108 protein-coding genes (2 of these 108 cut by a window edge) are annotated in these 115,343 nt (G+C 30.4%); 63 read left to right on the forward strand and 45 right to left on the reverse strand.

Annotated elements, in window-relative coordinates:
* The 4 genes from B4A23_RS10135 to B4A23_RS10150 all read left to right on the forward strand — a co-directional run.
* Positions 1–251: the 3' portion of an OsmC family protein gene (locus B4A23_RS10135; RefSeq protein ID WP_038336062.1), read on the forward strand. 166 nt of this gene lie to the left of the window's left edge; the window shows 251 of its 417 coding nt (coding positions 167–417); its start codon lies off the left edge, out of view; it ends in the stop codon at positions 249–251.
* A gap of 166 nt (positions 252–417) precedes the next feature.
* On the forward strand, positions 418–1,515 hold the full coding sequence (locus B4A23_RS10140; protein WP_291119597.1) for a hypothetical protein: 1,098 nt from the start codon (positions 418–420) through the stop codon (positions 1,513–1,515).
* Positions 1,516–1,532: 17 nt separating this feature from the next.
* Positions 1,533–2,300 carry a hypothetical protein gene (locus B4A23_RS10145; protein WP_291119600.1) on the forward strand — a complete coding sequence of 256 codons (768 nt, stop codon included), beginning with the start codon at positions 1,533–1,535 and terminating at the stop codon, positions 2,298–2,300.
* Between the two features lie 6 nt (positions 2,301–2,306).
* Entirely contained in the window at positions 2,307–3,368 is a 1,062-nt protein-coding gene (locus B4A23_RS10150; RefSeq protein WP_291119603.1) for a T9SS type B sorting domain-containing protein, read from the forward strand.
* Between the two features lie 73 nt (positions 3,369–3,441).
* On the opposite strand, the gene B4A23_RS10155 is transcribed toward B4A23_RS10150, so the two are convergent.
* A complete protein-coding gene (locus tag B4A23_RS10155) occupies positions 3,442–3,987 on the reverse strand; it encodes an NADPH-dependent FMN reductase (RefSeq protein WP_291119606.1) in 546 nt (181 codons plus the stop codon).
* 242 nt (positions 3,988–4,229) lie between these two features.
* Positions 4,230–5,084, reverse strand: coding sequence for an AraC family transcriptional regulator (locus B4A23_RS10160; RefSeq protein ID WP_291119608.1), 855 nt, complete (start codon positions 5,082–5,084; stop codon positions 4,230–4,232).
* 119 nt (positions 5,085–5,203) lie between these two features.
* Between B4A23_RS10160 and B4A23_RS10165 the strand changes: the two genes are divergently transcribed.
* The 4 genes from B4A23_RS10165 (at position 5,204) to B4A23_RS10180 (ending at position 11,231) form a co-directional block, all read left to right on the forward strand.
* Positions 5,204–6,535, forward strand: a complete 1,332-nt coding sequence (locus B4A23_RS10165) for a TolC family protein (protein WP_291119611.1) — start codon at positions 5,204–5,206, stop codon at positions 6,533–6,535.
* 2 nt (positions 6,536–6,537) lie between these two features.
* Complete coding sequence (locus tag B4A23_RS10170; protein WP_219034486.1) at positions 6,538–7,584, forward strand: HlyD family secretion protein; 1,047 nt, start codon at positions 6,538–6,540, stop codon at positions 7,582–7,584.
* Positions 7,585–7,588: 4 nt separating this feature from the next.
* A complete protein-coding gene (locus B4A23_RS10175) occupies positions 7,589–9,151 on the forward strand; it encodes a hypothetical protein (RefSeq protein ID WP_291119614.1) in 1,563 nt (520 codons plus the stop codon).
* A gap of 493 nt (positions 9,152–9,644) precedes the next feature.
* Positions 9,645–11,231 (forward strand): hypothetical protein, encoded by a 1,587-nt coding sequence (locus B4A23_RS10180; protein ID WP_291119617.1) that lies wholly within the window; start codon positions 9,645–9,647, stop codon positions 11,229–11,231.
* Here B4A23_RS10180 and B4A23_RS10185 read toward each other — a convergent pair.
* The 9 genes from B4A23_RS10185 to B4A23_RS10225 form a co-directional block, all read right to left on the reverse strand.
* Positions 11,225–11,488 carry a hypothetical protein gene (locus B4A23_RS10185; protein ID WP_291119619.1) on the reverse strand — a complete coding sequence of 88 codons (264 nt, stop codon included), beginning with the start codon at positions 11,486–11,488 and terminating at the stop codon, positions 11,225–11,227. The two genes, B4A23_RS10180 and B4A23_RS10185, sit on opposite strands and share 7 nt — an antisense overlap.
* A 103-nt stretch (positions 11,489–11,591) precedes the next feature.
* The gene (locus B4A23_RS10190) at positions 11,592–12,293 is read right to left on the reverse strand and encodes a formyltransferase family protein (RefSeq protein WP_291119621.1); all 702 of its coding nucleotides are present in this window, start codon (positions 12,291–12,293) and stop codon (positions 11,592–11,594) included.
* 4 nt (positions 12,294–12,297) lie between these two features.
* Positions 12,298–13,152, reverse strand: coding sequence for a BadF/BadG/BcrA/BcrD ATPase family protein (locus tag B4A23_RS10195; RefSeq protein WP_291119624.1), 855 nt, complete (start codon positions 13,150–13,152; stop codon positions 12,298–12,300).
* A 101-nt stretch (positions 13,153–13,253) separates the two neighbouring features.
* On the reverse strand, positions 13,254–13,736 hold the full coding sequence (locus tag B4A23_RS10200; protein WP_286514449.1) for a DUF4625 domain-containing protein: 483 nt from the start codon (positions 13,734–13,736) through the stop codon (positions 13,254–13,256).
* Between the two features lie 52 nt (positions 13,737–13,788).
* Positions 13,789–14,106 (reverse strand): hypothetical protein, encoded by a 318-nt coding sequence (locus tag B4A23_RS10205; RefSeq protein ID WP_286514451.1) that lies wholly within the window; start codon positions 14,104–14,106, stop codon positions 13,789–13,791.
* Positions 14,107–14,113: 7 nt separating this feature from the next.
* Entirely contained in the window at positions 14,114–16,498 is a 2,385-nt protein-coding gene (locus tag B4A23_RS10210; protein WP_291119629.1) for a TonB-dependent receptor, read from the reverse strand.
* Positions 16,499–16,549: 51 nt separating this feature from the next.
* Positions 16,550–16,861 (reverse strand): hypothetical protein, encoded by a 312-nt coding sequence (locus tag B4A23_RS10215; protein WP_180904713.1) that lies wholly within the window; start codon positions 16,859–16,861, stop codon positions 16,550–16,552.
* Positions 16,862–16,882: 21 nt separating this feature from the next.
* Positions 16,883–17,524, reverse strand: coding sequence for a hypothetical protein (locus tag B4A23_RS10220; protein ID WP_291119632.1), 642 nt, complete (start codon positions 17,522–17,524; stop codon positions 16,883–16,885).
* Positions 17,524–18,024, reverse strand: a complete 501-nt coding sequence (locus B4A23_RS10225; protein ID WP_180904711.1) for an RNA polymerase sigma factor — start codon at positions 18,022–18,024, stop codon at positions 17,524–17,526. The genes B4A23_RS10220 and B4A23_RS10225 overlap by 1 nt, the downstream gene beginning before the upstream one ends.
* Positions 18,025–18,349: 325 nt before the next feature.
* Here B4A23_RS10225 and B4A23_RS10230 point away from each other — a divergent pair, with 325 nt between their 5' ends.
* Genes B4A23_RS10230 through B4A23_RS10240 form a run of 3 tightly spaced genes read left to right on the forward strand, consistent with a single transcriptional unit; the run spans position 18,350 to position 21,903 of the window.
* A complete protein-coding gene (locus tag B4A23_RS10230) occupies positions 18,350–19,042 on the forward strand; it encodes a succinate dehydrogenase cytochrome b subunit (protein ID WP_286501216.1) in 693 nt (230 codons plus the stop codon).
* A gap of 17 nt (positions 19,043–19,059) precedes the next feature.
* The gene (locus tag B4A23_RS10235; RefSeq protein ID WP_135836184.1) at positions 19,060–21,072 is read left to right on the forward strand and encodes a fumarate reductase/succinate dehydrogenase flavoprotein subunit; all 2,013 of its coding nucleotides are present in this window, start codon (positions 19,060–19,062) and stop codon (positions 21,070–21,072) included.
* 60 nt (positions 21,073–21,132) lie between these two features.
* Complete coding sequence (locus B4A23_RS10240) at positions 21,133–21,903, forward strand: succinate dehydrogenase/fumarate reductase iron-sulfur subunit (RefSeq protein WP_038337216.1); 771 nt, start codon at positions 21,133–21,135, stop codon at positions 21,901–21,903.
* Between the two features lie 647 nt (positions 21,904–22,550).
* On the opposite strand, the gene htpG is transcribed toward B4A23_RS10240, so the two are convergent.
* On the reverse strand, positions 22,551–24,428 hold the full coding sequence (htpG, locus tag B4A23_RS10245; protein ID WP_291119638.1) for a molecular chaperone HtpG: 1,878 nt from the start codon (positions 24,426–24,428) through the stop codon (positions 22,551–22,553).
* 180 nt (positions 24,429–24,608) lie between these two features.
* Between htpG and B4A23_RS10250 the strand changes: the two genes are divergently transcribed.
* The 3 genes from B4A23_RS10250 (at position 24,609) to B4A23_RS10260 (ending at position 27,984) form a co-directional block, all read left to right on the forward strand.
* A complete protein-coding gene (locus B4A23_RS10250; RefSeq protein ID WP_291119641.1) occupies positions 24,609–25,490 on the forward strand; it encodes a DUF72 domain-containing protein in 882 nt (293 codons plus the stop codon).
* A 193-nt stretch (positions 25,491–25,683) separates the two neighbouring features.
* Positions 25,684–26,940: a hypothetical protein gene (locus tag B4A23_RS10255; RefSeq protein ID WP_291119644.1), complete on the forward strand. Its 1,257-nt coding sequence runs from the start codon at positions 25,684–25,686 to the stop codon at positions 26,938–26,940.
* Between the two features lie 72 nt (positions 26,941–27,012).
* Complete coding sequence (locus tag B4A23_RS10260; protein ID WP_291119646.1) at positions 27,013–27,984, forward strand: N-acetylornithine carbamoyltransferase; 972 nt, start codon at positions 27,013–27,015, stop codon at positions 27,982–27,984.
* A 62-nt stretch (positions 27,985–28,046) separates the two neighbouring features.
* Here the strand turns inward: B4A23_RS10260 and B4A23_RS10265 are convergent, their stop codons facing one another.
* The 4 genes from B4A23_RS10265 to B4A23_RS10280 all read right to left on the reverse strand — a co-directional run bounded on the left by B4A23_RS10265 (position 28,047) and on the right by B4A23_RS10280 (position 33,024).
* Entirely contained in the window at positions 28,047–30,266 is a 2,220-nt protein-coding gene (locus B4A23_RS10265) for a glycoside hydrolase family 2 protein (RefSeq protein ID WP_291119648.1), read from the reverse strand.
* Positions 30,267–30,366: 100 nt separating this feature from the next.
* Positions 30,367–31,446 carry a peptidylprolyl isomerase gene (locus B4A23_RS10270; RefSeq protein ID WP_244957946.1) on the reverse strand — a complete coding sequence of 360 codons (1,080 nt, stop codon included), beginning with the start codon at positions 31,444–31,446 and terminating at the stop codon, positions 30,367–30,369.
* A gap of 25 nt (positions 31,447–31,471) precedes the next feature.
* A complete protein-coding gene (locus tag B4A23_RS10275; protein ID WP_180904611.1) occupies positions 31,472–31,999 on the reverse strand; it encodes an FKBP-type peptidyl-prolyl cis-trans isomerase in 528 nt (175 codons plus the stop codon).
* Positions 31,999–33,024, reverse strand: a complete 1,026-nt coding sequence (locus B4A23_RS10280) for a DHH family phosphoesterase (RefSeq protein WP_291119651.1) — start codon at positions 33,022–33,024, stop codon at positions 31,999–32,001. The genes B4A23_RS10275 and B4A23_RS10280 overlap by 1 nt, the downstream gene beginning before the upstream one ends.
* A gap of 230 nt (positions 33,025–33,254) precedes the next feature.
* Here B4A23_RS10280 and B4A23_RS10285 point away from each other — a divergent pair, with 230 nt between their 5' ends.
* Positions 33,255–33,959: a hypothetical protein gene (locus B4A23_RS10285; protein WP_286485638.1), complete on the forward strand. Its 705-nt coding sequence runs from the start codon at positions 33,255–33,257 to the stop codon at positions 33,957–33,959.
* A gap of 86 nt (positions 33,960–34,045) precedes the next feature.
* Here the strand turns inward: B4A23_RS10285 and B4A23_RS10290 are convergent, their stop codons facing one another.
* Both B4A23_RS10290 and B4A23_RS10295 read right to left on the reverse strand, forming a co-directional pair.
* A complete protein-coding gene (locus tag B4A23_RS10290; RefSeq protein WP_291119653.1) occupies positions 34,046–34,876 on the reverse strand; it encodes an ABC transporter permease in 831 nt (276 codons plus the stop codon).
* A gap of 1 nt (position 34,877) precedes the next feature.
* Entirely contained in the window at positions 34,878–35,774 is an 897-nt protein-coding gene (locus B4A23_RS10295) for an ABC transporter ATP-binding protein (protein WP_291119655.1), read from the reverse strand.
* Between the two features lie 74 nt (positions 35,775–35,848).
* Between B4A23_RS10295 and B4A23_RS10300 the strand changes: the two genes are divergently transcribed.
* From B4A23_RS10300 to B4A23_RS10335, 8 genes are all read left to right on the forward strand, one after another.
* Complete coding sequence (locus tag B4A23_RS10300; RefSeq protein ID WP_291119657.1) at positions 35,849–36,733, forward strand: ChaN family lipoprotein; 885 nt, start codon at positions 35,849–35,851, stop codon at positions 36,731–36,733.
* Between the two features lie 88 nt (positions 36,734–36,821).
* On the forward strand, positions 36,822–38,192 hold the full coding sequence (locus tag B4A23_RS10305) for a Gfo/Idh/MocA family protein (protein ID WP_286485642.1): 1,371 nt from the start codon (positions 36,822–36,824) through the stop codon (positions 38,190–38,192).
* A complete protein-coding gene (locus tag B4A23_RS10310; protein ID WP_291119661.1) occupies positions 38,182–39,102 on the forward strand; it encodes a nucleotidyltransferase family protein in 921 nt (306 codons plus the stop codon). The genes B4A23_RS10305 and B4A23_RS10310 overlap by 11 nt, the downstream gene beginning before the upstream one ends.
* Positions 39,103–39,108: 6 nt before the next feature.
* Complete coding sequence (locus B4A23_RS10315) at positions 39,109–40,140, forward strand: phosphotransferase enzyme family protein (protein ID WP_291119663.1); 1,032 nt, start codon at positions 39,109–39,111, stop codon at positions 40,138–40,140.
* A complete protein-coding gene (locus B4A23_RS10320; protein WP_291119665.1) occupies positions 40,112–40,600 on the forward strand; it encodes a GNAT family N-acetyltransferase in 489 nt (162 codons plus the stop codon). The genes B4A23_RS10315 and B4A23_RS10320 overlap by 29 nt, the downstream gene beginning before the upstream one ends.
* Entirely contained in the window at positions 40,597–41,694 is a 1,098-nt protein-coding gene (locus tag B4A23_RS10325) for a Nif3-like dinuclear metal center hexameric protein (RefSeq protein WP_414647079.1), read from the forward strand. The genes B4A23_RS10320 and B4A23_RS10325 overlap by 4 nt, the downstream gene beginning before the upstream one ends.
* 2 nt (positions 41,695–41,696) lie before the next feature.
* On the forward strand, positions 41,697–42,482 hold the full coding sequence (locus B4A23_RS10330) for a zinc ribbon domain-containing protein (RefSeq protein ID WP_115000894.1): 786 nt from the start codon (positions 41,697–41,699) through the stop codon (positions 42,480–42,482).
* Positions 42,483–42,625: 143 nt separating this feature from the next.
* Positions 42,626–43,273, forward strand: coding sequence for a hypothetical protein (locus B4A23_RS10335; protein ID WP_180904600.1), 648 nt, complete (start codon positions 42,626–42,628; stop codon positions 43,271–43,273).
* Positions 43,274–43,344: 71 nt separating this feature from the next.
* On the opposite strand, the gene B4A23_RS10340 is transcribed toward B4A23_RS10335, so the two are convergent.
* Complete coding sequence (locus B4A23_RS10340) at positions 43,345–44,679, reverse strand: NAD(P)/FAD-dependent oxidoreductase (RefSeq protein ID WP_180904599.1); 1,335 nt, start codon at positions 44,677–44,679, stop codon at positions 43,345–43,347.
* A gap of 297 nt (positions 44,680–44,976) precedes the next feature.
* Here B4A23_RS10340 and B4A23_RS10345 point away from each other — a divergent pair, with 297 nt between their 5' ends.
* From B4A23_RS10345 to arfB, 8 genes are all read left to right on the forward strand, one after another.
* Complete coding sequence (locus B4A23_RS10345) at positions 44,977–46,056, forward strand: NADH:flavin oxidoreductase/NADH oxidase (RefSeq protein WP_291119667.1); 1,080 nt, start codon at positions 44,977–44,979, stop codon at positions 46,054–46,056.
* Between the two features lie 3 nt (positions 46,057–46,059).
* Positions 46,060–46,449, forward strand: a complete 390-nt coding sequence (locus B4A23_RS10350) for a VOC family protein (RefSeq protein WP_180904597.1) — start codon at positions 46,060–46,062, stop codon at positions 46,447–46,449.
* An 8-nt stretch (positions 46,450–46,457) separates the two neighbouring features.
* Complete coding sequence (locus tag B4A23_RS10355; protein ID WP_038331221.1) at positions 46,458–47,612, forward strand: MFS transporter; 1,155 nt, start codon at positions 46,458–46,460, stop codon at positions 47,610–47,612.
* A gap of 80 nt (positions 47,613–47,692) precedes the next feature.
* The gene (locus tag B4A23_RS10360) at positions 47,693–48,487 is read left to right on the forward strand and encodes a LytR/AlgR family response regulator transcription factor (protein WP_180904596.1); all 795 of its coding nucleotides are present in this window, start codon (positions 47,693–47,695) and stop codon (positions 48,485–48,487) included.
* A complete protein-coding gene (locus B4A23_RS10365) occupies positions 48,474–51,506 on the forward strand; it encodes a sensor histidine kinase (RefSeq protein ID WP_291119670.1) in 3,033 nt (1,010 codons plus the stop codon). The genes B4A23_RS10360 and B4A23_RS10365 overlap by 14 nt, the downstream gene beginning before the upstream one ends.
* Positions 51,507–51,766: 260 nt before the next feature.
* Positions 51,767–52,720 carry an aldo/keto reductase gene (locus B4A23_RS10370; protein WP_291119673.1) on the forward strand — a complete coding sequence of 318 codons (954 nt, stop codon included), beginning with the start codon at positions 51,767–51,769 and terminating at the stop codon, positions 52,718–52,720.
* 1 nt (position 52,721) lies between these two features.
* The gene (locus tag B4A23_RS10375; protein ID WP_291119676.1) at positions 52,722–53,903 is read left to right on the forward strand and encodes an MFS transporter; all 1,182 of its coding nucleotides are present in this window, start codon (positions 52,722–52,724) and stop codon (positions 53,901–53,903) included.
* Positions 53,903–54,295 (forward strand): alternative ribosome rescue aminoacyl-tRNA hydrolase ArfB, encoded by a 393-nt coding sequence (gene arfB / locus B4A23_RS10380; protein WP_291119679.1) that lies wholly within the window; start codon positions 53,903–53,905, stop codon positions 54,293–54,295. Before B4A23_RS10375 ends, arfB begins: the two co-directional genes overlap by 1 nt.
* Here the strand turns inward: arfB and B4A23_RS16560 are convergent.
* Entirely contained in the window at positions 54,292–54,561 is a 270-nt protein-coding gene (locus tag B4A23_RS16560) for a DUF1294 domain-containing protein (RefSeq protein WP_414647080.1), read from the reverse strand. The genes arfB and B4A23_RS16560 overlap by 4 nt on opposite strands.
* Before the next feature lie 146 nt (positions 54,562–54,707).
* On the opposite strand from B4A23_RS16560, the gene B4A23_RS10385 reads away from it, so the two are divergent.
* The 8 genes from B4A23_RS10385 (at position 54,708) to B4A23_RS10420 (ending at position 61,211) form a co-directional block, all read left to right on the forward strand.
* A complete protein-coding gene (locus B4A23_RS10385) occupies positions 54,708–55,427 on the forward strand; it encodes a 3-ketoacyl-ACP reductase (RefSeq protein ID WP_291119681.1) in 720 nt (239 codons plus the stop codon).
* Between the two features lie 121 nt (positions 55,428–55,548).
* Positions 55,549–56,181 carry a hypothetical protein gene (locus tag B4A23_RS10390; protein ID WP_180904590.1) on the forward strand — a complete coding sequence of 211 codons (633 nt, stop codon included), beginning with the start codon at positions 55,549–55,551 and terminating at the stop codon, positions 56,179–56,181.
* A 9-nt stretch (positions 56,182–56,190) separates the two neighbouring features.
* Entirely contained in the window at positions 56,191–56,490 is a 300-nt protein-coding gene (locus B4A23_RS10395) for a winged helix-turn-helix domain-containing protein (RefSeq protein WP_180904589.1), read from the forward strand.
* Between the two features lie 63 nt (positions 56,491–56,553).
* Entirely contained in the window at positions 56,554–57,957 is a 1,404-nt protein-coding gene (creD, locus tag B4A23_RS10400) for a cell envelope integrity protein CreD (protein WP_291119683.1), read from the forward strand.
* The gene (locus tag B4A23_RS10405) at positions 57,939–58,568 is read left to right on the forward strand and encodes a hypothetical protein (RefSeq protein ID WP_291119686.1); all 630 of its coding nucleotides are present in this window, start codon (positions 57,939–57,941) and stop codon (positions 58,566–58,568) included. Before creD ends, B4A23_RS10405 begins: the two co-directional genes overlap by 19 nt.
* Before the next feature lie 58 nt (positions 58,569–58,626).
* On the forward strand, positions 58,627–59,130 hold the full coding sequence (locus tag B4A23_RS10410) for a hypothetical protein (protein WP_291119689.1): 504 nt from the start codon (positions 58,627–58,629) through the stop codon (positions 59,128–59,130).
* Positions 59,131–59,308: 178 nt separating this feature from the next.
* Positions 59,309–60,598 carry a branched-chain amino acid transport system II carrier protein gene (gene brnQ, locus B4A23_RS10415; protein ID WP_291119692.1) on the forward strand — a complete coding sequence of 430 codons (1,290 nt, stop codon included), beginning with the start codon at positions 59,309–59,311 and terminating at the stop codon, positions 60,596–60,598.
* 274 nt (positions 60,599–60,872) lie between these two features.
* Positions 60,873–61,211, forward strand: a complete 339-nt coding sequence (locus tag B4A23_RS10420) for a cysteine-rich CWC family protein (protein WP_291119695.1) — start codon at positions 60,873–60,875, stop codon at positions 61,209–61,211.
* A gap of 291 nt (positions 61,212–61,502) precedes the next feature.
* Here the strand turns inward: B4A23_RS10420 and B4A23_RS10425 are convergent, their stop codons facing one another.
* Entirely contained in the window at positions 61,503–62,273 is a 771-nt protein-coding gene (locus B4A23_RS10425) for a hypothetical protein (RefSeq protein ID WP_291119698.1), read from the reverse strand.
* A gap of 183 nt (positions 62,274–62,456) precedes the next feature.
* Here B4A23_RS10425 and B4A23_RS10430 point away from each other — a divergent pair, with 183 nt between their 5' ends.
* On the forward strand, positions 62,457–63,578 hold the full coding sequence (locus B4A23_RS10430) for a redoxin domain-containing protein (protein ID WP_291119701.1): 1,122 nt from the start codon (positions 62,457–62,459) through the stop codon (positions 63,576–63,578).
* A gap of 1 nt (position 63,579) precedes the next feature.
* Here B4A23_RS10430 and ybaK read toward each other — a convergent pair whose 3' ends face one another.
* Positions 63,580–64,071 carry a Cys-tRNA(Pro) deacylase gene (ybaK, locus tag B4A23_RS10435; RefSeq protein WP_291119704.1) on the reverse strand — a complete coding sequence of 164 codons (492 nt, stop codon included), beginning with the start codon at positions 64,069–64,071 and terminating at the stop codon, positions 63,580–63,582.
* 300 nt (positions 64,072–64,371) lie between these two features.
* On the opposite strand from ybaK, the gene tyrS reads away from it, so the two are divergent.
* Complete coding sequence (gene tyrS / locus B4A23_RS10440) at positions 64,372–65,574, forward strand: tyrosine--tRNA ligase (protein ID WP_291119707.1); 1,203 nt, start codon at positions 64,372–64,374, stop codon at positions 65,572–65,574.
* Positions 65,575–65,621: 47 nt separating this feature from the next.
* Here the strand turns inward: tyrS and B4A23_RS10445 are convergent, their stop codons facing one another.
* Complete coding sequence (locus B4A23_RS10445) at positions 65,622–67,343, reverse strand: transcriptional regulator (protein WP_291119710.1); 1,722 nt, start codon at positions 67,341–67,343, stop codon at positions 65,622–65,624.
* 379 nt (positions 67,344–67,722) lie between these two features.
* Between B4A23_RS10445 and B4A23_RS10450 the strand changes: the two genes are divergently transcribed.
* The 12 genes from B4A23_RS10450 (at position 67,723) to rpoN (ending at position 79,895) form a co-directional block, all read left to right on the forward strand.
* Positions 67,723–68,712 carry an LLM class flavin-dependent oxidoreductase gene (locus B4A23_RS10450; RefSeq protein ID WP_286475202.1) on the forward strand — a complete coding sequence of 330 codons (990 nt, stop codon included), beginning with the start codon at positions 67,723–67,725 and terminating at the stop codon, positions 68,710–68,712.
* Positions 68,713–69,210, forward strand: coding sequence for a hypothetical protein (locus B4A23_RS10455; protein ID WP_291119712.1), 498 nt, complete (start codon positions 68,713–68,715; stop codon positions 69,208–69,210).
* Between the two features lie 39 nt (positions 69,211–69,249).
* Positions 69,250–70,221: a polyprenyl synthetase family protein gene (locus B4A23_RS10460; RefSeq protein WP_280051162.1), complete on the forward strand. Its 972-nt coding sequence runs from the start codon at positions 69,250–69,252 to the stop codon at positions 70,219–70,221.
* Between the two features lie 3 nt (positions 70,222–70,224).
* On the forward strand, positions 70,225–71,214 hold the full coding sequence (locus B4A23_RS10465) for a GSCFA domain-containing protein (RefSeq protein ID WP_286512069.1): 990 nt from the start codon (positions 70,225–70,227) through the stop codon (positions 71,212–71,214).
* Positions 71,204–71,971 (forward strand): TatD family hydrolase, encoded by a 768-nt coding sequence (locus tag B4A23_RS10470; protein ID WP_286512068.1) that lies wholly within the window; start codon positions 71,204–71,206, stop codon positions 71,969–71,971. The genes B4A23_RS10465 and B4A23_RS10470 overlap by 11 nt, the downstream gene beginning before the upstream one ends.
* 50 nt (positions 71,972–72,021) lie before the next feature.
* Positions 72,022–72,732 (forward strand): UMP kinase, encoded by a 711-nt coding sequence (gene pyrH, locus B4A23_RS10475; RefSeq protein ID WP_115000992.1) that lies wholly within the window; start codon positions 72,022–72,024, stop codon positions 72,730–72,732.
* Between the two features lie 8 nt (positions 72,733–72,740).
* Positions 72,741–73,295, forward strand: coding sequence for a ribosome recycling factor (gene frr, locus B4A23_RS10480; RefSeq protein ID WP_286485669.1), 555 nt, complete (start codon positions 72,741–72,743; stop codon positions 73,293–73,295).
* Positions 73,296–73,371: 76 nt separating this feature from the next.
* Entirely contained in the window at positions 73,372–75,783 is a 2,412-nt protein-coding gene (locus tag B4A23_RS10485; protein ID WP_291119719.1) for a DUF5686 family protein, read from the forward strand.
* Between the two features lies 1 nt (position 75,784).
* Complete coding sequence (locus B4A23_RS10490; protein WP_291119722.1) at positions 75,785–76,282, forward strand: toxin-antitoxin system YwqK family antitoxin; 498 nt, start codon at positions 75,785–75,787, stop codon at positions 76,280–76,282.
* Between the two features lie 9 nt (positions 76,283–76,291).
* On the forward strand, positions 76,292–76,729 hold the full coding sequence (locus tag B4A23_RS10495) for a hypothetical protein (protein WP_291119724.1): 438 nt from the start codon (positions 76,292–76,294) through the stop codon (positions 76,727–76,729).
* A 163-nt stretch (positions 76,730–76,892) separates the two neighbouring features.
* Positions 76,893–78,341 (forward strand): asparagine--tRNA ligase, encoded by a 1,449-nt coding sequence (gene asnS, locus B4A23_RS10500; protein ID WP_291119727.1) that lies wholly within the window; start codon positions 76,893–76,895, stop codon positions 78,339–78,341.
* An 81-nt stretch (positions 78,342–78,422) separates the two neighbouring features.
* Positions 78,423–79,895 (forward strand): RNA polymerase factor sigma-54, encoded by a 1,473-nt coding sequence (gene rpoN / locus B4A23_RS10505; protein ID WP_115000980.1) that lies wholly within the window; start codon positions 78,423–78,425, stop codon positions 79,893–79,895.
* Between the two features lie 37 nt (positions 79,896–79,932).
* On the opposite strand, the gene B4A23_RS10510 is transcribed toward rpoN, so the two are convergent.
* Positions 79,933–80,487 carry a DUF4303 domain-containing protein gene (locus tag B4A23_RS10510; RefSeq protein WP_084106915.1) on the reverse strand — a complete coding sequence of 185 codons (555 nt, stop codon included), beginning with the start codon at positions 80,485–80,487 and terminating at the stop codon, positions 79,933–79,935.
* A gap of 165 nt (positions 80,488–80,652) precedes the next feature.
* Here B4A23_RS10510 and B4A23_RS10515 point away from each other — a divergent pair, with 165 nt between their 5' ends.
* Complete coding sequence (locus B4A23_RS10515; RefSeq protein WP_291119730.1) at positions 80,653–83,037, forward strand: outer membrane beta-barrel family protein; 2,385 nt, start codon at positions 80,653–80,655, stop codon at positions 83,035–83,037.
* Between the two features lie 58 nt (positions 83,038–83,095).
* Here the strand turns inward: B4A23_RS10515 and B4A23_RS10520 are convergent, their stop codons facing one another.
* The 7 genes from B4A23_RS10520 to B4A23_RS10550 all read right to left on the reverse strand — a co-directional run bounded on the left by B4A23_RS10520 (position 83,096) and on the right by B4A23_RS10550 (position 88,480).
* Positions 83,096–83,608, reverse strand: a complete 513-nt coding sequence (locus B4A23_RS10520; RefSeq protein ID WP_291119732.1) for a hypothetical protein — start codon at positions 83,606–83,608, stop codon at positions 83,096–83,098.
* Between the two features lie 14 nt (positions 83,609–83,622).
* Complete coding sequence (locus B4A23_RS10525) at positions 83,623–84,906, reverse strand: MFS transporter (protein WP_291119734.1); 1,284 nt, start codon at positions 84,904–84,906, stop codon at positions 83,623–83,625.
* 81 nt (positions 84,907–84,987) lie between these two features.
* Positions 84,988–86,025 (reverse strand): sulfite exporter TauE/SafE family protein, encoded by a 1,038-nt coding sequence (locus tag B4A23_RS10530; protein ID WP_291119737.1) that lies wholly within the window; start codon positions 86,023–86,025, stop codon positions 84,988–84,990.
* Positions 86,026–86,104: 79 nt separating this feature from the next.
* On the reverse strand, positions 86,105–86,590 hold the full coding sequence (locus tag B4A23_RS10535) for a GNAT family N-acetyltransferase (RefSeq protein WP_291119740.1): 486 nt from the start codon (positions 86,588–86,590) through the stop codon (positions 86,105–86,107).
* Between the two features lie 9 nt (positions 86,591–86,599).
* Positions 86,600–87,313: an AAA family ATPase gene (locus B4A23_RS10540; protein WP_291119743.1), complete on the reverse strand. Its 714-nt coding sequence runs from the start codon at positions 87,311–87,313 to the stop codon at positions 86,600–86,602.
* A gap of 93 nt (positions 87,314–87,406) precedes the next feature.
* Positions 87,407–87,841, reverse strand: a complete 435-nt coding sequence (locus tag B4A23_RS10545) for a carboxymuconolactone decarboxylase family protein (protein WP_291119746.1) — start codon at positions 87,839–87,841, stop codon at positions 87,407–87,409.
* A gap of 54 nt (positions 87,842–87,895) precedes the next feature.
* The gene (locus tag B4A23_RS10550) at positions 87,896–88,480 is read right to left on the reverse strand and encodes a Crp/Fnr family transcriptional regulator (protein ID WP_291119749.1); all 585 of its coding nucleotides are present in this window, start codon (positions 88,478–88,480) and stop codon (positions 87,896–87,898) included.
* Positions 88,481–88,677: 197 nt separating this feature from the next.
* Between B4A23_RS10550 and B4A23_RS10555 the strand changes: the two genes are divergently transcribed.
* The gene (locus B4A23_RS10555; protein ID WP_180904638.1) at positions 88,678–89,553 is read left to right on the forward strand and encodes a DUF808 family protein; all 876 of its coding nucleotides are present in this window, start codon (positions 88,678–88,680) and stop codon (positions 89,551–89,553) included.
* Between the two features lie 63 nt (positions 89,554–89,616).
* Positions 89,617–90,237: an L-threonylcarbamoyladenylate synthase gene (locus B4A23_RS10560; RefSeq protein WP_219034359.1), complete on the forward strand. Its 621-nt coding sequence runs from the start codon at positions 89,617–89,619 to the stop codon at positions 90,235–90,237.
* A 139-nt stretch (positions 90,238–90,376) separates the two neighbouring features.
* On the opposite strand, the gene B4A23_RS10565 is transcribed toward B4A23_RS10560, so the two are convergent.
* The 7 genes from B4A23_RS10565 to B4A23_RS10595 all read right to left on the reverse strand — a co-directional run bounded on the left by B4A23_RS10565 (position 90,377) and on the right by B4A23_RS10595 (position 97,399).
* Positions 90,377–91,330 carry a hypothetical protein gene (locus B4A23_RS10565; RefSeq protein WP_291119752.1) on the reverse strand — a complete coding sequence of 318 codons (954 nt, stop codon included), beginning with the start codon at positions 91,328–91,330 and terminating at the stop codon, positions 90,377–90,379.
* Positions 91,327–94,446: a hypothetical protein gene (locus tag B4A23_RS10570; RefSeq protein ID WP_291119755.1), complete on the reverse strand. Its 3,120-nt coding sequence runs from the start codon at positions 94,444–94,446 to the stop codon at positions 91,327–91,329. Before B4A23_RS10570 ends, B4A23_RS10565 begins: the two co-directional genes overlap by 4 nt.
* Positions 94,447–94,450: 4 nt before the next feature.
* Complete coding sequence (locus B4A23_RS10575; protein WP_291119758.1) at positions 94,451–94,930, reverse strand: DUF4280 domain-containing protein; 480 nt, start codon at positions 94,928–94,930, stop codon at positions 94,451–94,453.
* 42 nt (positions 94,931–94,972) lie between these two features.
* Entirely contained in the window at positions 94,973–95,938 is a 966-nt protein-coding gene (locus B4A23_RS10580; RefSeq protein WP_291119761.1) for a hypothetical protein, read from the reverse strand.
* A 126-nt stretch (positions 95,939–96,064) separates the two neighbouring features.
* Positions 96,065–96,316, reverse strand: coding sequence for a DUF6952 family protein (locus tag B4A23_RS10585; protein WP_038336694.1), 252 nt, complete (start codon positions 96,314–96,316; stop codon positions 96,065–96,067).
* Complete coding sequence (locus B4A23_RS10590) at positions 96,297–96,614, reverse strand: thioredoxin family protein (protein ID WP_180904627.1); 318 nt, start codon at positions 96,612–96,614, stop codon at positions 96,297–96,299. Before B4A23_RS10590 ends, B4A23_RS10585 begins: the two co-directional genes overlap by 20 nt.
* Positions 96,615–96,772: 158 nt before the next feature.
* Positions 96,773–97,399, reverse strand: a complete 627-nt coding sequence (locus B4A23_RS10595; RefSeq protein WP_038336698.1) for a peroxiredoxin — start codon at positions 97,397–97,399, stop codon at positions 96,773–96,775.
* A 342-nt stretch (positions 97,400–97,741) separates the two neighbouring features.
* Between B4A23_RS10595 and B4A23_RS10600 the strand changes: the two genes are divergently transcribed.
* Positions 97,742–98,461 carry a GLPGLI family protein gene (locus tag B4A23_RS10600; RefSeq protein ID WP_291119764.1) on the forward strand — a complete coding sequence of 240 codons (720 nt, stop codon included), beginning with the start codon at positions 97,742–97,744 and terminating at the stop codon, positions 98,459–98,461.
* Between the two features lie 45 nt (positions 98,462–98,506).
* Here the strand turns inward: B4A23_RS10600 and B4A23_RS10605 are convergent, their stop codons facing one another.
* Genes B4A23_RS10605 through B4A23_RS10615 form a run of 3 tightly spaced genes read right to left on the reverse strand, consistent with a single transcriptional unit; the run spans position 98,507 to position 101,155 of the window.
* Positions 98,507–98,782 (reverse strand): hypothetical protein, encoded by a 276-nt coding sequence (locus B4A23_RS10605; RefSeq protein WP_291119767.1) that lies wholly within the window; start codon positions 98,780–98,782, stop codon positions 98,507–98,509.
* Positions 98,779–99,027 (reverse strand): hypothetical protein, encoded by a 249-nt coding sequence (locus tag B4A23_RS10610; protein WP_291119770.1) that lies wholly within the window; start codon positions 99,025–99,027, stop codon positions 98,779–98,781. Before B4A23_RS10610 ends, B4A23_RS10605 begins: the two co-directional genes overlap by 4 nt.
* Complete coding sequence (locus B4A23_RS10615) at positions 99,008–101,155, reverse strand: endonuclease MutS2 (protein WP_291119772.1); 2,148 nt, start codon at positions 101,153–101,155, stop codon at positions 99,008–99,010. Before B4A23_RS10615 ends, B4A23_RS10610 begins: the two co-directional genes overlap by 20 nt.
* 129 nt (positions 101,156–101,284) lie before the next feature.
* Here B4A23_RS10615 and B4A23_RS10620 point away from each other — a divergent pair, with 129 nt between their 5' ends.
* Positions 101,285–101,866 (forward strand): TIGR00730 family Rossman fold protein, encoded by a 582-nt coding sequence (locus B4A23_RS10620; protein ID WP_291119775.1) that lies wholly within the window; start codon positions 101,285–101,287, stop codon positions 101,864–101,866.
* A gap of 59 nt (positions 101,867–101,925) precedes the next feature.
* The gene (locus B4A23_RS10625; protein ID WP_291119777.1) at positions 101,926–102,603 is read left to right on the forward strand and encodes a uracil-DNA glycosylase; all 678 of its coding nucleotides are present in this window, start codon (positions 101,926–101,928) and stop codon (positions 102,601–102,603) included.
* Position 102,604: 1 nt separating this feature from the next.
* Here the strand turns inward: B4A23_RS10625 and B4A23_RS10630 are convergent, their stop codons facing one another.
* The gene (locus B4A23_RS10630; RefSeq protein WP_291119780.1) at positions 102,605–103,507 is read right to left on the reverse strand and encodes a hypothetical protein; all 903 of its coding nucleotides are present in this window, start codon (positions 103,505–103,507) and stop codon (positions 102,605–102,607) included.
* A gap of 183 nt (positions 103,508–103,690) precedes the next feature.
* On the opposite strand from B4A23_RS10630, the gene B4A23_RS10635 reads away from it, so the two are divergent.
* Positions 103,691–107,152 carry a methylmalonyl-CoA mutase family protein gene (locus B4A23_RS10635; RefSeq protein ID WP_291119783.1) on the forward strand — a complete coding sequence of 1,154 codons (3,462 nt, stop codon included), beginning with the start codon at positions 103,691–103,693 and terminating at the stop codon, positions 107,150–107,152.
* Positions 107,153–107,207: 55 nt separating this feature from the next.
* Here B4A23_RS10635 and B4A23_RS10640 read toward each other — a convergent pair whose 3' ends face one another.
* Positions 107,208–108,185, reverse strand: a complete 978-nt coding sequence (locus B4A23_RS10640; protein WP_291119786.1) for a hypothetical protein — start codon at positions 108,183–108,185, stop codon at positions 107,208–107,210.
* An 85-nt stretch (positions 108,186–108,270) separates the two neighbouring features.
* On the opposite strand from B4A23_RS10640, the gene B4A23_RS10645 reads away from it, so the two are divergent.
* Positions 108,271–109,287 carry a PTS transporter subunit IIC gene (locus B4A23_RS10645; RefSeq protein ID WP_291119788.1) on the forward strand — a complete coding sequence of 339 codons (1,017 nt, stop codon included), beginning with the start codon at positions 108,271–108,273 and terminating at the stop codon, positions 109,285–109,287.
* A 58-nt stretch (positions 109,288–109,345) separates the two neighbouring features.
* On the opposite strand, the gene B4A23_RS10650 is transcribed toward B4A23_RS10645, so the two are convergent.
* Together B4A23_RS10650 and B4A23_RS10655 are read right to left on the reverse strand one after the other, a co-directional pair.
* On the reverse strand, positions 109,346–110,608 hold the full coding sequence (locus B4A23_RS10650) for a DUF3472 domain-containing protein (protein WP_291119791.1): 1,263 nt from the start codon (positions 110,606–110,608) through the stop codon (positions 109,346–109,348).
* A gap of 21 nt (positions 110,609–110,629) precedes the next feature.
* On the reverse strand, positions 110,630–112,963 hold the full coding sequence (locus B4A23_RS10655; protein ID WP_291119794.1) for a tetratricopeptide repeat protein: 2,334 nt from the start codon (positions 112,961–112,963) through the stop codon (positions 110,630–110,632).
* 349 nt (positions 112,964–113,312) lie between these two features.
* Between B4A23_RS10655 and B4A23_RS10660 the strand changes: the two genes are divergently transcribed.
* Positions 113,313–114,815, forward strand: coding sequence for a GH3 family domain-containing protein (locus tag B4A23_RS10660; protein WP_291119798.1), 1,503 nt, complete (start codon positions 113,313–113,315; stop codon positions 114,813–114,815).
* Positions 114,816–114,838: 23 nt separating this feature from the next.
* Positions 114,839–115,343 carry the 5' portion of an acyl-CoA thioesterase gene (locus B4A23_RS10665; RefSeq protein WP_180906805.1) on the forward strand. It continues 44 nt past the right edge of the window, so 505 of the gene's 549 nt are visible here — the first part of the coding sequence; it begins with the start codon at positions 114,839–114,841; its stop codon lies beyond the right edge, outside the window.

The following is a 115,343-nucleotide window of genomic DNA, read 5'->3' on the forward strand; positions in this document are numbered from 1 at the left end:
TTGATTTGAATGAAATATTGAAGAAACAACGCCAAGAAATTGAAGATATTAAAGTTGAGGTTGAAGGTCAGCGTCGAGATGAAATTCCAAATATTTTCACGAATATTCACATCAAATTTTTCTTGAAAGGAAATATTGATTTAGATAAAGCAAATAAAGCTGCTGAATTGGCGGTTAAGAAGTATTGTAGTGTACATGATATGCTTGCAAATGGAGGAATTGATATCACCTATGAAATAAATGTAAATTAATATGAAACCGAGCAACTTAGCTCGGTTTTTTGTTTGTAAATACTTAATAATTACTATTAGTCCTTTGTAAATACTTATATCCGTTTAATAAACATTTTTCTGATTTAATATAGTTAACTTAATTGTAAATAAATGATTTTCAGTGGTTAAATTGTATTTTTTCATATTGTTCTTCATCATTTCATCTATTACTTTATCTGCTCAAACAAATTTTGATAAAGGTGATCTTCTTGTTTTTGCAATAAACTCAAATGTGAATTCTTCCTGCTCTTCAAATTATTATAATTCAATTGAATTTGTAGACGAAATTTTTATCCTTACACTAAAAGAAATTTTACCTAATACTATTATTTATCTCACTGATAATGGTTGGCAACGAAAATATAATAATTATTTCGGTACAACAGAAGGTGTGATTAAACTTACAATGAAAACTGGTTTTTCGATAGATAAAGGTCAAGTTTTTTCAATCAAAATTCCAAATAGTTATACAGAAGTTAACTTGAATTCAATAAATCCTAATTGGCAAATTATAAAAGTCACAAATGGAGGATTTAATGTTGCTTTAGTCGATCAATTATTTATTTTTAATAATGGTAATTGGAATATGGGTACGACAGAAGATCATAAAGGTTTTTTTGAGAATTCTAAACTAATTACAGCTTACAATAATAAATTAGAATGGGATAGTTACTTGGACATTCCAAGTATAGAAACGACTAATTCTGGTTTGCCTGGAGATGAAATTGATGATAATATAACAATCAAAGATTTTCATCTTACAATTGATCAAAATTCTGCTTATAATTATTATTCTAGAAGTAAAACAGAAGCTTCTTCTAATGAATGGAAACTACGTTTGTTAAATCCTGAATATTGGTCGAAAGCTAATAATTGTTCTAATTTTCAATCCATAAATAATTTAGAAAAATTACTCGTTAATGATGAAATTCAAGAGTTTGAGATTTGTAAAAACGAGAATATCATACTAAAAGTAGATGAGAATTCTATTGTTGAATATCAATGGTTTGAAAATAATTTGCCTTCTAATGAAAATGGAATTCTGATTAATGGCGCGATTAATTCTACATATATTCCATTAACTTCAATTGCAAGTGATAAATATTACTATTGCGAATTGAAATATACATTAAAATGGATTTCAGCTGGAATAAATAAAGATAATGTATCTGTTTTGAAATCCATTTTATATAAAGTAAAAGTTTTAGAAGAACCTAAAATAACATCAATCAAAATGAATTAATCAATTAAACTACATATATGAAAAGAAATTTTACTTTTAAAAGTCTTGCATTTCTTACTTTATTTATAGTAAGTTTTAAAACGCAAGCTCAAACTCCGATAAAAACATTTTATGCGGATGGAAATGTAGCTACTAAATCGCTATCTGTTGATACAGAATCACCAAATGGCGCTTCATCAGATGGAACTGAAGAGTCTTGGTACAAATGGACATTAAACAATGGTGCGACTTATTATTCAGCTTCATCAACAAATGCTCCGACTGGATCTATTAACCATGATACAAATAAAGCTGATATCACATGGAATGCAACTTGGCCAATTGCTGGCGGAAACCCAATGGATTTGATAAAAGATTATAATGTTATAGCAGAAGAGTTTAATAGTTGTCAAACTACTTCAACAACAGATTCTAAGACAGAGATTAATGTGAAATTGGTTAAACCTGATATTCTAACAATCGATTCTGATACAGAAATTTGTGGCTCTAGTACAGCTACATTTACGCTTTATGGGACGCCTGGCGGAATTGTATATTACTCAGTTACAGGTTCTGCAACGCCGACAGGTTCTGCAATAATTGATCAAACAGGTAAAGTTGATATTCAAATTGTTTCAAATGGTTCTGGTGATATTGTATTAACAACAACTAAAGTAGAATTTAAAGCAGATCAACCTTCAAATCCTACGAGAACAGAAACGTTTGAAAATTTGATAATGACAGCAGGAAATTTTAAAACAATTCCACTAAAACAAGCTCCTATAATTTCAGAAATTGTATTCTAAAATAAATTGTCAACTCATGGTCAAAAATATTATTCAAATAAAATAGTCTTAATAGGTTTACTGCTTCTTTCGGGAGGCAGTCTATTAGGTCAGCAAAAATTATGTCCTGCCTCTAAACATCAATATAGTGTAGATTTGGATGAAAACTTCGGCAACGGAACTTTAGGTTCAAGCTATGTTTGGAAAGTTTTGGAAAGTAATTTTTCAGGAAGTTATTTACCAATTACAACATCGGGAAATCAAGTAGAAATTGATTGGCAAAATACACCTTTGGGCGTTTATACGTTGAAAGTTACGGAAACCAATAGTTGTGGTTCTTCTACGCAAGAATTACAGGTTACAATTTCCGAAGCAATACAAATAGATTTAGCGCCAATTTATTATTTCTGTCCAGATTTTAATTCAATGACGATTACTGCTCCAAGTGGTTTTTATGAATATAATTGGTTTGATGAACATAACAATTTGGTTTATTCGTCTGCTTCACCAACTTTTGTTGTAAATCAGTCTGGTAAATATCGTTTGGAAGCTAAAATAGGAAGTTGTATTTCGATTGGAGAAACGGAGGTTCAGTTAGTAGAATTTCCTTCGATTTTGGTGAATACCGATTTAGATAATTCAATGATTATCGTTGCTAGTGGAGGAAATACATCTGTTTACTATCAATTAGAAGATGAAAATGGAAAAATAATTTATAGTTGGAAAGATTCTAATACGTTCAGAAATGTAGCTGCGGGTAAATATATTGTTCGAGTTAAATCTAAAAATGGTGAGTGTTTGACAGAAATTCCTGCCGAAGCAATGATGATTACAAATGTGATTACGCCAAATAATGATGGAATAAATGACAAGTGGGATTTGAGTAAATTGTTAAAAAGTTATTTAAATGCAATTATTGAAATTTATGATCGTTTTGGTAAAAAAGTAAAAACGATTACCAATGCAGAGCATTTTATTTGGGATGGAAAAATTGCTGGAAAACCAGTTCCAACTGATAACTATTGGTATGTAATCAAGTTAAATGACAAACAAACTAAATCTGGTTCAATCTTAATTAAAAATAAATAATTCATTAATTATTAATTGATAATAAAAAAGGTCTTTCGAACGAAAGACCTTTTTTCAATACATACATTTTCAATTAAGCCTCAACAGTAGTTAAAGCTTCTTGAAAGATATTAACTTGCGCTAATACTTTATTTTTTAATTCATCATTTACAATTTCACTATTTTGGAAATTATCGTTGAAAGATGGGAAAGTAGTACTTGCTACAATTTCTCCACTTGCAAACATTCCAAAATATTTTGTCGCAACTTCCATTACATTTCCTCCACCATAAGCACCTGGAGATGTACTTAATAACAATACTTTTTTATCTTTCAAATATGGCATTTCGATACGAGAAACCCAATCCAAAATGTTTTTCAATGCAACAGAAAAGTTTCCATTATGTTCTGCCAAAGAAATTACAACACCTTCTGCATCTTTTATTTTATTGTAAAAATCTTGTGCTTTTTGTGGAAAGCCATTTTCTAATTGACGATCAATAGAATAGATAGGCATCTCGAAATCATTGATGTCAACTAAATCGATTTCTGCATTTTCGATTTGATTTAAAGTATAATTTAATAATTCTTTATTGATTGATTTTTTGCTGTTACTACCAGCGAAAGCTAAAATTTTCATATTCTTATTGAGTATTTTTATTTTTGATGAAGCAAAGTTATTGCAAGCAACTATAAGTTTTATTGACCTATGTTAGGAAAAGATAAAAACTTATATTTTTTTTATAAACTCATTTATTTACCGAATAATTACAGTTTAAGTTCTTCTAATAGTAAAGTAACTTAACTCATCAATTGTTTGTTGATAGAAGTAGAGCTGTTACTTCCAGTAAAAGCTTTTATAATCTTAGTTTTTATCTTAAGTTATTGTTTTTTTGTGTGTAATAATTGCGCGTATTCTGTTGGTCGAATCCCCGAAACTTTCTGAAAAATATTACTGAAAGATGATAACGAATTATACCCAACTAACATTGCAATTTCGTACATATTATATTTGTTTTCAGCAATCAATTCCAATGATTTTGTGATACGTAATGCACGTAGAAAACGAACATAATTCATTCCCATATTATCTTTGAATTTTCGGGATAATGTTCGTGTGCTCAACCCAAATTGTTGCGCAACTTCATCTATTGTATAGTTTTTTTCTATATTTTTCATCAGAAATTGGGCAATATCAATCAATTTCTGATCTTTTGGAAATGGATGCTGAATAAAAGCGGGTAGTTTGTTTGATTCCATTTCGGGTAAAATAGATCGTATGGCTTTTACAAAGTCATATTTTGCAGGATCTTTTTCTGAAATTGATCCACTCCAATTTTTAGTATACAAAATCATTTCCCTTAACAATTCATTCGTGTAATAAATATTTGTAATCGAATAAAAATCGTTTTCTTCTTTTTCAGTCTTAAAATAAAAATTATACAAATCGCCTGTTTTACTATTCGTTAAGATAGAATGTGGCGTATTTGCAGGAATCCACATAAAACATCGCGCAGGTAAATACCAATGTTTATCGTTTACAAAAACGTGTACAATTCCGCCTTCTGCATATAATAATTGTGCTTTTTTATGCTCATGTACGCGAGTTCCTATCGTATCTAAATGTGCATGTTGTATATAAAAATGGACTTTAGATTTGTCAACTTCGTTAAAAAAAAACTGATCAAACAACATTGTTTTTATACTTTTATAAAGTGAAATATTTTGCTTTTGCAAATTACTTTATTTTGGCGTAAATGAGCAAATTATTTTCTTTTTTTATCAAGAGGGTAAACATGTTTTCAATGTAACTTTGCATCACTAAAAATCAATAACAGACTTATAAATAATACAAAATGATATTTAAATTCGTTAAATATCAGTTGCTTACATTGTTGTTAATGCTGAGTGGGTTGAGTTATGCTCAAAATGAAATAGACTATAACCAACTGAAATTAAGCAAAGCAATTGAAATTGGACTTCAAAATAATAAAAAATTACAAATTAGCGCTTTAAAAACTAATATTGCTGAATTAAAAGAGAAAGATCTTAAAAACGAAAAATTACCAGATGTAGACTTTCACACTGGTTTTAATGTTTTGAGTAATTTACGCCAATTCGAAGACGGTGTTCTAAAACCTTCTACAAAATATGCTGTTCCTCGTGTGAAATATGATTTTACACTTTCGGCAGAAATTCCAATTTATTTGGGAGGAAAATTAAAAAATGACGAGAAAAAATCTGAAATAGAAACTAATATTTCGAAACTACAAGTTCGAAAAGATGAGCGAGAATTAAGAATGCAAATTATCACAGCTTATTTACAAGCGTTGCATTTACAAGAGCAACAAAAGTTGATTTCGGATAAAATGAGAGAAGATTCAGTTGTGATAAAGCAAACAGAATCCTTGAAAAAAAATGGTTTGGTAACGTATAACGAAGTTTTGAGAACTGAATTGCAGTTGTCAAATCATAAAATGTCTTTTACGGAATTGGCAAATGAAATTTCGATTATCGAACATCAAATCAAAACAATTTTGGCTTTACCAGAAAATCAAGAAATGCATATTGATACCAATGATTTGTTTACAAATGAAGAGCATTTGGGTTTAGTTGATGAAATGATTTTGGAAGCAATGGATCAAAGTGAAAGTTTGAAAATTGCGAAAGATGATTTGAATTTGAAAGAAATTGATAAGAAAATTACCAAAGCCAATACATTACCAAAAATAACTGCTGGTGCTGAATATGGATATAATTATCCAAACTTTATGTTTTTTCCTCCAGAAGAATATTTGTACAGATTTGGTTCTGTTGGTGTAAATGTTTCGATTCCGTTGAGTAATTTTTTCAAGAATAAACAAAAAATGCAAATCGCAGATCGTAACATTTCAATTGCAAAATTAGAAATAGAAGAGAAAGAAGAACAAATTCGACACGATGTTTTTGCAGCGAATAAACGATTAGAAGAATCGATCGATAAAATAAAAATTGCTGAAGAAGCAATTGGTCAGGCTAAAGAAAATTATCGAATTGTTCGAACAAAATATGTCAACAAATTGAGTTTGATTACAGAACTTATCGATGCGGATAACGCTTATTTAGAGGCTCAATCGAATTTGATTTCATTGCAAATCAACAAACAATTAAAATACTATCAATTACAATACATTTTAGGAAACTTATAAAAATGGGAAAACAACAGACAAAAGGAGAAAAACGAATGAATAGAACGCTTTCGGCGATTGCTTGGATTTTTATTATCATAGGAATCACTGCAGTGGCTTGGTTTTATTTCTTTTCGAGTTCACATGTCAATACAAATGATGCGCAAGTGCGACAATATATTACGCCAGTTTCGAGTAAAGTTTCTGGTTTTATCAAAAAAGTAAATTTCGAAGAAAATCAATTTGTGCACAAAGGTGATACGCTTGTTGTGATTGACAATAGAGAGTTTCAGAACCAGATTGATATTGCAGAAGCAAATTTAGAATCGACTTCACAATCTGTTCTAACCTACGAAAAAGCTGTTGACACAAAATCGAGTGATGTTAATATTGTTAATGCAAATATAGAAGCTGCTAAAATAGAGGTTTGGAGAACGGAAAAAGATTATAATCGTTTCAAAAATTTAGTGCAAGAAGATGCTGCAACTGTACAACAATTTGAAGAAGTTGAAGCAAAATATAAACAAGCAAAAGCAAGTTTGAGTGCTTTGGAACAACAACGTAATGCAGTGAATGTTAGTGCATCTGCTGAACAAACAAAAGTTGCACCTGCAAAAACTCAAATTTTACAACGAAAAGCCCAATTGAATGATGCCAAACTTACTCTCTCATATACCTATGTTGTGGCGCCTTACGATGGTTGGGTTGGAACAAAAAATATACAAGAAGGTCAGTTAATAAAAGAAGGGCAAGCCTTGGTGCAAGTGGTTTCGAAAGAGAAATGGATTGTTGCGAATTTTAAAGAAACGCAAATTGGAGAAATCGATTTGGATCAACCAGTTATTATAAAAGCAGATGCCTACAAAAACATTGAGTTTGAAGGAAAAATTGAATCTCTTTCGCCAGCTTCTGGGTCTGAGTTTGCTTTGATAAAACCTGATAATGCAACAGGGAACTTCGTGAAAATTGAACAACGTTTTCCTGTAAAAATAATTCTGAAAGAGTCTAAAAATAACGAAAAATTACGTACCGGAATGAATGTAAATGTTTCCGCAGAAAAAGTAAATTAAATAAATGTCACAACAAAATTCAATATTCAATAAATGGGTTCCGCAAAAATTGGTTGTGCCAATTTTTATCCTTGCGCTATTTCCACACTTGATGATTTTGACGATATTCAACATGAATAGTACGTTTACAGCATCATTTTTGGATTTGGAGGTCGACGATTTGCAGTTCCTTTTTTCGATGGCGTATGCCACTATTGTTTGTGGCTTATTTATTCACGTTCGATTTTTTCACTTTTTCAATATCAGAAGTTATCTGCTAACAATGACCATGCTTAACATTTTGGTGTTGTTTGGAATGACATTGACAACAAATACAGAATTGATTTTGATTCTGCGTTTTATTCAAGGACCTTTATCGCTTTTCGAAGGTTGTATTTTGTTGCCAATCATTATGTCGAATATTAAAAGTGAACATTCAAAATTGATTGCTTATTCGTTTTTGTACGGCGTAATGTTAACGGGAGATAAATTCACAACTTCTATCGTGAAGTTTGCGATTGAGAATTATAACCACAATATGATGGTGTATACGATTATGAGTTTTCATGTTGTTGCATTAATTATTTATGTATTTTTCTTTAATCACAACAGAATGTTTCCTAAAAAACCATTGTATCAATTAAATTTAGGAGGAATTTTCTTGATGATTATTTCCTTAATTTCTGGTGCATTTTTCTTGATTTATGGAAAAAAATATTATTGGTTCGAATCGCCAATTATTATCATAGCATTTGCATCAACACTCGTTTTTAGTGGCTTATTTTTATTGCATCAAAAAACAGCCAAACGACCTTTGTTTCATTTTGAGATTTTCAAATCAGAACGTGTCATTTTAGGAATATTAATGTTTTTTGTTTTCTATACTTTACGTGCAGGAATGAGCAATATTTACCAAGTTATGTCAACAGTTTGGAAATGGCAATGGGAATATGTGTTGCAGATTCAATATTTTAATGTGGCTGGTTCTATCATTGGTGTTGTGTTTTCATTTTTTATGGTTAAGAATAGAGTCGATTTTAGAAAAATATTTTTTCTTGGATTTGTACTTTTAGCCATGAGCATGTTGTGGTTTAGTTATTTGTTTTATCCAGATACAAAAGTCGAGGCAATAGCGCCAACATTGATGTTAGAAGGAATTGCGCAAGGTGTTATTTTTACGCCATTAGTGTTGTATATTACAGGTTCTGTACATCCTTCTATTACTGGTAGTGCGGCACAAGCAGGTACGGCAATTCGTTTTTGGACTACAACAATTGGTTTTTCGTTAATGCAAAATGCAATTTTATATTTGACGACTAAACATCAATTTTTGATGACCAAAAATTTAGATAAAACGAGTCCTATTTTCCAACAACAATGGAATAATTTGTTCAATAAAAATATTGCGAATCATCTTCCAAACGAAGCAGAAAGTATTACTGCTGCAGCTTTAAAAGCAAAATTGTACAACCAAGCTTTGTTGGTTAGTAATATTGAGATTTTCCGAACATTGTTTGTTGTGGGAATTATCGCAGCGATTTTTGTAATTCTTTATCAACCGATAAAAAATAGACTTTTACATCGTTAAAATAATTTTTATATATTACTTTTTATTTAATTGACGTATTTGATTTAATAGAATCAAGTACGTTTTTTTTATTACAAATTTTTAAAAATGAATGTTTTATCTAAATTATCCCGTAAAAAGGAGATATTATAAAGTTTTTTAAATTTAAAAATGGCGTAAATGAACAAATTATATTCTCAAATAATCAACTTGTTTTTCTGAGACAGCACTTACTTTTGCCATCAAAATAAATCAAACGAAAAATAATTAATGTTATAGAAAATATTAATTTTATTTTATTGATTTTAAATTTGTTATAGTTTTATAGAAATGAATCATCGTATTTTAACGATTTATTATTCAGAATCACATTTTAGCCTTTTGACTTTTCTCAGGCAGCTTCCTTTTTTTACTTTTTAGGTAAGATAATCACGAAATCAATAAAATATTTTTAATTAGACAAACTTTCGAATGAATGTTTTGAACTTGATTGTAAAATTGAATAAATAACTCAATGCACAATCAACATCCCATTTTCAAGAAATGGATACCAGAAAAATTGGTGCTTCCAATTCTCATTGCCGCGTTGATTCCGCATGTGATGATTCTCTCACTTTTCAATATGAATAGTACGTTTACAGCTTCATTTCTAGATGTTGATGTAGACGATTTACAATTCATTTTTTCTTTGGCTTACGCAACAATTGTATGTGGGCTTTTTATTAACGAACGGCTTTTTCAGTTCTTTAATATTCGCTCCTATTTATTGTTTATGACGATTATCAATATTGTATTAATGTTACTGATTTCATTGACAACAAATACGCAATTGATTTATTTGCTTCGTGTGATACAAGGAACAACATCTTATCTCGAAGGTTGTATTATTGTTCCGCTAATTATGTCGCGTATAAAAGGCGAATATGGACGGTTATTAGGAAATACGTTTTTGTATGGATTTATGATGACGGCTGATAAATACACAACCTCTATTGTAAAATTTGCCATCGAAAATTATAATTTCAATATGGTGATTTATACTGTTATCTTTTTTCATGTTCTATCATTATTGATTTACGTATTTCTTTTTAGTCATGGTAGATTATATCCCAAAAAACCTTTGTATCAGTTGAATTTAGCTGGTTATTTTTTGATGATGATGTCATTAATAGCAGGAGCTTTTTTATTGATTTATGGTAAAAGATATTATTGGTTCGAATCGCTTTATATCGTTATTGCGTTTGCTGCAATGCTTATTTTTTCGGGCTTATTTATTTTGCAACAATTAACGTCTAAAAAACCGATTTTCCATTTCGAGATTCTTCGCTCCGAAAGAGTTATTGTAGGTATGTTGTTGTTTTTTACATTTTATATTTTCAAATCGAGTATGAGTAACATTTATCAAGTAATGAATGTTGTTTGGAAATGGCATTGGGAGTTTGTTTTGCAAATACAATATTATAATTGTGCCGGAATTTACATCGGAGCATTGTTTGCTTATTTCATCATCACACAATTTCAAACACAATATAAATATGTATTTCTTGGAGGATTTTTTTGTTTAACGTCTGCCATGTTGTGGTTTAGTTACATTTTGGTTCCAGATACGCGTCCGAATGCAGTTATTCCGCCATTATTGATGGAAGGAATGGGACAAGGAATGTTGTTTGCACCAATTTTGCAATATATGGTATGTTCTGTACACGCTAATTTTTCTATGAATACTATGCAAGCAGCAGTCGCAATGCGTTATTGGTCGTCGACAATTAGTTTTTCGATTATGCAAAATGCAATTCTTTTCTTGACGACTAAACATCAATTTTTGATGACGAAAAATCTAGATATTACCAATACAATTTTTCAAGAACAATGGAATAATTTATTCAATAAACACAATACAACTCATTTAGTAAATGAATCGATCAGTTTGACAGCGACTAATCTAAAATCTCAATTGTATAACCAAGCTTTATTGATTGCAGATATTCAAATTTTTAGAACCTTATTTTATTTCGGAATTGTAATGATGGTTTTTATTATGATTTATAATCCAATCAAAAACGTTTTACATCTTAGGAAAAAGAGAAAAGAGAGTCATTGATTCTCTTTTTTTCTAGTATTTATTTCTGCATTTATTTTCGCTAAACCTGTTATAAGAGGAATAAAAGTTACAGAACATGATAATAAAATAACGAATGTTACATTGATATCATATTTGTTTGTCATTTTCAGAATTAATAGAATAACTGCTATAAGTAATAATGGGATTTGAATGCTAAGATTTAGTTTGTTAACTTTTTTTCTTTTTTCATTTAATTCTTCTAATGTTAATTCGCTCAAAGATTTTTCTTTGTTCATTTTAATTGTTTTATTAAAGATAGTAAAATCAAATTAAAAAATAGATTTAAATAAAAAAGCTAACCAATTGGTTAGCTTTTTTTGTTTTTTTATCTAAAAATATTTAATCCCTTTTATATTTTTCTTTATATGTTTCAAATGCTTGCATCAAATTTTCTTCGATAGCTTTTGGCATTCTGCGCGTAGCCTCAAATTCATTTGATGAAAGTGATTTGAATTCTGAAAGTGTTGGAATCAATTCAATCGAATTAACTAACATTTCAATTTCTGTTTCATATTGACGATTAGCCAATGAATGAAATGTATCATTCCCATAAACAGGAACATATTGTTGTTCAATCAAAAAACCAGCGTCAGCTTCTGTATCAACAAAGTGAGTTGTAACACCAATTTCGACTCCTTTTGTGATTGCCCATTTTAATGAATCTAAACCTCTCGTCAAAGGTAAAAAACCTGGATGCGTATTGATAATTTTATGATTTTCAACCAATTCATCTGGTAATAATCCTGCTCCTGCAATAATCACATATTCAGCTTTATAATCGTTTAATTGATTGTTCAACGTTTCAGCAGTTGTTAAATCAAAATTATAACCAAAATTATTACAATAATCATCTAAATTTACTTGAATCGCCTTACTTGGACGATGCTGATAAATTGGTTTGAACGGATTTTCCCTTTGTATAAAAGGCAATGCAAATATTTTTACATTTTGATAACCTTTAGCTTTTAATCCGTGTAAAACATCTTGTGTTTTGCGATGAGGAGTATTGTAAGAAATTACCGCTATTTTTGGCTGATTCATTGATTTACTTAATCAAATACTTTTTGTGATAATCAACAACATTATCAATTGGTTTTCTAATAATATGACCAACTGTTAAGTGATATTCTGCCGCAACTGAACGAATAACATCTTCATAAATATGAGCAATTGAGCCAATGAAATTTAATTCAGAATGACGAGCTTCTTCGTAAGGCATAATTTGATATTCGATAAAAGAAGACATTGCATCATAAATAATTTTCTGAATAAATGGATCATTTTTATGTTCAACAACAAATTTATTGAAAGATGCTAAATATGTGTTTGCAAATTTATTTTGGTACACATTTTTATTTAATTCATCTACAGATAATTTATAATAATCATCAAAAGCTTTGGCTAAATGTGGAGGCATTTTTTTTGTGTAAAAAGCGCGTAATACACGTTTTCCTAAGTCATTTCCAGAACCTTCGTCACCTAAGATATAAGCTAAAGATTTTGTTTCTTCGCGCATTGTTGTTCCATCGAAATAACAAGAATTAGAACCTGTTCCTAAGATACAAACCATTGCAGGTTTTCCCATATAAGTTGCGTAACAAGCAGCTAATAAATCATGGTCTACGACAAATTCTGCATTTGTAAAGAAATTCTCTAAACCTTCTTTAACAACAGCATGCATTGCTTCGCTGGAAGTTCCTGCACCATAAAAAAAGACTTTTGTAAAATCATTTGCAACAGGTGCAAAATCTTCATTTTTTTGTAATTCAGTCGTAATATCTTCTGATGTTACAAAATACGGATTAAATCCGATTGTACTTGTTCTAAAAATTTCATTAAGGTCGCTATCTAAAATTACCCAATCCGTTTTAGTAGAACCGCTATCTGCTATTGCAATCATTTTTTTGTTTTGATATAATTGAGGAGTGCTAAAATAACATTCTTTTAACAATGCGCATAAAAAAAAGCCTGAAATTTCAGGCTTTTTATATAAAAAAATAATTAATGATCGTGGCTATGGTCAACTATATCGATTTCGATGTATGTTTCGGATTGATTTCCTGCTTTATCAATTAGAATTAATCCTAAATGATAAGCTCCATCTACAATACCTTCTTGGGGAATTGCAACTTTATAATTGTATGCATATTCCTTTTTACCTGAAGGAATTGCTTCTTCTTTGGTAAATTCCCATTGAGTATTTGTAGAACTCGACGCTTCTTGCACACTAGCAGAACGATGGTTATGAGTATGTCCATCTCCTGCATAATGAATATCAATTTTTACAGCTCCCAACTCAATATTATCTTTCAAGATAGCTTCAATATTAATTTCGTCACCTAAATGTAAGTGAGCTTCATCTTTTGGTGAAATTAAATTAATTTCTGGTTTTGTTGTATCTAATGAAGAATCATCAGATGAACAAGATGTAATAAATAATGTTGATAATGTTATAAATGAATATTTTAAAATTGAATTTTTCATTGTTTTAATTTTTTTGAATTGAATGTTATTTTTTAAGATTTTGGTTGATTTATTAATAAACAAAATCTTGAGGCGGACCTCGAGTAAAATGATATTCAATTGTAGAAAGTTTAATTTTTTCTACTTGTTCAAAACTTTCTTTTCTGTAAAATTCTTCGTTTAGTTTTCCTTCAATTTTTGGATCATCATGCGTGTCAATAAAGACAGAATAGAATGTAAAATGATTACATTGATGATGAATAATTTCTTTCTTTTGATTCGAAAAATCTTGTGAATGATCGATTAAAGAAAAATGTAATTGATTAAAAATTGGAATCGAAAAAAGAATAATACTAAAGAAAAGTCCAAAAATAGGATGTCTCTTTTTCATGTATCAACTATTTTCCGAACGGAATTCCTAACATAACTTGTATGTTTCGAGCTTGTTCTGGTAATTGTAATGCACGATAAAAACTGGTGTGATTGTAATAGTTTTTATTGAATAAATTAGAAACCTGAATACTTAAATTTGCACTAAAATTATTGAATTTAAGTTTCGTTTTTCCTCCAATTCCAACCAAGAAATAACTTGGAGTAATATCTTCGTTTTGGGCGATTTTATCTTGCTCAAATGTATATTTTCCATTTGCAAAAAAGCTCAAGCCTTCTAAAAATGTAATATTTTGATTGATTTTATAATTAATTTGTCCAAATAAATTATTTGCAGGCGTGAAAGGAAGATAATTTCCGAATTTTTTATTTTCCGTGATTTGTCGATTATATAAATATTCGTACACAAGATTTGCATCAAAATTTTCGTTGATTTTCTTACGAACTTCAAATTCAAAACCAGTCAACAAAGCTTTGCTTTGCGTATATTGATAAATTTGTCCACCATGAGGAAGAATCGAAAATTGTCCCGAAGGTTTCAAGAAAATATAATTGCTGAAATAATATAAATAAGGACTTAGCGAAATATCCCAATCATTTTTGTGAAAAACAGATTTGAAATCTACTGCAATTCCTTTTTCTACATCAAGATTTTCGTCACCTCTTTCATGTCGAAAACTACCATGATGAATTCCGTTAGAACCCAATTCTATAGCAGTTGGTAAACGGAAATTTGTTCCAACATTCAAATTGAAATCCCATAAATCATTTGGTTGAAAAGTTGCACCAATCATTCCGTTTAAATTACTGAAATTACGATCGATTGATTGGCTACGATTTGCATAATAATCTGCAATTCCTTCAGAATTTCCTTTTTCAATCAAATAATTGTACAGAAAATCATCAAAATAACCTTCTGATTTGAACGTTGAATAATCGTAACGTAAACCAGCTGTAACTTTCCATGTATTTCCTTTTTTGAATTCTTCAATCAAAAATCCACTAAAAATATTTCGGTCATATTTTGGTAATAAATAATTGTAACCCGCAATATTATTGGCTTGTAATTGCGCTTGTGCACCGATTATTGTTTTGAAATTTTTGTTATGATTATGTTCAAATTTTAATTGAGAATCATAAGTAGAAAGATTAAAATCTAATTCTAAATCAGGATTTTTTGTTGGAGCGGGTTGATTCGCATAATGAGTGTGAAACGAACTAACTTCTTGGCGACGATTGTTTTGATAACTTGCCAAAAATTTTAAAACATCTTTTGAATTTAAACGAAATTCATTTTCGGAAATCACTTTAAAATGATTAACTTTTTGATAAGGAAATTCGATATTTCTATAATTTCCATCATCTTGAAGCCTATCTACAGAAGGAATTCCGTGCGAACCAGGAAAAAAACCAATTTTCTGATTAACGTTAGAAACAGTTAAAATTGAACGAAATTTTTCACCAATATAACCTGTTTGTATTTCAGCATTCAAATCTTGTCCAGCCGTATTTTTTACACGTTTATTGTAAATTGGCAAATAGCGATTCAGATAATAGATGCGATCGGTAGTCGTTCTGTAGTCTGCATAATCAGAATACGAACCTTTTATTTTATAGAAAAAATGATCGTTTCGAGATTTTAAATTGAATCCAATTCCGTAATTATCATTAATCGATTGATACAAAGCTTTTGCTTCTCCAGAAAGTGAATGTTTTGCTGGTAAATTGTTATTGTTAATCTTGATAACTCCAGCAATAGCTTCATTTCCGTACTCCAAAGCAGCAGGTCCTTTTATCACTTCGACATCTTCAACATTTAGTGCATCAATTTCCAAACCGTGATCGGCTCCCCATTGTTGTCCTTCTTGTTTTACACCATTTTCAGCAACAATTAATCGATTGAAACCAAGTCCACGAATAATTGGTTTTGAGGCTGATGATCCAATTCCTGAAGCATTGACACCTGCAATATTTTCGAGCGATTTTGCTAATGATCCTGCATAATTTTCTTGAATATAAGATTGATCTACACGTTCTACATTAGCAGTTGAAAAATCGTGATGATGACCTAAAACAGTAACTTCATCTAAATTGTACGATTTGTGAAAAGTAAGTGTAAAAACAAATTTTTGTTGCGAATCAAACGTAATATTTTGAGAAAAAGGTTCGTAACCTTGCTCATCAATTTGAACTTGATAATTTCCTTTATTTAAATTCTCAATTCTAAATTTTCCTTCGGAATTTGTGTGATATTCTTCGTTGTTGAAGTATACAGTTGTGAAAGGAATTGGTTTTTGATTTTTATCTATAATTTGACCTTCGAAAATGTTTTGTGCAAACACAGTTCCGCACAATAATGTAGCTGCAATACTACATTTTATGTTGATTGACATAAATACAATAATTTAATAACGTTAAAAAAATAAGGTGGTTTTTTCTTGAAATTAAATTGTGTATGGCGGTGCTCGAAGACTTTTTTGAGTAAGTAATACAGCTTGTTTTACACGAGTTGTATAAAGTGTTTTATCTTTTTGGATAAATGATTGAGACCATTCGAATAACTCGATTTCTGAATCATTTTCTACAAAATGTTGATTGAAATGACAAATTGTACAGCTGTGATCATGTACGTTAGAGAATTTATCTTTCAACTCTTTGTGCTCTTTACTTAGAGCATGATCCAATATATGCGCAGACTGATACACTGTCATAAACAGTGAAATTGTAAGCATAATATATTGGATAAATTTTTTCATTCAGTTTACAAAAATAAGATTTTATTTCATTTCTTTCAACTCTTTCATGTTTTGTTGAAGTTTTTTTAAAAATAAAAAATAAATAATTCCATAATAAACTGTTCCTATAATCACAATAAAAGCAACAGCAGTTATTATTGCAATCCAACCATAAACAGCAGCATTATTCGCAATTGGTTGTATATCATTGGCATGTTTTGCTAAATAAATAGATTGGCCTAATTCGTAATAGAATGGGGCAGAGGAAACAATTAAACTTAAAACGGTGAAAAGAATAAACAAGTTCACCAATCGACGAAATGAAATAATGTTTTTCATCAAATCGACGACAGATTGATTAAGATCTATTTTCTTGAAATAACGATAAGCCATTACCAAAAATCCAAACGTAATCACAATACTAAAAACGGAAGCGATTTCGTAATTATTAATCGTTTTTTCTTCGACTAATGTTTTGACTTCGTTATTAAAAAAATTTTTTCCTGAAATTAAAACATATAAATTGTAGACAAGAAAAAGGATAAATTCGCAAAAAGTGAATATAAATAACCATTTTATTGTCGTTGACGATTTTTTCTTCAACATTTGAAAAATTTGATTTTGATCAAACTTTTCTTCTTCCTTTATGGAACCCCAAATTGATTTTAAGTCATCTAACTCCATTATTGTTCCATTTTAGACATTATCTCTTTCAATTTTATTTTCACTCTGTTCATCTTAACGCGTGCATTTACTTCAGAAATTCCTAAAGTTTCGGCAATGTCTTTGTAAGGTAAGTCTTCTAAAAATAGCAGTACCAATGCACGTTCTACGTCATTTAATAATCTAATTGCAGCATATAAAAGTGTGATGCGTTCCTCTAAAAATTCGTCTTTGTCTTCTGATTTTAAATTTAAAAATTGAGCTTCATTAAAATCAGTTTCACTCGATTTTGTTTTTTTTCTGATTAATGTAATCGCTGTGTTCAAGCTAACACGATACATCCATGTACTAAATTTTGAATCTCCTTTGAAGGAATCGTAAGAGCGCCATAATTGCAATACAATTTCCTGAAATAAATCGTCATGAGAATCCTTGTCGTCTGTATATATACGACAAACCTTATGGATAATTCCCTGATTTTTCTCGACTAATTCGGTAAAGATTTTTGCTTTATTATTCAAACTATTATTCTGTTGCTCTTTATTTGTAGTAAAAAAAAGAATAATGTTACAACTAAAAAATAAAAAACCCTCTTATATTTCTATAAGAGGATTAACCTAACTAACTTAAACCTATGAAAAGTTGTTCTACTTTTCTACTGCAAGTATAGAAATTAATTATTTATTAAGCAATAAAAATTTAGAAAATTTGTTAAAAATGTCTTAATTAACTAAGAATGATTCTAAACTATCGAAATCTGTTAACGAAATGATATAATTCATTGTGATTAGAGCAACGGGATGATTAAATTTGTGGAAATATCTAAAAAATTAAACGAATTGCTTTATGGCAAATGAATCATTACTAAAATCGTCGATTGGTAAGAAGTTCGCGATGGCGCTTTCAGCGTTATTTTTGATCGTGTTCTTGTTACAACATTTCGTGATTAATGCATTATCTGTTATTAATCCGAATGGGTTCAATGAAGTTTCGGCTTTCATGAGTGATAACCCTTTTATCCAATATTTAATGCAGCCTATTTTATTAATTGGTGTTGTATACCACTTTGTAATGGGGTTTGTATTAGAAGCGCAAAACAAGAAAGCGCGTGGACCAGTTGCTTATCAAAAGTATAATGGTGCTGCAAATGCTTCTTGGATGTCAAGAAACATGTTAGTTTCTGGATCTGTAATTTTAGTTTTCTTATTATTACACTTGTATGACTTTTGGGTTCCTACAATTACTGATCACTACATTGCTCCAAATCCTGAGTTTGCTCAAGGAAATTACTTTATGGATCACTTAAACCACATTTTTACATTAGAAGGTGCTTTAAGTTTTGTAAGATTAGTAATTTACATTGTTGCATTTGTATTTTTATCATTACACTTACAACATGGATTTGCATCTGCATTCCAATCTATTGGTGCAAGACACAACAAATACACTCCAGTAATTGTTGCTTTCGGGAAATGGTATTCAATTTTAATTCCAGCAGGTTTCATTATCATCGCTGTTTACCATTTTTTTGTTAAATAATTAAATAATATCAAGAAATGAGTATATTAGATTCAAAATCTCCACAAGGAGATATCGCACAACAATGGAGCGAACACAAAGCACACTTAAACTTAGTGGCTCCAAATAACCGTGATAAAATTGATGTTATTGTTGTAGGTACAGGTTTAGCTGGTGGTTCTGCAGCTGCTACTTTAGCAGAGTTAGGATATAAAGTAAAAGCTTTCTGTTATCAAGATTCACCACGTCGTGCACACTCTATTGCTGCACAAGGGGGGATTAATGCTGCTAAAAATTATAAAGGAGATAACGACTCTATCTACCGTTTATTTTACGATACAATCAAAGGTGGTGATTACCGCGCTCGTGAGTCTAACGTTTATCGTTTAGCAGAGGTTTCTGGTAATATTATCGACCAATGTGTAATGCAAGGGGTTCCTTTTGCACGTGATTACGGTGGGTTATTAGATAACCGTTCTTTTGGTGGGGTACAAGTATCTCGTACTTTCTATGCGAAAGGTCAAACAGGACAACAATTATTATTAGGAGCTTATTCAGCAATGAATCAGCAAATCCACTTAGGGCACATCCAAATGTACAATCGTCACGAAATGTTAGACATTGTACTTGTAGATGGTAAAGCTCGTGGTATTATCGCTCGTAATTTAATTACAGGTGAAATCGAAAGACATTCTGCTCACGCAGTAGTTATTGCTACTGGTGGTTACGGAAACGTATATTTCTTATCTTCTAATGCAATGGGTTCTAACGTAACTTCTGCATGGAAAATCCACAAAAAAGGTGCTTATTTTGCTAACCCTTGTTATGTACAAATTCACCCAACTTGTATTCCAATCCACGGAACAAATCAATCTAAATTGACTTTAATGTCTGAATCTTTACGTAACTCTGGTCGTATCTGGGTTCCTAAAAAGAAAGAAGACGCTGAAGCAATCCGTGCTGGTAAGAAAAAAGCAGTTGATATCAAAGAAGAAGACAGAGATTACTACTTAGAAAGACGTTATCCTGCATTCGGTAACTTAGTTCCTCGTGACGTTGCATCTCGTGCTGCAAAAGAGCGTTGTGATGCTGGTTATGGTATTGAAGCTAACGAAACTGGAGAAGGAGTTTACTTAGATTTTACAGATGAGATCAAGAAAAAAGGTCGTGAGGTTGCTTTCGCAAACGGAGATCAAAATCCATCAGATGCTGAAATCGAGAAATTAGGAAAAAAATGGATCGAGGAGAAATATGGAAACTTGTTCCAAATGTATTGGAAAATTACAGATGAGAATCCATATGAAAATCCAATGCGTATCTATCCTGCAATTCACTATACAATGGGTGGTGTTTGGGTTGATTACAACTTACAATCAACAATTCCAGGATGTTTCGTAGCTGGAGAGGCTAACTTCTCTGATCACGGAGCTAACCGTTTAGGAGCTTCTGCATTAATGCAAGGTTTAGCTGATGGTTATTTCGTATTACCTTATACAATTGCAGATTATTTATCAGCAGATATTCGTACAGGTAAAATTCCTACAAATACTCCAGAATTTGACGAAGCTGAAAAAGCTGTTAAAGATCAAATTCAACATTTCTTAAGCAATAAAGGAACTAAAACTGTAGATAGTTTCCACAAACGTTTAGGAATCATCATGTGGAATAAAGTAGGTATGGCTCGTAACGCTGAAGGTTTAAAAGAAGCGATTGCTGAAATTGCTGCTTTACGTGAAGAATTCTACCGCGATGTAAAAGTTCCTGGTGATGCTAACGAAATGAATACTGAGTTAGAGAAAGCTGGACGTGTAGCTGACTTCTTAGAATTAGGACAGTTAATGGCAATTGATGCACTTAACCGTAATGAGTCTTGTGGTGGTCACTTCCGTGAGGAGTACCAAACAGAAGAAGGTGAAGCAATGCGTGATGATGCAAATTATACTTATGTTGCCGCTTGGGAATATAAAGGTGATGACATCAACACAGAGGTTTTACACAAAGAGGAATTAAATTACAAATATATCGAGCTTAAAACTCGTAGTTATAAATAATAAAATCATTTTGCTTGATAACAAACCTTCAAGCAAAATGTCAAAATATCATATAGAATTATGGCATCATCAAAAACAATCAGCATCACGCTGAAAATTTGGCGTCAAAAAAACGCTAATGCTCAAGGAAAAATGGAAACATATTCCTTAAAAGATGTTTCTACTGATTCTTCTTTCTTAGAAATGCTTGATTTATTAAATGAGCAATTAATAGAGGAAGGAAAAGAGCCAGTTGCATTCGACCACGACTGTCGTGAAGGTATTTGTGGTATGTGTTCTTTATTCATCAATGGTGAAGCACACGGACCAGATAGAGGTGTTACAACTTGTCAATTACATATGCGTATGTTCAAAGATGGTGAAACGATTTACATCGAACCATGGAGATCTGCTGCATTCCCAGTAATCAAAGATTTAATTGTAGACCGTTCATCTTTCGACCGTATCCAACAAGCTGGTGGTTACATTTCTGTAAACACATCAGGACGTACAGTAGATGCAAACAACATTCCAGTAAACAAAATGCATGCAGATGAAGCGTTTGACGCTGCAACATGTATTGGTTGTGGAGCTTGTGTTGCAACTTGTAAAAATGGATCTGCAATGTTATTCGTAGGAGCTAAAGTTTCTCAATTTGCATTGTTACCACAAGGACAAGTAGAAGCTGCTCGTCGTGCTCAAAAAATGGTTGCGCAAATGGATTTAGAAGGTTTTGGTAACTGTACAAATACAGGAGCTTGTGAAATCGAATGTCCGAAAGGAATTTCTTTAGATAACATCGCACGTATGAACCGTGAGTATTTATCTGCAAAAATTGTATCACAAGAATAATAAAATTCTGATATATATTAAAAGAGCGACATATTTGTCGCTCTTTTTTTGTTATAATAATTGCATAAAAAAAGGATTTCAATTTCTTGAAATCCTTCCCAATGTCAAATTCTTTCTTCTGAATAAGTCCATTGTAACTTGTTCTTTTTAAATGATTATAAAAAAAGAATTTTTATAAATAGAACAAATATCTATTGTAAATAATAAATGAAATGTACTCATGTCTGATTGATTATTAATTATATGTAAAAATGCAAAAACTATGAGTAAAATCGATTTAAAAAGAACGTCTGGAGAAAAAAGGATTTCAATTTCTTGAAATCCTTCCCGAAATTTTTGATAATGATTTGAATTAATTTTCACCTTATTATGAAAATTCTCTGTCGGCTTAAAAATTTCGTTATTTTGTGGAAAAACAACTATTAATTTTAATGTTCTGTTTCAAAACAACTAAAGTATTTTGAAGTCCTGAACGAATAATTATTAATTCCTTGATGTAAAATTAATGACAAAAATCATTTTTTGCAAATTATTTCAGACTAACTTTAAAAGTTTAACACATCAATAAGTCTATTGAGAAATAAAAAATCCAGCACATTATGTGCTGGATTTTAAGTTTAAGATTACTAAAATATAGTGTTCTGAGATTATTTAATGTTTTTAAAACTTCTATTGATAAAATTTGTTAACTCTTTACCTTTTAACAAACCTTGTGATAATTTTGCTAAATCTAATGCTTGGTTAATCAACGCATCTTTTTCTTCTTTCGAATCTTTAGCTAAAATCTCTGTTGCTAAATCTGAGTTTGCATTCACAACAACATTATACATTTCAGGGAAATTACCCATTCCGAACATTCCAGCTCCACCAGAAGCTTGCATGTCTTTCATACGACGCATAAATTCTGATTGCGTAATGATGAAAGGCGCATCTGTTCCAGATAAATCTTCCAATTGAATTGTATATGATTTGTTGTTGATTGATTCTGTGATTTCAGTTTTCAATTTTTCTTTATCATCATCAGATAATTTGGAAATTTTAACTTCATCTTTTTCAATCAAATTATTGATATGATCCGCATCAACACGAACAAATGTTACATTTTCTTTTGTAGATTCTAACTTCTGAATCAAGTGAGAAGAAATAGGAGAATCTAATAAAATTACTTCGTAACCTTTTTCTTTCGCAATTTGGATGTATTGATCTTGTCCATCAACATCAGAAGCATAAAGAATAACTAATTTTCCGTCTTTGTTGGTTTGATTGTCTTTGATTGCAACATTCAATTCTTCCCAAGTGAAATATTTACCATCAACTGTTGGATACAATGCAAATTTGTCAGATTTTTCGAAGAATTTATCTTCCGAAATCATTCCATATTCAATGACCACTTTAATATCGTTCCATTTTTGCTCGTAATCTTCACGATTTTGATTCATTAATGAAGACATTTTATCCGCCACTTTTTTCGTAATGTGCGCCGAAATTTTCTTCACTGCTCCATCAGCTTGTAAGTACGAACGAGAAACATTCAACGGAATATCTGGAGAATCAATCACACCACGCAATAACATCAAGAAATCAGGTACAATTCCTTTCACTTCGTCTGTTACAAACACTTGATTTTGGTACAATTGAATACGATCTTTATCAATATTGATATTGTTTCCTAATTTTGGGAAGAACAAAATTCCAGTCAAATTAAATGGATAATCAACATTTAAATGAATGTGGAATAAAGGTTCTTCAAATTGCATTGGATACAATTCTCTGTAGAAATTTTGATAATCTTCGTCAGATAATTCAGATGGCGCTTTTGTCCAAGCCGGATTTGTATTATTGATAATATCATCAACTTCGATTTCCTCAGGTTTTGCATCTTCAGCAGCACCTTCTGGTAAAGGAAGTGTTTCTTTTTTCGTTCCAAATTTGATCGGAATTGGCATGAATTTATTGTATTTATTCAATAATTCACGGATTTTCCATTCGTCTAAAAACTCTTTCGAATCTTCAGCAATATGTAAAATGATTTCAGTTCCACGCTCAGTTTTATCCGAATTTTCTAATGTAAATTCAGGAGAACCATCACATGTCCAATGAACTGCTGGCTCGTCTTTGTATGATTTTGTAATGATTTCTACTTTATCCGCAACCATAAACGCAGAATAAAAACCTAAACCAAAATGTCCGATAATTCCGTCCGCATCTTGGTGTTGATTGATAAATTCTTCGGCTCCAGAAAACGCCACTTGATTGATGTATTTCTCCACTTCATCAGCTGTCATTCCCAAACCTTGGTCAATAATGTGTAAAGTATTATCGTCTTTATTGATTTTTACTTCAATTTTTGGATTTCCGTATTCTACTTTTGCGTCACCAATACTTGTTAAATGCTTTAATTTCAGGGTTGCATCAGAAGCATTTGAAATTAATTCGCGCAAAAAGATTTCGTGATCACTGTATAAAAACTTCTTAATTAATGGAAAGATATTCTCTACCGAAACATTAATATTTCCTTTATTCATCGTTATTGTATTTTTATTATTTAATAATTAGTTTTTCTTGTAAATAGTCTAAATCATGAGATTTATTGACGAATTTTAAATTTCAAAAGATATTCCAAATGAAATTTTTCTGACATTTTGTCGTAAAATAGATCTTGAGAACTGCTGATAATTGCTTAATTTTCGTTCAAATTTAGAAAGATGAAATTCGGAAAAGTAGAAAACCCAGAATTGGTTGATTTTACATTGCCAAAAACGCCAAAAGAAACGATTGATTTGTTGAATAAAGCTGATAAATCAGATAATTTTGAAGTATATGTAGGTTGTGCGAAATGGAATAAGCAAGATTTGAAGAATTTTTATCCGCCTAAAACAAAAGATGAATTGAGTTATTATTCTACTCAATTTAATAGTATCGAGCTAAATGCGACATATTATCGCTCGCCAAGTAAAGAAAATGTAGAAACTTGGGCGAATAAAACGCCAAAAGATTTTAAATTTTTTCCGAAAATTCCGCAAAGTATTAGCCATTATGGTCGATTGCAAAATGTGACAGATAAATTGAATCAATATTTGGATGCAGTTGCGTTGTTTGAAGAAAAATTAGGAATGATTTTCTTGCAAATGCACGAAAATTTTGCGCCAAAAGATTTTGATAAACTTCAAAATTTTATTAATAATTTTCCGAAAGGTTATCCTTTGGCAGTTGAATTACGCCATGAAGATTGGTTTTCGAATGAAGAAAATTTTAATCGATTGGTAACTTTATTAGAAAAGCATAATATTTCAAATATCATTGTTGATGCAGCAGGTAGGAGAGATATGGTGCATATGCGATTGACTTCTAATGAAGCTTTTGTTCGTTTTGTTGGAGCAAATATTCCATCTGATTATGAACGCTTGGATGAATGGATTGAAACAATTAAACTTTGGAAAGCAGAAGGTTTACATAAATTGTATTTCTTTATTCATCAAAATTTAGAGTTAGAATCGCCTATGTTAGCCAAATATTTTATAAAAAAATTAAATGATGATTTGGATTTAGATATCCGTGGTCCGCAAGATGAATTGACGTTGTTTTAAAAATTAACTACGCTATATGAAAAAACTTTTAACACTAATATATTTATTTTTTACTATAAGTATTTTTGCTCAACAATATGAGTTTCCGATTACTAATAATAATTATGGAGTATATAATTTCAATAATCAAAATGGAGTTAAAGAAGACTATTTTTTATTAAATAATCATTCAAAAGGGTTTAATTTTGATGTTTTGGATAAAAATTTAGCTCTACTATTTTCTTATTCCTATACGGATTATGTGCCTTATAATTTTTATACCTTTTATAAGAATATTAAAAGAATAGGAGATAGGGTAATCATAACAAAAACATTTCTGAATCCTAATGTTGGAACAACGTCCTTTGAAGCAACGTATGTTTTTAACCTAAAAACCAATGTTTTTGAAAAAATAATTTATCAAAATGGAAAGGATCTAACTTTAAGTAATTCACAGATAAGGTTTAATGAAATTTTAAAAGGTCAAAATGGAACAGATTTATCAGAAGTTTTTCCTATTGAATCCAATAAGAAATTATACTATATTGTTGAATCTTATGTTATTCCAAAGGTTGCATTATTTGGGAGTAAAATGAAAGAAAATACGATAAAAATTCTTGATGAGGAAGGGAAAACTGTATGGAGTTTATATAAAAATTATAAAGAAAAAGAAAATTTAACGTATCAAAATCTTATTAATATAATAGATGGAAAAGTTTTTATTTTAGAAAATAATTTTGAAAATAGAAGAAATCTTACTGGTTCAGAGCTTAAGATTTATGATGTTGAAACAGGAAAATTATTGAGTTCTATTTCTATGAATGGTGATTCTCAACAGTTTTTAGAAATTAATAAAATAGAAAAGTTTGAGGATAAATTTATTATTATAGGATTGTATAAAAATCCTGCTAAGAATTTCACAGAATTACAAACGAAAAGCTATTCAGGAATTTTTAAATGGATTATAGATTCAGAAGGAAATACAGTTTCTAGAAACTTTTTTAGTTGGACAAGATTTTCTAAAAAATTGGATTTCTTTATTGGTAAAAACGAAGGAAAGGAGAACTACTTAAATCCAATTAGAAATTTTGAAACAAAAAAAGGTTTCTCAATCTTGTTAAAAAATGAATCAAGTGAACTTTATAGTTTTGAAACTAAGAATTATTTTTTAGTAAATTTTGATGTAGAAAACAATTTAGTTTCTTTCAAGAAATATTTTAGAAATGAATTAGAGTTGATTGACTATAAGTATTTTGTTGATGATAGATTATTAACCATAATTGAAATGGATAATTTTAATAGGAAAAATAAACTCCTAAAAATTGCAAATAGCGATTCTGACTTTATTTCAAAAATAATTAAAATTGATTCAGAAGATTCAGAGCCTAATTCTATAGGCGAAGAAAATAAAATATTAATGATTAATAAAATTAAGAATAATATTATTTTAAATTTTCAACCAATAAAATAAAAAAAACTGACTATTCTTCGATTGTTTCAACTAATTTTGCAGAACAAATAAAACAAAAGATTCTTCTCAATTATGAAACAATTTACTTCGGTTTATGATGTAGAAAACATCGACGAATTACTAAAAACAGCCTTAGAAATTAAAGCAAATCCTTTTGCTCAACAAGAAGTTGGTAAAAACAAAACAGTTGGTTTAATTTTCTTTAATCCAAGTTTACGTACACGTTTAAGCTCTATTAAAGCGGCTTATAATCTTGGGGCTAATGCTTGGGTTTTGAATGCGGGTGCAGATTCTTGGACATTGGAAATGGCTGATGGAGCTGTAATGAACGGAGATTCGCAAGAACATATCAAAGAAGCAATTCAGGTAATTAGTGCGTATTGTGATGTTTTAGGGGTTCGTACTTTTCCGAAATTAGTAGATCGTGATGAAGATTACAACGAAATCATGTTCAATAAAGTAAAAGAGTTATCTTCTGTTCCTGTTGTGTCTTTGGAAAGTGCAACCTTACATCCCTTACAATCTTTTGCTGATTTAATTACAATTGCAGAAAAAACGGGTTATACACCTGGTACAAAACCTGAAAAGAAAGTGAAAGTTGTGATGACTTGGGCGCCGCATCCACGTCGTTTGCCACAAGCTGTTCCGAATTCTTTTGCACAATGGTTTTCTAAAGTGGATTGGGTAGATTTTACAGTTGTACAACCGAAAGGATATGAATTAGATCCAAAATTTACTGATGGAGCAACGATTGCTTATGATCAAGATGAAGCATTGAAAGATGCAGATTTTGTCTATGCAAAAAACTGGTCTTCTTATGAAAATTATGGTCAAGCAAATGATGGTGACAAGGATTGGGAAGTGACAATGGATAAAATGAATTTGACAAATAATGGAAAATTTATGCACTGTTTACCAGTTCGTCGTAATGTGGTAGTATCTGATGAAGTTTTAGATTCTGATCGTTCTATCGTAATTGATGAAGCAACGAACAGAATTTTTTCTGCTCAAACTGTTTTCCACGAGATCCTGAAAAATAAGTAGTAAACTACAACATACAAAAAAGGCTTAAAATTAATTTTTAAGCCTTTTTTTATGATTTCTCACTAAAGTCCAACATGAATATCTTTCGTAGTTGCTTCTTTTTGGGAAGTTTTATATTTTGGATCATAGTTCCAAATAATTTTATCTGAAATGATTTTTCCATTAAGATTAGTTTCTGCAATAATTATATTTTCACCTTTTTGCAATTGAACATTTTCGGCAACGAAATGAATTTTATTATAACCATTTTTTACATTTTCAATCTTTTTACCATTTACAGTTAACGTTGGCGTTCCTTGATTAGAGAAGATTGTAACAGTTGTAAATTCATTTCCTCTATTTACCATTCGACGCTGCGTTAAATAAACAACAGGTTCTTTGCTCCAATTTGCTTTGTACCAATAAAAAGGATCTTTTTTAATTTTTCGGTCAAATGAAACCAAACCTTTGTAGTTTCTGGGATTAACATTTAATCTTGTAATAGGTGTTGCAAAATCGAAAGTATTCCAAACATAAGATCCCAAAAATATTGGATGTTTTTCTATTGTTGCCCAATGAACAATATGAAATTTAGTTGCAAATTCTTCTGGGAAAAAAGCAGGATCACTCCACTGATTTCCATAGTTTCCTGCAACTTCTACTTGATCTTCAGGTTTTGCTTCTGCACCATATTCAGAGAAAATGATTTTGTAATCTTTGAACTTTTTCGAAATTTCATTCGCCCAAGTTTCAACATCTTCTTTGTCTGACAAATTTTCGACTTCGCCATTGTACCATCCGAAATAGTGATTAATTCCTTGTATATCCGCATTATTATTAACTGGATGATCGACTATATTATAACCACTAACTTGCACGGTATAACGATCAGGATCTTCTGTTTTAGCTAAGTCATTTAGCTTTGTTGTTAATTCTATCGTGTAATTATTTGGCGAATAAACTTCATTGTGTAGTCCCCAAGTGTATATAGATGGATGATTGTAATTTTGACGAATCAGTTCTTTTAATTGTTGCATCGCATTATTTTCTTCTAAGGTTGTAACCTGATTCACAAACGGAATTTCTGCCCAAACTATTAATCCTAAACTATCACATTTAGAATAAAAATAATCGGATTGTTGATAATGAGCCAAACGAATAGAAGTTGCTCCAATTTCTTTGATTATTGCTAAATCTTCGTCGTGATCTTCATTTGATAAAGCCGAACCTTTTCCCCAGCGATCTTGATGTCTTGTGACACCATATAACGGATATTTTTTGTCGTTTAAGAAGAAACCTTCGTTGGCTTTTAGCTCAAATTTACGGATACCTAAAGGTTGCGTTACTTCATCTAGAACTTGATTATTTTTTTTGATTTGCGTAACCACTTTATATAAATATGGATCTTCTAAACCATTCCATAAATGTGGATTATTAACCTTGATATCTTGAATAATTTCTTGTCTTCCTTGCGGCGATAGAGTGTAAGGAGTAGTGATAGATTTTACAGTTTTATTGTTATGATCAATAATAGAAGTGAAAATTTCGATGTTATTTTGTTGACCAGATTTATTATCAACTTTGACTTTAACATGAATATCTGCTGATTTTTTGCTTACATTTTTCTGAGAAATATAAATTCCAGCCGAAGCAAAATCATTTACAGCAATATTGACAGGATCAGTCACAATTAACGAAACTGGACGATAAATTCCGCCATAAACAGGAAATAAAACATGATTCACAGGAATAATTGCTGGATTTTCCTCGTTATTGGCTTTAACTAAAATTTCATTTTCTTGATCAAATTTTATCATTCCTGTCAATTCCAAAACAAATGCAGAATATCCACCTTGATGACGTCCAACAAAATTATAATTTCCGTTGTTTGTATCGCTTTGATAGCTTACTTTGTTCTTATTTTGTGTAGATTTTAGAGGCGAATTATTGACGTAAACTTCTGTATTTGCACCAACGCCTTCAAATTTGATAAAAATACGTTTTCCTTTCCATTCAGTTTTTGGTGTAAAAGATTTTCTGTAATACGAATCACCAACATAAAAGCGCTCGTTAGTACTATAAAAACCGGCTTTAACTTGATTCGTTTGCATATCAGTCGCATTCCATGTATGTGGAATTTGAACCAATTGCCAATCACCTTTGAAAATAGAATTGTAGTTGATTTCCGCTGTGGTAAATGGCCCTTTCTTAAAGCTCCAATTAGAATTAAAGTTTACAATTTCTCTAGCATTTGCTAGTTGTAAACCGAGAATGAGTAAAATTAAAGATGTTAAATTTTTCATGTGAGTTTTGATAAGAAGTAAAAATAGTTATTTCAAAAATGTGGACAAAAAGAAAGCCACTCAATTTGAGTGGCTTTTCTACTTATTTTGAATAGATAAATTATTTATCTAAAACTTCCATATCAAAATATAAAGTTGCGTTTGGTGGAACAACACCTCCAGCACCTCTTGATCCATAACCTAATTCAGCAGGGATAATTAAGAAAACTTTAGAACCTCTGTTGAACATTGTCAATGCTTCCATCCAACCTTGGATTAATCCTGTTACACCAACTGTAGCGTCTAATGGTTGATTGCGATCGTAAGAAGAATCTAATTTTTCACCATCGTTTAAACGTAAAGTATAATGTACTTGAATTGGATCTCCTTGAACTGGTTTTGCTCCGTTACCTTCTTCTAAAATTACATATTTTAATCCAGAAGGAGTTGATTGAGCTTTTGCTTCTAATTCTTTTTGACGAGCAATTTCAGCATCTTTTTCAGCTTTTGCTTTCGCTTCAGCTTCAGCTTGTTTTTTTGCGTGATTTGCTTTTGCAGCTTCAAATGCTTCAGCTCCGTTGTATTTAGCATATTTATCACCTTTACGAGCGATTTCTACTTTCTCAATTACAACTGGAACAACTGGTTTATCACTTGGCGTTTTTTCTACATTTGCAATAGAATCAACTACATCTAAACCTTCTACAACTTGTCCGAAAATAGTGTGACGTCCGTCTAACCATGGTGTAGGAACTTCTGTGATGAAGAATTGAGAACCGTTTGTAGCTGGTCCTGAATTTGCCATAGATAAAACACCTTTTTTATCGTGTTTTAAAGTTGGTTCAAACTCATCTTCGAAATCGTAACCAGGTCCACCTGTACCAATTCCATCTGGATCACCACCTTGAATCATGAAATCTTTGATCACACGGTGAAAAATGATTCCATCATAAAAAGGAACTCCTTTTGCTTTTGCTTTATTTTCTTTTGTACCTTCTGCTAATCCAACAAAGTTAGCAACCGTCATTGGCGCTTCTTCTTCGTATAATTTGATTGTCATTGCACCATGATTTGTTGTCATTTTTGCATACAATCCGTCTTCTAAACTTTTAAATTCTTCTTTACTCATCGATTTTGGAATTTTAACGCCACAACTAACAAGGGTAGTGATGACAGTTAAGATTAATAATATTTTTCTCATTTTAACTTTACAGTCTTTGTGTTTATTAGTGTTTTTTTATTTTCAAAACTTTTACATCCATAATAATAGGCGAGTCTGGCGCAATTTTTTGCGTATCGCCATAACCTCCATAAGCTAAAAACGAAGGTAACAATAATTTAGCAGTTTCACCTTCAGGAATTAATTGTAAACCAGCTTGTAAACCTCTCACAATATCAGCTTTTCCTAAAATTATTTTCTGAATTTTATTATCGTTAAACGAATATAAAATGTTGTTTTCGATATCAGTTACTTGATATTCAAATTCGATATAATCTCCATTATTAGCTGTTTGAGCTGTTCGTTGACCACTATTCGAAATCCAAAAACCCGAACTCGTTTTAACAAATTTTAGGTCAGATGTTTTCATATAATCATCAAACCATTGCAATTCTTCTTGATGCAATAATTTTCCACGCTCTTGCGAACGTTTCATAAAATCATCATTAGAATATGAAACGGGATATTGTATCACTTTTTGATCACAACTCATTAACGCAAAAACAGCGAAAGTGAATAAAATAACTTTTTTCATTAGATAACGATACTAGCTAATTTTTCTTGATATTCTGGTAAAAGTGATTGGAAATAAGCAATTGTTTCTTCCATATTCATATCCGAACGACCTCCAGCCGCATTCATATGGCCACCGCCGTTGAAATGTTTGCGAGAAAATTCATTCACATCAAAATCACCTTTAGAACGTAACGAAATTTTAATGAAATTATGATGTGTATCTTCAATAAAAATTACAGAAAAGATAAAATTCTCTACACTCAAACCATAATTTACAAAACCTTCTGTATCTCCTTTTTGAAAACCATTTGCTAATAAATCTTCGCGTTTTAAGAACATGAAAGCTGTACGATGTTCTGGTAAAAAAGTTAGATTATTTAGGGTTAATGATAACAATTTTAAACGTCCTTGCGTTTGCGAATCGTTAACATACGAAGTCACTTTGTCAACTTCTACACCTTTGTCAATCAATTCAGCTACAATTCTGTGCGTATCTGCCGATGTATTACGAAAACGGAATCCGCCTGTATCAGTCATTATTCCAGTATAAATACATTCAGCAATACCTTTGTCAATTTTATCCAAATCATTCATCGCATCGATAAAATTATAAACCATTTGACAAGTCGCAGGCATTTCGATATCCGAATACATAAAATCAAATGTATCTGGTTCGCGGTGATGATCGATTAATATTTTTGGTGCTTTTGAACGTTCAACCCAGTTTCCTAAGTCATCAATTCGTTTTACAGTATTAAAATCTAAGATAAAAATCAACTCAGCTTGATGTATAATTGCTTCGGCAACTTTTGGTCGGTAATCTGCAATTACAATATCTTTTGCTGAAGGCATCCATTTTAGGAACTTCGGAAAATCGTTTGGTGAAACAATGTTACACGTGTGTCCCAATTTATTCAAATAATGATACATCGCCAATGTAGAACCTATCGCATCTCCATCAGGATTTTTGTGCGGTAGAATTGCAATTTTCTTTGGTGTTGATTTTAAAAGAGTTTTTAACTCTTCGAAATTTGTCATTTGCATAGTTGCAAAGATAAACAAACAAGTGATATTGTAAATTGCTTTGAAGAAGAAAACTGCAAAATTTAAATGAATTATTTATTTTCAATGTGCGTATTTTGTTGATGAATTGTTGTAATTCCGTTTTATGATTATTAAAAATAAAATCAGAATAATAAAAAAATGTTAAACAAATATTAATTCGATTATATTTGTTGATATAACTTATAATCAACTATATAATAAATCTAATTATGAAAAAGATTACTTTTTTAGCAATCCTATTAGGAGGGATTGCTTTTGGACAAGAGTTTTTACAACCATCAGATGCATTTTCGCATAAAGAAATTGTTTATTTAACATTAGCAGATGGTACAGAATTACAAGGAACTGTAGATGATATTGACCGAAAAAAAGGTTTGATAGAGGAAATTGTAATTAAAGATGGTAATAATAAAAAGATAAAACTGAAGCCCGAACAAGTTAAATCGATGTATTTGATGCCAACAAAGTTGAATAAACTTACAAAAATGTCAGAAGCATTACATGAAGTAAATAATTATGCAGATAAAAGATTGAATAATGCCTTGACTGGTCAAGGATATGTTTATTTTGAGAATGTTCCTGTTATGGTTAAGAAAAAAAGAACGAATATGTTAATGCAACTTCTAAACCCAGATTTCAGTTCTACAATCAAAGTATATCATGATCCTTATGCAGGTGAAACGACTTCCTTAGGTTTTGGAGGTATTAAAGTTGCTGGAGGAATTGATAAATCTTATTATATTTCAAAAGATGGAGAAACAGCGTATAAAATAGAGAAGTCTGATTACAAAGACGCTTTTATTCCAATGTATCAGTCATGTCAAACGTTAGTAGATAAATATAAAAGTGATATTTCTTGGAGAGATTTAGAGAAACATGTATATGAATTTTCTACAACTTGTCAAGAGAAATAAATTTAAGCATTAACGATAAGATGAATTCATAAAACAAGAAAACCTCCAAATTTGGAGGTTTTCTTGTTTTTATGAAACGTTATAATTTATAAATCTCTTTTCTTGATAATTAATAAGGATAAACCAAGAAATAAAATGATGTAGAAAACATTTGCAGCAAAATATTCCCATTGTACATGATCCGCAACAAATAATTTCCCTTCCATAATTGCTTTTTGTATATCTACAGAAGGATAATCAACTATTTTTCCGTTTGAGTTTAGTGGTAAATAATTAGTTAAGATTTTAATTTCTTCAGGATTTTTTGGAGGATTTTTACCAAAACGCACTAAAAATTCAACAACTTTAGCAACAGATTCTATAATATTCAAAACAATTAAAGATAAAATTGCAAAAGCACTTTTCTTTAATAAAAATGATAAAAACATGGCGAAAACAATATAAGCAAATATCTCAACAAAATATCCTCCCAAGAATTCGATTCCATTTATAAAATCAAATTTTTCGCTAAAAATAGAACCTAATGCAAAAACTAAAACGCCAACTAAAAATGTAGAAATCAATGTTATCACAACGTTCATCAAAACTTTAGTGTTAAGAAACTCTGTTTTCGATAAACCATCAATTGTATTTTGTTTGAAAGTTCCGAAAGAATATTCGTTGGTAATATTATTAATGACAATAATAGCTAAAAAGAATTTTCCAAAACCAATTAACCAAGTAATATTGTGCCAAATTACAGGAAACTCTAATGCTCCCAATTTGATTAAATCAACTTCAATTCCATTCATATTTGGTTTGAAATTTGGCAACGTAATTCCCATTAACAGAATCATCAGGAAGTATAAAATAATGAAAATTCGTGTTCCTTTGTTGTAGAATAATTTATTCCATTCTATGCTAAATAATCTTTTCATGTTAGTTCTGTTTTTGGATTAATTGGAAAAATTGTTGCTCTAAAGATTCTTTACGTTTTACCAAATGATTTACAACAATTCCTTGTTCATAAAGCATTTTATTGATTTCTGCAGGATCTTTTTCTTCTGATAAAACAGCAAAAAGTTTGTTATTCTCTTTGGTAACTTTCGAAACGAATGAGAACGTTTTTAGTGTATATTCCAAACTTTCCATATTTTGCGCAGCAACTTCTATGCTTCCAAAACTTGAATTCATTTGATCTACTGAACCCGCATAAAGCATTTTCCCTTGATTAAGAACCACCACATGCGAACATACTTTTTCTACTTCGTCCAATAAATGGCTTGCCAAAATAATTGTTGTGCCTTGTTGTGCAATTTTAATAATCAATTCACGAATCTGAATAATTCCTTGCGGATCTAAACCATTTGTAGGTTCGTCTAAAATCAACACTTCAGGATCATTTAACAACGCAGCCGCAATAGCCAAACGTTGCTTCATTCCCAACGAATATTGTTGAAATTTATCTTTTTTACGAGAAAGTAATCCGACTAATTCAAGCTTTTCGTCAATTTTTGCGTAATTAACTTCTTTAATATCCGCAACAATTTCAAGATTTTTTTCTGCTGATAAATAAGGATAGAATTTTGGACTTTCGATAATTGCTCCAATTTTTTTCAACGAATCGTTATCTGGTTCCTTATCGAACCATTTCCATGAACCCGCTGTAGGATTGATCACATTAAGAATCATTCCTAATGTTGTCGATTTTCCACTTCCGTTTGGACCAAGTAATCCATAAACGTTTCCTTTTTCTACCGAAAAAGTGACATTGTTGACCGCTGTAAAACTGCCAAATTTTTTTGTAAGTTGATTAATTTCAAGAACTTTATTCATAGTAGTTGAATTTGTTTTCTTTATATGTAGAGTTTTTCGTTAATTTGTTACAATTTAGAATTAATTTAAATAACATGAGATCGATACTTTATACCTTATTAATTGTACTTACAATTCAGGCTAAAGCGCAAAACGGAAAAATTTATCAAATCTATAATCAACAAGAAAAGAAAGTTGATTTTGATAAAATGATTAAAGAATTAGCGAAATATGATGTGGTTTTATTTGGTGAACATCATAATAATGCGGTAAATCATTGGTTGCAATTGCAAACGACAAAAGAATTGTATAAGATAAAAGGAAATCAATTGATTCTTGGAGCAGAAATGTTCGAGCGTCATCAACAAAATGATTTAACGAATTATTTGAAAGGCAAAACGACGGATGAAGAGTTTCAAAAGAGTACAAAGCTTTGGAATAATTACAAAACAGATTACAAACCGCTTGTTGATTTTGCGAAAGAGAAGAATTTAGATTTTATAGCGACTAATGTAACGCGCAAATATGCTTCGTATGTTGCTAAGAATGGACTTGAGGCTTTGGATACAGTTCCAATTAATGAGAAAGTCTTTATTGCAAAACTTCCTATTACGATAGATTATGATGCCCCAGGTTATCCTGAAATGATAAAAATGATGGGAGATCATGCTGGTGTGAAGGCAAAACAGTTTGTTGCAGCACAAGCAACAAAGGATGCTACGATGTCAGAATCAATTTTGAATAATTTGAAGAAAAATAATCTATTTATTCATTACAATGGTGATTATCATTCTAAAAATTATGGTGGAATTTATTGGTATTTGAAATTTTTTCGACCTGAGCTAAAAATCGCTGTAATTGAAATTCTAGAAAGTGAAGATTTAAATGAAAAATTATCTGCAATTAAATCAAAAAACGAAAATATTACTACTACAGAATTTATAATAGTATTTCCTAAGGATTCGCCTAAAACCTACTAATTTTACTGATAAACAGGAGGCTAAATTGATTTCTTTTTCATATTTTGCAATCTTAAAAATTTTTAAGTAAACAAAATTAAAAACCACTATGGACAGAAGAAATTTTATCAAATCGACTGCTGCAGCATCTACGGTAGCATTAGTATCACCAGATTCATTATTTGATTTTTCATCAAAAATTGATAAGGTGAAAGTTGGATTAGTTGGCTGTGGAATGAGAGGACAGGTACATTTAGATGAGTTATTAAAAAGAAATGATGTAGAAGTTGTTGGGATCGCTGAACCAGATCAACGAATGATTGATCGTTGCAACAAAATTTTTGCAAAACATAAGAAAAAACCTGTAGAATACTACAAAGGTTTAGACGGTTACAAAAAATTATATAAGAATAAAGGAATGCATGCTGTAGTTATTGCTACGCCATGGGAGTTTCACGAAGAGCAAACAATTGCAGCGATGAATGCTGGCAAAATTGTAGGCTTAGAGGTTTGTGGAGCGATGAATTTACAAGAATGTTGGAATTATGTAGATACATATGAAAAAACTAAAGTTCCAGTATTTATGATGGAAAATGTTTGTTATCGTCGTGATGTTATGGCTGTAATGAATATGGTTCGTAAAGGAATGTTTGGTCAAATTGTTCATGGACAAGGTGGTTACCAACACGATTTAAGAAATGTATTATTCAATGATGGTAAACAACCTTATGGTGGTGGAGTTGAATTTGGAGACAAAGGTTTCTCTGAAGCAGCTTGGCGTACAAATCATTATGTAAAACGTAATGCAGAATTATACCCAACGCATGGTTTAGGACCAATTGGTACAATGATGGATGTTAACCGTGGAAATAGAATTACACACTTAACTTCTATGGCTTCTCAACAAGCAGGTTTAACTGATTATATCGTGAAGAATGGAGGTGCAGATCATCCAAATGCAAAAGTTAAATTCAAACAAGGAGATATCGTTCAAACAATGTTAAAATGTGAGAACGGAGAAACAATCCTATTAACACATGATACATCTTTACAGCGTCCATATAACTTAGGTTTCCGTATTCAAGGAACTGATGGTATTTGGCAAGATATCGGTTCAGGAGGATTTAGTCAAGGTTTCATTTATTTCGAAGATGAAATGAAACATTCTCACAAATGGGCGAGTTCAGAAGATCATTTAAAAACTTACGATCACCCATATTGGAAAAAATACGAAACTCAAGCAGAAGGAGCAGGACACGGAGGAATGGATTTCTTCTTAATGAATGATTTTATCGAGTGTATTAAAGCAAACAAAGAATTCCCATTCGATGTATACGATTTAGCAACTTGGTATGCAGTAACACCATTAAGTGAAAAATCTATCGAAGGAAATGGTGCTTCTCAAGAAATGCCAGATTTTACAAGAGGAAAATATAAAACAAGAAAACCAGTTTTTGGTACAGAAGATTATGGAATCTAAAACCTTATCATTAGTCATTTTAGCAGGTGGAATGGGAAGCCGCTACAAAGGACAAAAACAAATTGATCCAATTGGACCAAGTAAAGAAACGTTGATGGAATATTCAATTTTCGATGCTTTTTCTTGCGGAATAAAACATTTTGTATTTATTATTAATGATCAACTTGATGTTGAAACCAAAAAATATTTTCAAAATTTAATTGAAAAAAATGGAGGTTCAGCTGAATTTGTTCTCCAAACAACGTATACTTCTGTTCCAAGAGGGATTTACGATACAATAGAAAAACGTGAAAAACCTTGGGGGACAGGACATGCATTAATGATAACAAAAAACCATTTAAACAATCCATTTATTGTGATTAATGCAGACGATTTTTATGGTCGTAAAGCATTTGAGAAAGCAAATGAATTGGTTCAAAACGAAAAAATTACAGCAAATACTTATGGTATGGTTGCGTACAAATTGGCCAATACGATTAGCGAAAATGGTTCTGTTTCTCGCGGAGTTTGTACAGTAACTAACGGTCATTTGGAGAATGTTGTAGAGCGTACAAATATATATTCTAACGAAAATGGAGAAATTGTTTTCGAAGAAGATGATAACGTTTTATCATTAGATGGAGATACGGCTGTTTCGATGAATTTCTTCGTTTTACATCCTTCTATTTTTAGAAAATTAGAAGATAAATTTGAGGAATTTCTTCACGAAAATGCTTCTCAATTGAAAGCAGAATTTTTCTTGCCGAAAGTTGTAAATGATATGATCAAAGAAGATCAATTGGAAGTGATTGTAGAAAAATCGGATGACAATTGGTTCGGAATGACTTATCCAGAAGATAGAGAAGTTGTAGTAAATTCTATTCAAAATTTAATCAATGATCAAAAATATCCAAATTCACTTTGGACATAAAATATAATGGAGAAAATATTAAAACATTATTTCGAAAATATAGATCAAGTTAGTATTAATCCAATCAGTTCTGGTTGGATTAATTCTACTTATGAAGTTGAGTACGAAGGAAAAAAATATATTTTACAAAAAATAAACACGCATGTTTTTCCTCAACCAGAAGTAATTTCTAACAATATTGACATCATTTCTCGTCATCTAAAATCAAAGGGGTATCAAAATTCGGTAATCGAAATTGTAAAAGATTTGCAAGGAAATTTATTAGCAAAAGAAGATGGAGAAATTTGGAGAATGACTTCTTTTATTCCAAATTCTATTTGTTTTGAGAAAGTAGAATCTGCGGAACAAGCGTATGAAGCGGCGAAAACAATAAGTGAATTTCATTCGTATTTGTTAGATGTTAATGTTGATGAAATTCATCCTTCAATTGTCGGATTTTTAGATTATCATAAACGTGTAAATGACTTCAAAAATGCATTGAAAAATGCTTCAACAGAGCGTTTAGAAGAAACAAAAGAAGAAGTTGCGTATATTTTGGATAATCTATATCAAGTAGAAAAATACTTAGAAATAGATTTCCCAAAACGTGTCGTTCATGCTGATGCGAAAATCAGTAATTTCTTATTTAATAATGATAATCATTCGCAAGCAATCGCTGTGATAGACTGGGATACAATAATGCCAGGAAATATTTTGTGCGATTTTGGAGATATGATTCGTACATACGCAAACCTGAAAGCAGAAGACGATCCAAATGGAGAAAATGGTTTTTCGGCAGATTATTATTTGGCGGTCAAAAATGGTTTTCAAGAACACCTAAAAAATGTGTTAACGCCTGTCGAGCTTGATAATATGGATTTTGTTGCGTATATTGTGATTTATATTCAGGCGGTTAGATTTTTGGCAGATTATTTAGAAAACGATATTTATTATTCGATTTCTTATCCAAAACAAAATCTAAATCGTACGATTAATCAAATCAATTTATTAAAAGCGTTAACAAAATTTCATGAAGAAAATTCGGTTCGAAAAATATAAACCTACAGATTTTAATAACTTTTTCAAGCTTGTACAAGACGACGAAGTGATGAAATACATTTCTGGTAAAGGTCTGAACGAAGAGCAAGCAAATCATAAATTCACTTCAATTTTAGAAAAAGGAGAAGTTGATGAAAATTTAGGTTTTTTCAAAGTTTATGATGAAAATGATAATCTTTTAGGTGATTGTAAATTGGTGTACAATAAACACATCGAAAATTCACTTGAAATTGGTTATTTATTAAAAAAAGAATTTTGGAGAAAAGGTTTTGGATCAATTATTTGTGAACATTTATTAGCAGAATCAAAAGAAAAATTTCCAGATTTGCAAGTAATGGCCGTCATCGATCCTGATAATGTTGCTTCGAGAAAGTTGTTAGAAAAGTTTAATTTTGAATCGTATTGGAAAGGCATCGAAAATGATTTGCCTACAGAAAAATTGCTTTTAAAAGAGAAATGATACGAGTAAAAGATGTCGCTTTGGCGATGGAAGAAATAGCGCCTTTGGCGTATGCAGAAGATTTTGATAATGTTGGATTGCTAGTTGGTGATTACAATGATGAGGTAGCAGGAATCTTGGTAACGTTGGACACAACACCAGAAGTTGTGGAAGAAGCGATTGAGAAAAATTGTAATTTGATTGTGAGTTTTCACCCAATTATTTTTTCAGGGTTAAAGAAATTGAACGGAAAAAATTATGTTGAAAAAGCAGTGATGACGGCAATCAAAAATGGAATTAATATTTATGCAACGCATACGGCTCTAGATAATTCGAAAGTTGGTGTTAATTTCAAAATTTCTGAACAATTAGCTTTATTGAATACTAAAATTCTTATTCCGAAATCGCAAACCATCAAACAATTGATTACTTATGTTCCAACAGAACATGCTGAGCAATTGAAATCTGCGTTGTATGAAGCTGGTGCAGGAAAAATTGGGAATTACGATTCGTGCGGTTTTGCGATAGAAGGCAAAGGAAATTATCGACCAATTGTTGGTGCGAATCCTTTTATTGGAGAAGTTGGTAAGCTGGAAACAGTAAACGAAACGCGAATAGAAGTTGTGGTTCCGCAACATTTGGAAGGTGATGTGATGAATGCTTTGTTCAAAAATCATCCGTACGAAGAAGTTGCTTATTCTGTTATTTCGTTGAATAATCAAAACAATTATATTGGAATTGGAATGATTGGAGAGTTAGAAAATGAGATGGAAGAACTCGATTTTTTCAATTATTTAAAAACTCAAATGAATACACCCGTTATTCGTCATTCGAAATTATTAAACAAAAAAATAAAGAAGGTTGCTGTACTTGGAGGTTCTGGCGCATTTGGAATAAAAAATGCAATTTCGGTTGGAGCGGACATTTATATCACGGCAGATTTGAAATATCACGATTTTTTTACTGCTGAAAATAAGCTTGTTTTGGCAGATATTGGGCATTTTGAATCGGAACAGTTTACAAAAAACTTAATAACTTCGTATCTTAAAGAAAAATTTACTAATTTTGTGGTCTTTAATTCTGGAATTAATACCAATCCTGTTAATTATTGTTAACTATGTCTGAAACAAAAAATATCAAAGAACTAAGCGTAGAAGAAAAACTTCGCGCGTTATACGACTTGCAATTAATTGATTCACGTTTAGATGAAATCAGAAACACAAGAGGTGAATTACCTTTAGAAGTTGAAGATTTGAGCGACGATGTTGCACAATTAGAAACGAGAATCCAAAAAATAGTTGACGAAACTAAAGGTTTGGATGAAGAAATTAAATTGAAGAAAGAAGCAATCAAAAATGCTGAAGCTTTAATTAAAAAATACACGAAACAACAAGATAACGTACGTAACAATAGAGAATTTGATGCTTTGGCTAAAGAAGTTGAGTATCAAGGTTTGGAAATTGAATTATCTGAAAAACGTATTCGTGAGTTTACAGTTAAGATTTCTCAAAAAAATGCACAAGTTGAAGAATTTAATGCAAAATTAAATTCAATGAAAGAGCATTTATCTCACAAACAAGCTGAGTTGGATACAATTGTAAAAGATACAGAAAAAGAAGAAAGTAATTTATTGAAATTATCTTCTGAATATTCTGCTAAAATCGAACAAAGATTATTAGACGCTTACAGCCGTATCAGAAATTCTGTGAAAAATGGTTTAGCTGTTGTTCCTGTACAACGTGGAGCTTCTGCGGGATCTTTCTTTACAATTCCACCACAAAGACAAATGGATATCGCTCAACGTAAAAAAATTATCGCTGACGAACATTCAGGACGTATCTTAGTTGATTTGGAATTAGCTTTAGAAGAGCAAGAAAAAATGGAAATCATTATCAAAGGATAATTTTCTGTTAAAAAATATTTTATTTAATATCAAAGTGTTACACGATTGTGTGACACTTTTTTTATGCTAAAACTAGTTATTGTTATTTTTTAGCACGCTATTTGTATTACCGCAATTGTAATTAGTTTGAAAATTTAGAAATTATGAAAAAAATTATATTTTTAGCAATGTTAGCTGTCTCATCTATCTCTTTAACATCTTGTGTAAATAATGATGATGGCTATTATGAACCTGAGATTGTAAATGTTGGACAAATCAATTATGATGGTGTATCATTTCCGCTTCGAAATGCAGTTGTTGCAGATATCAAAAAGGCTGATGGTGGATTTTATTATAGTGTAGAATTATCTACAAATCCAGTTCCTAAAAATGGTAAATTAAATGGAGCTTATTTGTATTTAGAAATTTTCCAAAGAGGTGATTTAAATTTTAATGGAACTTACGTAACAGAAAATAATGATAGAGGATTGGATTATATAGAATATTACGAAGATCCTATAATGCAAAATTATGTGCCAGTTCTTAATTCAGGGACGTTTGCTTTGTTAGATACAGATTTTTCTTCTGGTTCAATTAACTTAAAAAATTATTTTGACCCTTATAACAGAAGTTTATTGTCTACAAACTTTGCGTTAAGAGTTTCGAATGGTAAAACATTAACTGGTGATTTTGATGGATTATTTGATTTTATCCAATTATACAGCAAATCTGCAAAAGATGCTGTAAGTGCAAAATCTGCATCAACAGAAAGAGTAAAAACAGGAGTGAGAACACCTTCTGCAAGAAAATAAAATTTCAATTTATAAATACAAAAAACTCCGCTAAATTTTTAGCGGAGTTTTTTATTGATATACTTTTTTGATTAAGCTTCTATTTCTTTATCACGATTTTTTGGAAAACGGCGATAACCTTTCAAGTTAAATCTAAAATCTTTTTTCGTTGGACGAACAATAATACGTAATGATGAATCATTTGTAAAATAATTTTGAGCCCAATTGAAGAAAATTGCCAGTTTGTTGCGAACAGTCAAGATTAACATTAAGTGTAAGAACATCCATGTAAACCATGCCAAACGCCCAGAGAAAGAAAATTTAGGTAAGTCTACAACAGCTTTATGTTTTCCTATCGTAGCCATAGAACCTGGATCTTGATATTCAAATAAAGCTAATTTATCTTCCGATAAACCTTGTCCAATTTTATTGAAATTTTTGGCTAAATTCATAGCTTGATCCCCAGCAACGCGTGCTAATTGAGGATGTCCATGAGGGTATTTAGGTGTTTCCATACAAGAAATATCACCAATAGCATATATGTTATCAGTTCCAATAATTTTACTTGTACGATCTACCTTAAAACGGTTACCTCTTTGTAACTCTTCCTGAGAAACAGCTCCTTCAGGAATGTTTCCTGTAACACCAGCAGACCAAATTAAATTTTTTGTTTTGATTGTGCGTCCGTCAGCTAAGGAAATAGTTTTTCCATCATAATCTGTAACTCGTCCTTCTGTCCAAATATGCACTCCCATATTTGTCAAATATTCGTGAGACTTTTTATGAGCTAAATCAGACATAGGTCCTAATAAATTAGGACTTCCTTCAATCAAATAAATATTCAATTTAGAGAAATCTAAATCTGGATAATCTTTTGGTAGAATGTGTTTTTTCATGTGTGCAATTGCACCAGAAAGTTCTACTCCAGTTGGTCCTCCACCAACAACAACAATGTTCAAAATTTCTTCTAATTCTTCTTCTGACTCAGCAGAATAAGCACTTTCAAAATTTGTTAACAATCTGTTTTTTAGCGTTAAAGCTTCGTTTGTGGATTTCATTGGGAATGATAATTCCTCAATTTGTTTATTACCAAAGAAATTTGTGGTACATCCCATGGCAATAACCAAATAATCGTAAGAAAAATCTCCGATTGTGGTTTCAACAATATTAGCTTCTTTTTTTATTGCTGTTACTTCAGCTAATCGTACGCTAACATTTTTACTTCCTTGAAATACTTTTCGTATTGGAAATGAAATATCACTAGCGTTAATTCCTGCTGTAGCAACCTGATAAAAAAGAGGTTGAAATTGATGATAGTTATAACGGTCAATAAGTGTAACAGAAAAGTGTGGGTTATTATTTAATTTACGGGCTAATTTAAGTCCGGCAAATCCAGCACCTAAAATGACAATCTTTTTCTTTTCCAAAATTCACTTTTTTGTAAAATTACGAACAAACTAAGAAACAATGAAAGATTTATTAAAAATTATTCTGAACCTTAGATATTTACTATGATATCGGATTGATTATTAGATTTTTTTAAATTTATGTTTTTTGTCAGTTTTAAATAAATTGTTAAAATTATTTGTGATTTCACGTATTTTCAAGCTTTTTTAATTTTTATGAAAGATTAGAATTTAAACAATTTTTAAGCTGAATCATTTTAAGAAATCAATCAAATTCACGAATTTTATTCCAAATTAATCAAGTCAAAAAAACAAGTAATGAGCAAATTATTTGAATCAATCAATATAAATGAATCTATTTCATTAAAAAATAGAATTATTATGTCGCCAATGTGCCAATATTCTTCGGAAGATGGTTTTCCAAATGATTGGCATTTTCAACATTATGTTTCGCGTGCAGTTGGCAATGTTTCGGCGATTATACAAGAAGCTACCGCGGTTGTTGCAGAAGGTCGAATTTCGTATGGTGATTTAGGAATTTGGAAAGATGAACATATCGAAGCGTATCAAAAATTAACTTCTGAAATCAAAAAATACAATTGCGTTCCTGGGATTCAGTTAGCGCATGCAGGTCGAAAAGCAAGTACAGAAAAACCTTGGTTGGGAAACAATCAAATAAAATCTGAAGAAAAAAATGGTTGGAAAACAGTTTCGAGTTCTAATTTACCTTTTAATGAATTGGATGAAATTCCACATCAATTAATAATTTCTGAAATTAAAGATATTGTAAAAGAATGGGGAAAAGCAACTGAACGTGCTATAAAAGCTGGTTTTGAAATTTTAGAAATTCATGGTGCGCATGGTTATTTGGTTCATCAATTTCTTTCGCCTTTAATCAATAATCGAACAGATGAATATGGTGGAAGTTTCGAAAATAGAATTCGTTTTGTGTTAGAAATTGTTGCTGAAATGCAAAAATATATTACAACTCAATCGCTTTGGGTTTGTTTGTCAGCTTCGGATTGGGCAGAAAATGGTTGGAATTTAGATGAAACAATTGAATTGTGTAAAATATTAAAACAAAATGGAGTAGAAGTGATTGATGTTTCGTCTGGAGGTGGAGTGAGTCATCAAAAAATTGATGTCAAAAAAAATTATCAAGTTCCATTCGCGAATGAAATTAAAAACCAAGTTGAAATAATTACTGGAGCTGTTGGATTAATTTTTGAACCAAAACAAGCCGAAGAAATTCTTCAAAATAATGAAGCTGATTTAATCTTTTTAGGAAGGGAATTATTACGTGATCCATATTTAGCATTGCGTGCTGCAAAAGAGTTAGAAGAAGATATTAAGTGGTTGCCACAATATGAAAGAGCAAAAAATAATCATTACGCATAAACCATGTTAGCATTAAAAAAAATCCATCATATTGCAATTATTTGTTCAGATTATCAAAAATCAAAACATTTTTACACAGAAATTTTAGGTTTCGAAATTGTGCAAGAAGTTTATAGAAAAGAACGTGATTCTTATAAATTAGATTTAGCTTTGCAAAATTATTACTGCATCGAATTATTTTCTTTTCCTAATCCCCCAAAACGTGTTTCTCGACCAGAAGCTTCTGGATTGAGACATATTGCTTTTGCTGTGGGAAATATAGAAAATGAAGTAGAAAAACTAACGCAGTTGAATGTAACGGTAGAGCCAATTCGTGTGGATGAATATACGCAAAAGAAGTTCACTTTTTTTGAAGATCCCGATGGTTTGCCGATAGAATTATACGAAGAATAGAAGAATAAATGGTAAAAAAGAGTTTACTTGCCTTAGCAATGGGAGGTTTAGCCATCGGAATGACGGAATTTTCGATGATGGGAGTTTTAGAAGATTTTGCAAAAGATTTGAATATTTCAATTCCAACAGCAGGGAATTTTATATCAATGTACGCAATGGGCGTAATGGTTGGAGCTCCAACATTGATTATGGCTACAAGTAAATATTCGCCAAAAAAAGTATTGATCTTTTTTATGTTATTGTTTACCATTTTTAACTCACTTTTTGTTATCGCGCCAAGTTATAATACCTTATTAATTGCTCGTTTTATGTCTGGTTTACCTCACGGAGCATTTTTTGGTGTAGGATCTGTTGTGGCAGCACAATTAGCAACAAAAGGAAAAGAAGCGCAAGCTATTTCGATTATGTTTGCAGGATTAACGTTTGCTAATTTGGTCGGTGTTCCATTAGGGACGAAATTAGGACAAGTTTTTTCGTGGCGATTAACATTTGGGATTATTGCAAGTTTAGGATTAATCACGATGTTAGCGATTTCTCTTTGGGTTCCAAATCTTAAAAATACTAATAAAGGAAGTTTAGTAGAACAATTAAGTTTCTTCAAAAAATGGGAAGCTTGGGTATTAATTGTGATGATTTCTATTGGAACTTCAGGATTATTTGCGTGGATAAGTTACATTTCTCCATTAATGACAAATGTGGCAGATTTACCTAAAACAAAAGTTCCAATCATTATGACTTTGATTGGTCTAGGAATGTTTGTTGGTAATTTTATAGGTGGAAAATTGGCAGATACCATGTCGCCAAATAAAGCTGCAATTATCTCTTTTGCGTCGATGGCGGTTTGTTTAGTGATTGTTTATTTCACTTCTCATATACAAATAATGGCTTATATCATGTCGTTTATTACAGGATTAATTGCGTTTACAATTGGTTCCCCAATCCAAATGATGTTGATTAATAATGGAAAAGGATCTGAAACTTTGGCAGCAGCGGCTGGTCAAGCAAGTTTTAATATCGGAAATGCTTTAGGTGCATTTTTAGGAGGAATTCCGATTGCAATGGGATTAGGATTTAATTCACAATTGTGGGTTGGCTTTATTATGGCTTCGGTCGGATCAATAATTGCAGCAATCTTTTTACAATTAAAATCGAAAAGAGTTTAAAAATATTACTTCAATCATAATCAAAGGATGTTCTACGGAGCATCCTTTTTTAGTTTATATTTGTAACAAATTAAACTCAAATGAATCATTACAAAGCTCTTATTATAGACGATGAACACTTTGCTCAACAAGGGTTAAAGAAAATTATTCAACATGCTTTGCCAGATTTTTTTGTTTCCATTGATACGGCGAATTCTGTAAAAGAAGGCGTTGAAAAAATTAAGGAAAATCAACCAGATATAGTTTTTTTGGATATTCAGATGCCAGAGGAATTTGGGTTTAAATTATTTGATTATTTTGATGATATTACGTTTGATGTCATTTTTACAACAGCTCATTCAGACTATATTTTAGAAGCCGTAAATCAATGGGGATGTTTGGGATATTTGATGAAACCTATTTCAATTTCTGACCTTAAAGTATTATTGAATCGTTTTGTAGAACGTCAAAATCAAACAAAAACCTCGAAAGAGATTATCAATATTGCAGATGATTTTGAAGATGAGGTAGAAACTGATAATCTGAAAGATGTTTTCAAAAATGAACATGGAATTATTTTTATTCCATCTATAACAGAGGTTTTGGTACTGAAAATTGAAGATATTATTTACTGCAAAGCGGATGATAGTTATTGTACAATTTTTACCGAAAAAGAGGCGTACATGGTAACTAAAACGCTGAAAGAGGTAGAAAACTTGATTGATCAAACCAATTTTTTTCGTGTTAATAGATCATATTTAGTCAATATTAATTTTGCTAAAAAATTTGATAAACGAAACAATTTATTGATTCTTAATTGTCATCCAAAAGACGGCGAATCAAATCTGCCTGTGACTTCTTTGGGGTATAAAATTTTATCGAATGTGGTTGCGTAACTTCATTTTTTTACTTCTTTTATTTCTTTGCTCTCATCAACTTTCTGCGCAATATGTTTTGACAAAACAATACACGTACGAAAATGGTTTGCCTGCCAATGAGATTTTGAGTGTCTACAAAGATTCTCGAAAAATTTTATGGGTTGGAACTCGTTTTGGCGTGTTTGTGAAAGACATGGATAATTTCAAAATGATGAAACGCTTCGAGAAAGTACAATACAATAATGTTTGGACAATAATAGAAGATAGACAGCATAATGTTTGGTTTGGAAGTTATGGACAAGGAATATTGAAATTTACAGGTCAACGTTTTGAACAAATTAATACAGCGAAAGGGTTGGTTTCGGATCGCGTTCGAAATTTATTTTATTTAGATGATTTAATATATGTTGCTGCGCAAGGAGGCGTTTCGATTATTGATACAAAATCAAAGAAAATTTACAATCCTTCTTTCGAAAAAAATAACAATATTGTGTTCGAAGCGGTGTCTTTTTTCGAATATCAAAATAAAGTTTATGTTGCAACAATCGATCATGGTGTTTATGAAGTTCATCGTGATAAGTTGAAGTTGGTCAATCCTTTCAATCGAATTAATTATAGTTTTTTGTATAATAATGATTTGTATTTGTCATCGTCTAAAGGTCTTAATGTTATTCCGATAAACGATTTCTTGAATAAAAAATTGAATTTTAAAACGTATGATTTTCCAGTTTTTAGAAATCACAACATTTCAGATAAACGTCATTCTCTTTTATTAGCTGGTTACGAAACGGGTGCGGGAAATGGTATGGTTGCGGAGTTAAAGAATAATAAAATAACAGATCAAACAGAAAATTTTAAAATCACTTCGGATTATCCATATCGAGTTTTTAGTAGTAAAACGGATGATTTAATTTATGTAGGAAGTGCTGATAAAGGACTTTTTGAAGTTCATTTTAATCATTTTTTAGATTTTTCTACGATTGATAATAAAAAAGTCATTGAAATTCTAAAAGTTGAAAATACACAATATTTTTTAACGCCAGAAGGTCTTTATTTTCAGGAGAACAATGTATTTAATAAGCAGATAAAGAGAGATGCTTTTTATCAATATATGCTTCGAAATAAGTCAAAATTCAAAGATTTTTTAAGTCAATCAAACAAAGATTTTTATGAAATTGATTTTGATTTGAAAGAAAAAAACCTTCGTTTTTATAAAATGATTATTCGTCACAATTCGTTCATTATAGCAACTAATTTAGGACTTTTCGAGTTAGATTTTAATGGAGAATTCAAAGATTATTTACCTAATCGAACAAGTCAATTTACGTATTTTAATAATCAATTTATTCAGACAAATCCTTTTGGAGGAATTTTAGTTTTTGATGATTTGAATAACCTAAAATATCATTCATATTCCGCTGCGCAAGCCAATGTTCCGAAAGATGTTGTTTCGATTTGTCAAAATAAAAAAGCTGTATTTTTTGGATCTTCTTTAGATGGATTATTCAAGTATGAAAATGAAAATTTTATTTCGTATTTGCAAAATAATCAGTTTAAAGAATCTAAAATTAAAATGATAAAATGCGTTGGAGATAATCAGTTGTTGGTTGCAACAGAATTTGCGAAAGTTTATATTTTAGAGATAAAGGGAGATGAATTAATCACAAAAAAAGTAATTAATATTCGTGAAATTGGTGGAGAAAATATTAGTTCAATCGACATTTTTGGGAACTCAATTTTAATAGGAACCAATCGTAATTTACTCGTTTTCAATAATGGTAAAACGTATATGATTGGCAATGAACAAGGTTTTGTGAATAAGGATATACATTCTTCTATTTTTGACGGAAAAACGGCTACAATTGGTGTTGAAAATGGTTATTATAAGTTAAATCTTGAGAATTTATTAAAGCAAAAAAATCAGTCGAAAGAGATTATTATTACAAGTTTTAAAATTAATGATGAATCTTTTGGGATAGATAAATTTATGTGGTTTGATTTGATTGATAAAGATTTGAATTTAAAAAATAATGAGAATAATATTACACTAAATTTTGCTGTGGTTGATGCAAATTTCGCTCAAAGTTATAAGTACAGATATCGTGTAAATCCTGATGAAAAGTGGAACGAGTATTTTTATAACCCATCTATTTATTTGCGGAATATACCATATGGTAAATATCGTGTTCAATTAGAAATAACGGATACAAGCAATGGACAAAAACAAATTATTGATTTGGTTTCGTTGAATGTTGACGAACCTTTTTACTTGAACATTTATTTTATTTTGTTGTCAGTCTTAACTTTAGGATTGATTATTTATTGTTATAATACAAATAAAATCAAGACGTTAAATAAATTTAATCAATTAAAAATTAGTCAATTAAATGAGAAAAATACACAAGAAAATCAACGTTTGCAGTTAGAGCGACAATTAACCGAAACGAAGTTAACAGCCTTACAATCGCAAATGAATCCTCATTTTATTTTCAATGTGTTGAATTCTATTCAGTTTTATATTTTGGATAATGATATTGATAATGCGTTAAATTCGTTGGGACGTTTTTCTCATTTGATTCGTCAGATGTTAAATCTTTCAACAAAAGATGAAATTAGTTTGAAAGACGAAATTGATTTTTTGAAATTATATGTTGAAGTTGAGAATTTTAGATGGAAAAATAAAATAGAATTTGATTTTCAAATTGATAGCCAATTGGATATTTATCGTATCAAAATTCCGCCAATGTTGATTCAGCCAATTATCGAAAATTCTTTTGTTCACGCATTTGATCAAAATCATTTACAACCGATTATCAAATTGATTATTAGATTAAAAAGTGATTATTTAGAAATAATTATTGAAGATAATGGAAAGGGAAATACAACACAAATTACGCAAAATAAAACTCACGATTCTAAAGCACTTAAAATAATTAATGAGCGTTTACGATTGCTTAATCATAATATTGAAGAAAATATTTTTATAGATTTTCATGAAAAAGGAACAAAAGTTCGGATGATTTTGAAAGTTGATTAAAATTTCACCTGAATAAATTTACAATTCACCTTGCTAAAACGTGAATTAACGAAATCTAAACTCTATTTTAATGATAGATATTATTCAGTATATATATTTGCAGTATCGATTTCAAACTAAGTATTAAACTTTGATGCTTTGTTTTCTAAACCTATGAAGACACCATAAAGTATCTTAAAAGTTACATTTTTCGACGTGTGAGTCAAAAAATTTTACAACAAGAAGCTACTGCAAAGTAGCTTTTTTTTATCTTTAAACCCATGAAAAATGTACAATTAGGAAATACAGATTTAGAGATAAAACCAATTTTTTTCGGAGGAAATGTTTTTGGTTGGACATTGAATGAAGAAGAATCTTTTCGAATTTTAGATGGATTTTTGGATAGAGGATTTAATGCGATAGACACTGCAAATAACTATTCGTATTGGGTGGATGGTAACGTTGGAACAGAATCTGAACGAATTATAGGAAATTGGATAAAATCGAGAGGAGTGAGAGATCAAATCGTTTTGGCAACAAAAGTTGGTGGACGAAATATGATTCAAGATAAGCCAAATACTACAAAAGCTCATATCTTAAAAGAAGTAGAAGAGTCACTTATCCGTTTACATACCGATTATATTGATTTGTATCAAACACATTATGATGGTATAAATACACCTGTTGAAGAAACTTTATCGGCTTATAATCAATTGATAAAAGAAGGGAAAGTGAGATATATTGGTGCGTCTAATTTTTCTTCAGAACGATTGATTGAATCGTTGGATAAATCAGAACTTTACAATTTACCGCAATACAAAACTTTACAACCTGAATATAATTTGTATGATCGTCAGCATTTTGAAGAATTTTTGCAGCCTGTTGCAGAGAAATATAATTTAGCTGTTATTCCTTATTACAGTTTAGCGAGTGGTTTTTTATCAGGCAAATATAAAACTGAAGAAGATTTACAACAAAGTTTGCGCGGGCAAGGAATCAAAAAATATTTGAACGAAAGAGGGTTTAAAATTTTGGACGCTTTACAAACTATTTCTACACGATATAATATTTCTTATTCGGCAGTTGCATTAGCTTGGTTAATGGATCAGAAAACTGTTGTAGCTCCCATTGCAAGTGCAACTAAGGAACAACATCTTGATGCTTTTGTAGAAGCAGTAAATGTACAATTATCCCATGATGATGTGAAACTTTTGACTGAAGCAAGCGAATATTAGAATGGAAAATTTACAAATGAAACCCAAATTAACTCCAATCATTTTATGGATAATGATTATTGGGAGTGGTTTGGTTGTGGCGAATAATTATTACAATCAGCCCTTATTGTCATTAATTGCAAAAGATTTTAATGTCTCTGAAAGTAAAGTTTCTAATATTGCGATGTTAACACAAATAGGTTATGCCTGTGGATTGTTATTTATTATTCCTTTAGGAGATTTATTGAAACGAAAGCGAATGATTTTAATCGATTTTGTTTTTATTATTGCAGCTCTTTTGGGAATGTATTTTGCACCATCTGTAAGTTGGCTATTTCCATTAAGTTTTCTAATTGGTTTCACCTCAGTTATTCCGCAAGTTTTTGTGCCAATGGCATCTGAATTAGCTGAACCTCAGAAAAAAGCGCAAGCTGTCGGAATGGTTATGAGTGGTTTGCTTGTTGGTATTCTACTTTCTCGTGTTTTTAGTGGATTTATTGGCGAATATTTAGGATGGCGAGAAGTTTATTTGATAGCTGCAATTTTAATGTTTGTATTATGGATTTTCATCTATATATTTTTACCAGAAATACAACCAAATTTCAAAGGAACTTATGGTAATTTGATGAAATCGATTGTAGATTTAGTAAAAACTCAACCTCAATTAAGATTAGCTTCTTTTCGTGGTGCAACTGGTTTCGCAGCATTTAGTGCATTTTGGACAACATTGGTTTTTCACTTAGAAGAAGCACCTTTTTTTGTTGGAAGTGATGTTGCTGGAGCATTTGGTTTAATTGGTGCAGTAGGAGCATTGGCAGCAGCGTTAGTTGGTAGAGTTTCAAAAGTTTTATCGACCTCAAAAATAATCTTTTATTCCATTCTCATTATGCTAATTTCTTGGGGATTTTTCTATGAATTTGGCTATACATATTGGGGATTAATTGTCGGCGTAATTTTGATTGATTTAGGTTTACAAGCGATGCACGTTTCCAATCAAACCATTATTTTTGGATTAGATGCTAGAGCAGGAAATCGAGTGAATACGGTTTATATGACGAGCTATTTTATTGGTGGATCTTTAGGAACATTTATTGCTGCAAATGCATGGGATAAATTTCAGTGGAATGGAGTGGTTGCTGTTGGCGTATTTTTTACTTTAATTTGTTTGATTTCTCATATTTTATTCAATAAAAATAATAAGTGATGAAAGACTTTTCTCCTGAAATAACATATAAAACAGCGAGAAGTAGTGGTGCTGGAGGACAAAATGTAAACAAAGTTGAAACAATGGTTTTAGCAAAATGGAACATTGAATCTTCTCTATTTTTTTCGGAGGAAGAAAAAGCATTAATTACAGAAAAGCTAAAAAATAAGATTAATTCAGAAGGATTTCTACAAATCAATTCACAAGAATCTCGTTCTCAATTGGACAATAAAGAATCTGCAACAAAGAAAATGTTAGAATTGGTCGAAAAAGCATTGATTATTCCAAAGTTTAGAAAAAAGACCAAACCTACGAAAGCTTCTCAACAAAAAAGATTGAATCAAAAGAAACAACAAGCTGAGAAAAAAGACGGTCGTAGGTTTAAATTTTAAGCATATTGAATAAGTTTCCAAATTATTAAAACTTGAATCGCAACGATTATCAAAATTTTAAAAATAAAAGACTTTTTTCTTGTTTTATGACGATAAATCTGCATTGACATAAGAGAACCTATTGTCCCGCCAATCAAAGTCACAAAACAAAGTGCTAACTCGGAAATACGCCTTTTACCAATAATTGAATTTTTTTTATCTATTTTGAATAAAAAAAAAGAGAGGACGTTGATAAGGAGTAGAGTAAAAAATAAATATTTATCCATTCAGTGTGTAATTAAGGAATAAAAATACTTATAATTAAGTAGATAAAAAATATTTTCACTAGAAATCTATGTTGTTTATCTTTGTACTTCAAAATTATAAAAAATCTTCAAAAAATAAATTGTAAAATTCTAATTATAAAATAATTATGCAAGATTTAAAAGGAAAAAATGCATTAGTCACAGGAGGTAGTAGAGGTTTAGGAAAAGCTGTTGCTTTGGCATTGGCTAAAGAAGGTGTTAATGTAGCTGTGACAGGACGAAATACAAAAACATTAGAAGAAACTGTAGAAGAGATTAAAAGTTTTGGTGTAAAAGCGGATTATTCCATTTTTAATGTAGCCGAAAAAGTTGAAGTGAAAATGCAACTTGAGCGTTTAATTGAGAGTTTTGGAGCGTTTGATATTTTGATTAATAATGCTGGTATAGCGGCTTTCGGAAGTTTTTTGGAAATGCCAGAAAATGATTGGGAAGAGATTGTAAGAACAAATTTATTCGGACCATATTATGTTTCTAAAGCTGTAATTCCTTCGATGGTAGAATTAGGAAACGGTGATATTATTAATGTTTCGTCTACGGCTGGATTAAAAGGAAACGCAGTTACTTCTGCTTATTCAGCATCAAAAGCGGGATTGATAGGTTTATCAGAATCGTTGATGTTCGAATTAAGAAAGAAAAACATTCGAGTTACGACCTTAACTCCAAGTACAATTGCATCTGAAATGTCAAAAGATGTATTGAAAATCACAGACGGAGATCCAGAAAAAGTGTTACAACCAGAGGATTTTGCTCAATTAATTGTCGATTTATTAAAACTAGATAAACGTGCAATGTTGGCATCAGCATCTTTGTGGTCTACAAATCCTTAAGAATAATTTGATTCATTATATTTTAAAATCCAATTTCATTTAGAAATTGGATTTTTTTTTTGAAAAAATATTTTGTAGAATCATTTTTTATATTAACTTTGAATTACAAAGTACTTTTGATATGAGCACAAATAATCCTGTAGAAAGTTTAAACGAAATCAAATCGATGATGCAACGCACCTCAAAATTCACAAGCATTAGTGGATGGAGCGGTGTTTGGGTTGGAGTAGTGGGAATGATTTCTGCTTTTATCGCTTATGTTTTGATTTTACAAGATGCGCTTCAAGTAAATTACAGAGGAACATTGACGCCTATTTTAATGAAAAATTTAGAGATTAAATTATTCATTTTAGGAATTGTAACTTTAATAATTGCTTGTATTGGAGGTTTCTTTTTTATGACTAAAAAATCGGCAAAAGACGGCGTTAAATTTATAAATCCAGTTACAAAACGAATATTGCGTAAATTTCTTTTTGTTTTAATCGTTGGAGGATTAGTAAGTTTAATCTTTATCAATAATTTTAGTTTTGCTTATGTAGCTCCAGCAACGCTTTTATTTTACGGTTTGGCGCTTTATACGGTGGAACGTGATACGATTGTTGAGATAAAATATTTGGCAATGTGTGAAATATTTTTAGGATTATTGGCTTTCTATTTTATTTTCAATGGTTTATTGTTTTGGTTTATCGGTTTCGGTCTTTTGCATTTGATTTTTGGAGTTTGGATGGTGCGAAAATATGATTACAAAGCTTAAATTTGCAACATGGATTTTAATCTTAATAAATTAAACAAAGTCTTTGATAATCGTATTCGTGTAGGAATTATGAGTGCTTTGATCATGAATGAAGAAATTTCTTTTAAGGATTTGAAAGACTTTTTGGATTTGACTGATGGTAACTTGGCTTCACACTTAAAAAACCTAGAAGAAAACGATTATATTACTGTGCACAAAGGATTTATAGGTCGTAAAACGAATACAACTTATTCGATAACAGCACTTGGAAAACAAGCTTTTCAGGAGCATTTGAACTATCTTGAAAAATTAATAAAGAATATAAAATAATTTTTTTGCATTTAAACTTTGAAAAACAAAGTACTTTTTAAAATAAAAATAAAATTCAAACTTATGAAACACAATGATTTAGAAAATGAATATCAAACTGAAAATCAATCAGTTTATTCTCAAAACAAAACAATGATAAAAGGTTTTTTGGTATGTCTTTTAGTTTTAGGACTTTTAATTCCGATTCCGTTCATATTAAATTTAATCGAAGAACGACAAGGAAACAAAGAAAAAGTAATTACCGAAATTTCGGACAAATGGAGTGGAAAACAAACGATTTATGGTCCTTTTATCGAAGTTACTTACATGGAAAATGTAAATGATGGGCAAGGAAAAGTTGTGAAACAACAAATGAAAAAGTATGTTTCTGCAAATGATTTAAATATCAATGGAACGATTGATACGCAGTTAAAAAGTCGTAGTATTTATGAAGCTGTTGTTTACAATTCTAAGCTAAATATCAATTCCAAATTTAAGAATTATAGCGAAATGCTTGCAGAAATGGAGGTAAGTGCAGAAAATATAGTTTCTACTAAAATTGTTTTCGGAATCTCTGATTCTAAAGGATATGAGAACAAAGTGATTGTACAATCTAACGGCAAAAATTTTCCGTTGAATATGGATAATTCGACTTCTACAATTGATATTCAACCAGAAGTTAGAGCAGAAAATGGAGAATATTCGGAACAAGCGAGTGCCACTAAAAAAGTGATGCCTGTGCAAATGATGTCTCAAAAAATTGATCCTTCTACATTCGATTTTAATCAAGTTTCGATTAACTTGTTAATGAAAGGTTCGCAAATGTTAAATATCATTCCATCGGCGATTAATACAAAAGTTGATTTGACTACAAATTGGAAAGATTTGAAATATGATGGAAATTTTTTACCTAATTCTGATCCTGAAACAAAGAATGGAAAAACCAATGTAAAATGGTCTATTTATCAACAAAATCCTTTGCAAGGACAGATTTGGCAGGACGCTTCTAACTTTTCTGATTATAGTTTTGGCGTTAATTTTTTACAAATGAACGATCATTATGACAAAACATATCGTTCGACAAAATATGCGATTTTGTTCATCGGATTAACATTTGTAGCGTTTTTCTTTATAGAAAGTCGAAATAATTTTAATATTCATTTGGTACAATATGCCTTAGTTGGCTTTGCAATCTGTGTCAATTTTGTATTATTGTTATCGTTGTCAGAATATTTAGGATTTGATATCGCTTACTTTATTTCATCTGGTGCAACCATTTTGTTGATTACATTTTTCGTCAATTCTTTCCTAAAATCATTTGGATTAACATTCAAAATTACATTAATGTTAATCTTATTATACGCATTTATTTACAGTGTTTTACAACTCAAAGAACACGCATTATTAGTAGGAAGTATAGGGTTATTTATTATTGTTGCAATCTTAATGTACTATTCAAAAAACATCGAATGGAACAAAACAAAATAACATTTGCACACTTATTTTTGGGGATTTTTGTCATCGGTCTTGTACTGATGGCAATTTCCTTTACGGAGTTAATTGGTAAAAATGAAAAACTTATTCTTTCAGTGAGTATTTATTTAACTGCTATTTCAGTTATTTTACTTGGGATTTTTACTTTATTGAAAATTAGTAATTTAGAAGATGTTCTTAGAAAATCAGGGTTGAAAAATACAGAAGAATTATTTGCTTATACAAATTTATTTTGGTGTATGATGTTAATTACGACTAATTTAGATAATTATATAATGTATGATTTTAGAGAATTTGAGTTTTCAGAAATCACAAATATGATTGTATTTGTTGGGATTTTTTTAGTGAATATAATAGTTGGAATTTTATGTTTTCAAATTGATTTTTCTGTACCAATTATTTACTTCAAATCAAAATTAGGTTTCTTAGATTTTGTTTGGATAATAATAATTACAACATTTATTATGGTATTTGGAATAGTTTTATTTCTGTTAATAAAAGAATATTTTCCTCTTACTGCAATAAGTTTCACTTTTTTCAATTTGATTTTAATTAATATTTTATCCGGTAAACTAAAGTACACAACATGGATAGCTTCTTATTAATCATGATAATTTTAATATTTTTTTAATTATTTTATTAGTTCCTATCTTGATTGGTTATGTGATTTTTAGGCTAATTAAACATTATTCTCAAATAAGATATGCAAAATATTTTGCTATAATTTATTCATTATTTTTAATAGGTCTTATTTTATCTGTCGTTTTCGAAGACGAATTATTCTCTAAAAATGATGTAACTGAATTGGTTGAAGATTTAAATTTTAAACTGAATGACGATTTTGAGTTAATCAAAAATGAGTCTTTTTCTGGAATTGGCGATTATTATCACACATTTATTTTAGAAATCTCAGATAATGACAAAAATAGATTGATTAATGAGATAAAATCTTCTCCAAATTTTATGAATGATTCTATTTATTCTACTAGGAAATTAGTTTATCCAGATCGTCACAAAGGAAAAAAAACTGTTTGGAATTATCAGAACAAAACAAGTTATGTAAGAGAATATTTTCAACCCAATGGAGAAGGTTCTGCACCAACGAATCGAATTATTTCTTTAGATAAAATTTCAAATGAGTTGAGATTTGATGATATCGATGATTAAAACATTCATAATTTATTAAGTTTTAAATTTTAATAAATATAAAAATTATTATTCAAAACTGTCAAATTTGTAAATAAGCAGTGTGTTTATCGAATAATTCTACTAAGTTTAGGGCTTCAAAATGCAATTGTAGTAATTTGCAAACCATTTTTTTAGAACAGTTAGAATTATTAAATATATGAAAAGTAAAAAGTTATCCAATATTTTAACGCTTGGATTTGCGTTGTTTGCAATGTTTTTTGGAGCAGGAAATCTTCTATTACCTCCATTAATTGGATTGGAAGTAGGCTCTCATTATTTTGTAGCAATGATTGCATTTGGATTAACTGGAATTTTATTGCCATTTACTGGAATTTTATCTGTTGTTTTTTCGGGTGATAATTTTAATGATTTAGGGCATCGTGTGAACAAACATTTGGCGGCTATTTTAGGTACAATTATTATGATTTGTATTGGTCCGTTAATTGCGATTCCACGTACTGCGGCAACAACATTCGAAGTGGGATTAAAACCATTTTTTCCTACATTAGATCCTATATGGGGATCATTAATTTTTTTCGTTATAACATTAGGTTTAGCGATTCGTCCATCAAAGGTTGTAGATGTTATCGGGAATTATTTAACTCCAGTTTTGTTGATTTTATTGGCATTGTTAATTATAATCGGAATTATAAATCCAACTGCTGACTTTTTGCCTTCAGATTTAACGATGATGCAATCTTTTTCGAAAGGTTTTATAGAAGGTTATCAAACATTAGATGTTTTAGCTTCTGTTATATTTGCAGGAATTATTATTTCAGCTGCACGAGATAAAGGGTATACTGATACAAAAAGTAAATCTCAAATTGTAATCATATCAGGATTATTGTCTACGACTTGTTTGTTATTTGTTTATGGTGGATTGATTTATTTGGGAGCTACTTCTGGAATCACAAATCCAGAAATTTCTCGTGCCGAATTATTAATAGAAATTTCTCGAAATACATTAGGGCAATATGGTTTAATTGCAATTGCTCTATGTATGGCGTTTGCTTGTCTTACCACTTCAATCGCATTAACATCAGCGGTAGGTACATTTTTCGGACGTTTAACAAACGAGAAAGTAAGTTACACTGTTTTAGTTGTTTTATGTACAGTAATTTCGTTTGGTTTATCGATAAAAGGTGTAGACGAAATTATTAATTTTGCATATCCCCCGTTAGCTTTCGTATATCCAATTACAATCACGTTAGTTATTTATATAGTGTTGTTTGGAAAAACAATTAAAAGTAAAACACCTTATATTTTTGCATTAATTGCGTCTACAATCATTGCAATTTTAGGATTATTAAAATTATTAGGAAAGTTAGATGAATCGACAATAAAAAATCTAAACAAAATTCCATTTTTCGAATACGATTTAGGTTGGATTGCTCCATCGATTATCGGTTTTGTAATAGGTTTATTAGTTGATAGATTAAGAAAATAAAAAATCCTCGGAAAATTATTCCGAGGATTTTAACCAATCAAAACTACTATAAAAACACTAATTGAATAATGATAATGTCTATCTTTTATTCTTTTACAAATTTCTTAAAGTTTTGACTTTAAATCAATTATTCTTAAATGATTTCTTTTATGTCTAGATAGAATTAATTTATAACTATTTATTTATGATAGTTATAGAGAATTTCAATAAGATGATTTAAGATAAGTTTATGAATTTTTCGTATTTTGAAAAATCAAATAAATAATCCAAAAAAATGATCGAAAATTGTTCGCGTTGTAACGAAACAATGGAGTGTAAGGTAGATGACATTGCGAATTGTGCTTGTACTACAATTGTTATAAAAGACGAAATAAAAGAGTTTTTGAAGAAGACGAATTACAAATGTTTGTGCAATTCTTGTATAGAAAAACTGAATTATTTTGTAGAACTAGATCAACAATATCCACATCCAACAATGCCTTCGGAGTTTGTTCCTTATATACATTATTATATCGAAAACGGGTATTGGGTTTTTACAGAATTTTTCCATTATCAGAAAGGAAAATGTTGCAAAAATGGTTGCAGACATTGCGCTTATGGTTATAAGAAATAAAAAATGGTTCAACTTGCATTGAACCACTAACCAACCTAAAAATACTATAAAAAAACTCTATTTGATTAAGGATATTCTTCTTCAGAAAATCAACTTCATTATCCTTAACAACTATGAATAAATTATTTATAGTACAAAGGTAGGCGTTTTTCTTAATTTGATAAATAAATTGTTATTTATTTTTTTATGCTAATATAGATAGGATTTATATTAATGTTAAGAAAATATTAAATCTACCTATTTATGAGTATTTCGTAAAAAATCAATACTACATTTCCGAATGTTGTAATTCTAAGAAAAATATTGCATTATTTTTTTTGAAATTGTTTCAGCAGTTGTTTTATCTCCAGTTTCTTCCAAAGTTGTTACATAATCCTCTAAGAAACTTTTGATTTCTTGTTGATTAGAACCTTCAAAATTTGCTAAATAATCTTCAAATTCGATATTACCTAAAACACGATCAAAATAAGTTTTGGCTTCATCATATTTTTTCATACTCACTAGTAAAGGCGCAATGCTATGACTGATATAAAACTCGTTTACAGCAGCTTGTTCAGCATTTTCTTCTTTTTTGAAATGTGCAGAATTCAAATAATTATTATAAGCTTCCACAGCTTTTTCATTTTCACCTAAAACCTCATAACAACGTGCTTTGAAGAATTTAATTTCGTAAAATTCGTCTTCATTCAGTTTATTGAAAAACGTAATACTTTCTTTCGGATTTGAATAAAATTTTCGATATCCAATAATAAAATCCTCTACAAATTCCGTATCCGTCTGTTCTATCGCGAAATTCAATAAATTTTGAGATTGCTCTTCTGTTAATTGTCCAATAAAAGCTTCCCAATAATTCACCAAAGTATTGAAATCATATGCCAAATCTTCCACAAAAATTTGTGCAGCAATTCGTAGAAATTTATCTCCCAATTGATTGATTATTTCATGGTCTTCATCAGAAAAATCAGTTGAATTATACAATAGATTTTCGATAATTTCTGACGCTTTATCTTCTGAATAATCATTATTTAATTGTTTCAAAGCATTGCTAACATTGAATTCCATTTGTGTAATTTTTAAATTAAAATCTACGCAAAGATAACTGATTTACTGCGAAAAAGAATCGATAATTTCAAAAGTTAATAGTCAATTCTAATGAGAATTTAATGAATAGTTTTTTTGAGAAAGTAGAATTTTAGTTATCTTGTGGTAGTTTTTATTTATTAGTTTGTTTAAAATAAACGTTTTATGTTACGAATCTATTCGATACTACTAATTATATGTGGTTTTTGTTTTACAAAAGCTCAAAATTTGAATGTTGGTGCTCAATTTCCAGTTAATAAAATTGAAAATATCAATCAATCTTCAAACTTGAAAATTATTGTATTTACGCCAAGTTTATACAAAACGAATCCGTATGCGAGCATGATGACAACTTCGCTGAATTATTATTTTGTGAAGAATTTGGCATTTACGTCTCAAAATTCCCCGAAAATTGATGTGATTTATATCGTAAATGAAGTTGATAAATGGAGTAAAGAACCGCAGCAAACGTTTGCTTTTAATGAAACGACCAATCAAAATAAATTGGATGGAACGAAGGTAATTTATGATGAAACTGGAAAAGTTTTCAATGAAATTGGTTTGAAACCTTTCAAGCAAAATTCAATATCGAGTGTAATTCCTACGTCAAATTCTAACAATGTTTTAGTAGAAAGTTCGATTCTTTTCCTAGTGGATCAAAACAACAAAATTTTGATGAGAGATAATGATTATCGTGCACAAGGCGAACATCTTAAACCTTTGGAAAGATTGATTAAAAGAACATCCAAAACTGATAATATAGAAGTAAATGTTACACAAAATAAAACCTTGAAGGTTGGTGATAAAGCACCAGACTTTATTTTGAATGGACCAAATTATAAAACTAATTCAACAGAGAAATTTTTGGATGATAAATCAACTTTTAAAGTATTAACGTTTTATCCTGCGGCGTTTAGTGGACAAATTTTACCAGATTTTACTTCGATTGATACAAAAGCAGCAATGACTTGTGCTGCTCAAATTCAATTAATCGATCATAATCCTTTGTTGCAAAATGTAAAAAGTTACGCAGTTTCTAGTTCTACAAATCCGTTGTTAGAATTATGGAAATCAGCTTTGCGAACAAATAATATTACGTATTTGAATGATGAGAATTACGCAATTTCGTTGATGTATAATTCTTATAATCGTTTAGGTTACAACAATAGAGCGACTTATGTGATTGATAAAAATGGAATTATTGTGTATGCGAATCCAGATTTGACGTTTGAAGATGAAGCAAAATTTCCAACTATTTTAGAAAAAATCATTCTGAATAATAAATAAATTATGAATCAAATTGTGTAATATCTTCAAATTTAGCCTCAATTAAATTTTTTAAATCTTCGGCATTTAGAATAATTTGTAAACCTCTTTTTCCTGCACTAATACAAATCTGATCTTGTAAAACAGCCAGTTCTTCTATGTAAGTAGGAAATTGCTTTTTCATTCCGATAGGTGAGCAACCGCCACGAATATAGCCTGTAACATTGAGTAAATCTTTCAACGGAAGCATTTCGCAGTTTTTATTTCCAGAAACTTTAGCAAATTTTTTCATATCAAGATGCGTGTTTGCAGGAATTACGGCAACTAAAAATGGTTCTACATTTCCTTTCAAAACCAAAGTTTTATAAATTCCTTCTGGATTTACGCTCAATGAATTTGCAACATGCAAAGCATCAATATGTTCTTCATCAACTTCATATTCGCGTAATTCGTATGAAATATTGTTTGTGTCTAAAATTCGGACTGCATTTGTTTTAGCAGTTTTATTGCTCATTCTATAATAATTTACACAAAGTTATTACGAAAAACTTTTTTAAAGGATTTTTCTATGAAATTAATGATTAAGATAATTTTTTGAACGAAAATTTCTATTCTCAAAACTATTCTTACCTTTGCATTACAAATGAAGTTTTTGCAACACATATTACGTTTACCATTTTTTAGCACTTATTATCGTACAATATTTGCTCGGGTAGACTATGTGTATACTTCGTATTAATTTTGTACGTCAAAAATTTAATCATAATCTACAAGCCCGAGCAGTTTTGCTCGGGCTTTTTTTATTAAAAAAATCATGGAAAATCTAAAAAGTTTAAAAGAAAATGTAGCTATTTTTTTACCTGAAAATGGATTGGAAGAAAAATTAAAATTAGCTGAAAAAGAAAACCGACCATTGCGAATCAAATTAGGTTTTGATCCAACAGCGCCCGATTTGCATCTTGGTCACGCCGTTGTGTTGAAGAAATTGAAAGAATTTCAAGACTTAGGACATCAAATTGTCATTTTGGTTGGGAGTTTTACAGCTCAAATTGGTGATCCGACAGGAAAAAACAAAAGTCGTCAACCGCTGAATGCAGATCAAGTACAGAAAAATGCAGAAACTTATATCAATCAATTGTCAAAAATTATTGATGTAGAAAAGGCTGAAATTGTGTTTAATTCGGATTGGTTAGATCATTTGCCTTTTTCGGATGTTATTCAGTTGTTGTCAAAAGTTACTATTGCACAATTAATGCATAGAAATGATTTTAATAAACGTTTCACAGAAAATACGCCGATTGCAATGCACGAATTGGTTTATCCAATTTTACAAGCTTATGATTCTGTTCAAATAAATGCAGATATTGAAATGGGAGGAACTGATCAATTATTTAATTGTACAATGGGACGCCAATTGCAAGAAACGAATGGAGAAGCTGCTCAGATTGTGATGTGTATGCCACTTTTGAGAGGAACAGATGGAAAAGAAAAGATGAGTAAATCACTGAATAATATTATTGGTTTGACGGATGAGCCTAATGAAATGTTTGGGAAAACGATGTCTATTCCAGATGATTTATTAGAAGAATACATTGCGTTAGCAACTGATTTTTCTATTGAAGAAAAAACAAATCTGAATGAACGATTAAAAACAGATAATCCAATGTTAATTAAGAAATTAGTTGCAAAAAATATTATTACTCAATATCACTCTGATAAAGAAGCTGAGAAATCAGAAGAATTTTTTAATAATCAATTTCAGAAAAGAAATGATGAAGATAGAGTTTTTGAAGCTATTAAAATTAGTTCTTTAAACTTTGAAAATGATAAAATTACATTGTTAGATGTTTGTCATCAATTAAAGAAAGATTTATCTAGAAATGCAATCAGACGTTTGATAGAAAGCGGTGCAGTACAAATTAATGGAGAGAAAAATATGGATGCTTTTGGTAATTTTGTATTAAAAACCGAAACTAAAATTAAAATAGGAAAACGAGATTTCTTCGAGTTGAAGTAATAGTGAAATGATGACTTACGAAATAGTAAGTCATCTTTTTTTATCTACTATTCTCCATTATCTTGAAAAATTTGATCAAAATTTTTATATTTCTTTTTTAAGCGTTGTTTCGATTTTTTGACTGAATCAGCAGAAATTCCTAAGATTTGAGAAATTTCTAAATTGTTCAAGCCTAATTTTAACAAGTAAATAGTTCTCAAATTAGATTCAGTTAAAGATGGGAAATTTTGAGAAAGATACTTTACAAAATCGTTTTGTTCATGGGCAAAAATATTCTTGAAATTACCCCAACTTTCGTCCGTCATCAAATGCGAATCTAAGAGATTAACTAATTCATTATATTGTTTTTCTTTGTTTGTGGCACTTGAATTAGAAATCGAATTGATTTCATTCTTTAATGTAACTATTTGTTTATTCTTTTCAGACAGATAAGTTTTATATGATTCTAAAGTTTGAGCAGTTTTATTTAATTTATTTTCAGACTTAAGTTTATCATTTTGAATAGATAATATTTTATTGTCGTACGTAGAATTTTGTATTTTTATTTTTCTACGATAAGAAATTATTACAACTAAAATGATGATGATTAATAGAAAAGAAATAAGAAATAATGCATTTTTTAGGATGGTTGTTTTTTCTTGTTTTGCTTTTTCTGCTTCATATTTAAAGTTAAAATTCTCTTGTTGAATTTTCCAATTAATTTCATTAATCACATTTTGACCATCTGTTTTTTGCAATTCTAATTCCAATTCATCCAATTTTCTTCGGCAAAGTAACTCCTCATTGATATTATTGTTTTTTAAAGCAATTTCTAATAAGATTTTATAAATATCATATTCAAAACTGTTCAAATAAATTTTTTGAGAAGCATAATCTTTTGCTTCATTCAAAATTATTTTAGCATCATCAATTCGATCTAATTGCAAGTACAATTTTCCCAATTGAATATTAGCATACATTAAATTTCTAGCGTTTTTTAATTTTTTAGAAATTTCAATATCTTTTTTCAAATTATCAATCGCTAAATCGTACTGTTTATTGAGAATATTGATAGACGCAATATCACCTAAAGCTTTTGCATATCGAATTTCATCCTTATTTTGAATTGCATATTCTTTTGTTAACTCGAAGTAATTATTTGCTTTGTTAATATTATTTTTATTCATAAAAACATGACCTATCGCATTCAGAATTGTTCCATATTCATCGTCTTTTTTGTTGGTATATTTTAAAGCTAACAAAAGATATTTTTCACTTTTATCAAATTCTTTTACATTCATAAAGTAAAATGCATTCTTTTTGTAAATATCACTTTTAGAGAAAATATCTTCATCTTTTGTTAAGTCGAGAAGTTTTGATGCTTCCATAAAATATGGATAAGCATTTTGATATTGACTAAAATTATAATAGTAATACCCGAATTGTGTGTTCACCCAAATTTGTAATTCTGGAGAGTTAACATTTTTAGAAACTTTCAATGCAGATTCAAATAACGAATTACTTTTTTTGTTTAATTTATCGTTGGTTTGCGCATAAAGATTAGCTAAATAAACTTGATAAATTGATTTTAGACTTTTTGATAAAAAAGAAGTTGATGAAATGTCTAATTTCTTGAAATTATTTTGCAATTGAATAGAATCTGTCACATTTTTATTCTGTTCGATGATTTTTTCAATAAGAATTCTTTCATCATTTTTATTAATTGAACTAAATGATGATAAAAATAAAAAAGGAAAGAGTAGGAGCGTAAAAAAAATAGAAACTTTCAATATATTATTTTTTCAAATATAGACCGAAAAAATTGTAAATCTTAACAAAAATTCGAATTATTTCGATGATTTAATATGTTTTCAAATATTTGATATTTAATCGAATACGAAATGTCCCCCCAGTTGTCCCCCCCTAAATTGTGTATTTATTTTTTTAATTATCTATTTTTGAATTAAGTATCTCGAAAGATTACTAATCTATCATCAAACTATTAATTAAAAACTTTACACTCTCGACTACTTAAACCTATTTATAAATCCAATTATCGAATTTATCTCCTCTATAATGTTATGTTATGGAGGAGTTATGTTATGGAGGAATTTTTTTTGAATTTTTTTCTTTGTAATTTAGTTTCATATTTTAATTAGAAAAGAACGGATGAGAAAAATAAACTACTCAGTGTTGGATTTGGCTTATGTAAGAGAAGGAGATACATTAAATCAAACGTTCAAAAACACGTTAGATAACGCAAAATTTGTCGACGAAATAGGGTATAGTCGTTATTGGCTATCCGAACATCATAATATGCAAAATGTTGCGAGTGCGGCAACTTCTTTATTAATAGGTTATGTAGCAAATGGAACTTCAAGAATTAAAGTTGGTTCGGGAGGAATCATGTTACCTAATCATACTGCTTTATCTGTTGCAGAACAGTTTGGAACATTAGATGCGCTTTATCCAAATCGTATCGATTTAGGTTTAGGTCGCGCACCAGGAACAGATCAATTAACGGCTTCAATTTTACGTCGTGGCGATAATTTTATGAATTACGATTTCGAAGCTGAAATCAAAAATCTACAAAACTATTTTAGTTTAGATAATAAAGAAAGTAAGGTGCGTGCAATTCCTGGAGAAGGAGCAAATGTGCCGATTTATATTCTAGGATCAAGTACAGATTCGGCTTTTTTGGCAGCTAAATTAGGCTTGCCTTATGCATTTGCAGGACATTTTGCGCCACAACAATTTTATAATGCGGTAGAGATTTATCGCTCTCAATTTCAACCTTCAGAATTTTTGCAAGAACCATATACGATTGCTTGTGTCAATGTAATTGCGGCGAATACAGACGAAGAAGCACATTATTTATCGATGTCGATGTACCAAGGTTTTTTGAATATTATTACAGATAAACGTCAGCCAATTGTTCCGCCAGAAAAAACACAGTTAGAATTAGCTTCGCCTGAGCAAAAATATATGCTAAAAGGAATGACTGCTTTGTCTTTTATTGGAAGTAAAGGTGCTTTGGCGCAGAGTTTTGATGAATTTATTTTTGAATCTAAAATTGATGAAATCATGGTTTCAACAAATGTTTTTGATCAAAAAGCAAAACGAAAATCGTATCAAATTGTAAGTGAATTGTTTCGTTAAATGAAATCAAAGAAATCAATCTCAAAGTTCAAGTATTATTCAATGTTTGTTGATCAATTCAAAGATCAATTGACGATTGTTTTGATGCTAAATCTTGTTCTATTTTTTATTGCAAACCATTGGAGTTACCTTGTTCCAGAAGAGTTTTTGTTTGTAAGTCACAAAGATATTTTTGGCTTATTTAGAGAACAATTTGTGTTGAACGAATTTTTCGAGGTGTTGGCTTATACTTTTTTGGGCGCTTTATTTATCCATTTCGGAACATATAAAATGAATAAAACTTGGATTTTTAGGCTTAATGTGTTGCTTTTAGTAATTGTTTCTACTTATTTTTGGACAATACCTTCGTTGCAAAGTGCTGAGATTGTTTTACAAAAAGGTCATCCTTATTTTATTGCGGCGATTCTTGGTCAAATTCTTTTGTATTTGATTGTCGGAAACGAATTTTTAGGTTCAATCAAAAATAAAAGAAAACAACCCAAAATCAATCATTCTTAGTTATATTTGCCAAAACTTAATTTTTACAAAAATCAAACTATGTACTCATTTGATAAATTTCACGAATTAATTGCCGAAACAATCGATAAAAATCCATTTTCTAAAAATCCAGAAGAATTATACGAACCAATGGATTATATTTTGAATATTGGTGGTAAAAGAATTCGTCCAATTTTGACTTTATTGGGAACTGATTTGTTTGATGGTGAGGTTGAAAAAGCATTGAAACCTTCGTTAGCGATTGAGTTTTTTCATAATTTTTCGTTGATGCACGATGATATTATGGATAATGCCTCATTAAGAAGAAGTAAAGCAACAGTTCACGAAAAATTTGGATTAAATACAGCGATTCTTTCTGGTGATGCGATGTTGGTAAAAGCCTATCAATATTTAGAAGATTTAGAACCAGAATTATTTAAAAGTTCGACAAAATTATTTTCTAAAACTGCTTTAGAAGTTTGTGAAGGACAGCAATTGGACGTGAATTATGAAACAAAATTGAATGTTTCATACGAAGATTACATCAAAATGATTTCTCTAAAAACAAGTGTTTTACTTGGTTGTGCTTTGAAATTAGGTGCAATGATTGGAAATGCTTCGGAAGAGGATTCGGATAAATTGTACCAATATGGTTTGAATTTAGGAATCGCGTATCAATTGAAAGATGATTATTTGGACGTTTTTGGTAGCCTTGAACATTTAGGTAAAAAACACGCTGGAGATATTTTCGAAAATAAGAAAACGATTCTTTACATTTCTGCTTTAGAAGCGGCAAACGAAGAAGAAAAAGAGGAATTATTATATTGGTATAGTTCAAATACAGATAATATCGATAAAGTATATGCGGTAGAAAAATTATTCAGAAAACTGAATGTTAATCGTAAACTATCGACATTAATTAGAGAGTATACAAATAAAGCGCACAGTTATTTGGATCAAATTGATGTTCCAGAAGAACGTAAATCTTATTTGAGAGAATTAAGCGAAGTTTTAATTGATCGACAAGGATAAAAAATGCAATTTCGAACGACTTTTCAAATTCAATCTTCTGATTTTAAGCTCAATCATCAACATAAAATATTGACGATAGGCTCTTGTTTTTCAGATGAAATAGGAAAGCGTTTGACGGATTTAAAGTTTGATGGATTAATTAATCCATTTGGAGTGATTTTTAATTCATATTCTATTCAAAATTTAATCGAAAGAAGCATTCATAAAAAATATTTTACAACAGCAGATGTACATCAAAATGGAGAAGAATTTTTCTGTTTCGATGTACATTCGTCGTTTAATGCGTTGATAAAAGAAGCTGTTCTAGAGGAATTAAATTCGACTTTAGATGAAGTTTATGATTACATTCTTTCTTGTGATGTTGTGATGATTACATTGGGAACATCGTGGATTTATGAATGGAAAACATCTAATCAAGTTGTCGCGAATTGTCATAAAGTTGAGGCAAAACAATTTGAAAAAAGATTATTAACAACAGAAGAAAATTTAAAATCGTTGGAATTAGTTGTTTCAGATTTGAAGAAAATTAATCCAACTATTTGCATTATTACAACAGTTAGTCCTGTTCGTCACACAAAAGATGGAATGGTCGAAAATAATGTAAGTAAAGCGAGATTGTTAGACGCTTTATATCAATTGAGTCTTCAACATAACCAAGTTGAATATTTTCCATCTTATGAATTGGTTTTGGATGATTTGAGAGATTATCGTTTTTTCAAAGAAGATTTGATTCATCCAACAAAACAAGCCGTTGATTATATTTGGGAAAGGTTTTCGGAAACTTATTTCGAACAATCAACGCAAACAATTATTCAAAAAATAAACAAAGTTATTTCAGCGATTAATCATCGTCCTTTTAATGAAGAATCAGACAATCATCAACAATTTTTAGTAAAAACTATAGCATTGATGAATGAATTAGAAAAAGGAAATCAACTTGATTTTTCAGCTGAAAAAGAACTTTTGAAATCAAAAATAAAACATGTTAATTGATACACATACACATCTATATTCGGAGCAATTTGAGAATGATATAGATGAAGTAATTGCGCGAGCAAAGCAAAATGGAGTAGAGCGATTTTATTTGCCAGCAATTGATAAAAGTTACACGGATAGAATGTTGGCATTAGAAAGTAAACATCAAGATTCGATGTTTGCGATGATGGGTTTGCATCCGTGTTCGGTTCATCCAGATACGATAGAAGAGGAGTTGGCTCATGTGCGCGAATGGATTGATAAACGTCCATTTAAGGCGATTGGCGAAATCGGAATCGATTTGTATTGGGAAAAAGAATTTCTACAAACGCAACAAGATGCTTTCAAAACGCAAATTGAATGGGCAAAAGAAAAGAATTTACCAATTGTAATTCATTGCCGTGATGCTTTCAACGAAGTTTTTGAAGTATTAGAAGAAGTGAAAGATGAAAAATTATTCGGAATTTTTCATTGCTTTTCTGGAACAAAAGAAGATGCACAACGCGCAATTGATTTCAATTTGAAATTAGGAATTGGTGGAGTTGTAACCTTCAAAAATGGAAAAATAGATCAATTTTTAGGTGATTTTGATATTAAACATATTGTTCTCGAAACAGATTCACCTTATTTAGCCCCAGTTCCGTTTCGTGGAAAGCGTAATGAAAGTAGTTATTTGACACATGTTTGTGATAAGTTGGTCGATATTTATCATCAAACACCAGCTGAAATTGCAGCAATTACAACAAAAAATGCGTTTGACATTTTCGAACGTTAGGATAAATCAGAATAGAAAAATTATATTTGCAAAAGAAAACCTTTGACAAGATGAAATACAAAAGAATATTACTTAAATTGAGTGGTGAAGCATTAATGGGAGATTTACAATATGGTATTGATCCAAATATGCTGAAACAATATGCGCAACAAATTAGAGAAGTTGCAGAACTTGGTTGCGAAGTGGCAATTGTAATTGGAGGTGGTAATATTTTTAGAGGTGTACAAGGTGTTGCTTCTGGTATGGATCGTGTACAAGGAGATTATATGGGAATGTTAGCAACTGTGATTAACAGTATGGCATTGCAAGGAGCTTTGGAAGATGCTGGCGTTAATACGCGTTTACAAACGGCTATTCGTATGGAGCAAATCGCAGAACCATTTATCAAAAGAAGAGCTACGCGTCATCTAGAAAAAGGTCGTGTCGTAATTTTTGGTGCAGGAACAGGAAATCCATATTTTACAACAGATACAGCAGCGGTTTTGAGAGCAATTGAAACACAAGCTGATGTTATTTTGAAAGGAACTCGTGTTGATGGAATTTATACTGCAGATCCAGAAAAAGATCCAACAGCAGAGAAATTCGAAACAATTTCTTATCAAGAAGTTTACGATAAAAACTTAAAAGTAATGGATATGACAGCTTTTACTTTGAGTGAAGAAAATAATTTACCTATTATTGTATTTGATATGAATACAGATGGTAACTTGAAAAAATTAATTTTAGGAGATAACGTAGGTACTCTAGTAACAAATAAATAAATCCCGAAATGGAAGAATTAGATATTATTTTAGAAACGGCTAAGGAGCAAATGCAGGGAACTGTAAGTCACTTAGAGGTTGCATTCGACAAATTAAGAGCAGGTAAAGCTACTCCTGCAATGTTAAGTTCAGTTCGTGTTGATTACTACGGAAGTTTATCTCCGTTAACTCAAATTGCAAATGTTAATACACCAGATGCAATGACATTGAGCATTCAACCATACGAGAGAAATTTAATTAACGAAATCGAAAAAGCCATCATCAATGCTAATTTAGGTTTTGCACCTTCTAACAATGGAGATACAATTATTATCAGTATTCCTCCAGTAACAGAAGAACGTCGTAAAGAGTTAGTAAAAATGGCCAAATCGGAAATGGAAACTGCAAAAATTTCTCTTCGTAATGCACGCCAAGATGCGAATAAAGCATTGAAAGCTGTAAAAGAAGCTTCTGAAGACATGGTGAAAGATTACGAAACACGTGTACAAGGATTAACAGACAAGTTTTCTAAGAAATTAGAAGAAGCTTTAACGAAAAAAGAAGCTGAAATCATGAAAGTTTAATCTTTCTTGAAAAAAAAATATTTTAAGGCAGCGTTTCGCTGCTTTTTTTATTTATTTGCATAATCAATTTCAAACGATGAAGAATTATATATTCCTGCTAAATTTCTGTATCTCAATTGCCACATTTGCTCAAATTAAAGTAAGAGTATTCGATGCTCAAGACGAATTTCGTTTAACAGGTGCCAATGTTTACAGCGATACCAAACAATTCCTTGGTCAAACAGACGAATTAGGAGAATTGAATATCAATGATTCTGTTCATTTTATTGATGTAATCAAGAATGGATATTTCTCAGAAAGTATTCAGACTGACGGTAAAAAGTTAGTCGAAATTATGATGAAACCTTCTTTCATTAGTTTGGACGAGGTTAGTTTTACGACAAATGATTCTGTTGGTCGTAATTTGATTATCAAAGCAATTCGCAATCAATCCAAAAATACAATCAGAAATGGCGGAAATATTTTCCTAAAATCATACACAAAATTTTGGAGTACCGTAAATAATGATTCGATTCCGTTTATCATTCAACCTCAAAATCACAAAGATTCTGTCAATAATCAATGGAAAAAATTGTTAGACAATAGTCATTTATTTTTGGGAGAACGTGCAATGGATCACAAAGTTTCGAAGCGTTTTGGACTAAAAAATATCGTTCAATCTTCTCGTATTTCTGGAATGCGTTCGCCTTTGTATGAATATTTAGCGATGCAACCAATTGCGTTCAATTTTGATCAAGATAAAATCAATTTTTTCTTCAAAGGAATTATTAATCCAGTGAGTCGCGAAGGTCTTTCGCATTACCGTTATGGTTTCAAAGAAGATATTTTTATTGATGGACGAAAAACGGCTGTTATTAGTTTTTTTCCATCAATCAAAACAGATAAAAGACAAATTAAAGGAACACTTTGGATTGATGATAGAACGTATGCATTAATTAAAATTGAAGCAGAAAATACAATTTCAAATTATGTTGCCGAATTAGAAGCAGATTGGAAATTGAATAATGGAACTTGGATTCCAAATCAACAAAAATATCGCATGGAAGCTGGTAATTTTAAGATTACTGAGAAATTAGCCGACGATGATTTTATTGATAAAAAAGAAAAAATTTGGATTAATCTCGAAACTACTTTCAAGGATATTCAGAATCCAGCGCATTTCAAACGCAACGAATTTTTAGGTTACGAAGACGAAATTTCTTTTCAAAATATGAATGAAAAGAAATGGGACAATGTGATGGAAGATTACCGTGATTCGTCATTATCGAACAAAGAGCGAAATACTTACACGACAATTGATAGTATTGGTGATAAATATAAGTTAGAACGTCAAATGAAATTGACGCGAATCATCAATTCTGGAGGAAAATTATCATTAGGAAAAGTTGATTTAGACTTGACGAAAATCTTAGCTTTCAACGATTACGAAGGTTTTAGACTTGGTGCAGCTTTTAATACAAATGAAAATTGGAGCGATAAATATTCGTTGAATGCATATTCGGCTTATGGTTTCAAAGATGAAACATTCAAGTTTGGATTTGGTGGAGATTATTATGTAAACAAACCTTATTCGGGTCGAATTTTCGCAAAATACTCGCAAGATGTTTCAGCTTCTGGGAAAACGCCAATTTTATTGCAATCGAATTATACACGTCTAATTTCTGGAGCTTTTAGTAATATTTATAACCATGAATATTTTTCATATAAACGTTATTCATTTGGATATGAACAAGATATTTTCAAAAATGTAACCTTCAATATTTCGGCAAATTACGAAAAACAACAAGCAGAATTTGATTATTCTTTCCTGAATAATATAGGTTGGTACGATTTGTATAACACGCAATTAGCGATTCGTTTTGCGCCAAAAGACAAGTTTATCCGTACGCCTTACGGGAAAGTGACGGTGAATAGCGGGAAATCTGTTTTTTATGCAACGTTGACGAAATATTGGGATATTTTCAATTCTGATTATTCTCCACTTCGTTTCAATGTATCTTATTTTGATGTGTTTGATACGCGAGTTGGTAAAACAAATTTTAATATAAATGCGGGTTGGGTTGAAGGAAAAATGCCGTTAATGAATTTATTCGAAGGACAAGGAAATGCAAAACGAAATGACTTTTTGAATTTTGGATTAGGAGGTTTAACGAATTTCGAAACAATGCGTCCAGGTGAATTTTATTCGGATCGATTTGTATCATTTCAGTTGAAACATATTTTTGCTGGAGTTAAAGTTGGAAACAAAATTATTTTCCCACAATTCGTTTACCGTGGAGTTTTGGGTGATATGAAAGATAGAGCAGATCATCAAAATTTAGAGTTCAAAACCTTAAATCATTATTATCACGAAACAGGTGTTGAGGTAAACAATTTAATTTTCAAAACATTTGGATTGGGAGCTTTCTATCGTTTAGGCGCTTATTCAGAAGAAAAATTCCAAGATAATTTCTACTTAAAATTAACTGTAAATTTGAATTTCTTGTAAAATGAAATTGACTTTTCTTATTCTATGTTTAATGATTATTTCTTCTTGTTCAACAAAAATTAGAACTGAATTATCTGATGGAGAATACAAAATAGAACATTTTATAAATGATTCTATAAAACAAGGAAAATCTATAATTTATTTCAGTAATGGGAAGGTTCAACGTATTACTAATTATAGGAATAATGTGATAAATGGTAAAATGAAGTTTTATCACAATAATGGTAATTTAGCAAGTAAGACTATTTTTAAAGATGGAATTGTAAAGGATAAATTTTATAATTTTCATTTAAATGGAAAACCTTATAATACTTATGTTTTTAAAGACAATAAATTATCAGATATAGAAAATTGTTTTGATGGCAATAGCAATAAATTAGATTGTGGAACTTTACATCAAGGAAATGGAACTATAAAACAATATAATTTGAGCGGAAAATTAATCGCTGTTGATTATATGAAAAACGGAAAATATCAAAAGACAGATTCGATTAATTAAACATTTATTATGGATAAAGAATTTGAACTTAAAAAGTATAGAGATTTAGTAGCTGCGACTTTAGATTATTATATTGTTCATCTTGCCTTTAATAATGAAATGAAAGATGAATATTTTTGTTTAAAAACTCAAGCAGAAGAACATTATTCAAAAGGAAAATTAACTATTTTAAAGAGTTGGTTTAAAGATTTAACGTCTGATTTTATTGAAGATAGATATTTTGGTTTTAATGAATATTTGATAAAGACAACCAATTATGAAATTGATATTTTCGAATCATATTTTAAAAGAATCGAAAAGATAATTGAGAAAGATCAAATTAAAACTGATAGTCAATTTTACGAATTAAAAAATTATGTAGATTATTTAATTCAAAATAATAATTCTGATAAAGTTCTTATTCAAAGAATAAATGAAATTCTTTTGCGTTTTGAATCTAAGAATTAGAATAATTTCACTTCAAAAAATAAACTAAAATCAAAAATCCTTTACATTTTCATTGAAATTGTAAAGGATTTTTAGGTTGGTTGAAAAATATTCGCAAAAATTATGCCTATAATTTTTATAACTTTAAATAATAACTAAATTTGTAAGGATAAATTAAAAAATTATGCAATCGTACGGAATTAAAGCCTTATTAGAAAAAGGCAAGGATTTGTTGCTACAGGAAGTAGTTGTAAATGGATGGGTAAGATCGTTCAGAAGTAATCGTTTCATCGCGTTGAATGACGGTTCTACAATTAATAATATTCAAGTAGTAGTAGATTTCGAAAATTTTGACGAATCAATTATAAAACAAATTTCTACAGCGGCTTCTTTACAAGTAAAAGGTGAAGTGGTAGAAAGTGAAGGAGCAGGTCAAGATATTGAAATTGTTGCGAAAGAAATCAAAATTTTAGGAACTGCACCGTCAGAGGATTTAAAAGGAACAATTTTACAACCAAAACAGCACAGTTTAGAGATTTTGCGTGAACAAGCACATTTACGTTTCAGAACTAATGTTTTTGCTGCAACTATGCGTGTTCGTAATGCGTTAATGTTCGGAATTCACAAGTATTTCAACGAAAATGGATTCGTTTACATCAACACACCAATTATTACAGGATCTGATGCTGAAGGAGCAGGAGAGATGTTTCATATCACAAACTTGGATATGGAAAACTTGCCTAAAAATGAAGAAGGAAAAGTAGATTATACACAAGATTTCTTTGGTAAATCGACTAACTTAACGGTTTCTGGACAGTTAGAAGGAGAAACAGCAGCAATGGGATTAGGGAAAATTTATACATTTGGACCTACTTTCCGTGCAGAAAACTCGAATACTTCTCGTCACTTAGCAGAATTCTGGATGATTGAGCCAGAAGTTGCGTTTTTCCGTTTAGATCAAAATATGGATTTGGCAGAAGATTTTATGAAATCTGTTATCACTTATGCAATGGAAACGTGTAAAGATGATTTGAAATTCTTAGCTGAACGTTTTGACAAAGAACAAAAACAAAAACCAGAAGCAGAGCGTTCTGAATTAGGTTTAATTGAGCGTTTAGAATATGTTTTAAATAACAAATTCATTCGTTTAACTTATACAGAAGCAATAGATATCTTAAAAGATTCTAAACCAAATAAAAAAGGTAAATTCAAATATCCAATCGAAGGTTGGGGAGCAGATTTACAATCAGAACACGAACGTTATTTAGTTGAGAAACACTTCAAAACGCCTGTTATTTTATTTGATTATCCAGCAGAAATCAAAGCATTTTACATGCGTATGAATGATGACGGAAAAACAGTTCGTGCAATGGACGTTTTATTCCCTGGAATCGGAGAAATTATCGGAGGTTCTGAGCGTGAAGAACGTTTAGAAGTTTTAGACGAAAAAATGGAAAAATTCGGAATCGATAAAGAAGAATTATGGTGGTACCGAGACACAAGACGTTTCGGTTCTGTGCCACATTCAGGTTTCGGTTTAGGTTTGGAGCGTTTGGTATTATTCGTTACAGGAATGGGTAACATTCGTGACGTAATTCCTTTCCCTAGAACACCGAATAACGCTGAATTTTAATCAAAATATTTTTACGGATTTATGCTTAAAAATTGTAACTTTAAGCTAAATCCGTTTTTTATATAAGCCAAAACCCAAAATATGTTAAAGCAGGAATTAAATTTAAAATTACAACAAAAACTATCGCCACAACAAATCCAATTAATGAAGTTGGTTCAACTTCCTACGGTTGCTTTTGAACAACGCGTAAAGGAAGAGTTGGAAGAAAACCCTGCTTTGGATGATCAATCTTCTGAATATGATGAAGATTACGGAGGAGAGCAGGAAGAATGGGATAATCAGAGTGATGATTTTGGCGACGAACAAGTGATTGATACAAGTGATATCAATATTGATGATTATTTGAGCGATGATGACATCCCAAATTATAAAACGTATACGAATAATTATAGTGATGATGACGAAGATAAATCTGTTCCTTACGCGCAAGGAGAGAGCTTTATCGAGTTTTTGACATCACAATTATATACGAATCGATTAACTTCGGAACAATTTCAAATTGCTGAATTTATCTTAGGAAATATTGACGATGATGGTTATATGCGTCGTGATATTAAATCGTTGGTTGACGATTTAGCATTCTCGCAAAATATTTACACTTCGCCAGAAGAGGTCGAAAATTTGTTGATTAATTATATTCAACGAATGGATCCAGTTGGTGTAGGTGCGCGTGATTTGCAAGAATGTTTATTGATTCAATTAGAAAATAAAAATCAAACAGAAGCAGTAGAGTTAGCAGAAAAATTAATTTCAGAATCGTTTGATGCATTTACGAAAAAACATTATTCGAAATTGATGGCAAAATATGATGCGGATGATGATGAGTTGCGTGATGCAATTTCGGAGATTGAACGTTTGAATCCAAAACCAGGAAAATCATTTTCGAGTAGTAGTAAAATTGTAGAGCAAATAACGCCAGATTTTACGATTCATATCAATGATGGTGATTTAGAATTGTCGTTAAATGGACGTAATGTACCAGAATTGAAAATTTCGAGTGCGTTTGCAGAAATGTTAGATACATATAAGAAAACCGAAAATAAATCGAATCAACAGAAAGAAGCTGTGATGTTTGTCAAACAAAAGTTAGATTCTGCGAAATGGTTTATTGATGCGGTTCAGCAACGCCGTAACACGCTTTTATACACGATGGAAGCGATTATGAAATTTCAAAAAGAATATTTCTTAACAGGAGATGAAACGAAAATCAAACCGATGATTTTGAAAGATATTTCAGACAGAATTGGAATGGATATTTCGACAGTTTCTCGTGTAGCGAATTCTAAATATGTCACAACGCCTTACGGAACATTTTTGATAAAAGATTTGTTCTCAGAATCGTTAACAAATGATGAAGGTGAAGAAGTTTCGACGCGCGAAATTAAACGAATTTTGCAAGATGTAATTGCAGATGAAGACAAACGTAAACCTTTGACAGACGAAAAATTAACTGAAATTTTAAAAGAAAAAGGTTATCCAATTGCTCGTCGTACAATTGCAAAATATCGTGAACAATTAAATATTCCGGTTGCGAGATTGAGAAAAGAAATCTAAAATTTTTAGAAATATATTCAACAAAAAAAAGAGCTTTTTATAAAGCTCTTTTTTTGTTTTTACCCCAAGTTGTCATCCATTCAAAATAATCTTCTTTGTATGAATTATCATTCAATTGCGTAATAATTTTTTGTTGTTTTTCTTTGTTCAAATCATCATCAATTACAGAAAAGTTTAAGAAAATATCTTTACCAATTAATTTAGAAAAGAAATTTTCATTCTTTAATTCTTCTAAAACTTCGATACATTTTTCGTTAATTTTATTCTGAAATTGATAAAACCAATCTTCGTCATCATCGTGTTCATCAACTATTTCTTTGCACATTTGATTGATTTCTTGAAAAGAGTTTTCAGCTCCTAAATAATCATATTTCCATTCAGAAGGCTCGTATTTGTAGTAACAAAAATCGTCTTCATCCGAAACTTTTTCCAAATGTTCTACAGAATTTGCCGAAGGATGAATAGCTATTTTCGAGTCGTTATTGCACAAGGCAAAAGCATAAAGGTCTTGGGAAGGATTTTCGTTATAAATTTTCAAAAAGGCTTGTTTGGTTGATTGCACTAATTTGTTTTTTAATTCATTAAAATCCATTCATTTATATTTTTTTAATCAGTTAAAATTATTTTTTGAAATGTAGTAAAATTCTTTAAATATTAAATCATTGTTAATTTATTTTTTAAAGACAAATTCAATTATTATTCATTTTCTATGTAACTTTTCTGTAATTCACGCGTCATTATAGTAAACAAACCTAATATGTCTAAATTATATATACCAATTTTATTATTTGCCTCGACCTCGATTTTTGCGCAACAACAATATAAAGGAAGCTTGCAATATACGAATCAAATGCCTGTTAGTTTGGCTGATGTGATTATTCTGAAAGATGATCAAATTATTGATGAAATTTCAACTGATGATAAAGGAAGTTTTACAGTTGACTTAGCAGAAGGAAATTATACGTTTCGAATAGAAGAAACTGGAGTTTTGCTTCATACACAAACAATTTTATGTGGACAAAATCAAGATTTAGGCGTCATTATTATTCCAAAAACTGAAAACATTACATTAAATGAAACAGTTGTAAAAAGTCAGAAAAAATTAATTGAAAAGAAAGTTGATCGACTTGTTTTTAATGCAGATTTAGCAGAAGGAGCAAAAGGAGGAGATGCGTTAGATTTGCTAAAATTGGCGCCTCGTGTGAAGGTTGATAATGATGTTGTTTCGATAATTGGTAAAAGTAATTTGCGTGTGATGGTGGACGATCGTTTGTTGGAAATGTCTGGTGATCAATTGACAAATTATTTAAAAACACTTCGAGCTGATGATATCGAGAAAATTGAAGTAATTACAAATCCACCTGCGAAATATCAAGCGATAGGAAATAGTGGAATTCTGAATATTGTACTAAAATCTGGTAAAAAAGACTCGTGGAATGGGAGTTTGTCGTCGTCATTGCAACATTATAACAAACCATATTGGAACAATAGTGCGTCGTTTAATTACCGAAAAAATAAATGGACATTAGTTTCGAATATTTTTGGAGGTTTTGGCGAATATGACGGAATTGGACAATCTGATATTTATTTCACAAAGACTAATGAAGTTTGGACCGAAAGAGAAAAAAATAGTGGAAAAAATAGAAATATTGGCGGAAAATTAGGATTGGATTATAAAGTTTCGGATAAATTGACAACTGGTTTTACGCTTGATTTATATGCAGGAAATCGAAAAGGAACGGGAGGAACGAAAACAACAATAAATAGTTTGGATAAAAATGAATTGTTGAGTTATATTTTGAATGATCGAAATGGGAGCAAAGGCAACACGAAATACAATACACTGAATTATCATGTGATTTATAAAATGGATACAATCGGGAAAAAATTAACCTTTGATTTTGATTGGGTTAATTTTAATAACAATAATACAAGTGTAGCTTCTAACCGATTTTTTGATTCAAATGATCTTGAAAATACAGCAGAATATCAAGGAAATAAAAGTTTGTCTGATCAAAAAGCAAATAATTATAGTTTGAATATTGATATGGAACACCCCGTTAATACTTGGAAATTAAATTATGGTGGACGTTACAGTTGGACGAAAAATAATAGCGATAATTTATTTTACAACACATCTTCTGGAACACCTGTTTATGATGAAAAATTGAGCAATGGCTTTTATTATGACGAAAATATTTTAGCTTTTTATGCGAGTATCGAAAAAGATATTTCAGAAAAATGGTCTGCAAAAATTGGTTTGAGATACGAAAATACTGATGCAAAAGGTTTTTCTCCGCAAGAAAATCAACATGATACCTATAAATATGATGGGCTATTTCCAACGGCTTATTTGATGTATAAACCAGCTGAAAATCATTCGTTAAGTATAAATGTTGGGCGACGTATTGATCGACCTTTTATGGGACAATTGAATCCGTTCCGTACCATTTATTCTCCTTATTCTTTTGCAGAAGGAAATCCGAAGTTAAAACCTTCTTATTCGTATAATTATGAGTTAGAATATGCATACAAAGATTTGGCAATTACAACATTATATTATAGAAATTCTACGGATGAAATCAATCAAATTGTGGTTGTAAATCCAACAGAAAATACACAAAATTGGATTCCATATAATTATGCTGATTCGGAGAGTTTTGGGATTAGTGAAAATCTAAATTTCAAGCTTGTAAAATGGTGGAAAGTCAATGGAGCGATTGATTTGTATTACAAAAAAACGAAAGGAATTATTCCAGAATATAATTATGTATTGGATGGATTTAATGGAGAATTTCGTTTGACAAATAATTTAGAATTGAATAAATCGAAAACATTATTATTTAATCATACTACAAATTATACAACAAAAACAATTGATGCGATGTCAAGGAGTCGCGCTAATTGGAGTACGGCGTTAGGTTTGAGAGCGTTATTTTTGGATAAAAAATTCGAAGTTTCGTTTAATGTAAATAATGTATTTAAAGATAGAGCTTGGCAAGATCAAAGTTTTAGTAACGATACAAAATTTGTTTATACAGGACAATCCGCTCGTTATTATCGTGTTGGAATTCGATACAATTTCGGAAAATCATTTACGATAGAACAATCAAAAAGTAGTTCGGAAAAAGGAAGGTTATAATTTTTAAAACTAAACCCCAATATTGATTAAAATATTGGGGTTTAGTTTTATTTGAAAATTAATACGTAATTTTCTCTGGTTCAGGGAAAATATCTTGACTTTTTATACTAAAATTCTTATCTGTTTTTAATAGCTTCAAATTATCAATAGATTTTAATATTAATTGTTTCAATTGATTTAATTCTTCTGGAGGCATTTTGTTAGAAACGAAAATAGATTTTTCAGTATCATCCTTTTTTAAATATATTCTATAAATAAATCCATCAACAATAATTTTATTTTGGTAAACTGAATCATAGTTATATAGATTAATATTTGCAATTGCTTTATTAATATTATCTCGATCAGTTTTATTTAAAATTGCATAATAATCCTTGTGATAATATGGATTTTTTAATTCGAAATCTTCATAATATTTTCTAATAAATACAGTGTCACTATTAGTTAATTTGATTGAATTATAAACTTGAAAAAAATTACTATATGTTATATCAAATTCATCAAAAGAATTATTTTTATCAGCACAACTTTGACATAGATAATATAATAATAGTAATGTAATCTTTTTCATAGATATTCATATTATTATTTCTTTTCCATTTTATAGAACAATAAAATCACAAAACTAATCGCAAACGAAACGCCCATTGCAAGTGCAGAAGCTTTCATTCCGCCAGAATATTCAATCAATAATCCATAAATAACTAAACCTAAAAATAAGGCAAATTTTTCGAACACATCATAAAAACTAAAATAGGTTGTTGTGTCTTCTGTTTCTGGTAATAATTTAGCGTATGTAGAACGTGATAAAGCTTGCAAGCCTCCCATTACAAGACCAACCATTGCAGCCATTACGTAAAATTGAGTTTTTACATTCGGATCATTTTTATTAATCAAATAACCAATAATACATGTAATAATCCAGATAAAAATCCCGATTAATAAGGTTTTCTTATTTCCTATTTTTCCTGATAGAAAAGAGAATAACCATGCACCTAAAACAGCTTCAATTTGAATTAATAAAATGGTCATAATCAATTCTGAAGATTCCATTCCTATTTCTGAACTTCCAAACATTGCCGCCATCAAAAAGATAGTTTGCATTGCTAAACTGTAAAAGAAAAATCCAGCCAAAAAAACACGAATATTTTTGTATTGATTCAGATCTTTGAAGGTATGTTTTAAATTTCTAAAACTCGATTTGATAATGTCTTTCGGAATTTCGCGATCATATTTGTGATTTGGTAATTTGCTTAATGCAATTTGTCCAAATCCTAACCACCAAATCCCTGTTAATAAGAAACTTATTCGGGTAAACAATCCTTGTTTTTCTGCTGGTGCAAATTGTATCATTGCCAAACAAATCGTCAATAAAAGAACAGAACCAATGTAGCCAAACATATAACCTTGCGCCGAAACTTTGTCCATTTTTTCGTCCGAAACAATTTCTGGTAAATAGGCGTTGTAAAAAACTAAACTTCCCCAAAAACCTATGCTTGCGGTGATATTGAGTAATAAAGCTAACCAAACTAAATCGCTTGATGTGAAGAAAAACATTCCGATACATGAGAACGATCCTAAATAACAAAAAAAGCGAAGAAATTTGATTTTATTTCCGATTAAATCTGCAATTGAAGATAAAACAGGCGACAAAACAATCACAAAAAAGAAAGCAATTGCCAATGAAAAATTGAATGCGGATTCTGGTAATAACCCTAAAAATTTGATCGGTTGATCGTTCGCATCATAGGTCATTAAAGTATAATAAACCGGAAAAATAGCAGAGGCAATAACTAAAGAATGAACAGAATTTGCCCAATCGTAAGAAATCCAAGCTCGTATTAGTTTGGGATTATCTTTTGTATTCATAAATTATTTATAGTAATGTTGGCTAAACTTAAGAATAATTTATTAAAAATAATGTTTCGTAAAAATTAATTGTTCAATCTTCTATTCTTTCAGTTCAAATTTGGTTAGTTTATTGCCTTTGTAACAATAAAATTCATAACTATCTTCTCCAATTCTGAATACTTTTTCGAGATGAATTTTATCGTAATTAGGTAGAATATCATTGTATTTCTTTAATAAATTTTCAGGTAATTCATTCGGTTGAATTGGACGTTCAATCTCAAATTCACCATCTAACGAATATTCCATCACAAAATCACTGTTTCGCCATTTCAAAGTTGTTTCATTTTCGTCACCTTTACTTGTTGTTGTAAGTTGAACTTTATCTTCTTGAATGATTTTTTGAGAACTTGTATAAAAAAGTGTAATTCCAGAAATAACCATTGCCGCATAGCCAACTTTTCTGAAAATAAAATCGCTAAAATAAGGTAAAATATATTTGACCGTATAAGAAGAAATAATTGAGGCAACTGCAATCGTCAATCCAAGTAATAAAGCGTTTTTTGAGTATAAACCAAGAACAATATAAATGATTAATTTTATGATATGAAGTATAATTTCGTTGGCAGCTCGTGTTGCAATAATTTCTTCTTTTGTTAATCCATATTTTAAATAAAATCTATTGAACAATAAACCAATTGCACCTGTTATTCCAGATACAAATCCAGCTAAAAAACCAACAATAGCTAAAATATATTTTGGCGAAGGTTTCTCTTCATTGTCTTGTTGTTTTTTGTTTAGAAATAATTGTGGAACATTTGAAATTAATAATACAGCTACAATAATTTGCAAATAAATTGGGTTGATAAATTTGATTAAATAAGCACCCATTAAAACTGCTGGAATTGAAAATGGAACGAACCAAAAGAAGATTTTCCAATGTACAGATTTTTTGAAAGCCGCTATTCGAGAGGCAGAACTTGTAAATGTTCCGATTGTTAATGAAAAAGGGACTAGAGAAGTCGGAATAATAAGATTGAGTATTGGAATTAAGATTAAACTTGCGCCACCGCCACAAATTGCACTTATCCAAAATGCTAAAATTGCTCCAATAAATAGGAGAAAAATAGTAAAAATCATGATCAGAAATTTTATTCTGATACAAAAATAGGGCGATGATTTTAGAAATAAACGCTTAAAGATTTATCTTAAGTAAAACTTAAGAATAGGTAAATCTTAATTGAAAAAGATGATTTTTGGGATAAATTGTTTGCGAAATCTGTTGAAAATTGTTTTTCAATAAAGCTTTAGACGATGCGATATTTTCTTTTTTCACCCAAGCTTCAATCAGCATATATTTTCTCGATTTCAATTCTTTCGAAATCAGATTGATAATTCGTGTTGCATAACCTTTGTTCCAAAATTGTTCATCAATGGAATAGCCAATTATTGCTTTGTCGTGAGCAGGTTGAAACATCACAGTACCAATCAAGGTTTCAGAAGATTTTTCGATAACAGCAAAACGAAATTCATATCCAGAATTCTTTTTTTCTTTATTTCTTTCCAGCATTTTGTACGAATCTTCGATCGTTTTCATTGGTGCGGTTTCGCGATATTTCATGGCTTCTGCATTCGAATAAATTTCGAAAAGTCTAGCTACATCAGTGTCTAAAAGCTCTCTGAAATAAATTAATTTGTCTTCCATATTTGGGTTTTAAGAATTTGCTTGACGTTCTAATTTTTCAATCAATAAAGCTTTAGCGTTTGTAAGCGCATAATCTTTTGCTTCGGCAAATGAAACGTTATATTGTCGTTTAAGTGATTGAATATCTTTTGGTAATTCGTTTAAAAGTTTGTCGTAATAAACATCTAACATTTCGGAAGTTGGCATTTTGAAATCAATTTTTAATTGAAACCTTCTCAACAATGCGACATCAATAATATGTGGGTGATTTGTTGCGGCAATTAACAATGAATTCTGTGGTAAATAATCAATTAATTGAATTACCGTATTCACCAAACGACGCATTTCGCCAACATCTTTGTCGTTATTTCCACGCGCTTTTCCAATTTGGTCAAACTCATCCAAAAATAGAATCGCTTTTTCACGAGCAGCTTTATCAAAAAGCATTCTAATATTTTGCGAAGTTTCACCAATTCTTGACGAAACAATATTGCTTAAATTCAGAATCAATATAGGTTTTCCGATTTCATTTGCAATTGCTTTTGCAGTTGTTGTTTTTCCACAACCCGAAAATCCATGCAACAAAATTTTATTATTGACAGGCAAATTATATTTACTCAATTCCTCTATATATCGATGTTCTTTGATCAGTTGTTTTACTTGCGCAAGATTTTGATCATCCAAAAAAACATCATTCAAAGAAATTTCTTCTTTATCGTCAACAATTAAATCGTAAATATTCATATCAATTTTACTTCAAGACTCAAAATTAAACTATTTTAATCCGAAAGCCGATTTTTAGCACAAAAAAAGCTTCAGAATTCTGAAGCTAAAATTTTAAACCATCATATGAGAACTGATCGCAATTCTATTCCAGGCATTAATCGTGGTAATTGCAATAATGATAATCGCAATATAATTTTCAGAAAAAAGTGACAAAGCTTTTTGATACGTTTCTTCTGATAAACCATGTTGACTAATATTTGTAATTTCTTCGGTCATCGCCAATATTACACGTTCTTCTTCTGTAAAAAGTGTCGTTTCTCGCCACGCATTCAACAAAAAAATACGTTGATTTGTTTCGCCTAATTTCATCGTATCTTTGGTGTGCATATTAATACAAAAAGCGCAACCATTGATTTGTGAAGCTCTGATTTTGATAAGCTCTAAATGCAATTTATCTAATTCAGAATTTGCTAAAAAATTCTCTAAACCATACATCGCTTCGTAAGCTTTTGGTTCTAATTTTTGAATGTTTAATCGTGATTTCATTTCTTAATTTTTAACAAAGTTCGTCGATTATTTATTCAATAAAATTAAACTGGTTTAAGAAAACTCTTTCTTTCGGATTTCGCTTAAATATTCGGGTGTGAAACCTAAATAAGAAGCCAATAAATATTGCGGAACACGTTGTAAAAACTCAGGAAAATTTTTCTTGAAATGAAGATAAAACTCCTCTTTCGAAAACTCTTTCAAATATTTGGAACGCATTTGAGAAGCAGCATTTGCTTTTTGATAAATTTGTTTGAAATATGAATTGAAAATAGAATGTTTTTGGCATAAAATTTCTTCATTTGTTTTACTGATTTTTATAATGATAGAATTTTCTACTGCTTGAATATAAAACTCAGAATTTTGCTGATTGATATAAGAAAACAAATCTGTCAACCACCAATTTTCGATAGCAAAATCAATGGTTTGTTCTACACCTTTTTGATTGATGAAAAATAATCGAATACATCCAGAAACAATAAAATAATTATACGTGCTAATTGTTCCTGCTGTTTGAATCATTTCTTTTTTCTTTACCGAAAACTCTTCAAAATATTGGACTGAATCAAGAAATTCTTCTTCAGAAATTGAAGTGAAAATTTGCATATGTTTCTTTAACTGATCGAAAGAATTTTCCATTTTATAAGATTAATGTATTCCTCTTTAAAATTAATGATTAGTTTCCAAAAGAACATAATTTAGTTCAAAATTAACCAGAATTATAATCAAAATTTGGAGTTCAATTTGCTTAAAATGAATCGTTGAAAGAACATGAAAATAATCTGTAAAGATTTGTCATAATTTTTTACTTTTACGAACCAAAAAATAACAATAATATGGCTTCAGGAATATTTGCAATTTTAGATGATATTGCAGCATTAATGGATGATGTAGCGGTTACAAGTAAAGTGGCAGCGAGTAAAACAGCAGGAATTTTAGGAGATGATTTGGCTGTAAATGCTGAGAAAGCGACGGGATTTTTGTCTTCGCGTGAAATACCTGTTTTATGGGCAATTACAAAAGGTTCTTTTATCAATAAATTGATTATTGTTCCAATTGTTTTGACACTAAATCATTATATGCCAGAAGTGATAAAATATGTTTTGATTTTGGGAGGTTTTTATTTAGCTTTTGAAGGTGTAGAGAAGATAATCGAGTTTATTTTTCACCGTCCAAAAAAAGGTTCAGAAGTTATTCATGAAGATAAAGTAGAAGATAAGAAACAAGTTTCGGAAAAATCAAAAGTGAAATCTGCGATTATTACAGACTTTATTCTTTCGATAGAAATTGTGATTATTGCATTGAGTACAGTTTTGGAACAACCAATGTTGACACAAGTTTTTACAGTTTCGTTTATTGCAATTTTAGCAACTATTGGCGTTTACGGGATTGTAACTTTAATTGTACGTATGGATGATGCAGGTTTTAAACTAATAAAAGCATCACATGACAAAGGAGCTGTTTCTAAATTAGGACACTTTTTGGTTGATGCGTTGCCTTATGTGATTAAAATTTTAGGATTTGTAGGGACTGTTGCGCTTTTATTGGTTTCAGGCGGAATATTTGTTCACAACATCGATTATATTCATCATCATTTACCTACAGCAATTCCAATGATGATTAGCGAAGCTTTGATTGCATTAGTTGCAGGATTATTGGTTGTGGTACTTGTCACAATAGTTAAGAAAATAATAGATTTAGCTAAAGGTTAGGAGATAGAATAGATTTAGAAAAGAATTGTTAACTATTTTGTATCTTTGAATAAAGATTTACAAATGGCAGATTATATCAGAATTCACCCAGAAAATCCACAAGAAAAAGCGATTGATCAAGTGGTTAAGATTCTACAAAATGGAGGTTTAATTATTTATCCTTCTGATACTGTGTATGGATTAGGATGTGATATTACGAATATTAAAGCAATGGAGAAACTTGCTCGATTGAAAGGTGTTAAACTTGAAAAATCTCATTTTTCTATTGTTTGTAACGATTTAAGCCATTTGTCACAATATACTTTACCAATTGATAATAGTACATTCAAAATTTTGAAACGCGCTCTACCAGGTCCTTTTACATTTGTTATGAATGCTTCGCGCAATTTACCTGTCGCTTACAAAGGGAAAAAAACGGTTGGAATTCGTGTTCCAGATCATGCTGTTCCGCAAATGATTGTAGAAAAATTAGGAAATCCTATCGCCTCAACTTCTATTTATGATGAAGATGAAATTGTAGAATATACAACAGATCCTGAATTGATTTTTGAGAAATGGGAGAAACTTGTAGATGCTGTGATTGATAGTGGTTATGGAGATAATATTGCCTCAACTGTTGTTGATATGACAGATGGAGTAGAGGTTTTACGTGAAGGTAAAGGTGATATTGAAGATTATTTATAGGAAAACTATAATATACAAAAAAGTCTCAAAAAAAATATTTTGAGACTTTTTTGTATTGAGAAACTGTTTTTGTTCCTTGTCCTTTTGAACAAGAAATAAAAACAAATAAAAATCCGATGAATAAAATTATATTTTTCATTTAACGTATAACTTCTAATGGAGCATCTGGTTCTGGGCGTTGGAGGTACATTCCGTATACCACAGCTTTTTCAGTTTTTGGATCTTCTCTCATAAGAGCCGAAAAATTTAGGTAGTATTTATCCGTTTTTACCAATTGAATAATTCTACCATTACCATAATATTTTAAAATATAATCACTAAATATGAAAGGGCGAGATTCAAGAACATCTTTATTATATTCTTCTATTAATATTTTTGATTTTCCAGGTTGATTAGAAAAATAAATTTGAGCCAATTCTTTTTGGCGATTATAGTATTTAGCTGCTAGTGTATTAATGTCCTTGTTCTCATAAATTGCGATCATTTCTTTGTAAAAATCTTCGACTTCTTTTTGAAGTTTATCTTTATCTTCTTTTGATAAATCTACACTTTCTTTCCAACCCTTTACATCGTTTTCATAAGCAACAACAGGTGCGTCAAATTCTAAACTAATTTCATAGTAAGGTAATTTTTCTTGACGCTGGGGCATTTCATATTTCAAAGCTTCTTTAAACTCTTTTACTTTTTGTTTGCCATATTCGCCATAGTTGATACTCAGTTTCAGTTCTGCTATCGAAAAATCAATTTCTTTTCCCATATTATATTCTTCATCAACAGGAGGAGTCATACGGATAGTCAGTTTTTGCTTTCCACTTTTTAATAAAGCTTCGTTAATTGGCATGGAACCTGTTACAATTCCTGGATCATAATTTTTTTGAACAGGAAAATCATTGATTAATACTTCGAAAGTAAAATTAGCTGCAGAAAGATGTAACGTATATTGTGGGTTGTAATCGTAAATTTTAACAGTTTTGTATATGTTTTCGGTTTTTGCGATATAGTTTTCAGTCATAGTTTTGTATTTTTTTGTTTCGGTTTGAGCACAGCTTACTAATGCGATACTGATGTACACTAAGGTGAATAGCTTTTTCATGAGATAAGATGTATTTTGGGTGATTCGTATTTATAGTTTAAGAATGTAATTTCTCCTTTAATTTCTCCTCCTAGGCTTACTATATTTTTCTTTTTTTTATCTAATTCAGTTTTTTTAACTTCCATGATTCCAGTAGCAGAGAATTCAAATTTTATACCTTCAAACTCTAGTATTTTTTGTAGATAAAGACCTTCATTGTCAATACCATAAACATTAGTTACACCTATTCCAGAACTTGCGCCAACGCTAAATCCTCTTTTCACTATAACTTCATAGTTTAGTACTTTATAGGTTTGTGCAATATTTATTTTTAGGTCTAATTTGACATTAAGGGCACTTTTACCTTTGGCATTCATATCCTTAAAGCCTGCTAGCATATTATGTTGCCAGTTAATTTCTGTCTCAATTTGTCCAGTAACACTAAAATTAAACTCTATAGCACTTTCGTCATCGCCAATAATATAAATAATAGCATCTAGGGCTTTCAAAACAGCATAGGCAACAGGATGTCTTCTGCATAATAATTCTAATAAATCCCACTTAACGGTGATACCAATCAAAGGTTTTGCACTTAGGTTTAGATCTAAACCTAATCCTTGTCTTCCCGCTAAGTCGGGGTATTTTTTAGGATCAACCATTTCGTAGAACCAAGAAGCAGCTAAAGCAATTTTTGGATATAAAATTGTATAATCTACTGGTTTTCGGTTCATCTTGGCGCGTAGTCCTGCAACACTTTTTCCTTTAGAAGCCAATAGATTTTCTATTTTATCTTCAGCAGGGTCTTTGCTACCTTCTACAATTTCGGCAACTTGTAATAGAAGATCAAACGGATTATTTTCACCAGAGTAGATACTGTAAAGTTTTTTAAGAAATTCTTCATTTAACTCATTTTTCTGAGTTCCACCATAATGTTCTTCTGCTAAAGAGAAATTTAGTCTTTTTAAAATTTCTATTAGCCCAGCAATCTTACCTCCAGATGAAGGCGTAATATCTTTATTTGATTTTTTAGGCTTCTTTTTTAATTTAAACGCTTTTCTTGTCTCATTAATTTGAGCGTTTTTTATTCGCTTTAAATCTTTGTTTTTATCAAAGACTTCTTTGTCTTTTTCCTTAACTTTTTCTTGTAATTTTGATTTCTCATCCTCTAAAGATTCAAAAACTTTAAGAGGTGTTTTAAGACCTTTTTTATTTATAGTTTCGATATCATCTTTCGTTACATTAAATCCAAGTTTTATAGTCCATTTGATATCAGGATAAAAAGTTAAATTTACATTTCTGTCTAATGCACAACTAGATACTTGCATATTTATTTTTTCAACTTTATTTGCAGTATTATCTAGTCGTATATATTGTAATGCTTTGGCATAAGTTAATACAGGATCTGCTATACCAGTAGGAGGGATGTCGTAGTTATAGAATGCATCAAATTGTACCTGACCTCTTCTTACAACAAAAGTTTTTGTTTCGTTTTTTATATCTTCTTTTGACGTAGATGAAACTCCTGTGTTTGTTGTTTTTACAGATGATGAAGTTTTTAAGAGTTTTGTTTCTTTTGGTTTGACAGAATTTTGGACATTAACACCAGAATCGTATAAAATTTCATAATCAGGAGGAATTTGTTTAATCGTTATTTCGTTATTAAAATGAGGTTTAGGTTTTATCTCGCATTCTTCTGTATGTAAATCAATATCTAGAAAGTAAGAACTTTTTTTACCAGCAATTACATCAACTTCAATAGGATTTTTATCTCTCAATCTGATATTGGATAAATCGAACACTGTAATTTTTTCTTTGTCTTTTTCAGAGAGTTTAATAGCGCTATAATTACAATGATGAAAATAAGCCATATTAGTTTCTGTTTGACTAATTAAAGCGACTTGATTTGAGTCTATTTTCTCAACTTTTAGAAGTGTTCCAGAATTATTAACCTTTAGTGTATTAGTAGAAAATTCTTTTTCAGAATTAGGTATTTTAGGAGAATAAACAATAGGATAAATTTCTAATTCATTTCCTACTAAAGTTTCCCATAGAGGATCAATATATACGGCAAATTTACACTTCTGAACATTTGGTACCTGTGTAATTTTTTTATCTTTTAAGTTTTCATCATGATCAATAAGGTAGCCATGTTTTGCATTACTTGGATATAGATTTGAGCTGTGTACTGATACAGCTCGTGTAAACATGGATTCTTGCTTAGAAATATCTTTTGTAGTTCTTTTATTAGCCTCAGTGTTATTATCTAAATATTCTATAGCAAAAAGTTTATCATCCGCATTCGTTAAACCAAAAGTTAGAAGACGAATGATTTGACCTTTGTTTTTTAATTGTATATCGATATTATGACCATACAAATTTTCTGTATAGATATTAAGATAAACAGTAGAGCCGAATTTTATAGGTGTTTTTATTTCTATGTCTTTGGCATCTCGCCAATCTGTTGTTATAATACTAGATTTATCTTCTTGCGCATTAATAATTAATCCATAAGGATATTTCCCTTTAGGAGAGGTGTTTTCCCAAAATGGTTCTAGATATGCAGCACCACCTCCAACAAGAAAATTATCGAATTCTAATTCTAATTCTGGACTACCTTTTTCTAATCCTTCATTAAAACTATTAGAGTCTAAATTAGGGCGATCGCTACCAATTAATTGCCAAACCCAACGAATAGTAGAATACTTGTTTTTTAGCTGTTCTAAATCTTTTTCATACGTATTTAGAAGTTCATTTCTTTTCTTTTCTGTTGCGTTAGTTATTTCAGTATATTTTTTATCTCTTTCTTTATCAGCCTTTTTACGTGCTTCTACATTAGCATCATAGTTTTCTTTTTTTACTTTTCCAGCAAGATATTCTTCATAATTTTTAATAATAAAATCATAACTTTTCTGTCCTTCAGATTTTATTTGATTAAAAATTTTAGAATAGTTATCGTCTATTTTTTTTAATGCTTTAGAATGATTTTTAATGATTAATTCTTTTTCATCAATATATTCTTTAATAGATACTTTAAAAGATGTTGCTTTAGGTAAAGATAACCAACCAATTTTGGTGTCTAATCTTTGTCCATTTGTTGGTTTTACATAAATATGTATTGGAGTATTAGAGTCGCCCATAAGATTATTGGTTAATAGGGATATATTTTTTTGTTTTATTTTTCAGAGTAACAAATGGCATAAATTCAGCTAATACTTCATCATCAGCATTATTCAAATTTTGTTGTGTAGGTTCGGCTGTCTGTCCATGATTGATGATTTTTATACAAGGGCTACCACTAATGACACAAATACCTTTGCTATCTTCTAATAAAGGGTTACCTCCATTTATTTCGTATTTTACTTTTTCATATTGACCAGTCCATTGTTGTAAGATTGGTTGACAAGGTTTAAAACCTCCAGGGATTGGTTGAAGTTTACATTGTCCGAAAGTGTTTTTTTCGAAAGTCATTCCTATATCAACATGTGTAGCAACTAGTTTTTTACTGGCATCTTTATCGTTGATATAATGTTTTTGTTGAGTAAGGACTTTTAATTTATCGGGCATATTCCCGAATTGGCATTCACATATAGCTCCTTGGCAAACTAAATGTTTTCTACTCATATGTATTGTTTTAGGTTAATAGATTGGTGATTAAATTTACAATTATTTTTTTAATTCATACATTTCAAATGTTAAATCATATTGTTTATTATTTTCATCATAGCAAATAATGTTTCCTGTAAGAGAAAATATTTTATGCGTTTCTTTATGCAAAATATATGTAAAAAATAAAGTAGCTTTATTATCATTATTTGAGAGCGAATTATTTTCAACACCTCTAATCTCTAGTTTGATTTTATCAGCTCTAGTTAATTTTTTGTGTAATTTGAAATTTACATCAAAATGGATATGTTGATTGATAGCATTCAAAAATTGTGAGATTGTCGATTGTTTATTTCCATTTGGATATGAAGTATATATTGGCAAGAAATAAAATGAATAAAATAGATGATGTAATATTTTTTCAAAATATTGATTGGGATTTAAGAAAAACGAATCTAATTTTTCAATTATTTCATCTGTCAATTTACTTTGATAATATTCAATTATTAATGGTTTGATTTCTTTTTCCCATCTTTCTCCAATTTCTTTTTCATTTTTTATTCTAATAATTGAGTTATTTGTAGTGCTTTCTAATAATAAAGGATAAATTGCTCGCTCAGTTTTTTCTAAAAGTTCTTCAATTATTTTTTTAACAGGATGATTATTAACATAGGTTTTATTTTTATTAATAATTACTGTAGAATTATTTAATTTTTCAACTTCAATCGTATAATGTATTTGTTTACTAACTGAATTATTTTTATAAATTATTCCGTATGTTATTTTATCAAAAAAATTAGGAGCTATTAATTTAAAATCATGTATAGTTTTATCCTGATAACCCAAAAAAGTTTCAATTGGTATATAAATGTACTCCAGATAGACTGGTATTTCTTTAGGTATAATTTCAGAGATTGAACAAATATTATTATGAAAATTTCGTAAAATTTCTCTATTAATATCGTATTCCTTTGCAATAGTATCTATATTTTCATTAGAATTTATTTTTAATTTATGAAAATCCATAATGTAAGGTAGTTTAAGATTTATTCAAATTTAATAATCTTATCTATACATACATTGCCTTTTTTATAAAATAAAAAAAGGATTTCAATTGAAATCCTTTTCTTTTATATGAACTAATTGATAAAATTATTTATCAATCGAACCCATTACGCGTTGCATAAAAGTATTGGCAGCAGTACGCTCATCCAAACCTTCTTCTTCCATCATTTGCTTCATTTCCATAGCTCCACAAATGTTAGAAATCATTTCACCAATCACTTCTTGTTCTGGCTCTTTTACAGCTGGAGAATCAGCATAAACTTCCAAAACTTCTAAAGCTGTTTCCATTGCTTCAATAGAAACATTTTTTGCTAAATTTTTAAATACCGGCAGCTTCATTGATCAATTCTTTTACAGCATCAATTTTAGACGCAGTTACTTGTCCTACATTTTGTCCTCCTTTAAATACCGCGAAAGTTGGTAAGTTAGGAACATCAGCTAATTTTCTTGATTCTACTAATTTCTCAGCATCAACATATAAAAACTCAGCTTGACCTTCATATTCAGCCGCTAATTTTTTGAATTTTGGTTTTACTAAACGGCAGTTTCCACACCATCCAGCACCATATTGTACAATTACTATATTGTTATCAGCAACTACTTGTGCTAAGTTATCTTGTTCTAATTCTGCAAACATTTTATTAATTTTTATGGTTAAAAATTGGGTATAAAAAAGGCTGTCTAAGTGTTGAGCTTAGTGATTTTTATTGAAAATTAATCCGTTAAAATCTCCTGTCAAATTTTTTAGACAGCCTCTTCGTGAATTTTGAAAATCAAAAGATTTTCAAGTTATTTTTAGTGAGAAGCTAAGTAAGAAGCTACACCATCTTTAGTAGCGTTCATTGCATCTTTTCCTTCTTCCCAGTTTGCTGGACAAACTTCACCATATTTCTCAACGTGTAAAATAGCGTCTAATAAACGTACATACTCATCGATGTTACGTCCTAATGGTAAATCGTTGATTGTTTCGTGACGAACAACACCATTTTTGTCGATGATGAAAGTACCACGGTAAGCAACTGGAGCTCCTTCAAATTTTAAAGAATCATTTTCTTCATTGTAAACATACTCACCAGCCAAAACTCCGTAATCCATAGCGATAGTTTTTGCTAAGTCAGCAACGATTGGGTAAGTAACACCTTCGATACCTCCGTTATCTTTAGCAGTGTTTAACCATGCTAAGTGTGTTTCTTCTGAATCACAAGAAGCAGCAATTACAACAGCATCTCTTTTTTCGAATTCAGCTAATTTAGCTTGGAATGCGTGTAATTCTGTTGGACAAACAAATGTAAAATCTTTTGGATAGAAGAATAAAACGATGTTTTTTTCTCCGATTGGCATTGAAAAGTTTTCTACGATTTCGTCTCCATCAATTACTGCTGGCGCTGTGAATAAAGGCGCTTTTTTTCCTACTAATGACATAATTTTAATTTTTTATATTTTGTTTTTTACTTCTCGATTTGATAAAACTTGTTACAGTTTTTATCTCTTTTACTGATGCAAATTTAGACTGATATTTTAAACTGTCCATATATTTTCAATTTCAAATATAGATTAAACTATAAATTATATTTATGATATATGATTAATAATAATTATTGAGTTAATATTCTATTGAAATTCAATACAACAAACCTTTTTATCTTATCTCTACGCTAATTTACGAAGATTATTTACCTTAAAGAATGATATTGCTTATGTTGATGATTATTTAAAATGAATTAAATTTTATTTCTATATTAGTAGAATAATAAACACTATAAAATGCTAAAATATTTATTTTTAATACTTCCAATAATTGGACTTGCCCAAGATGCTGTTCGTGTAGAATATGAAGTTCGTCAAGAATTTGATAGAAGTGATTTAAAACAAACATCTGCTAGAATGGAAGAAATGCTTGTCAATTCAGAAAATAAACGATATTATTTTGAGTTATTTGTAAATGCTACAAATTCTAATTTTACAGAGATTGAACGTATAAATAATGAACAAGGTCGTGGAATTTCTGTAGGATTATTAAGCAATGTTAGTTCTAATATTTATAAAGATTTTAATTCGAAAGAATTGTATGAAAATAGTAAAATGAAACCTAAACTATTTATCAAAGATTCTATCCAGACCTTTCCTTGGGTGTTAAGCAAAGAAGAGTCAATAATTTTAGGTTACAAAGTAAGAAAAGCAACATATACAAATCCAACACAAACAGTAGAAGCGTGGTATGCTCCAGATTTGCCTTTTCGAGATGGACCTTCTCGTTTTAATGGATTACCAGGTTTGATTTTAAAAATTAAATTCAAATTACCATTTACAAGTGACATGGATACAAATGTTAGTTTTACGGCGATTGATGTAAAACCATACGCAGGTAAAATAGAATTACCGAATAAATCAAAGAAAGTAACCAAGGAAGAATATGATAAGGAGATTGAGAAATCGATGGGGAAATCTGGAGGAATAATAAATCAAGGCGTAGAGAAAGATTAAGAGATAAAACGAAAAAGGTTAGTGAATTCACTAACCTTTTTCGTTTTATATTTTTTTACTTTTTCCTTCTATATATGTATTGAAGTTTTTTCCATCCATCGAAATTTCAAAAGCTGTATTAACTTCTTTATTTTCTAGTAGCGAGTATATCAATCTAAATGTTGGTTGATTGGGTTTTGTTTCACTCAGAAATGTAATTGTTTTTTCGGTATAAGTAATCGAATAATTGATAACATGACCTTCGTTATCAAAATAAATGGCTTTTGATAAATTTTTATTTTCATCTAAATAAACAACCAATAAATCATCATGAATTGTCATTTTTTAGAATCTCGCGAAGGATATTCGGAATGACTTTTTCTAAGAATTACATTTTGATCCAATTGGTATTCAAAAGAAAAAACACCTTTTCCTTCTCCTGGCTTTCCATTACCAACGCCTTCCCAATTTCCGATTAACCAATTCCAATTTTGATTTGTTTGTGCAAAACCTAAATTAGAAAAAACAAGGAATAGGAGGAACGTTATTATTTTTTGATTGATCATATTAGATTTTATAGACTTCATTAACATTGATTTGAGTTGTAAATAAACCATAATTTACAAAAACAATTTCCTTTTTTATTTTATCAATTGTTCCAACACTCGACGAACCATGAATTTTGACGCGATCACCAACTTTCAACGCATCAATTTTCTTTTGCGTAGCTGCTTTTTCTTTCTTTTCGATCACATGTTTTTGTTGAGAAATCGTTTCAGAATTCTCTTTCAATTCACGCTTAACTTCTTTCTCTACAATTTTTTCGATTTTCTTTAATTGCTGAACTTCTTTCGTCTTTTTCGAATTTTCCATTTCAATTAATTTCAAGAAATTCGAAATCATTTGCTTTTTATTTTTCGTTTTCAAGTAAGAATCAGCCATATCCGAAATACGTTCGCCAAGTTTCAAACGTTTTTGTTCACGATCATATAATTGCTGAAAATCATATAGTTTTTGTTGAATTTTTTCGTTCGTTTGCTCTAATTTTTCATTATGTTCAATATTCGTTTCGCGCAACTCTTCAACATGATCTTTTGTTTTCTGAATTTCAAATTTTTCCTGTTGAAGTTTTAAAATAGTTTTATCCAAACTCACTTTTTCACTTTCAACTTTTTTCTTTGCGCGATTAATCAAACGAAACGGAATTTTATTTTTCTCAGCAACTTCAAAAGTAAACGAACTTCCGGCTTGTCCAATTTCCAAACGGTAAAGTGGTTCCAATGTTTTTTTATCAAACAACATACAAGCATTTATCGCTTCTGGCAAACTTTCTGCGCTCAATTTGATATTTGTATAATGCGTCGTAAAAACACCGAAAGAATTGCGCTCATAAAACTCTTCAAAGAAAACTTCGGCCAAAGCTCCACCTAATTCAGGATCAGAACCTGTACCAAATTCATCAACTAACAACAATGTTTTATCATCAGCATTTTTCAAGAAATAGGACATTTGTTTTAGACGATAACTATAGGTAGATAAATGATTTTCGATGGATTGATTATCTCCAATATCCGTGAAAATTTGATTAAAAAATCCAAATTGACTTTCATCTTTTACAGGAACTAAAACACCACTCTGAATCATAATTTGAAGTAAACCAATCGTTTTTAACGTAATTGATTTTCCTCCAGCATTTGGACCAGAAATAATGATAATACGACAATCTTCGTTAATCTCTAAACTCTGCGGAATCGTTTTTTGAGCTTTTCTTTTATTGTTTAAAAATAAAACAGGATGATAAGCATCGACTAATTTGATAATTCGATTCTCAGAAAGTTGAGGTAAAATTCCATTAATCAAAAAAGCATAATTTGCTTTCGCTTGTGTAAAATCGATGTACTCTAAAAATGTTTGATATTCTTCAAGTTTTGGTTTGTATTCCGCAATTTGAGCAGTTAAATCTAACAAAATCTGAATAACCAAATGTTTTTCTTCTTCTTTCAATTCTTCCCATTCGCGACGAGGATTTTGTACACTTTCTGGCTCAATAAACGTAATCGATCCAGTTTTTGAAGTACCTAAAAATTGTCCTTTCACACGTTTTCTCAAAGCTGATTTAACAGCTAAAACGCGACGATTTCCAACGACAGATTCGCGAATGTCATCCAAATAATCCGAATGATAAGACATCGATTTATTGAATAATTCGGTAATTCGCCCATTCAAATGACGCAAACGATCGCGCACAATTTTCAGCTCTGGGCTTGCGTCGTCTTTGATTTCTCCAAATTTATTGAATACTTGATCGATTAATTTCACGATATTTTTTTCGTAAGTAATCGTTGAAGCTTTCTCAAACAAAACAGGTGCGTATTCGTTGAAAGTTGTCAAATATTTCAAGATTTCTTTCACTTGAAGCGTATTTGCCTTGATTTTGAAGAATTCTTCTGCTGGCAAATAATAATTTTCGATTTCTAATCGGCTTAGATTTTCATCTAAAATATAATATTCTGAAAACGGAAAACGATTTCCCGTCTCGAAACTTGTTAAATATTCGTTTGTCGTTTGTAGATCTTGTACTAAAAGTTGATGATCTTGGTAAGGTTTTAAGTTAAAAATAAACGCTTCAACCTTTTCTGTATAAGCAAATTCTGCGATTTCTTTTTGAACCGCATTAAATTCTAAATCTTTTAAAGTTTGTTCTGATATTTGCATTAACGCAAAATTACGGATAAATTCTTTAGTTAGAAATAAATGACAGATAATACTATTTACATATAGATTTAATAATTTATTAAATCTATAATTTATATTTTGATGAATATTGATTTTTATATTTATGGAATGAAGAGATTAACAGTATTTTGTGGGTCGAGTAATGGCTCAAATAAGATTTTTAAAGAAGAAGCATATAAATTAGGTCAAAAATTAGCAGAAAATAAAATTGAACTTGTTTATGGTGGAGCTAATGTAGGTTTAATGGGCGTTATAGCAGATTCAGTTTTAGAAAATAGAGGTGTAGCTATTGGAGTTTTACCAAACTTTTTGAAGAAAGTTGAAGTTGAGTATAAAGGATTAAGTGAACTTATTTTAGTAGATTCTATGCATGAACGTAAGGCGAAAATGAATGAACTTTCTGATGGTGTTATAACTTTACCTGGAGGTTTTGGTACACTTGAAGAGTTTTTCGAAATGTTGACATGGGCTCAATTAGGATTACATAAAAAACCAATTGCTATTTACAATATAGATGGTTTTTTTGATGATCTTTTACTTTTTATTAAAAGTATGGTTACCAAAGGTTTTCTGAAACAAGAAAATTATGATATGCTAATTGTTAGTGATAATCTAGATATTTTATTTGAGAAATTAAAAAATTATAAAGCTCCTACAGTTGGTAAATGGATAAATGAATCTCAGATTTAGTTTGAAAAATTACTCCAGCAAGTATAAAAAGAATAATTTTGTTTCCATAAAAGAATAATATGGATGTGAAATTAGATGTTTCTTGGAAAGAAGTTTTAAAGGATGAATTTGAAAATGATTACTTTAAAATATTGACAGATTTTGTACGAAATGAGTACAAAACAAAAACAATATATCCTCCTGCATCCAAAATATTTTCTGCATTTGATTATACACCTTTTGATGATGTTAAAGTTGTTTTAATTGGTCAAGATCCTTATCATGGGATTGGACAAGCAAATGGTTTGTCTTTTTCGGTTGCCGATGGAATTAAATTACCTCCAAGTTTGCAGAATATTTATAAAGAGTTAAATGATGATTTAGGAATAGGAGTTTCGACTTCAGGAAATTTGGAAACATGGGCTAAACAAGGTGTATTATTATTAAATGCAACTTTGACGGTTGAAGCTTCTAAGGCAGGTTCGCACCAGAAAAAAGGTTGGGAAATATTTACAGATGCTGTAATACAAAAGCTTTCTGATCAAAAAGAAAATTTAGTTTTTATACTTTGGGGAGCTTATGCTCAAAAAAAAGGAGCAAAAATTGATCGAAATAAACACTTTATTATAGAATCTGCTCATCCTTCTCCATTAGGAGCTTACAGAGGTTTTTGGGGGAGTAAACCTTTTTCGAAAACAAATGATTTTTTGAAAAGTAAGAACTTACAACCTATAAATTGGGAAATCAAAAACAAATAATTTACATCGTCATAATTTTTTGTAAATAAGAATTAAAAGCTGTTGGATTGTTTACATTTATATACGGAACTTTTTCGGTTATTTTATCTTTTAGAACAGCATATGTTGCCACAAAAATGGTAATGTTTGGAAGATTTTTCTTGATTGATTCGAGATAAATTTCAAGAGAAGAAGAGTCATAGTTTTTAGAGATATAAATAAAAATATGTGTAATTTGAGTATTTTCAATACATTCTAAAATAGAATTTAAACTTTGATTTTCGCCTAAATAAATTCCTTTTTCGTTATTAATTTTTAAAAGAAGATAAGTATAAATTAATTCTAAATCTTCATTTTCTTTTTCAGGTAAAAATAAAAGCCATTTACGAGAATTTTGATCTGAATATGGAATTGATTTAATCAAATAAAAAAGATGTTTTCTAATTAGATTTTTAGAAAAAGAAATAACCGATTCTTGAATAGTATACTTTTCTAGAATGATAGACATTTTACTTAAAAAAGGGAAAACTATATCTATACAACATTTTTCGATTCCAATTTTATTGAAACAAAGTGTAAGAATGGTGTCAAAAAAACGTGTATCATATGAAAAACAAGAACAGATTAATAACTCAATAATTGGTTCATAACTTTTGTATTTCTGGATATAATTTTGAATTTCAAATTCGGATAAAACTTGTATTTCAGAAAGTGATTTTACACTTAAATTTTCTACTGTATTTTTTTTGTTTGATTCACTTAAAAAAGAAATAATAATTAATTTTTTTAAGTGATCATGATTAAATAGTGAATTTTTATCAATCTTATCTTCATTAAACAATTTGAACTTTTTATTCCATAAAACAATCATTTGTTCATCTAGTCTTGACAGATCTGATAGATTTTTAAGAGAATAAGTATTCATAAGTAGAATTCTAAAATAGTTCTCTTTAAAGTTAATAATATATTGTAAATAAATCAATATAAACTATGGTGATTTATTAATAAAACTTCAATATTTTACTGAATATGATAATTTTATCTGCACTAAAAACATTGAAATTTATGTTATCTTAGCAAGAGTCATAAAAATCAAAATCACAAATAAATGTCACAAATTACTCAAGAAGAAAAGAAAGAAAAGTTTGTACATCCAATACAAGAAGTATACACTCCCCAAAATAAAGTGCGAATTGTAACCGCAGCGGCTTTGTTTGATGGGCACGATGCATCGATTAATATTATGCGTCGCATTATTCAGGCAACGGGTTGCGAGGTAATCCATTTAGGTCACGATAAATCAGTTGAAGATGTTGTAAATACTGCGATTCAGGAAGATGCAAATGCAATTGCAATGACATCTTACCAAGGAGGGCACAACGAATATTTCAAATATATGTACGATTTGCTTCAAGAAAAAGGAGCAGGTCACATCCGCATCGTAGGTGGAGGTGGAGGTGTAATTTTGCCGTCAGAGATTAAAGAATTGATGGATTATGGAATTACACGTTTATATTCTCCTGATGATGGTCGCGAATTGGGTTTACAAGGAATGATTAATGATATGGTAGAGAAAGCAGATTTTCCGACAGGGGCATTAGAATTACCAGAAGGAAAAGATGTGTATCAATCATTAGAAGATAAAGATATCACGACGATTGCGCGATTAATTTCGTTAGCAGAAAATCGTGAAGAAGATTTTTTAAAAGCATTTGATTTTGATAAAGTAGCTGATAAGTCTGCACCAGTTTTAGGAATTACTGGAACAGGTGGAGCAGGAAAATCGTCGATGGTTGATGAATTAGTGCGTCGTTTCTTGATTGACTTTCCGGAAAAATCAATTGCTTTGGTTTCTGTCGATCCTTCGAAAAAGAAAACGGGTGGCGCTTTGTTAGGCGATCGTATTCGTATGAATTCTATCAACAATCCTCGTGTTTATATGCGTTCATTGGCAACTCGTCAATCAAATTTAGCGTTATCGAAATATGTAGAGGAAGCAATTCAAGTGTTGAAAGCAGCGAAATATGATTTGATTATTTTAGAAACTTCTGGAATTGGTCAGTCGGATACCGAAATTTTAGATCATTCTGATGCTTCATTGTACATTATGACGCCAGAGTTTGGTGCTGCAACGCAATTGGAAAAGATTGATATGTTAGATTTCGCTGACATTGTTGCGATTAATAAATTCGATAAACGTGGTGCTTTAGATGCTTTGCGCGATGTAAAAAAACAATACCAACGCAATCATAATTTATGGGATGTAAATCCTGATGAAATGCCTGTTTTTGGAACGATTGCTTCTCAATTTAACGATCCAGGAACCAATCAATTATATAAATCAATCATTGATAAAGTAGTTGAAAAAACAGGAGCAGATTTGAAATCATCTTTTCAAATTACAAAAGAAATGTCTGAAAAGATTTTTGTGATTCCACCTTCAAGAACGCGCTATTTGTCTGAGATTGCAGAGAATAATCGTGGATATGATGTGCGTGCAAATGCGCAGAGAGATGTTGCGCAAAAACTATATGGTTTCTTTAAAACAATTGAAACACTTTCTGGAAAAACGCCAACGATTTCTCAACACGGGATTGATATTTCTGGAACTGATAATGCTGATTTGGTTAAAGTTCTTTTAGCTGAATTTGATAAATTAAAAATGAATTTAGATCCTTTCAACTGGGAGGTAATCACGACTTGGGATGAAAAGGTGAATAAATATAAAAATCCGGTTTATACGTTTAAAGTACGTGATAAAGAGATTAAAATTCAGACACATTCTGAGTCTTTATCGCACTTACAAATCCCTAAAATTGCTTTACCTAAGTACGAAGCTTGGGGCGATATTTTACGTTGGGTTTTACAAGAAAACGTTCCGGGAGAGTTCCCATTTACTTCAGGATTATATCCTTTCAAACGTGAAGGCGAAGATCCAACGCGTATGTTTGCGGGCGAAGGTGGACCGGAGCGTACCAATCGTCGCTTCCATTATGTATCGAAAGGAATGCCTGCAAAACGTTTGTCTACGGCGTTTGATTCGGTAACATTGTACGGAAATGATCCAGGTCATCGTCCTGATATTTACGGAAAAATTGGTAATGCAGGAGTTTCGATTTGTTGTTTAGATGATGCGAAGAAATTATATTCTGGTTTCGATTTATCACATGCAGCAACTTCGGTTTCGATGACGATTAATGGGCCAGCACCTATGTTGTTAGGTTTCTTTATGAATGCCGCGATTGATCAAAATTGTGAAAAATACATCAAAGAAAATGGTTTAGAAGCTGAAATTGAAGCAAAAATCAAAGCTATTTACGAAGACAAAGGTTTGCAAAGACCTCGTTATAATGGTGATTTACCAGAAGGGAATGATGGTTTAGGATTGATGCTTTTAGGTGTAACGGGAGATCAGGTTTTACCTGCGGATGTGTATGCTGAAATCAAGAAAATTACGTTAGCTCAAGTTCGTGGAACGGTTCAGGCAGATATTTTAAAAGAAGATCAAGCACAAAATACGTGTATTTTCTCAACTGAATTTGCGTTGCGTTTAATGGGGGATGTGCAAGAGTATTTCATCAATCAAAATGTACGTAATTTCTATTCGGTTTCTATTTCGGGTTACCATATTGCAGAAGCTGGAGCGAATCCTATTACGCAGTTAGCATTTACGTTAGCAAACGGTTTTACGTATGTTGAGTATTATTTATCTCGCGGAATGGATATTAATGCTTTTGGACCAAATTTATCGTTTTTCTTCTCAAATGGTATCGATCCAGAATATTCAGTAATAGGTCGTGTAGCACGTAAAATTTGGGCAAAAGCCTTGAAAAATAAATACGGAGCTAATGAACGTGCGCAAATGTTGAAATATCACATTCAAACTTCGGGTCGTTCGTTACACGCACAAGAAATTGATTTCAATGATATTCGTACAACTTTACAAGCTTTATATGCAATTTATGATAACTGTAATTCATTGCACACCAATGCGTATGATGAAGCAATTACAACGCCAACAGAAGAATCGGTTCGTCGTGCAATGGCTATTCAGTTGATTATCAACAAAGAATTAGGTTTGGCAAAAAACGAAAACCCAATTCAAGGTTCATTCATAATCGAAGAATTAACAGATTTAGTAGAAGAAGCAGTTTTACAAGAATTTGATCGTATTACAGAGCGTGGAGGTGTTTTAGGAGCAATGGAAACGATGTATCAACGTTCTAAAATTCAGGAAGAATCATTATATTACGAAACATTGAAACACAACGGATCGTTCCCAATTATTGGTGTAAATACGTTCTTAAGTTCAAAAGGTTCGCCAACCGTGGTGCCTGCGGAGGTAATTCGTGCGACAGAGGAAGAAAAACAATTCCAAATTCACACTAAAGAAAATTTGAATAAAATTAATGAACAACAAGCTGAAAGTGCATTGGAGCATGCGCAACAAGCAGCTGTTAATAATCAAAATATTTTTGAAGTTTTGATGGAAGCAACCAAAGTTTGTTCATTAGGACAAATTACTTCTGCCTTGTTCGAAGTAGGTGGACAGTATCGTAGAAATATGTAAGAAATATAATTTTTTAATATTGTAAAAACCTTCGCTAAATTTTGGCGGAGGTTTTTTATTTGAATATTATTTTTGATAAATCAATTTCATATTCAATTGAATCTTCGTATTCTATTTTGATTGTATTTGAATTTACAAACTCAATTTTTTTATCGCATGAATAACTACAGCTTTCGACAAGAATTGGAAAGTATACTTTTTTATTTTTATCATATCCAATCAAATTACCTCTAAAATAAGAATTAATAATATAATCATCATTCTCAATTTTTGTAGAAGAACTACCTCCAATTTTAAATAAATTCTCTTTGTAATAATTTGAATAAATTTTATGTAGTGGTTCAAGATTTGCTGCTCCGAAATGTCCATCTAGATTATTATCCATTTGCCATTTATCTTCATAATCTTTATAAGTATCTTCTTTTTTATTCGTTTTTTGAAATATTAAACTTGAAGTTTTGACAAAATCTAATAAACTATTTTCTATTTCTTTAGGGAGATTATTTTTTTCAAAATCACCTTTGATACATTCATCACAAATAGGAGATAAGTAACCAGTGTAGGTGAGCTTATAATTCTCTTTTATGTTTTTCGTGTTAATCATCCAAAAATAGACAGATTTTATATTGACTGCTCTACCCATATAATCAGTTTTAGCTGAAAAAAATAAAAAAGGTTTATTCTGAAAAGTTTTTACATTAATATTTGCGCTATCGATTGTCAAATATGTCCAATCTAAATGTAATAAATCAACTAATTTTCGTTTGTTAGAACTTGAAATTGATTCAATTTTCAAAACGATTGCAGTATCTGAATAAAAATATGAATTAGTTTGATTTTTATTTGGAACAAAAACTCTTAATATATTATTGTTTTTATTTGAATAAAAAATGTTTAACGATTTAATAGTATCTTTTATTTGAGTAGTTATAATCCTTTGAGGAGAATCTAAATTTGCGGAAATTTTATCTTTTTTTTGACAAGAAATTATAGTTAAGAATATTGATAATGTTAAATATATGTTGATTTTCATTTTTCTTAGGTAGTTGATTAGTTATTAAATATAATAAAAATAAATACAACATTTTATTTCATCTTTGTACTAGAATAATTAATTCATGAAAGATTTCCTACTCAAAAAAGATATACAAATTTCTGCAAAACGATATTTTATCGATGCAATGGGCGCAATGGCTTATGGTTTATTTGCGACTTTATTGGTTGGTACAATTTTGAAAACCATTGGTGAAGAGTTAAATGTTTCTTTTTTAACTGATATTGTTTGGCCAGTTGCAAATCAAGCGACAGGACCTGCGATAGCATTGGCTATTGCCTATAGTTTACGAGCACCTCAATTGGTGTTATTTTCGTCAGCAGTTGTAGGAATTGCAGCGTATCAATTAGGTGGACCTTTAGGCGTTTTTATAGCGACAATTGTATCGGTTGAGGTAGGAAAAATGGTTGCAAGCGAAACACGTATAGATATTGTCATTACACCGATTATTACTGTTTTGGTTGGAGTAATTTTAGCACAAATCATTGGTCCTTCTGTACAACAAATGATGAAATGGATTGGTGAAATAATTATGTTATCAACCGATTCAAACCCTTTGATAATGGGAATTGTAATTGCTGTAATTGTCGGTATAGTTTTGACTTTACCAATTTCATCAGCTGCTTTGTGTCTAATGTTAGAGTTAGATGGTTTAGCTGCTGGTGCTGCAACAATAGGCTGTTGTGCGCAAATGATTGGATTTGCAACAATCAGTTTTAAGGATAATGGTTTGAAAGGTGTTTTAGCACAAGGATTAGGAACAAGTATGTTACAAGTACCTAATATTTATAAAAATTGGAAAATATGGATTCCGCCAACTTTGGCTTCAGCTATTATTGGTCCAATTGCAATTATTTATTTCAATATGGAAAATACAGCTTTAGAATCGGGAATGGGTTCTTGTGGTTTAGTTGGACAAATAGGAACTTTCAATGCTATGAAATCGAAATATGAAACTTCATATATATTAACTTCTATTTTGATTTTACAAATCATTGCTCCAGCAATTATTTCATATTTGATTTACATTTTTATGAAAAAGAAAAACTGGATAAAAGACGGCGATATGAAGTTGGGTTAAACAAAAAATCGGTTGGAATTTTCCAACCGATTTTTTTATTTAGTTTATATAATATTGATTATGGTAATTTCGAAAAATCTATTTGCGGTGCAGTTTGTTTGTTATCAAATTTGAAAGCTGTTCCAGGTTGTTCAATTTCATTAAAAAAACCTCCCATTTTTAGGAAATATCCTGTAGAAGTTGTTCCTCCAGTTGCATCAACACGTTGATTTGCTTTATAAGTTGCATCAACAGTTAATTTTGCTCCATTTACTTTTTTCCATTCTCCATCATAAACCCATTGATTGTTAAAGTTCACTTTTCTTGTTAAATATCCTTGCGTAGGCATAAAATTTTCTAAGAAAGAGTGGAATCTTTTTAGATATGTATTTGTTTTAGGACGTTTGAAACTTGCGATAATTTGCCAATTATTCGTTTCTGGCATAAAAAACCAAGCTGTATAAGTAGTAGAATTATCACCATTTGGAACACCTTTCAACAAGAATTTATACGTTGCATCGGCTTTCCAATTGTATTTCATATAACTTTGTCCACCAGAACCTTCGTTTCCGAATTCACCAGTTTTCACGTTGTCTCCTTTTTTTAACAAAACGATTTTTTCATCATCTGGAATACTTTTTGGATCGTCCGTAACGAAAGGACTCCAAACTGAAAATAAAATACGTCTTTCAGTTTCTGAATTAGCTTGGATTCCAAAATATCCTTCGCCAAAACCGTTTGCCATATAATAAGAACCAATTATATCAGCGCCTTTTGGTACAACGATTTCATTATAGTAATATGAAACATTTTTCTCAGTAGGAATTTCGTAGGCTAAATGGCAAGAAGGGCCACGTCTCGCCCAATAATAGTACTGCGGATCGTTGCTATAAATAATTCCGTTGTCTACTGCAGTACCACTAACAATCAAATCTGTAATGGCAATTTCTCCTTTTAATCCGCTTAAATCGACAGAAACGTAACCCGGTTTTGAAATTGCAAATGTACCCACAGAAATAGTTTTATCAGTAGATTTCCAGTTGTAATTTTTTGTTTTTTTGTTGAAGCCAACATTTAATTGTGCATCATTTTTAGTTTCTCCTTTCAATTGAATCGTAACATTTCCTGTTCCTAAAACTTTGAAATAAGCTTTTGTTACATTTTTAGTTTGTGGAGAAATTAAAGCATTCACTTTTGTAATTGTAGGTGATGATCCTTCTTTATGACCTACTTCAAAAGCATTTCCAATCAAAGGAATGTCATAAGTTTTTGTTTGTTGTGCGATAACATTTTCTCCAACCAAAACGGAAAGAGAGAATAGGATGCAATGAATTGTTTTCATGGTGTTAATTTAATTTATGTTTTAATAACTCGTTTCCCATTCAGGACCAAGTGTATTTGATTCTTTTACAGTTTTTTTAATAACATTTTTATCATTATTTTTATTATTTGGTTGATTTATTTCTTTTTCTTTTTCGATGATTTGTTTAGTTGTTCTATCAACAGTATTAATTTGTGGTTGGTTTTCTTCAATTTTTTGATTTTCAGTAGTTTTTTTCTTGGTGTTACGCAATTTATCCAACAAACGTTTTGCTTGCTTAGCTTCTTCGGTTCCGTCATAAGCAGTAATTACAATTTCTAAAGCTTGTTCGAAATCGCTATCTTTTCCAGTTTGTTTGATTGCATAAGCATTTAATAAAGCAAATTTAGCAACGATAATTTCTGTCGGAAATTTCACAATTGCTTCTTGTACTTTTTTCTTTACGTCATCATATTTTTTATCTTGATATAACGCGTATGCAACTTTGTAAGCTTCTAAAGCTTCTTTTGTTTCAGCTGTAATGTATTCAACTTCTGGATTAAGAATATAACCTGCATAAATTGTATTTGGATATTTTGTTAGAATGATATTCTTGTATTCATCTTCTAATTTTTGATCACGATTTTTATAAATACGATACAATTGATAAGTCGCTTTTAATAACACATCTTCCGATTTTGGAGGGGAAGCAACCAAGGCTTTCAGCTCTTTTCCAGCTAATTCTGCATTATTGAAAATATCAAAATATCCAGTCCCTAAAGACAATTGCGTTGTATCTCTCACAACTTTCAAGTCATTCAAAGATTTTTGAGAAGTTGGAATTTGATCTAAATAATAATCAAGTTCAAAACGTCTTGGATCACCAGCAGCAATTTGCCCTGTCAATTCATTCTGTTTATCCTCAATTGCAGTACTTATTGCATTCGAATTTCTCCAATTATCTTTTAAGGAAATTCCTCCCCAAATACGTTGGAATTCTTGTTGTCCTGTTGATTTTAAATTTTGATTATAGAAATAAAATTTTCCTTTATCAGCATTATTAAAACTCGTCGTGAAACTTGCCGTTTTATTTTCTAGCTGAAAAGTTTCCATTTCTTTTTGCTCTTCTATAGCTTGCTTTTCTTCTTTTTTCTTTAATTTTTCGATATAATCTGTAAAGAATTTTGATTGATCTTCTTTTGGAAGTGCAGCAAGTTTTAGAATCGAATCATTTTTCTGAACTAAATAATGTTTCTCCATCAATTTTTTCAAAACATCATTTCGTTTCTGAATGCGCGTTTGATCTTCTGGCAAATTATAACTCGTTTGTGCCGAATCATAATAAGCCGAAGCATAAACATAATCGTTTTGCTTGAACTTTATATCTCCATAATTTTCGAAAGCACGCCCACGAATATAAGGATCAGACATTGGTTCTTTCAAACTCAATTTTGCATATTCTACAGCATCATCCATTTTATCAGCTCGAAAAGCCATTTCAGAAATTCCGTAGTATAACTCGTTTTTCTTCGATGTATAAATTCCTTTATTCGCGATGTCTAACAAATTTTGCTTGTAATTTCCGTAATTATTAATTTTTGGATCAAAATTAGCTGCAATTGCCAATTGCGATTTGATTTCCATATCAAATCCAGGCTTCATTTTATAAACTTGCGTGAAAGCTTCACCAGCTTCTTGTTGTTTTCCTAATTTAGAAAAAACTTGACCTAACGTATAAAATATACGAACGCGTTCATCTTTATTTGTAGAAAAATATTCGGCTTTTTGTAATGGATCAAGAGCTTCTTCGTACTTTTTTTGATCAATTAAAAATTGAGCATACGTTCGCGCAATCATTGTTTTTAATTCTTTGCTTTTATACGGGTCGTTTTCATAAAGTTTTTGCAAAGTTTCGGCTCCATCAAAATAATTTCCACCTTTTATTTCAGCAACCGTCTTATAAACATGCGCTTCTTGAGCATATTTAGAATCTTTGAAATTTTTAACAACATAGTTTAAAGCATCAAGCGCTTCAAAGTATTTTTTTTGATAAAATAATGATTTTCCAATCAATAAATAAGCGCGACCCATCAAAGGATTATTTTCTTTTCCTTTGATTAACATTGAATGTTTTTCAATAGCTTTAGAAGCTTTTGCCTCTACAGCAGCAAATCCGACAGGTTTTTCTACTTTATCTTGATTATTTCGATTTCCACCTCCAATACCAAAATTGGGTGTATTAAATCCACCTAAATTGGCAGAATCCGAAACAGAAAAATATTCTATTCCAACAGGTAAAATCTTCGAGTAATTTTCTACATAATTTGTTTGCAGTTCTGTGTTCTTTTTTTCTAACTCATCTTCAGCATTGAATACTCCATTAAACCACGATGTCATCTTGTGATATTGTCGGTTTTTGAAACTATTTTTTTGCGTAGAACAGCCGATTAAAAAACTTGCGGCGAAGATACTCAGTACAATCTTTTTCATGATAGCGAATAAAAACAAATCTACAATAAAACGTTCGATTAGAAAAAATCTTGTATCCCTCGAAAAAATAAGATAATTTTATGTGGAATAGAAATAATAGAGAAGCGACTTTTTACTGAATGATTATAAAATGATAGCTAACGTTTTAGCTTTAATGTAATTAGTGATTTGACTAAGAAAAATCATTGCAATTGTTGTTAAATTATTTAGAATATTCGTTTAAATTCGACCAATAATAATGTTTTAAAGGAACAGCATGAAAGCTTTTTTAGCGAAAATTTTTGCAAAATACATTGTCAATAAAGAACAAAAGTGGATAAATAATCCGCTGGAAACACAAGACAAAATTCTAAATGAATTGATTGTTGCTGCAAAAAATACAAAGTTTGGAGTTGATCATCATTTTGAATCAATCAAAAATTATGAAGATTTCAAATCGCAAGTTCCAATCAACGATTACGAAGGTTTGAAACATTATTTTGATGAGGTAATCGAAGGGGAACCTGATATTCTTTGGCCTGGAATACCTCTTTATTTGGCTAAAACTTCTGGAACAACTTCTGGCGCAAAATATATTCCGCTAACAGAAGAGTCTGTTCCATCGCATATAAATTCTGCTCGAAACGCTTTATTGTTTTATATTAATGAAACAAAGAATTCTAATTTTGTTGACGGGAAAATGATTTTCTTACAAGGAAGTCCAATTCTCGAAGATAAAAACGGATTGAAAGTTGGTCGACTTTCTGGAATTAGTGCGCATTTTGTTCCAAATTATTTGCAAAAAAATCGTTTGCCGTCTTATGAAACAAATGTGATTGAAGATTGGGAAACGAAAGTGGATAGAGTAGTGGATGAAACGGTGAAAGCTGATATGACTCTGATTTCTGGGATTCCGCCTTGGTTGATTATGTATTTTGAACGATTGATTAAAGTTTCTGGAAAAGAAAACGTTCAGTCGATTTTTAAGAATTTACAACTAATGGTAACAGGAGGTGTAAATTATGAACCATATCGCGATAAAGTGAATCAATTAATTGGTCGAAAAATAGATTGTATTCAGACTTATCCTGCTTCAGAAGGGTTTATTGCATATCAAGATTCACAAAAAAGTGATGATTTATTGCTTTTATTGAACAACGGAATTTTTTATGAATTTGTTCCAGTTGATGAATTTTTTGATGAAAATCCAATCCGAATTTCCTTGAAAGATGTTGAAATTGGAAAAGATTATGTTTTAATTCTCAATACAAATGCAGGTTTGTGGGGATATAATATTGGTGACACAGTTCGTTTTACCTCGATAAAACCTTATAGAATTGTTGTTTCTGGTCGAATCAAACATTATACATCTGCTTTTGGTGAACATGTAATTGGTCACGAAGTGGAGCAGGCGTTACAAAAAACTTTAGAAAAATATCCAGCGAGTGTAAATGAATTTACAGTTGCGCCTCAAGTCAATCCAACAGAAGGTTTGCCTTATCACGAATGGTTAATCGAGTTTGATCAAAAACCTGAGAATCTAACCATTTTTAATGAAGAATTAGATGCGCAAATGCGTCGTCAAAATACGTATTATGATGATTTGATAACGGGAAATATTTTGCGTCCGCTTGTCGTTTCTGAGGTTAAAACAGAAGGTTTTCAGCATTATATGAAATCGATAGGGAAATTGGGCGGACAAAATAAAGTTCCGCGTTTGTCTAATAATCGCGAAATTGCAGATGAATTTTACAGTCTAAACTTAATTACTACAAATTGAACACACACACAACAATAGATAAAATGATTTACAAAACGGTAAAAAGTTCATTAGTAACTTTTTCGCAATTAATGCTTCCATCGCATTCCAATTTTAGTGGAAAAATACACGGTGGATTCATTCTTTCTCTACTCGATCAAATTGCATTCGCATGTGCTTCCAAATACTCTGGAAAGTACTGTGTCACGGCATCTGTGGATAGAGTAGATTTCTTAACGCCAGTAGAAGTAGGGGAATTATTAACACTAAAAGCTTCGGTTAACTATGTCGGAAGAACGTCAATCGTCGTAGGAATTCGAGTAGAAAGTCAAAACATCCAAACTGGCGAAATTAAACATTGTAATTCGTCTTATTTTACGATGATTTGCAAGGAGGAAAATGGAGAAAAAGCTGAAGCTCCAAAATTAATTTTGAAGAATCTGAACGAAGTTCGACGTTTTTACAAAGCTTTGCATCGAATTGAAGAACATTCAAAAGCAAAAGAGCAAATAAAAGACCCAATTGATTATAAATCACAAGATTTAATTG

It is taken from the genome of Empedobacter sp. UBA7248 (genome assembly GCF_002472945.1).
GTDB classification, from domain to species: Bacteria; Bacteroidota; Bacteroidia; order Flavobacteriales; family Weeksellaceae; genus Empedobacter; species Empedobacter falsenii_C.

What these genes read in the sequence shown, in the direction of transcription:
- B4A23_RS10145 (WP_291119600.1), top strand. Translation starts at nt 1,533, where the DNA reads ATGAAAAGAAATTTTACTTTTAAAAGTCTTGCATTTCTTACTTTATTT.
- B4A23_RS10155 (WP_291119606.1), bottom strand. Translation starts at nt 3,987, where the DNA reads ATGAAAATTTTAGCTTTCGCTGGTAGTAACAGCAAAAAATCAATCAAT.
- B4A23_RS10165 (WP_291119611.1), top strand. Translation starts at nt 5,204, where the DNA reads ATGATATTTAAATTCGTTAAATATCAGTTGCTTACATTGTTGTTAATG.
- B4A23_RS10170 (WP_219034486.1), top strand. Translation starts at nt 6,538, where the DNA reads ATGGGAAAACAACAGACAAAAGGAGAAAAACGAATGAATAGAACGCTT.
- B4A23_RS10175 (WP_291119614.1), top strand. Translation starts at nt 7,589, where the DNA reads ATGTCACAACAAAATTCAATATTCAATAAATGGGTTCCGCAAAAATTG.
- B4A23_RS10180 (WP_291119617.1), top strand. Translation starts at nt 9,645, where the DNA reads ATGCACAATCAACATCCCATTTTCAAGAAATGGATACCAGAAAAATTG.
- B4A23_RS10185 (WP_291119619.1), bottom strand. Translation starts at nt 11,488, where the DNA reads ATGAACAAAGAAAAATCTTTGAGCGAATTAACATTAGAAGAATTAAAT.
- B4A23_RS10190 (WP_291119621.1), bottom strand. Translation starts at nt 12,293, where the DNA reads ATGAATCAGCCAAAAATAGCGGTAATTTCTTACAATACTCCTCATCGC.
- B4A23_RS10195 (WP_291119624.1), bottom strand. Translation starts at nt 13,152, where the DNA reads ATGATTGCAATAGCAGATAGCGGTTCTACTAAAACGGATTGGGTAATT.
- B4A23_RS10200 (WP_286514449.1), bottom strand. Translation starts at nt 13,736, where the DNA reads ATGAAAAATTCAATTTTAAAATATTCATTTATAACATTATCAACATTA.
- B4A23_RS10205 (WP_286514451.1), bottom strand. Translation starts at nt 14,106, where the DNA reads ATGAAAAAGAGACATCCTATTTTTGGACTTTTCTTTAGTATTATTCTT.
- B4A23_RS10210 (WP_291119629.1), bottom strand. Translation starts at nt 16,498, where the DNA reads ATGTCAATCAACATAAAATGTAGTATTGCAGCTACATTATTGTGCGGA.
- B4A23_RS10215 (WP_180904713.1), bottom strand. Translation starts at nt 16,861, where the DNA reads ATGAAAAAATTTATCCAATATATTATGCTTACAATTTCACTGTTTATG.
- B4A23_RS10220 (WP_291119632.1), bottom strand. Translation starts at nt 17,524, where the DNA reads ATGGAGTTAGATGACTTAAAATCAATTTGGGGTTCCATAAAGGAAGAA.
- B4A23_RS10230 (WP_286501216.1), top strand. Translation starts at nt 18,350, where the DNA reads ATGGCAAATGAATCATTACTAAAATCGTCGATTGGTAAGAAGTTCGCG.
- B4A23_RS10235 (WP_135836184.1), top strand. Translation starts at nt 19,060, where the DNA reads ATGAGTATATTAGATTCAAAATCTCCACAAGGAGATATCGCACAACAA.
- B4A23_RS10240 (WP_038337216.1), top strand. Translation starts at nt 21,133, where the DNA reads ATGGCATCATCAAAAACAATCAGCATCACGCTGAAAATTTGGCGTCAA.
- htpG (WP_291119638.1), bottom strand. Translation starts at nt 24,428, where the DNA reads ATGAATAAAGGAAATATTAATGTTTCGGTAGAGAATATCTTTCCATTA.
- B4A23_RS10250 (WP_291119641.1), top strand. Translation starts at nt 24,609, where the DNA reads ATGAAATTCGGAAAAGTAGAAAACCCAGAATTGGTTGATTTTACATTG.
- B4A23_RS10260 (WP_291119646.1), top strand. Translation starts at nt 27,013, where the DNA reads ATGAAACAATTTACTTCGGTTTATGATGTAGAAAACATCGACGAATTA.
- B4A23_RS10265 (WP_291119648.1), bottom strand. Translation starts at nt 30,266, where the DNA reads ATGAAAAATTTAACATCTTTAATTTTACTCATTCTCGGTTTACAACTA.
- B4A23_RS10270 (WP_244957946.1), bottom strand. Translation starts at nt 31,446, where the DNA reads ATGAGAAAAATATTATTAATCTTAACTGTCATCACTACCCTTGTTAGT.
- B4A23_RS10275 (WP_180904611.1), bottom strand. Translation starts at nt 31,999, where the DNA reads ATGAAAAAAGTTATTTTATTCACTTTCGCTGTTTTTGCGTTAATGAGT.
- B4A23_RS10280 (WP_291119651.1), bottom strand. Translation starts at nt 33,024, where the DNA reads ATGCAAATGACAAATTTCGAAGAGTTAAAAACTCTTTTAAAATCAACA.
- B4A23_RS10285 (WP_286485638.1), top strand. Translation starts at nt 33,255, where the DNA reads ATGAAAAAGATTACTTTTTTAGCAATCCTATTAGGAGGGATTGCTTTT.
- B4A23_RS10290 (WP_291119653.1), bottom strand. Translation starts at nt 34,876, where the DNA reads ATGAAAAGATTATTTAGCATAGAATGGAATAAATTATTCTACAACAAA.
- B4A23_RS10295 (WP_291119655.1), bottom strand. Translation starts at nt 35,774, where the DNA reads ATGAATAAAGTTCTTGAAATTAATCAACTTACAAAAAAATTTGGCAGT.
- B4A23_RS10300 (WP_291119657.1), top strand. Translation starts at nt 35,849, where the DNA reads ATGAGATCGATACTTTATACCTTATTAATTGTACTTACAATTCAGGCT.
- B4A23_RS10305 (WP_286485642.1), top strand. Translation starts at nt 36,822, where the DNA reads ATGGACAGAAGAAATTTTATCAAATCGACTGCTGCAGCATCTACGGTA.
- B4A23_RS10310 (WP_291119661.1), top strand. Translation starts at nt 38,182, where the DNA reads ATGGAATCTAAAACCTTATCATTAGTCATTTTAGCAGGTGGAATGGGA.
- B4A23_RS10315 (WP_291119663.1), top strand. Translation starts at nt 39,109, where the DNA reads ATGGAGAAAATATTAAAACATTATTTCGAAAATATAGATCAAGTTAGT.
- B4A23_RS10320 (WP_291119665.1), top strand. Translation starts at nt 40,112, where the DNA reads ATGAAGAAAATTCGGTTCGAAAAATATAAACCTACAGATTTTAATAAC.
- B4A23_RS10325 (WP_414647079.1), top strand. Translation starts at nt 40,597, where the DNA reads ATGATACGAGTAAAAGATGTCGCTTTGGCGATGGAAGAAATAGCGCCT.
- B4A23_RS10330 (WP_115000894.1), top strand. Translation starts at nt 41,697, where the DNA reads ATGTCTGAAACAAAAAATATCAAAGAACTAAGCGTAGAAGAAAAACTT.
- B4A23_RS10335 (WP_180904600.1), top strand. Translation starts at nt 42,626, where the DNA reads ATGAAAAAAATTATATTTTTAGCAATGTTAGCTGTCTCATCTATCTCT.
- B4A23_RS10345 (WP_291119667.1), top strand. Translation starts at nt 44,977, where the DNA reads ATGAGCAAATTATTTGAATCAATCAATATAAATGAATCTATTTCATTA.
- B4A23_RS10350 (WP_180904597.1), top strand. Translation starts at nt 46,060, where the DNA reads ATGTTAGCATTAAAAAAAATCCATCATATTGCAATTATTTGTTCAGAT.
- B4A23_RS10355 (WP_038331221.1), top strand. Translation starts at nt 46,458, where the DNA reads ATGGTAAAAAAGAGTTTACTTGCCTTAGCAATGGGAGGTTTAGCCATC.
- B4A23_RS10360 (WP_180904596.1), top strand. Translation starts at nt 47,693, where the DNA reads ATGAATCATTACAAAGCTCTTATTATAGACGATGAACACTTTGCTCAA.
- B4A23_RS10365 (WP_291119670.1), top strand. Translation starts at nt 48,474, where the DNA reads ATGTGGTTGCGTAACTTCATTTTTTTACTTCTTTTATTTCTTTGCTCT.
- B4A23_RS10370 (WP_291119673.1), top strand. Translation starts at nt 51,767, where the DNA reads ATGAAAAATGTACAATTAGGAAATACAGATTTAGAGATAAAACCAATT.
- B4A23_RS10375 (WP_291119676.1), top strand. Translation starts at nt 52,722, where the DNA reads ATGGAAAATTTACAAATGAAACCCAAATTAACTCCAATCATTTTATGG.
- arfB (WP_291119679.1), top strand. Translation starts at nt 53,903, where the DNA reads ATGAAAGACTTTTCTCCTGAAATAACATATAAAACAGCGAGAAGTAGT.
- B4A23_RS16560 (WP_414647080.1), bottom strand. Translation starts at nt 54,561, where the DNA reads ATGGATAAATATTTATTTTTTACTCTACTCCTTATCAACGTCCTCTCT.
- B4A23_RS10385 (WP_291119681.1), top strand. Translation starts at nt 54,708, where the DNA reads ATGCAAGATTTAAAAGGAAAAAATGCATTAGTCACAGGAGGTAGTAGA.
- B4A23_RS10390 (WP_180904590.1), top strand. Translation starts at nt 55,549, where the DNA reads ATGAGCACAAATAATCCTGTAGAAAGTTTAAACGAAATCAAATCGATG.
- B4A23_RS10395 (WP_180904589.1), top strand. Translation starts at nt 56,191, where the DNA reads ATGGATTTTAATCTTAATAAATTAAACAAAGTCTTTGATAATCGTATT.
- creD (WP_291119683.1), top strand. Translation starts at nt 56,554, where the DNA reads ATGAAACACAATGATTTAGAAAATGAATATCAAACTGAAAATCAATCA.
- B4A23_RS10405 (WP_291119686.1), top strand. Translation starts at nt 57,939, where the DNA reads ATGGAACAAAACAAAATAACATTTGCACACTTATTTTTGGGGATTTTT.
- brnQ (WP_291119692.1), top strand. Translation starts at nt 59,309, where the DNA reads ATGAAAAGTAAAAAGTTATCCAATATTTTAACGCTTGGATTTGCGTTG.
- B4A23_RS10420 (WP_291119695.1), top strand. Translation starts at nt 60,873, where the DNA reads ATGATCGAAAATTGTTCGCGTTGTAACGAAACAATGGAGTGTAAGGTA.
- B4A23_RS10425 (WP_291119698.1), bottom strand. Translation starts at nt 62,273, where the DNA reads ATGGAATTCAATGTTAGCAATGCTTTGAAACAATTAAATAATGATTAT.
- B4A23_RS10430 (WP_291119701.1), top strand. Translation starts at nt 62,457, where the DNA reads ATGTTACGAATCTATTCGATACTACTAATTATATGTGGTTTTTGTTTT.
- ybaK (WP_291119704.1), bottom strand. Translation starts at nt 64,071, where the DNA reads ATGAGCAATAAAACTGCTAAAACAAATGCAGTCCGAATTTTAGACACA.
- tyrS (WP_291119707.1), top strand. Translation starts at nt 64,372, where the DNA reads ATGGAAAATCTAAAAAGTTTAAAAGAAAATGTAGCTATTTTTTTACCT.
- B4A23_RS10450 (WP_286475202.1), top strand. Translation starts at nt 67,723, where the DNA reads ATGAGAAAAATAAACTACTCAGTGTTGGATTTGGCTTATGTAAGAGAA.
- B4A23_RS10455 (WP_291119712.1), top strand. Translation starts at nt 68,713, where the DNA reads ATGAAATCAAAGAAATCAATCTCAAAGTTCAAGTATTATTCAATGTTT.
- B4A23_RS10460 (WP_280051162.1), top strand. Translation starts at nt 69,250, where the DNA reads ATGTACTCATTTGATAAATTTCACGAATTAATTGCCGAAACAATCGAT.
- B4A23_RS10465 (WP_286512069.1), top strand. Translation starts at nt 70,225, where the DNA reads ATGCAATTTCGAACGACTTTTCAAATTCAATCTTCTGATTTTAAGCTC.
- B4A23_RS10470 (WP_286512068.1), top strand. Translation starts at nt 71,204, where the DNA reads ATGTTAATTGATACACATACACATCTATATTCGGAGCAATTTGAGAAT.
- pyrH (WP_115000992.1), top strand. Translation starts at nt 72,022, where the DNA reads ATGAAATACAAAAGAATATTACTTAAATTGAGTGGTGAAGCATTAATG.
- frr (WP_286485669.1), top strand. Translation starts at nt 72,741, where the DNA reads ATGGAAGAATTAGATATTATTTTAGAAACGGCTAAGGAGCAAATGCAG.
- B4A23_RS10485 (WP_291119719.1), top strand. Translation starts at nt 73,372, where the DNA reads ATGAAGAATTATATATTCCTGCTAAATTTCTGTATCTCAATTGCCACA.
- B4A23_RS10490 (WP_291119722.1), top strand. Translation starts at nt 75,785, where the DNA reads ATGAAATTGACTTTTCTTATTCTATGTTTAATGATTATTTCTTCTTGT.
- B4A23_RS10495 (WP_291119724.1), top strand. Translation starts at nt 76,292, where the DNA reads ATGGATAAAGAATTTGAACTTAAAAAGTATAGAGATTTAGTAGCTGCG.
- asnS (WP_291119727.1), top strand. Translation starts at nt 76,893, where the DNA reads ATGCAATCGTACGGAATTAAAGCCTTATTAGAAAAAGGCAAGGATTTG.
- rpoN (WP_115000980.1), top strand. Translation starts at nt 78,423, where the DNA reads ATGTTAAAGCAGGAATTAAATTTAAAATTACAACAAAAACTATCGCCA.
- B4A23_RS10510 (WP_084106915.1), bottom strand. Translation starts at nt 80,487, where the DNA reads ATGGATTTTAATGAATTAAAAAACAAATTAGTGCAATCAACCAAACAA.
- B4A23_RS10515 (WP_291119730.1), top strand. Translation starts at nt 80,653, where the DNA reads ATGTCTAAATTATATATACCAATTTTATTATTTGCCTCGACCTCGATT.
- B4A23_RS10520 (WP_291119732.1), bottom strand. Translation starts at nt 83,608, where the DNA reads ATGAAAAAGATTACATTACTATTATTATATTATCTATGTCAAAGTTGT.
- B4A23_RS10525 (WP_291119734.1), bottom strand. Translation starts at nt 84,906, where the DNA reads ATGAATACAAAAGATAATCCCAAACTAATACGAGCTTGGATTTCTTAC.
- B4A23_RS10530 (WP_291119737.1), bottom strand. Translation starts at nt 86,025, where the DNA reads ATGATTTTTACTATTTTTCTCCTATTTATTGGAGCAATTTTAGCATTT.
- B4A23_RS10535 (WP_291119740.1), bottom strand. Translation starts at nt 86,590, where the DNA reads ATGGAAGACAAATTAATTTATTTCAGAGAGCTTTTAGACACTGATGTA.
- B4A23_RS10540 (WP_291119743.1), bottom strand. Translation starts at nt 87,313, where the DNA reads ATGAATATTTACGATTTAATTGTTGACGATAAAGAAGAAATTTCTTTG.
- B4A23_RS10545 (WP_291119746.1), bottom strand. Translation starts at nt 87,841, where the DNA reads ATGAAATCACGATTAAACATTCAAAAATTAGAACCAAAAGCTTACGAA.
- B4A23_RS10550 (WP_291119749.1), bottom strand. Translation starts at nt 88,480, where the DNA reads ATGGAAAATTCTTTCGATCAGTTAAAGAAACATATGCAAATTTTCACT.
- B4A23_RS10555 (WP_180904638.1), top strand. Translation starts at nt 88,678, where the DNA reads ATGGCTTCAGGAATATTTGCAATTTTAGATGATATTGCAGCATTAATG.
- B4A23_RS10560 (WP_219034359.1), top strand. Translation starts at nt 89,617, where the DNA reads ATGGCAGATTATATCAGAATTCACCCAGAAAATCCACAAGAAAAAGCG.
- B4A23_RS10565 (WP_291119752.1), bottom strand. Translation starts at nt 91,330, where the DNA reads ATGAAAAAGCTATTCACCTTAGTGTACATCAGTATCGCATTAGTAAGC.
- B4A23_RS10570 (WP_291119755.1), bottom strand. Translation starts at nt 94,446, where the DNA reads ATGGGCGACTCTAATACTCCAATACATATTTATGTAAAACCAACAAAT.
- B4A23_RS10575 (WP_291119758.1), bottom strand. Translation starts at nt 94,930, where the DNA reads ATGAGTAGAAAACATTTAGTTTGCCAAGGAGCTATATGTGAATGCCAA.
- B4A23_RS10580 (WP_291119761.1), bottom strand. Translation starts at nt 95,938, where the DNA reads ATGGATTTTCATAAATTAAAAATAAATTCTAATGAAAATATAGATACT.
- B4A23_RS10585 (WP_038336694.1), bottom strand. Translation starts at nt 96,316, where the DNA reads ATGAAGCTGCCGGTATTTAAAAATTTAGCAAAAAATGTTTCTATTGAA.
- B4A23_RS10590 (WP_180904627.1), bottom strand. Translation starts at nt 96,614, where the DNA reads ATGTTTGCAGAATTAGAACAAGATAACTTAGCACAAGTAGTTGCTGAT.
- B4A23_RS10595 (WP_038336698.1), bottom strand. Translation starts at nt 97,399, where the DNA reads ATGTCATTAGTAGGAAAAAAAGCGCCTTTATTCACAGCGCCAGCAGTA.
- B4A23_RS10600 (WP_291119764.1), top strand. Translation starts at nt 97,742, where the DNA reads ATGCTAAAATATTTATTTTTAATACTTCCAATAATTGGACTTGCCCAA.
- B4A23_RS10605 (WP_291119767.1), bottom strand. Translation starts at nt 98,782, where the DNA reads ATGACAATTCATGATGATTTATTGGTTGTTTATTTAGATGAAAATAAA.
- B4A23_RS10610 (WP_291119770.1), bottom strand. Translation starts at nt 99,027, where the DNA reads ATGAAGTCTATAAAATCTAATATGATCAATCAAAAAATAATAACGTTC.
- B4A23_RS10615 (WP_291119772.1), bottom strand. Translation starts at nt 101,155, where the DNA reads ATGCAAATATCAGAACAAACTTTAAAAGATTTAGAATTTAATGCGGTT.
- B4A23_RS10620 (WP_291119775.1), top strand. Translation starts at nt 101,285, where the DNA reads ATGAAGAGATTAACAGTATTTTGTGGGTCGAGTAATGGCTCAAATAAG.
- B4A23_RS10625 (WP_291119777.1), top strand. Translation starts at nt 101,926, where the DNA reads ATGGATGTGAAATTAGATGTTTCTTGGAAAGAAGTTTTAAAGGATGAA.
- B4A23_RS10630 (WP_291119780.1), bottom strand. Translation starts at nt 103,507, where the DNA reads ATGAATACTTATTCTCTTAAAAATCTATCAGATCTGTCAAGACTAGAT.
- B4A23_RS10635 (WP_291119783.1), top strand. Translation starts at nt 103,691, where the DNA reads ATGTCACAAATTACTCAAGAAGAAAAGAAAGAAAAGTTTGTACATCCA.
- B4A23_RS10640 (WP_291119786.1), bottom strand. Translation starts at nt 108,185, where the DNA reads ATGAAAATCAACATATATTTAACATTATCAATATTCTTAACTATAATT.
- B4A23_RS10645 (WP_291119788.1), top strand. Translation starts at nt 108,271, where the DNA reads ATGAAAGATTTCCTACTCAAAAAAGATATACAAATTTCTGCAAAACGA.
- B4A23_RS10650 (WP_291119791.1), bottom strand. Translation starts at nt 110,608, where the DNA reads ATGAAAACAATTCATTGCATCCTATTCTCTCTTTCCGTTTTGGTTGGA.
- B4A23_RS10655 (WP_291119794.1), bottom strand. Translation starts at nt 112,963, where the DNA reads ATGACATCGTGGTTTAATGGAGTATTCAATGCTGAAGATGAGTTAGAA.
- B4A23_RS10660 (WP_291119798.1), top strand. Translation starts at nt 113,313, where the DNA reads ATGAAAGCTTTTTTAGCGAAAATTTTTGCAAAATACATTGTCAATAAA.